Raw genomic sequence first — 112,047 nt, forward strand, 5'->3', positions numbered from 1 at the left:
GGCCGCCCGCTGGCCGCCCCCACGCGCGCCCCTCCAGCCGCCCCCACGCGCGCCCCTCCAGCCGCCCGCTGGCCGCCCGCTGGCCGCCCGCTGGCCGCCCCCACGCGCGCCCCTCCAGCCGCCCCCACGCGCGCCCCTCCAGCCGCCCGCTGGCCGCCCGCTGGCCGCCCGCTGGCGCGCCCCCACGCGCGGCCGGGCACGCGCGCCCCTACGCGCGCCCCTCCAGCCGCCCGCTGGCCGCCCGCTGGCCGCCCGCTGGCCGCCCGCTGGCGCGCCCCCACGCGCGGCCGGGCACGCGCGCCCCTACGCGGGTCCGGACCCGCGCCTGCGGCCGGGTACGCCCGCGACAGTCCATTCTGGCCCGTCGACCGGCGCGCGTGTGGGCAGCGCGGAAGGCTGAGGCGCGAGCCGGGAGCGGCCTCAGGCGTGTGCGCGCCTGCGCCTGGGCGCGCCCGTCGCGGGCGTGTGCGTGTGGCGCGGTCGGGCGCGGTGCGCATGCGCGCGAGAGGAATGCCCGAATTTGACAGCTTGGGCGGGGTGTGGTTAGCTTCGCCAAACGTTGTTCGGATCGTCCGAACGACACAAGCGATGGAGGCACCCATGGCACACACGGAGATGCGCGAGGCGAACCCGTTCCTGGCCCTTGCCCGGGCGGCACGCACATCCGCCCAGCGCGAGGCGTGCGACGCCGCGATTGCGGCGGTGCGGGCGGAGCTGAAGTACGCGGGCCGCGACGGCGGCGAGTTGATGCGCCTGGAGCGCGTGACCAACCAGGCGTGGGAGGCCGCGCGCCGCACGGGCCTGGCGATGCCCGACATGCGCTGGCGCTGACCGGCGCTGCCCGGCGACAACCGGCCCCCTCACGGGGCCGGGCGGTCGCCGAGTGGTGCCGGGCGGCCCGCCCGACATCCCAACCCGCCTGGCCAGGCACGGCCGGGCACAACCCACGGAGGTTCCCCATGACGCACACCGACCCGACCGCCCACGTTGTCCCGCTCGTTGCCCCCGGCACCGTCACCGTCACCGACGCGCACACCGACCCGTACCTGCGGTTGACCACGGCCGACGGCGGATCGCTCGGCCTGCCCATCGACATGCACCGCGCGCTCTCCCGGGCGCGGCGGAACACCCCGATCGTGGTCGCCGTACTCGCGGAGGCCGAGCGCCTGTTGCGCCGCCACACCGGGTGCGTCCCCGCCGGTCAGTGGGCGTGGACGGATTCCCGCCGGGGCTCGTTCGCCGTTGGCGTCGCCGAGCTGCCGGGCCTGTGCGAGATGTGCTTGCACGGCTGCGACTGCCACCGCAACAGCGACGGCTGCGGGCACCTCGGGTGCCGGGCCGCGCGGGGCAGCGAGCTGATGAACACCTGCCCGGGCGTGAGCGTGCTGATGGGCCGCTGACCGGCGCTGCCCGGTGATCGCGCCGACCCCGCATGGGTCGGCCGGTCGCCGAGTGGTGCCGGGCGGCCAGCCCGACATCCCAACCCGCTCGGCCAGGCACGGCCGGGCACAACCCACGGAGGTTCCCCATGACGCACACCGCCAACGCTCCCGCCCGCCTCACCCCCGCGTCCCTGCCCCCGTTGCAGGGTCAGACCTGGGACAACTTCGACGGCCGCTGGCGCCTGTACACGGTCGAGCACCTGTCGTTCGACGCGCTGCCCGAGTGCGGCAAGGGCGGGCCGGCGAAGGTCGCGGCCACGAACTGGACCGTGTCCGCGTCGAGCGTGAGCCGGGCGCTGTCGAGCCCGGGGGTCGTGGCCGCCGACGACGGCATGCACACGCTCCAGGTCATCCGGCTGTGCGGCCCCACCGGGTCGGACATCGAGCAGCACCCGCTGAACGGCACGAAGTACGCGAGCGCCGATGAGGCGTGGCGCGCGGCGTACGGGGCGGGGTTGCTCGGGTTCATGGTGTACGAGGGCGATGCCGCCCGGTTCGGGCTGCCGACGGCGGACGACGAGCAGGCCGACCCGGCGGCGAGCGCGGACGACGAGGACGAGTACCCGCCGCGCACGGACGACCTGTACGAGATGCCCGAGCCGGGCGCGGACCTGAACGCGCTCGACGGGGACGAGTGAGCGGCTGGCCGGGCGCGTGCCTGCGGGTGCGCGCCCGGCCGGGGCGTGTGCGGGTGTGCGTGTGCGCGCAGCCCGCGCAGCGCGTGAGGAACCGCCTCTGACCTGCGGTTTTTGACATTCCAGCCGTCGCCCTGTATGTTGTTCGGACCTTCCGAACGGCATTCAGGACCGGCGGGAGGAATCAGGCGCACACACGCCACACGAACGCACGAGGCAACGGCCGACCCAACGCGGGTCGGCCGTTCGCCGTAGGGCACCGGGCAACCGCCCAACCCACAACCCGCCCGGCCAGGCACGGCCAGGCACAACCCACGGAGGTTCCCACCCATGTCCACGAACGACACCAACGCGATCGGCGCGACCGAGCAGCCGCCAGCGGATCCGCAGGTGCTCGCGTTCGCCGTCGCGCACCAGGTCCTGACGGACGCGCTCGCGTTCGTCGTCAAGGCCCTGCCGAAGCGCCCGAACGTGCCCGTGCTGACGGGCGTGCTCATCGAGGGCGACGAGAACGGCGTCACCGTCGCCGGTTTCGACTACGAGCAGGCCCGCTGGTACACGCTGGAGGGCGCGCACGTCACCAACCCGGGGCGGCTGCTTGTGAGCGGCGCGCGGCTGGCCACGATGGTCAAGAAGCTGCGCGCGGGTTCGCCCGTCGCCCTCGCCGGTGAGGGCGTGAAGGTGCGGCTGACCGACGGCAAGACGAAGTACGCGCTGCCCACGATGCCCGTGGAGGACTACCCCACGCTGCCGGACATGCCGCCGGTCGCGGGCATGGTCGACGCGGCCACGCTGCTCGGCGCGGCGGTCCCGGTCGCTGGCGTAGCCGGGCGCGACGAGACGCTGCCGATGATGACGGGCGTGCGCTTGGAGGGCCACGGCGCGCGTCTGTCGCTGCTGGCGACGGACCGGTACCGGCTGGAGCACCGCGACGTCGAGTGGGCGAACGAGGCGAGCGCGTTCACGGCGCTGATCCCCGCGGTCACGCTGGTCGAGTTCGTGAAGCCGCTGGCGAAGCTCGCCGACACGATCACGGTGTACGCGGACGGTGATGCCGTCGACGGGCGGATGGGCTTCGAGGCCGGGCCGGCGCGGGCGTACACGCGGCTGCTGGACGGGGCGAACTACCCGCCGATCCGGTCGCTGTTCCCGAGCACCATGACGGCGCACGCGGACGTGCCGGCGAAGGACCTGATCGACGCGATTGGCCGTGTCGAGCTGGCGTGCGAGCGCAACACGCCGGTGCTGCTGGACTTCACCGCCAACGGCGTGCACCTGTCGGCGGGCGGCAGCTACGAGGCGGAGGCCAGCGAGGACGTCGAGGCCGTGTGGGTGGGCCCGGACGACAAGCGGCGGGCGAAGCTCGTGAAGGCGGCCGTCGCCGACGTGAAGCGGGATACGTACACGACCGAGAAGGGGTACGAGCGGGCGGTCGCGAAGGCGAAGGCCGAGGTCGAGGCCAACTTCGGCCGTATCTGCGTGGGCTTCAACCCGGCGTACCTGACGGCGGGCGTGAAGCTGGCCGGCAGTGCGCGGGTGCGGTTCGAGCTGGTCGACGGGTTCAAGCCCGCCGTGATCGTGCCCTTGGACGACGCGGGCGACGTCGTCCCGGACGTGCGGCACCTGCTCATGCCAATCCGCACCGCCGGTGGTCGCGAGGCGGTCGAGGAGGCGAAGGCGGCCGGTGAGCGGGCGAGCGCTGCGGCGGCGCTGGAGGCGGCGCTCCAGGCGGCGCAGGCCGCGGCCGAGCCGGTGAAGCCGGCGGCGAAGACGCGGGCCGGCAAGGCCAGCGCGGCGAGCGCGCCCGCCAAGCCGGTGGTGACGCCGACGGCCGACGCGGGCGGGGCGCTGGACCGGAACACGCCGCACGAGTTCGTGCGGGCGACCGACAACGGCAAGCCGGCCGTGTGGTCGACGAAGTGCCGGTGCGGGGGCATCCGCAAGGCGAAGGTGCACGACGGCCAGGGCGCGGGCGAGCCGGTGTCGGCGGCCGAGCCGGTGGCCGTGGCGGAGCCGGTCGACGAGCGGCCGTGGCTGGTCGTGATGACGCTCGCCGAGCGGGTCGGTGGGCGGCTGACCACGGTCGCGACGGACAAGCGCGCGGAGGAGGCGATGCGCGGGTTCGGGGCGGTGGCCACGGCGACGGTGGTCGACGAGCAGGGCAAGCGGATGTACGTGGGAGCGAAGGACGGGGAGATGGCGGAGCGGATGCGGCAGGCGGCGATGGGCAAGCAGGTGCCGGCGCGGGTGGAGCGCGGGCAGCTGCCGGAGGCGAGCGCGAAGGAGGTGCCGGTGGTGGCCGGTGAGCAGGTGGACGTGTCGGACCCGCGTCAGGTGAGCGAGGCCGCGTTCCTGCGGTTCGGGTCGGGTGACTTCGACGGCGCGTTGGAGCTGATCGAGGCGGGCATGGCGGCGACCCCGGACTTCGAGTTCGAGGACGCGGAGGGGCACAAGTACGGGTGGGACTGGATCCGCAACGCGGTGATGGCGCGGCAGGTCGAGGCGGAGATCAACGCCCCGGCGGGCGAGGAGGTCGACGACGAGCAGGACGGGGACGCGGCCGAGCCGACGCCGGAGGCGGTGGCCGCGCTCGCGACCGCCGTCGTCGACGCCGACACCGGGCCGGACGCCACGGCCGCCGCGAAGGCGTGCGGGCGGTGCGGCGGTACGGGGCCGAAGAAGAAGCTCATCGCGCACCGCGCGGGCTGCAAGAAGTACACGGGCCCGGCCACGCCCGCCGCGCCGGTGGCGCCGGTCGCGCCGGTCGCGCCGGTGGTCCGGAACACGAAGCCGGTCGCGCCGCAGCCGGCCGCGCCCGTCGCCGCGAAGCTGGACCTGGCCGCGATCGAGCGGCTGCTCGCCGAGGCCCTCGCCGGGCAGCCGGAGGACGTCGTGGCCGAGACGGTCGCGGTGGCCAAGGCGAAGCTGAGCGACGCGGCGAAGACGGCCACGGCACGCCCGGCGCCCGCCCGGCGGGACACCAGCCCGGCGGCGAAGCCGGCCCCCGCGGTCGTGGCGGCGGCCGACGAGGACACGTCGGTGTGGGCGGACATGGGCATGAAGGCGCCGAGCAGCACGGGCGGCGACCGGGTGTACCGGCTGCCGGTCGGCACCCGGCTGCGGGCCGCCCGCAAGGCGGTGCACGCGGCGTTGACCGAGGCGCACGGGCGCGGTGACCTGCCGGCGAAGCCGCAGGTCGACATCAACGCGGACGTGCGGCCGGCCCCGCTGACGGTCGGGTTCGGCGAGCCGGGCGCGCTCACGCCGGTCGTCGGCCTGGTCGACGAGATCGTGTCGGCCGCGCTGGAGGAGTTCATCCCGCAGCGGGCGAACGCCTGACACAGCACCACCCACGAGCCGGGGCGCGTCCACCAGGGCGTGCCCCGGCCCCATTCCCAACGCTCACACCAACGGAAGGACAGACGATGGGTTACAGCTACGGGCGGACGCCGGCAGGCCGGCAGGGGCTCGCCTGCGACAAGTGCGGGAAGGTCGGCGGGGTACGCAAGCGCAAGTGCCCGTACACGGTGACGGGCGACAACTCGCGCAGCCCGGACGGGAAGCGGCACGCGCTGCCGTACTGCCCGGCCCCGGCGGTCTGCCCGGAGTGCTGGACGAAACTCAAGCCGACGGCGCACGCGGAGTGCAAGGAGGGCGCGGCGCGCAGGCAGGCCGAGGAGGACGCCAAGCAGGCGCGCCTCGACAGCGGTGACCTCATCGTGCTGTCGGCGGTCGGTGACTGGCACGAGGGCGTGCCGACCGGGATGGTGCGCGTGACGTTCGGCGGGCCCGCGTGGAGCGGCCACCGCGACTTCCTGATGCCGAAGGACGTGTACAAGAACGACGGGTGGCTGTCGGACTACCCGCAGGCGGTGCCCGCCGACGCGTGCGACCACCAGCCCGGCCAGCCCGCGTGCGAGCGGCCGGACTGCGGCGGTACGCCGCCGATCACGACGCCGTTCCGCGCCTACGACGTCAGTGTGGAGCCGCGCGCGACTGAGTGCGGGGCGGACCAGACGGTTCGGGACCTGGCGCGGGCGGTGGGGGCGCGCACCGGGTTGCCGGTCAGCGCGCTGCGGGCCGGTGACAACGGGTGGGCGGACGTCAACCGGGGCGGCCGGAAAATCAACGGCTGGGACTTCAAGGTCGGTCCGGCTCAGGTGCGGGTGCTCACCTACGAGGCGCGGCACGCGCTGTCCCGTGACCCGCTGCTGTACGCCGCCGCGTACGTGGGGCAGACCTGCGCGGCCGGGGCGGTCGACATGGTCCGGCGGCCCGACGCGTGGAAGGGTGAGATCGTCCGCGCGGTCACGCCGATCGTCGAGTCGCTGTACGACGCGGTCCAGGTGGCCACGCCCGCGCCCATCCAGGGGTGGTCGTTGAAGAGCCCGATCATCGGCAGCAACGTGCAGCACAACGGGCTCGGGCTCGTGGAAGTCGCCGAGTCTCGTGGAGAGGGCTACACGCTGCTCGTGAAGGACGCGGCTGGGCGGGACCACTACATCGACCGCATGGACGGCTGGTGGAAGGTGTATCCGGGCGGGGCCGCGGTCGGCGGCGTGGACACGCCGGAGCGGTACGCGCGGCGGATCGCGTACCGCGACCACGTCATGGAGTGGCGGCACGCGAAGCTCGCCGACGCGAACGTCGCCCGGGCGAAGGACTGCCCGACCTGTCTGAGCGAGGTCACGGGCGCGCCGGAGTTGGGCACCGGTCACGTGTGGGGGCGGTACGTGCGGTTCCCGTGGTGCCTGCTCTGCGGTACCCCGGCGACGCTGACCGCAGCCACCACCGCGCGGTGCCCGGGAACGCCCGGCGGTGACCGCCCGGCTGGCCTGCCCGATGACGTCGAGCCTGAGGTCGGCCGGGCGGCCGTGGCCGGGGAGATACGCGAGCGGGTGTCGCAGGCGCCTGATGGCCTGGCTGCTCCCCGGATGCTCCCGACCCGGGATGACCGCAGGGCCAAACGCGGCGACGTGCTGGTGATCGAGAAGCGCACCCAGGTCGGCACCCGCGACGGGCGCGGCGCTGTGGAGGTCCGCTACGAGGTGCACGAGGTCATCAGCGCGACCCGCGACGGCGAGCCGAAACGGGTACGTGATCTCGGCTGGGGCCGTGAGTACAACATCGGCAAACACGACCGGCGCGACTTCCAGGCCAGCCGGCGGCAGGTCATCCCCGGGGACCTGGTCGACGTCGACGCGCTGCATCAGGCGCTCAAGGCGCACACGTACCCGAACAGCACGACGCCGAAGAGGCCCGAGACGCGCGCCGAGGTGCACGCCTTCATCACGCCGCACCTGGTCGAGCCCGGCGTCTCGCCGCCGAAAATCACCGCACCGGAGCCGGAGCCCGCCGCGCCGGTGGCGGTGGCGGTGCAGCCGGACCCGTGGGGGCCGGCGCTGCGGGCCCTCGGTGCGGTGGGGGCGGGGTCGCGATGAGCACGCGGACGAGCGCCGGGCGGGTCACCGCCCGGCGCGGGCCGGTGGACAGCCGGATCGCGGCGGGCACGTGCCGGGAGTGCGGGTTCGTCAACGCGACGTACGACGTGGAGGTGATGCGCTGCGGCGGGTGTGACACCCGCGTGCGGCTGACGTACGTGCAGGGCTCCCACAATGCGGCGCAGCCGTGTGACTCCCGGTGCCAGTACGCGACCGGACCGGTCTGCTCGTGCGCGTGCGGTGGGGACAACCACCGGGCCGGGTACATCCACGTCGACCTGGTGCCGGTGTGGGTGCGGGAGCGGGACCGGGCGCGGCACACGGCGAAGCAGGCGCAGGCGGAGCAGCGGCGGCTGACCGCCGAGGAGCGCAAGCAGGCGCGGCGGGCGGAACTGCTGGAGCGGCACCCGGAGTTGGCGGACCTGACCCGGGAGAAGTACGACGTGCCCGGCACCCGCGAGCACCTGGACGGGTTCCTGCTGGAGATGTTCTGGGCGTTCGGGCGTGGGGACATGACCGACCGGCAGGCAGCGGCGGCGGCCAAGGCCATCCAGGGTGAGCGGCGGTACGCGGCGAAGGTCGCCGAGCGGCAGGCGCGGGACGCGCAGCTGCGGGCGGCGGGGGTGCGGGTGCCGACCGGGCGGGTGACGTTCAAAGGCTGGATCGTGTCGGTGAAGGACGACGTCAACCGGTTCTCGTACCACGCGAACACGGTGTGGAAGTGCGTCATCGAGACCGACGAGGGGTGGCGGGTGCACGGCGCGCTCCCCCGCGGTCTGGAGCCGCCGGAGCCGACCGGCTCGGCGGAGGAGCGTGACGCGATCCTCGCGCTGTGGAAGGGCTGGCACGATCGGCTGCCCGGCCGTGAGGTGACCATCCGCGCGGAGCTGTCGCCGTCGGACGACGACCCGCTGTTCGGGTTCTTCAAGCGCCCGAAGTTGGTCGCGGCGGGGCCGCTGCGTGCTCCGGGTGAGCCCAAGCCGCAGCGCGAGCCGGTGCCAGCGCCCGTGGAAGCGTTCCGGCCGGACCCGTGGGGGCCGGTTCTGCGCGCGTTGGGCGTGTGAGCGCAGGCGCGCAGATGCGCGAGCGGGCGCACACGCAGTGCGTGTGAGCGCAGGCCCGCACATACGTGAGGAAAACCGCCTCTGACCTGGGGATTTGACCCGGGAACCATCACCCCGTAATGTTGTTCGGACTTTCCGAACGGCATTCGGGCCGTTGGCAGGAATCAGGCGCACAGACGCCACCCACCCACGCACCACAACCACCGGCCTGACCAGGGCCGGAGGTCAACCACACCCACACACGAAAGGACCCACCATGTCCCACCCGCTCAAGTACGAGACCCTCCCCAGCCGCCTCCAGCCCGCCCCCGGCGACGTCGTCGAGGTCGCGGCCTTCGCCGACGAGCACGCCTACCGGCTCCGCGCCGTCGACGTCTACGGGCACGCCGCCGGTGCGCTCGTCACCGGCCAGATGCTCGACCAGCGCGGCCGTGTCCTCAGCGACCTGCGCACCTTCCCGCTCGGCGCTGGCATCCCGTACGCCGTCATCCCCGACCGCGGCTGGAAGGGACGGCTGCGCGAGACGCTCCTCGGCCGCGCCGGACGCCACCGCACCAAGGGCTGACCCGGTACCGCCCCGCGACAACCGGCCCGCACCACGGGCCGGCGGTCGCTGAGTGGCACCAGGCAATCCCGCCCGGACCGCCCACCCGCGCACCACCCAACCGCCAGGAGGCACCCCATGTCCGCTGTCCCCACCGTCGCCCCGGTCACCCGCCTCACCGCCACCACCGGAAGCGACGCCCCGTTCACCGTCACCGCCACCATCGAAACCGGCCTGCGCGAGACGCACCTGATCGTCGTCGTCGACGGCGAGCCGCACTGCTTCCGCATCAACCGTCACTGGCTGCGCCTGGAGGACCGCACCGTCACCGACGAGGCCACCCGGCTGCTCCAGCGCCACGCCGCGTACCAGCCCGCCACCGAGTGGTCGCCGACCGGGTCCGGCACGCTCACCGCCACCGTCGCCGAGATCAGCGGGCGGTGCCGCACCTGCGCCCACAACTGCGACTGCATGCCCGGCAGCAACGGCTGCGGCCACTTCGGCTGCCCCTTCGCCGCCGAGGACGTCGCCAACACCTGCGACGGGGCGGACATCCACCTCCAGGCCCGTCGGCCCCGCCGGAAGCGAATTGCCCACCGCCACGTCACCCGCTGACCTGGAGCAACCCACCACGACCCGTCCCACCCGAGCCCACGGAGACGCCATGACCAGCGCCAACATCCCCCCGAAGCCACGCCGTCGCCGCCCGATCGAGGTCGCTTTCGCCGCGGCTCTGTTCGGCACGCCCGCTGTCGGTATCACCGCCGCAATCGCGCGGGCCGCCTGGGTGTGGCCGCTGTCCAAGGTCGTCGTCGCCGGGCACGTCGCCGCGATCGTGCTGTTCCTGGTGGCTCTGCTGACGGGCCGCCGCTCCCGCTGAACCCGCACCAGACACCCATACACCCGCTCAACAGGAGGTAACCCCGTGTCCGACACCCTCATCCACGACACCAACGAGGCACGCACCCAAGCCCTCATGGAGTACGCCCGGCGAGAGAACACCGGCGCGTACGTGCAGCACGCCGACGGTTCCGACTACACGGAGCCGTTCATCCGGGTGTCCGGCGGCGACGTGCACGCCTTCATCGACGACGACGGCCGCCTGCACATCAGCGTGTGGACCGACGACATGCGGTGGCCGATCACCCGCCCGGACGGCACCCTCCCGATCGTCGTCGACGTCGAGGGCAACCGGGTTTGGGCCGACACCGACGCCCAGCCGACCCTCACCCCCGCCAGCAGCACCCACGACGTCAAGGCGGCGGCTGACCTGGTCGCCGAGTACGACGCCTGGGAGCGCACGGCCACCGCCGACCTGGCGGAGATGGCCAAGCGCGCCGAGGAGACGTGCAACTACAACGCGTACGACTCTCAGCGCTTCGACTACGCCGAGGAGGCGTGGGGACGCCTCGGCGGCCTCGCTGAGGCGGTGCGCCGCGAGCAGGAGCAGACGGTCCGGCTAATGGGGTCGCTGGCCAAGATGGCGGAGATGCTGGGCAGCTACACGGCCGAGACGGGCGTGCATTTCTCCTGCTCCGAGGCCGACGTGATCGCCGAGGTGCTGTACCGCTCCGGTCACCCGGCGGCAGCCGCCTGGTGGCTCGGCATCCACGCCTCGGACGACGAGCCTGCCGACACCGAAGGGACCGGCGACAAGCACGCCTTCCTGCGGGACGGCGGCGAGTACGCCGACAGCTTCCACATGGGCGCGGCGCTCACCTACGTCGAGAGCACGTTCGGCGCCTAGAGCGACCTCCGGCGTTCGGGCTCACCCGTCCGAACGTCGAGCGACGCCTGACCAGCTCCCGCACGGCGCTGGCCGGGCCACCAGGTCCGGCCAGCGGCCGTGGGGCACCGGCCCCAGCAACACCCTCCGTTCACCAGCACACGAAGGATCAACCATGGCCAACGTCTACGACGCCCCCGCCACCGCCAACCCGGACATCCTCATGCCGGGTAAGCAGTTCGGGGTCGAAACGCTGGACGACAACGAGTACGGCGTGCGCGAAGAGGACGTCGTCATCTACGGCACACCCGACACGCTGCGTTCGTTCTGCGAGGCAATCCTCAGCCGCATCCCCACGCCCACCGAGGGCACCCACGAGGAGCGCCTGGAGCGGGCGGTCACGGACGCCGAACCGCTGTTCTGGGCGGTCATCAACGCGCACTTCCCCGAGGTGGAGACCGGCGACTTCGGGCCCGGCGACGCCCACGAGCTCGTCACGGCGCTGGAGGGCGCGGTGCGGACGTGGCTGCTCTACAACCACCCCGACAACCAGCACGGCGAGGACCTGACCGCGGGCTGACGCGGTACCCGCACGGTGCTGGCCGGGCCATCCGAGTCCGGCCAGCGGCCGTGGGGCACCGGCCCCTGCACCATCCTCCGCTCCCCCAACGCACCGAGGAGACCGCATGACCACGCCCACCACAACCGAGCTGATTGAGCTGCCGCACTCCGGCCTGCGGGTGCCCAACACCCGCCTGCACGTCACCTCGTACCGGGCGCTACCCACCCCCGAAGCGGAGGCGGTCACCGCCACGCTACGGCTCGACGAGAACCCCGTCGGCGTGATCCAGAACCGGGGCGAGGGCCGACCCACCTGGATCGACTACCACGACACGGGCGCGTTCGGGCCCGACCAGTTCGACCAGTTCGTGGCCGCCTGCCAGTACGCCTCCGGCACGCACGTCACCGACCAGGACGTGATGCGCGACCTGATCGCGGAGTTCGAGACCCGCCGGCGGTTGGGGCGCGCCGCGAAGGACGAGTACACGCTGGTCCGGCGGATGGAGTTCCTCCACGAGCCGGGCCGGTCGGCGGCCGAGCGGCTCGCCTACCAGCCGTTCCCGTACGAGGAGCTGGCCTACCCGATCGCGTTCACCGTCGACCGCCGCGAGCAGCTCGTCGACGAGTTGGAGGCGCGCCCGGTCAGCGAGCACGGCTGGTGGGAGCTGTGGACCGGCGAGCGGTGGGAGCGCATCACCAAGCCGGCCGTTCCCCTCACCGCCGCCGCCTGAGCCCCGTAACCCCACGCCAGCCGCGGCCCCGCATGGTCGCGGCTGGCGCCGCACGACCGTCCACTCCCAGCGCACCCACGAGAGGCACCTCGATGACCGTTGTTGACCCGGCCGCCCACTACATTCCCGCCCACCCGATCCCGGTCGAGCCGCTGCACCCGATCGCCAGCCTGATCGACCACCACCGGTTCCTGGCCCGCCAGAACCTCACCGCCGCGCACCTGCTGTCCGCGACCTTCCGGGTGCCCCGGTTCTACATGCCGCCGGGCCGGCACGACCGCAGCGACCTCGCCAACACCTTGGCGGTCGTCGCCGACGACCGGAGGCTGCTGGCCGCGCTGCTGACACTGCGCCGAGCCGGGGTGCTGTACATGACCGGTTCGCGGTGGCGGGGCATGAGTGCGGCCATCCTCGCGGGCCCGTCGCCGACCCGCCCGCTTCAGGTCGTCGCCACCGGGCACGGCGTGCTGCCGGACAACGGTGACGGGTGCGGCGAGTACCCGATGACCGACGGCCGCCGCTACGTCGGCGAGCTCTGGCACAACCGCCACGGCGAGTGGCGGGCGTTCCGGCGAGGCACGGACGGCGGGGTCACGGCGGCCGATGGGGCGACCGTGTCCGCCGGTCACCGCACCGCCGACGCCGCCGCCTACGCGGTCGGCTGGCTCATCGCCGACCACTGACGGGCGCACGCCCGGTGACCACCGGCCCCGTACGACCGGGGCCGGGCGGTCGCCGAGTGGCGCCACGCCACTAACCGCAACACCCCGATCCGCACGAACGGAAGGAACCATCCCGTGACCGACACGACCAAGGACCTGCGCGCCCTCGCCGACCGCCCCGCCCCGATCGCCGAACTGGAGGGCCACAACGCGCACCTCAGCGATGACGACCCGCAGATGGAGGGCGCGCACACGGCCAGCGGCACCGCCGCTCACCGCTACGCGACCATGGAGGCCGGGAAGGCCGCCGCCATCGTGGCCGCCGTGCTCCCGGGCGCTCACCGCGTCGTGTTCGCGGTCCGGTACGACGACGAGGTCGGTGCCCTGGCCGACCTGCGGGCGGTGTGGGACGCCGCCGGGTTGATGCAATGGCGCAGCGCCGCGTTCGCCAGCCACCCGGACGCCGTGGTACGGGACGAGGCGGAAGCGTACGGAGGACCGGTTCTGCCGGTCGTTCCCGACAGCACCAGCGACGCCATCGAGAAGCGGCTGGAGCTGGCCGAGGACCACGGCCGTGGGTACTTCCTCGACGCCGCCGAGGGCCGGCCGACGCTGTACGTCAACGGGCAGGTGGTGGAGAACCCGTGGTGGCGTGCGGAGGACTTGCGGGAGTTGATCGTGCCCGAGGCTCTGTCGGAGGCCGAGCGAGCACGCGCAGAGTCCCTGCCGCAAGTGGCGAGCGAGGGCGGGCGGCTGTTCCCGGTGTCGTTCCCCTCGGAGGATGCCAACGAGCGGGAGGGCGTGGTCACGTACTGGCTGCCGTTCGTCGACCGGCACGGCAAGCCGACGTTCCTTGACGCCCGGTCGTGGGCGTTCCGACAGGCTGACGCGAGCGAGCTGGCGGAGCGTACGACGTGGCGGTACCCGGACGGCACGGTGTGGGTCGGCCCGGCAACGCCCGCCCGGAACAGCGTGTGGGTGCTGGCGATCACCTGGAGCAAGGGCGACGCGGTCAGCGTCCACACCAGCGAGCGCGGCGCCAAGCAGAGCCTGGCGAAGTTCGCCCGGGCGTCATGGTCGGACGTCGCCGGCCAAGGCGACTGCCCGGCCGAGCCGCCTGCCGATGACGACGAGGCGGCGCGCCTGTACTTCGAGACTACGGAGGACGCCTGGCACAGCATCACCGAGACGGACGTGGAGGACGACGGCGATCCGGAGCCGACGCCCGACGACGCGACCGTGGACCGGCTCACGGCCCTCGCCGAGACCAACGGCGTGTCGTGGCTGAGCCTGAGCGACCTGGTGCACGACCTGTTCTCCGCGCAGGCCAGCGAGGTCAACAACGACGGGCCCGGGTCGATGGTCCGCGCCTTGGTGGAGCACCTCGGCGTGAGTGAGGCCGAAGCGCAGATCCGCAGCCTCACCGACGAGTCCGACGAGCAGCTCGCCACCGTCGCCTGCAAGTTCTGCCACCAGCAGACGCCCGCTGCCACTGCCCGCATCCACGACGGCGGGCCGGTCGGCGAGTGCTGCTGGGACGAACGGCTCAACGCCACCGCGTGACGGGCGCACGCCCGGTGACCACCGGCCCCGGACGACCGGGGCCGGGCGGTCGCCGAGTGGTGCCACGCCACTACCGCACAACCCCTGACCCGTACGACCGAAGGAACGACCCATGACCACAACCAACCTGCCCGTACCCGTCCACGCCGAACAGCACCGACCCGCGACCGCCGAGGCCGAGGCCGAGGAGGAGCGGACCGGCTGGTGCTACAACCGCCACCGCAACGACACCGGCGCCTTGTGCCCCCGGTCCGAGAAGCCCGCGCCGGAGGACGGCGACGAGTTCGACCCGTGCCCGGACGGGTGCAGGAAGGGCTGGGTGGTCGAGGCGTGCCGCACCTGCGGCGTGCCCAACGACGACGGCGAGGGCTGGGACGGCGAGTGCGGCAACTGCGCGGACGCCACGGAGCGCAAGCGCAACAGCATCGACATGTCGGTGTTGCAGCAGAAGGTCGCCGCCTCGGGGCACGTCGCGCTGGTCGACAAGACGGGCGGCAACACGGCCACCCTGTTCGCTGGGCGGCTCGTCGCCGGGGACGACGAGCGGCCGGTGCGCTGGTCGGTGTCCGCCGGTCCGGGGCATTTTGAGGAGCCTGGTCGGGCTGTGGCGTACCGCGACGAGTTCGGGTACGGGCACGACAGCAACGCCGACGACGCGCTCTGGGTGAGCCTGTACGACGACGACCGGGACATGGACGACGTCGCCGACGCGATCGTGAAGATGCTCGAAGACGTCGAGCGGCAGCGCACGGAGGCGGGTGTCCCGCCGGCCGGCCGTGACGCGATTGTCGAGGCGTACGGGGAGACCGTCGCGGACGCCCAGGAGCGGGTGTACGGCAGGCCGTCGGCGAGCGAGGGGGCGGCCCTGCCGGTCCCGGCGCTGCGGGAGGGCGAGGTTTGGGGGCTGGCCACCCTCGGCTGCGAGGACGACGGCAGCGACAGTTGGCGGGCGGTGTACGACCCGCGCACCAGGTGGAACGGCTTCCTGTGCCCCCGCTTCCCCCGGGCCGAGGCGGAGCGGATGCGCGTCTACTGGGACAAGGCCGCCGCTGCGGCCGGGCCCGACGCGATCGTCGACACGCTGCGGTGGGACGGGGACGTGCTGGTGCTGGTGTCCGGCCAGTACAACCGTGACGGCGGTGCCCTCCAGCCGGGCGAGCAGCCCGACGAGGACCGCATCGAGCCCGACGAGCGCGGTCTGTACGCGGTCGGCGCGTACTCCTGGTGCTGGTACGAGGGCGACCCGCACCCGGTGGCGTGCGCTGAGGTGTCGGGCGGTGACCGATGATGTTGGACGTCTACGGGGCGCGGCGCGAGGCCGTGGTCATGGAAGCCACCTGGGGGCATCTGCGCCCCAACGCTGGGCGACACGAGGGGTTCCTCCTCGCCGCAGCGTCGGCGTACGGCGGGGAACGGACGCTGATCGACGGCGGGTTCCAGGGTGTGCCGGACTCGCGATGGCTGCACGAGGCGATGCTCGACGAGGTCGACGACGCGGAGATGGAGCTGGCGGGCCTCTACCGGTTCATTGGCGTGTGCGTGGTCGTCGGCGAGCGGGTGACTCTGGACGGCGATTGGGAGCGGCTGCCGCTCGACGTTCACCCGCTGGCCGTTGTCGGCCCGCAGCCGAGCGGAGCGGAGGGGCGCGAGTGAACGGGGTGGACATCGACCTGACCCACGTCAGCATGGGCAGGGCCCGGGTGCACGGGTGGGTTCGGAAGGCCGACGCGGTGACGGTGCTCGCGAACCTGCGTGAGCGGGGCCTGAACGCAACCAAGCTGGAGGAGTTCCACCGGGCGCACAACCGGTTCGACCGGTTCTGGGTGATCGGCCGCCCGGACTCGAACGCGGAGTTCACGTGGCTGATGGACGACGATGGCACGTGGGCGCGCGGTCGGCTGGTCGACCGGTATGACAAGCCGTCTGCGTGGGTGAGCCTGCCGACGCCGGAGCGGATACCGGCGACGTTCACGCACATCACCACCACGGTCCTGTGCGCCGGTCGCCGCGAGCGGTACCGCACCAAGTCGAACGGCTCATGCGGGCGGTGGGTCATGGGCGATGACTCGGTGGCGCGGTGCACGTGCGGCTGGAAGTCCTACGCCAGCACACGGGGCGAGGCGCAGGCCGCCGCCCGCTGGCACCGCGCGAACCCGGGTGACCGCCCGCTCGGGTAGGCGCACGCGTTCACGTCCGGGTGCCCGCACGGCGCGGGTGCCCGGGCGGGTGCGCAGGCAACACGCAGTGCGTGCGCTGCGCATTGCGTGAGAGGAACCGGCTCTGACCTGGGGATTTGACTTCCCGATCAACGATCCGTAACGTTGTTCGGACTTTCCGAACGGCTTTCGATCCGGCCGTTCCTCCCGATAGGCCGCGTGACGCAACCCCACGCGGACCCCATACGGGAACCCTTCCCCGAACCCTTAACGGGAGGCTCAACCATGCCCAAACGCATCCACCTGCCCGGCACCGTCACCCTGCTCCGTCCCGGCGACCCGCTCTACCCGCTGAGCAAGCAGCGGGCCGCCGCCGGAGTGCACGCCCTGCACGTCGGCGACCCGACCGGTCGGGGCGGCACGATCGTCGGCACCCTCGACGAGCTGGCGGTGCACGTCGGCGAGGCGGCCAGCGTGATCTTCACCGCCCGTGCCGCCGGGCGGGGCGACGATGCCCCGCCCGACGACCGGGCCATCGTCATCGACCGCGAGCAGCTCGCCGAGTGGACGGCCGGATGGACGGTCGGCACGTTCGGTCGGCGCGGCATCGTCAGCGTCGGCGACGTGGTGGTGCTGATGATGGACCTCGACGCCGTCGAGCCCAAGCACACCGGTTGGGCACAGCACGCGGACATCAAGCGTGTGGACGCCACGGCCACGGACGACGACGAGGTGATCTTCTCGGTGGACGTCGCCGCCGGGTTCCGGCTCTGCACCGAACCGCAGCCGATCGGCGACCTGTGCGACGACGACCTGGAGGGGCCCGCGCTGAGCATGCAGGTCGCCGAGCGCGTCGCCGCTCTGCTCAACGAGCAGTGGGCGGCGTACCGCGCGGCCCGCTGAACCACCCCGTACCACGGCGAACGGCCGGCCCGGAGGCAGCCCGGGCCGGCCGTTCGGCTTCGCGTCAAGTGCGGCCGGCCCGGGGAGGCACCCCCATGTGGGCCGGCCGCTTGCTCTTCCCCACGCAGGTTCCCAACGCACGCATGAAGGAGCACGACCATCATGCATCAACTCACCGCGAAGACGCGAGAGATCCTGGCCAGCGCGGTCATCAACGGGACGGAGGTCACGGTCACCGGCGAGCAGCACAGCCGGGAGGACTGGGTGCCCGTCGCGACCGCGTTTCAGGCGCTGGGTGGCGTCTACACGAAGAGGATCAAGGGCTACACGTTCGAGACGGACCCCACCGAGGCGATCAAACGGGCGGTCAAGACGGGCCGGGCGGTCCCGGTGTCCCAGTCGGAGGGGTACGTGCCGACGCCCGGTGACGTTGCCGAGGAGGTGTGCAGCTACCCGTACACCGACTTGGAGCGGCTGCCGGCCGGGTCGGTGGTGCTGGAGCCGTCGGCGGGCGGCGGGCAGCTCGTCCGGGCGATCTTGGAGGTCAATCCGGGCGTGCGCGTCGTAGCGCTGGAGCCGAACAAGGCGCGGGCGGCGCTGATCGGCGACCACGACGGGCGCGTGACCGTCTTCAACTGCACGTTGGAGGAGTACGCCGCCACCGCCCGGCACCCGATCGGCGCTGGCTCCGGCATCCGGTTCAACGCGGTGGTGATGAACCCGCCGTTCGCGGTGCCGGGCAACGCGACGCTGTGGATCGACCACGTGATGCTGGCGTGGGAACTGCTCCGGCCCGGTGGCCGCCTGGTAGCCATCGTGCCCAGCGCGCTGAAGTACCGGCACGGCAAGAAGTTCGACGCAATCCGGGCGCTGATGCAGCAGTGCGGGGGCAGCGAGGCACTGCGGCCCGACGCATTCCCGTCCGTTCAGGCGCGGGCGCTGCACCTCGGCAAGCCGATCCCGATGCGCGACGAGCGGCCGTCGTACCTGGTCCGGTACTACGACGCGGTCGAGCCGGTGCGGGTGGAGGACCCGATCCTGACCGCGCAGGGCGCAATCGGTGCTCCAGTGCAGGTCTGGTACGACTCCTGGCGGCGCCGCGACCGGGTGCTGCGGTGGCGCGGGCAGTGCCACGGCTGCCAACTGCTTGTGTGGGGCTTCGACGACGGCGAGAACGACCCGCGGGGCGTGCTCGGCAACCACTCCGCCGGTTGGAGCCTCGAACCGACCGAGTACCAGGCGGCGGGCCCGGCGGTGGCCCTGTGCGCGATGTGCGGCAACACCTACGAGAGCTACAAGGCCGCGCTGGACGCCGCCGAGGTGATCTGGGCGGAGGCCGCTGAGGAGCGTGCGCGGCGGGCGGCCCGGCCGGACCCGTGGGGGCCGCTGCTGCGGCAGCTTGAGCTGGACCTGGCGGGCCTGGCGTGATGGAGCGGGCATCTGGCCACACGGCCCGACCGGTGCCGGTGTGGTCCGCGATCATCACGCACGGCGGGCTGATCCCGGCAGACGCCGCCGAGCGGGAACGGTACGAGCGGGTGCAGGCGGTCATGCGGCTGGCGTTCGGCCTACCGGAGCGCGCCCCCTTGGAGCAGTTGATCGACGCGCAGAGTCGCTGGCGGGGTAATCGGGCCGCGCTCGCCGGGCGGTACCTGAGGGCGTACGCGGAGCGGCTCGACCCGAGGGCCGACCTCGACGACATCGACCGGGCGGCCCTGCCGTGGCGCGGCAGCCTCGACGAGGAGCCCGTGCTGCTCGCGCCGAAGCCGGACCCGTGGGGCCCGCTGCTGCGGCAGCTCGAACTGTTCCCGGAGCCGGGCGCGGCCTGATCCACCGAGCGGGCGGGTCCAGGGCGGCCCGCCCGCTCCCGCCATTTCGATCCACGACTTGCCCGCTGGCACATCCAATGCATAACCTCGTTCGGACGGTCCGAACGACGCTCAATCGTCATCACGGAGGCATCCCCTATGTCCGCGACCGCTACCGCCAGCCGCCGCCACTCCGCCACCACCGCCAGCCCGCGCAACAACGCCGCACGCCGCAAGGAACGCGAGCGCGCCGCCGCCGAGAAGCGGCGCGAGCAGCTCCGCGCCTACTTGGCCGGCAACCCGACGCTGTGGACGCCGAAGACGTCGAACGGGCTCACGTTCGTCGACATCTTCTGCGGCGCGGGCGGATCGTCGATCGGCCTGAGCAACGCCGGCTACCGGCTACTGCTCGCCGCGAACCACTGGCAGACCGCGATCGACACGCACGCGGCGAACTTTGGCGACGCCGAGCACCTGTGCGCGGACGTCAACAACTACGACTTCCGATACCTGCCCCGCGGGGCCGACGTGCTGTGGGCGTCCCCGATCTGCACCGAGGCGTCCCCCGCCGGCGGCACCACCGGATACAAGCGCGGCCAGATCCCCGGCCAGTCCGACATGCTCCAGGAGCTGGGGCACGTGTCGCAGAAGGGCATGGAGCGCACCCGCGCCACGTTCTACGACGTCCTACGCGCCACCGAAATCCACCGCTTCAAGGCCGTGCTGATCGAGAACGTGCCCGACGTGGTCGACCGATGGGAGCTGTTCGACTACTGGCTGATGGGCATGGAGCGGTTGGGCTACACCTACCAGCTCGTGTCGGTCAACAGCGCGCACGTCGGCGGCGACGGCATCGAGCACGCCCCGCAGTGGCGCGACCGGCTGTACATCGTTTTCGTCCGCAAGGACATCGGCCGGAGCCCCGACGTCACCCCCCGCCCCGTGTCCCGGTGCTTCACCTGCGAGCAGGACGTTCCGGGCGAGCAGACGTGGGCGCCCTCGGTGTTCCGCAAGCAGTTCCGCACCGGCCGGTACCGCCGCGACCCGAAGTCGTCGTACGGCCAATACTGGTACACCTGCCCGAACAGGGGCTGCGGGCAGCGCGTCGAACCGTACATCCGCCCGGCCGCGTCCGTGATCGACTGGACCGACCTGGGCGTCCGCATCGGTGACCTGCCCCGCACCGTCCGCAAGCCGGAGGGCCTGGCCCCGAAGACGATGGACCGGATCCGCGCCGGCCTGCGGAAGTACGGCCACCGGGCGATCCAGGCCGCCGTCGCCGGGAACACCTACGAGCGGCCCGGCTACGTCCGGGCGTGGCCGGTCGACGACCAGCCGCTCGGCACGACGCAGTGCACGAACACGCAGGCCCTCGCGGTTCCCCCGGGCGCGTTCACCGTCAAGCACTACTCCCACCAGGAGCACCCGGGCCGCATGTCCAAGGGCGTCCTCGACGACGCGCTCGGCACCCTGACCGCGAGCAACAGCCACAGCGTGGTCGTTCCGGGCGGAGCGTTCCGGGTGAACAGCAACCACGACGACGACCGCATCCAGCCCCTCGACACGCAGCCCCTCGCCGCCTGCACCACGAAGATCGGCGACGGCATGGTGGTGCCCCCGCCGATGAGCGTCCCGGTCGGCGGCACCTGGGCCGAGGAAGTCATCGACCTGACCGCCTCGCCCAGCCGCACCGTCATGGCCAACGAGAAGGGCTGCGAGGCGCTGGTCACCCCGGGCGCTTTCCTCGCGGTGCTGCGCAACAACGCCGACGCGGTGCCGCTCGACCACCCGATGCCGACCCTCGCCACCGCCCGGCACAACGCGCTGATCGTGCCCTACTACACGAAGGGCGTCGCCACCTCCACCGTCGAGCCGCTCGGCACCCTGTCCACCCACGACCGGTTCTCCATGGTCACCCCCGAGGAGCTGGCCGGCCGCGCCGAGCTGGACGCGATGGAGGCGTTCTACCGGATGCTCAAGGCCCGCGAGAGCCTCCGCGCCCAGACCTTCCCCGACGACTACCTCGTCCTCGGCGGCAGCGGCGAGCAGACCATGCAGGCCGGCAACGCCGTGAGCTGCAACGTCGCCGAATGGATCGGCCGGCAGGTCGCCGAGATCCTCCTCCCGCACGCCGCTCTCTGACCCGTCCCGGCGGCCCGCGCCAATCCCGGCGCGGGCCGCCGTCCTACTCGCCAACGAAGGGAACGATCATGAACCAGCAGCTCACTGGCCCGGCGCTCGCGCTCGGCAACCTGATGTCGGACATCTCCGAGGACGTCTACGCCGCCGGCTGGATCCAGAACAACGAGTGGATTCTCTGGCGGGCGCTGCTCGACTGGCGCAAGGACGGCCGCGCGTACTGGGCGCCCGGCACGCAGCACGCCCACGACATCACCGAGTACATGCCCGAGCTGGACCGGCTCCAGCGGGAGTCCGGCGGGTGGGTGTGGTGGCTCGACGGGATGACGTTCGTGCCCGAGACCCGCTGGCTCGCGCTCGTGCAGCGCCGCCGCGACCAGGCCGCCGCCGTGCCGGACAACGCCGAGCTGCACCGCGCGCTCCCGCCGCTTCAGTTCGTGCCGAAGTGCAGCACCGGTGAGCCGTTGTGCTGCGACAAGCCGATGGTGCACAACAGCTTCACGGGCCAGTGGGAGTGCGCCGACGCCTACTTCGAGCTGCTCGACTCCGGAGTGCTCTCCGAGAGCATCCCTGACCGGTCCGACACCGCGGCGATGGACGACCACCAGCGAGAGCGGTTCGAGCACTGGCTGACCAACCGTATCGACGACGGCTGTGCCTGACGACGGGGTGAAGAGCATGAGCATGAGCGAGGACCTGCAACGCGAGATGAAGCGGGTCGTGCGGCACTTCCAGCGGTTTGACGCCGACACCCGAGCGAACCGGGCGGCGTCGCACCGGCTCGGCCCCCGCCAACGACAGGCGGTGGGCGAGCACTACTACAGCCACCCCGACGTGCCGGACGTCGCGTTCCCCCGCCGCAAAGACGCGGCGGAGGCGGCGCTGCGGCAGCCCAAGCCCGCGACTGACCCTGCCGAACCGTACGCGGCGGCGCTACGCCGGCTGAACCTGCCGGCGGACTGGCGTTGGCGGGTGGAGCTGCGGCCCCGCCGCAAGTCGGCCGGCGCGGAGGTCCTGCCTGGCGGCGAGATCGTCTTCGTGCTGCCGCCGACGGTCACACCGGAACGGTTCGCGGCCGGCGTGGCCGGCACCGTCGGCCAGCTGGCCCGGTCGGTGCAGGACCGGTCGCGGTTCTCCGCGACGCGGCCCGTGAAGGAACTGGTCGGCGGGGAAAGCTTCCCGTGGCTAGGCCGCAACCACCGCCTGCGCATCACGCAGCCGGGCCCACAGGAGTGCTGCCGAATGTGCCGGGAGCAGGTGATCCGGGACCCGGCGGTGCCGGTGCTCGCCGAGCGCGTGCACGCCGCCGGGCTGAGCAGCCGACCCAGCTACTGGCTGTCGGTGCTGCCGAGCGCGCTGAACGCGGAGGCGATCATCGCCTGGTATCGCCAGCAGGGGCAGGCGTGGGTCGACGAGCACGCCCCCGAGTGGGTCCAGCGTCTCGACCCGGCCCGGGGCCTGCGGATCGTCGTCCGGGACCTCGGACGACGCCGGTGGGGGGTCTACCGGACGCGCAAGCACCAGGTCGAGCTGCACTGGGCGTTGTTCCAGCTCGACCGGGAGTTCGTCGAGCACACCCTCGTGCACGAGCTGGCGCACGCCACCCGGCCCGGCGGGCAGCCGCACGGACCGCAGTGGCAGGCGGTGTTCAGCCGGGTTAAGCCTGACTGGCGGGAGACCGCCCGGCGGATGGCCGAGGCCGGCGACCGGGTGTGGCTCGGCGACGTGACCGGGCAGACGACGCAGACCTCGTACGCCGAGCGCATGCAGGCGCTGATAGTCGTCTGCCCAACCTGCGATGGCAACGGGACCGGGTGGGCGTCGATCAAGGGCCCGACGTGCGCGGCGGGGCAGTGTCCGGACTGCAAGGGCGGCGGTGAGGTGACCCGCGAGAAGCGGGAGCGTCTTCTCGCGGCGCGCGCGGACCGGGCGCTGGCACCGGCACAGCCCGACTGCGACGCACCAGCCACTCCCGAACGCGAGTGCCGCAAGGCCAAGAAGCGCCCCATCCCGTTCGACTGCAAGCAGGGCGCGGGCCACCTCGGCGAGTGCAGCCCGTACACCCTCCCGCCCCAGGGCAGTTACGTCGCACCCCGCCCACCACAACCCGACCCGTGGGGCCCGACGATCCGCGCGCTCCGCGCTTCCTGATCGAACACCGGAGAGGTGACCAACATGAGCAAGCCGGACACCAGCACCGAGCAACGGCCGGCCGATGACTGGCAGCCGGCGTACGAGCCTTGGCGGCACGGCGGCTGGTACGTCACGAACGTGCGCTACCCCTCGGGCGCGGTGGGTTGCGTCAGCCGCAACTACCCGGACAAGAAGTGGCGCATCGTGTGCGATCCCCGTCCCTTCGAGCAGGCGCCCACGTTCCGGTCACGGGACGAGGCGGCCCGCGCCGAACGGGATCTGGCCAACCAGCAGAACGCCGCATTCGCCGCCGATTCCCCGGCCGATGCCCTCCAGCGGGAGGCCGACGAGCACTGGCCCGACCGGGACACCCTCATCTACCTACGCAGCGTGCGGTTCAACCTGCTGCAGCGGGCGGACCGCTACGAGCAGCTCGGCAACGGGCAGGCGGCAGCGGCGCTACGGGCCGAAGGCGAGCAGTACCCGGACACCACCAGCACTACCCCCTGGAGCACGGTCCGTCGCTTCCTGCGTGAACACGCTGCCCTCTGGAACGGCGAGTCGGACCGCTGGCACGTGGGCGACTGCCCCCCGTGCGACCTCGTCAAATCCAGCCGCCCCCCGCTGGCGAGTCGCCCCGATCCGTGGGGCCCTGCGATCCGGGCGCTCACCAACTCCTGACCACCCACCGCGGCCGGCGCCGAGGCACCGGCGCCGGCCGCCTTCTGACGTTCCCCGCTTCCACGGAAGGAGTACGACGTGCGTACCCGTCGACCGAACCCACCGGGTTCCCTGCTGTTCGACCTGCCCACGGACGACCACCGTGCGCCCCGCGCTACCGACCCGGACCTGCGCGACGCCGACCGGATCGTCTTCAACCACTCCGGCGGCAAGGACGGGCTGGCCGCCCTGATCGTCGGCGTGCCCCGCGCCGCTTCGGCCGGGGTGCTCGACCGGGTGGTCGTGCAGTACAACGACCTGGGGCGCGTGGTGTGGCCCAGCACCCGCGAAGCCGACGAAGCGTTGGCGGCGGAGGGCTTCGAGCCGTGGCTCGTCGACCGGTTCGGCGACCGGCCCGGCTGCCGGGATCTCGCCCGGCTGCACGCCCGGCACTTCGGGGTCCGGTTCGAGGTGCGCAGCCGCGCCGGCCTCGACCTGCTCGACGACATCGAGCGGCGCGGGAAGTTCCCCGACGCCGCCCGCCGTTGGTGCACGTCGGACTTCAAGCGCGGCCCCGGGCAGAAGCTGCTCACCGAGCTGACCCGCGAGCTGGACCTGGACCGGCCGGCCCGGATCGTCTACGTGTACGGCTTCCGGGCGGAGGAGTCGACGAACCGGGCGAGGAAAAGCCCGTGCGCGCCGAACGCGTCGGCGTCGAACCTGACCCGCCGGCACGTCGTCGACTGGTACCCGGTGCACCACTGGACCGAGGAGCAGGTCTGGGCGGAGATCCGGGCCGAGGGCGTGCCGTGGGCGTGGCCGTACGACGCTGGCATGAGCCGCCTGTCGTGCTCGATGTGCGTGCTCGCGTCGAAGCAGGACCTGCTCACCGCGATCCGGCTCCGCCCCGGGCTGGCCCGCCAGTACGCGGCGGTCGAAGAGCGGATCGGGCACTCGTTCCAGCAGGGCCGGCCGATGGCGGCGCTGCTGGCCGAGGCCGGGGTGAGCCGATGACGCAGCTCGCTCTCCTCGGTCGGGACATGCTGCCCGAGGTCGCCACGTTGTCGCCGTGGTGCTTGCGCTCGGATACCGGGCGCCGCCAGAAGTGGCAGCTCGCACGCCCGGGCGAAGAGTTCGACGACAGCAAGTACACCGTCGAGCGGATCAGTCGCAACGTGGCCGCCGACTACGTGATCCCCCGGCACTACGCCGGCTCCCACGTTGTCTGCTGGCAGTCCTTCGGCCTCTACCGCGCCCACAAGCTGGTCGGGGTGGCGTCGTACTGCGTGACCAGCAAGAAGGCGCTAACCCACGCGTTCCCGGAACTGGAACCCGGCCATGAGGCGTTGGAGCTAGGCAGGCTGGTGGTGGCGGACCCGGAGCCGGGAAACACGGAAACCTGGTTCCTCGCCCGCTGCGAGGAGATGCTGCTCGATTCCGGCGTGCACGCGGTCCTCTCGTTCGCCGATCCAGTGCCGCGCATCGACGCAGACGGCGTCGTCAGGTTCAAGAGCCACATCGGGTTCGTGTACCAGGGCGGCAACTTCCTCATCGCCGGCCGCAGCGCCAAGCGGACGCTCTGGCTACTGCCCGACGGCACCGTCCTCAACGGGATCACGATGCAAAAGATTCGCAAGCAGGACGCGGGCCACGAGGCGGCCGAGAAGTTCCTCATATCGCTGGGGGCGAAGCCAATGCGGGCCGGGCAGGACCCCGCCGCATGGCTGGGTGAGGTCCGCGACGATCCGGCGGTCGGGATCCGGCTCCTCCGCCACGGCGGGTGTCACCGGTACGTCAAGCCGCTCGGCCGTACGAAGCGCGATCGGAAGCAGGTCAAGATCAATCGAGAGTTGCGGCCGGACTGGGCCAGGCTCGACAAGAACGCTCCGCTGCCGTTCGGCCCGTACCCGAAGCAGCCCGACGCGCTGGCGGTGGGGGCATGAGCGCGCTGCGGACTGAGGCGGACATGCTCCGCACGCTGAAGGCCGGCACCTACACCCTCGCCGAGCTGTACGAGCAGGCAGAGGCAGCCGGGTTAGCCGACCGGCCGGGCGGCCGGCAGGTCATCCAGGACGGGCAGCCGCAGTTCCGGCGGCGGGTGCGGACGGCGTTGCAGGACGCGAAGCGGCGAGGCCGGGCCCGGCGAGCCGGCGACCGGACGGCGGCCTGGGTGATCGAGGGCACCCGAGAACAACCGCGGCGGGCGTTGTTCGTGTGGCTGCCGGCGGACCCGTCGCGGATCGAGCTGGTGCTCGGGCGGGCGGCGGAGGTGCTGCGGCAGTCCGACGAGCCGATCGACCTGATCGTCGCGGACCCGCCGTGGGCGCTCGGCCGGGATCAGGACGGGTCGGCGTACCGGCGGGTGTACGGCCGTGACCACGAGCGGGTGGTGCCGGGGTACGTCGACGTCGACCCGGCGGAGTACGCGGACTTCACCGCCGAGTGGGTCGCGGCGGCCGGTGAGGCGCTGCGCCCTGGCGGCTACCTGGCGGTGGTCACTGGGGCGCAGCAGGCCGCGCGGGTGCAGGTGGCGGCTGAGGACGTGGCCGGGCTGACGTACGTCAACTCCATCCCGGTCACCCGCCAGTTCGGCATGTACACGACGCGGCGGTTCGTGCACCAGCACCACCAGATCACGCTCATGACGCGGGGGCCGCTGAACTCGAAGCGGCGGGTGTTCCACCGGCCGGCGGAGATGCCGCGCGGCCGGAAGGGCGAGATCTACGCGGTCGACGTGTGGACGGACATTCCGGAAGAACGCCGCCGGGGGCTGCTGCGCTACGACAACGCGCTTCCGGAGGCGCTGGTCTCGAGGATCGTCCGCTCGACGACGGACGAGGGTGACCTGGTAGCGGACCCGTTCCTCGGGTCCGGCACCACCGCGGTCACCTGCATGCGGCTGCGGCGCCGCTTCTGGGGCTGTGACCGGAACCCCAACAGCCTGCGCTTCACGATGGGCCGGATCCTCGCCGAGGTCCTCCCCACCCTGCCCGGCTCGCCGCCCCTGCCGCCGGCGGCCGACACCGATCCCAACCTGTTCGAGCTGCTGCCCCGGGACCCGTGGGGGCCCCTGCTGAGGGAGGCGAACCGATGACGACCGAAGCGACGATCGACCTGGAGGAGCCGGCCCCGTCGTACGCGGGGATCACCTACGTCATCCCGTGCGGCGGTGAGAAACTCGACCACGCCGCCCCCGCTCGGGACCTGTACCGGGGCTCGATGTTCCGGCACACCCTCGAAAACACCGAGCGGTGTGCGCGGATGGACATTGAGCAGCTCGGGAAGCCGGCGCGGGTCCTGATCCTCTCCGGGAAGTACGGTCTGGTCGAGCTTGACCAGGTCATCGAGCCGTACGACCTGCGGATGGGCGCGCGCGGGTCGGTGACCGCCGCGACGCTCGCCGAGCAAGCGGCGGCGTTGGGCATCGACTGGGGCGCCGAGGTGTACGCGCTGCTGCCCCGGCCGTACCTGGCCCGGCTCGACGAGGGGCTACGCACCCTCGACGTGTTCGTGCAGGACGTCTACGAGGGGTGCGGCGGCAACGGTGACCAGCGGCGCGTCAACGTCCACGTCGGCCGGCCCGCTGTCACCGGGGGCGGGGAGCCGGACGAGTCGGGGCTCAAGGTGTGGATCGGCGGGGACGTGTCCGCGTTCTGGTGGGGGATCCCGATGCTGGTGTCGTACCTGCGGCTGCTGGACGCGAAGACGCTGCCGGTGGCGACCGCGCGGTGGGTGCTCGATTCCGGCGGCTTCCCGATGCTCGACAAGAACAGCGGGTGGACGGTGTCGGGTGAGCAGTACGCCGCCGACATCAAGCGGTACGGCGCGGAGATCGGCAACCTGGTGTGGGCGGCGCCGCAGGATTGGCCGGCCGCACCGCACCTGCTCGCGAAGACCGGGCTGACGGAAGAAGAGCACCAGCGGCGCACGGTCGCGTCGGTGGTGCAGCTGCGCGCCGCCGGCACCGGCGTGCACATCATCCCCGTGCTCACCGCCGCGACCCCGGACGGGTACCTGCGGCACGCCGAGATGCACCGGCAGGCGGGCATCGACCTCTGGGATGAGCCGCTGGTCGGGGTGGGCGCGCTGCTGTTCCGGTCGGTCGCCGAGGCCGCGGAGATCGTGCGGTTGCTGCACGCCGCCGGGCTGGTCCGGCTGCACGCGTTCGGCGGGAAGGGTCGCTTGCTGGACCTGGTCGGCCACCTGCTGGAGTCGGTGGACTCGGCGGGCTGGTCGGCAGACGCCCGCCGGACCACGGACATGTGCCCGCACGGCCTGGTGAAGTGGGAGCGCAACTGCCCGCAGGCGGCCCGTGAGTGGGCCGCGCAGCAGCGGGCCCGGGCGGCGCAGTCACGCGTGCAACCGATGATCCCCCTCGGGGGCGGGCGGGCGGCGGGCCCGGACCCGTGGGGCCCCGTGCTCAGGGAGCTGCTCGACATGGTCTGACCTGGTCGGTTGCCAGGTCAGCCGCCATCCCCTATTGTTGTTCGCACAGTCCGATCAACACTTCCCAACGCTCAACCGATCGGCGCACACACTCGGAGGCACCCGAGCCATGGCCAACCTCATCATCACCCACGACTACCCGAACGGCACCATCCTCACCGGCGACGCGATCGACAACGCCGTGTACCAGACCGTCCGCCCCCACCGCTTCCGCCGGCACCCCGACGTGGGGATCTACCTGCGGGGCAGCCGCTACAAGCGCTCGCAGGACACCGTGATCAACGCGGCGGCGGTCGCGCTGACCGCTGCCGGGCACACCGTTGAGCAGCGGATCGACAACACGCCCCGCCAGCGGCCGGCCCGGCCCACCGCCGAGGTCGAGGCGACCCGCAAGCGCAAGTCGGCGCGTCGCGTCGAGCGCCTGCACGCCGCCGCCGGACGGGCCGGCAACCGGGCGGAGGCCCGCGACGCGTCGGCAAACCGCGTGCTCGACGGCATCCCGATGGGCCAGCCGGTCCTGTCCGGCCACTACTCCGCGCGGGGTGATCTGCGCCGCCGGATGCGGGCGTGGGGGCAGCAGGACCGCGCCGCCGACGACCGCGCTCAGGCCCGCCGGTACGCGAGCCTGGCGGAGGCCGCTGCGGCGAACCAGCGGCACCACGAGAACGGGCGGGTCACGATGCGCCGGCTGGAGGAGATTCGGGCCGGCCAGCGCCGGCTTCAGGCCGAGCTGGACGCCGGGGTCAGCGACAGCCGCCGCGAGTGGCTGACCCAGGCGCTGAGTGACCTCGCCGACAAGGTCGCCCACTGGGAGGCGCACATGGCGAAGCTGGCCGAGTCCGGCGAGTTCGTGCCGTGGGGTCCGCAGGACTTCCAGCAGAACGACGTGGTTCGCGTCGAAGGCGCCGACCGGTGGTACCCGGTGAAGCGCGTCAACAAGGCGTCTCTGAGCATCGACGGCGAGTTCGGGCCGACCACCGTCAAATGGGACAAGGTCGCCGGGCGGCGCCGCGACGGCGTGCAACTCGACGCCCCGAACGGGAACCCGTGGCCGGTGGAGCTCGCGAAGAAGGTTGCGACGTGGGAGCGCCTGCAGCAGATCTCGGGCCGCGACCGCTACAGCGAGGAGGGGGTGCGCGCGGGCGAGGCGCAGCGCATCGCCCACGGTCTGCCGCTGGGCGCCTCCGACCCGGAGGTGGCCGCGTTCGACCTCACCTGGCTCGACGAGGACGAAGCCCGGCAGGTCATCGCGGTGTACGTGGACATCTACCGCCGGCTCGCCGCCGGGGATGACCCTGCGGCGGTGCGTGACAGCGTCATCCCGCTGCCGTTCGAGCCGGAGTGGCGGATGCCCGACCGGGAGCCCGAGCAGCGTCTCGCCGCCCCTGGCGGCTACAACAACAACAATCCGTTCGTGCAGGTCGGTGACCTGATCGTCGGTATGTACGACATCGGCGCGGACCGGCGGCTCGACAAGCGGTGCGCCGGTCCGGTCGTCGCCATCTCCGACGTCGTCGACCGACGAGAGCGCGGCACGTGGGTGACGTTCACCCTCGCCGACGGGCGGACGGTGGAGCGCAAGACGCACATGTGGTTCGCTGTGCACCCGGCCGGGACCTGGGAAAAGACTCCGGAGGCGAAGGCGGTTGAGGTGGCGTCCCTGACGGTCGAGAACGCCGAGGCGGCCCGCCGGGACGCGGACCTCAGCTGCGACCCGCAGCGGATGGAGTCGGCGCGGCTGGCCGTCGCCGACGCCAAGGCCGGCCTCGACGTGGCGCTGCGGGCCCTGCCCAGTGCCGCCGAGGTCGTCGACGAGTCCGAGCCGATCCAGGTCCACCGGCCGGATCCGTGGGGCCCGTTCATCCGCGCCATGCAAACCACGGCCGCGTAGCGGCAGCCGGCACCACCCACCCACAACCACGAGGAGAGGGACCGTGAGCACCAACACCGCGAGGGGAATCGGGGGCCTGCTGTTCCCCAAGCACGTCGCCGAGATCTGGACCGAGGAGCGCCGCAAGCAGGAGCCCGAGGCACCCGCGGTCGACGTGGTCACGGTCCACAACTACCTGCGGTTCTCCAAGCCCACCCCGCCCGGGGTGAAGTTCCGCAACCGGTACGAGGACAACCCGATGCCCGAACCGGAGGCCCGCATCGGCCCGAAGCAGCCCGCCTGGAAGGTCGAGCAGGAGGGCGCCCTGCGCGACTGGTGGCACAGCCGCAAGGGCCAGGGCGCGAAGGGCCACCGGAAGCCAAGGAAGGCGAAGCCGTGACAGCCGCACCGCAGCGGAAACGCTGGATGGAACCCGGTGCCGCGCCGTACCGGGCGCCGAGCACCCCGCGCAGTGGAAACCCGGGGAGGGTCGTCGGCTTCCTCGCCGTCGCCCCCGCGCTCGGGCTTCTGGTGACCGCGATGATCTCCGGCGGCCACATCGGCGGCGCTGACGTCGTCGTCGGCGCGGTCATCACCGGCCTGCTCATGATGCTCATCGCCCCGAGCGCCACCCGCAAGCGCTGAACGAACCGAACCCGCACCCGTGGAGGGAACACCCGTGAGCGACCTCAACCCAACCCCGACCGACGGCAACCCGACGCCCGGCACCGAGTGCCCGGACTGGTGCGTGATGCACCTGGAAGGCAAGCACGTCGGCGAACTGTCCGACCCGCACCCACTCAAGCAGGGCTACACCATGTACAGCCGGCCCATCGACGAGGGCGACGGCCGGGTCGGCATGCAGCTGGTCGTCCTCAACCCCGAGGGCGAGCACGTCACCATCCCGCTGCCCTCGGCGGCGTTGACCGCGGCGGACGGCCGGGAGTAGCCGTCCTGACCGCCGCGTCGTGCGGCCCGCCCCCGGGCGGGCCGTACCGGCGGCCGTCAGGCCGAGCAACACCCACCGACCCGAGAGGCACACGTCATGACCAGCGGAGAGCAGCACGCGATCGGCCTGCTGGAGCGCACGGGAGCGCTTGGCTACGACACCTCCGACCCGGGTGCCTGGACCTTGCACCTCGAAGGCCAGGTTGTCCGACGGAACCTGCGCATCGACCCCACCGACCTCGACGCCGCCACGGCGTGGGCGAGGCGGGCACTGCGAGACTTCCCCGTCCCGTTCGATCCGGGCACCGGACCGGTGCCCGGCTACATCGCCGGCCTGTGCGGTCATCGGGTCGCCCGTACCGAGTGGGCGGCCGGCTTCCGGGTGTGCGAGCGCTGCCCCAGCCTCAAAGCCGACGTCGTCGAGGCCAGCACCATGGAGGTGCGGGTCGTCGACCGTGGCACCCAGGTCGGCTACGAGTACCCCCTGATCCGGACCGTGCGGATCGCCACCACCTGCCCGCAGTGTGGCGGCCGGCGGGGCGAGCCGTCCCCGTTCCGGTTCTGTGAGGACGGCGGATGGCTGGTGTGCGACCGCTGGACGAATCCGTGCGGCCACATCGACTACTACGGCCAGGTGCTTCGCGAGGTCGGGCTTCGCGCCTGACCATCCCGCTGAGGCCCCGCACCCAACACTGGGTGCGGGGCCTCTTTCATCGACCCTGACCGTGGATATGCGCTTGATATCTTTCCCGCCAACCTGCATAGTGGCTTTACAACTTATCGACTCACGGAGGCACCCGTGGACCTGCACAAGATCGCCGCAACCGCCATCGCTCGCGCCCGCACCAACAGCGGCATGAGCACCCCCGAATTCGACTTTCAGATCGCCGCCCATGGCATCGGAGGAATCCACTCCCCGCTCGGCAGCGAGGTCTACGAGATCGCCAACGCCCACATGCCCGAGGCCGTAGCCGGCGCGGACAACCGCATGAACGAGCGGGAGGCCAACCACCGCAGGCTGTGGGAGGCGCTGCAGCCGGAGCTGCAGGCATACGCCCAGCGGTGCCGTGAGCGCCGCTACACGGGCTGGTCAGACGAGGCCCAGGCGCGCGGCGCGCGGATCCGATACGCCAAGTGACCGACCACCTGGAACGCACAAGCCCGACCCCCACCGTGGCGGAAAGGATTCGAATGGAACTGACGCAGGCCCAGCAGGACGCCCTCCTCAACCGGGCGGTCGAGGCCGTACGAAGCCGCTTCGCGGTCGGCCCGGACACCGACCCGGGCGAGGTGTCCCGCCGTATCGAGGTGGCGACGCTCGCGGTCACCGACGCGGTCACCCGAGGGGGTTTGCTGCACACCCAGATCGCCACGCTGGCCGGCGTCACCGGGCTGCGGGTGATCGGCCTGATCTCCGACTGGTCGGCGCAGGGTCAGGCGCTCGGGCGGGAGCGACACGCCGCCGCCCGATACACCGACCAGGTGCGCGAGGCCGCCGCTTCCCACGCGCGGCAGCGGATCGGCGCGCAGGGGTATGGGGCGAGGGCGGCCATCGCCCGGGAGGTGGGAGTGACCCCGGTGACGGTGGACGCGTGGACCAAGACCCAGCCGGGTGACGTCTGATGGACAAGCAGGAGTTGGGCCGCCTGCTGGAGGCCTACTGCCAGGAGTACCGGCGGCACACCACGCACCACGCCGCGGTCGACATCGCTGCACGCTGGTGGAGACTTTCGCTGACGCTTCCCGAGGTGACGGCGACGGTCGCCGCAAGCTGGGCACGCCTCGACTTCTACCCGGAAGAGGCCGAGCCGCTCATTCGCTCCGGCATCACGCCCCGACGGGTCCGGGAGGTGGAGCAGCACGCAAGGGGGGACGCCGGCAGCCGCAAGGCGCTCATCGATCAGCGCATCCAGCAGATGGTCCAGGCAGGACAGATCGTCGACCCCGCCCAGGTCGCGCGAGTTCAGGACCCGTCCGACCCCACCCGAGAGATCATCGCCATCCGCAACGAACCCGACGAGCGGCGAGACGAGGACAAGCAGGCATGACCCCACATCAGGCAAGCGAGATGGAAGCCAGGCTGCGGATGTACCTCGAATCCGTCGAAGGCGTGATCCGTGAGCACGGCTGGATGGTCCAGTTCGTGTTCCCCACCGAGAACGAGCCGGGCGTGCCCTTCGCGTACACCGTGGGCCTCACCGCGAAGGGCCGGCCGGAGCTGGTCATCGCCGGCCTGCCGGACCAGGTCGCCGGGCAGCTGCTCAACATGGCCGCCGAGGCGTCCCTGCAGGCGCCGTTCGAGGCGGGGCAGACCGTCGACGACCTGGCGACCGTGCCGTTCCGGGTGGTCACCGCCGACCTGGCCGAGGTGGGCATGGCCCGCAACCTGTACGGCGACGAGCGGGTGAGCGCGCTGCAGCTCGTGTGGCCGGCCCGCAACGGGGCGTTCCCGTGGGAACCGACTTGGCCGGACGACACTCGCCAGCCGGTGTACACGATCGGGACGATCCGATGAGCGAGGGAATGAGCCCAGAGGAACTCGCCGAGCGCCTCCACACAGTCGGCCACGAGTACGCGGACGCGCTCTCGCAGGCGGACAGCTTGGTTGCCCGGGGGCGGTCGATGCTCGGCCGGGAGGACGAGGTGGTGCTCTTCGGGGTGCTCGCCGAACTGATGGAGGCTGGCCACTTCGGCCCGGTGGCGCATCTCGCCGCAGCGCTCGTGCTGCGGGAGGCGAAGCAGCAGGCTGTCGACGAGCCGTAGGGCCTACAGGCGGAAGCGCCCCCACCCGGTTGGGTGGGGGCGCTTCGTCGTTTCCAAGGGGCTACGCGGCCTGTTCGACGACCGCGTAGTTGCCCGTCTTCTCCCGCATGATCAGGCCAGCGGCGAGCAGGGTGTTGAGGTGGTTGTAGACCTGCCGGTCCTTGTAGCCGGCGGCGACGGCGATGTCCTTCGGCATGGCGTTCCCAGCGCGGATCGCGTCGAGGACCTTGTAGTGCCCCTCCTTCAGCTCCTTGCGGGCCTTCTCCTTCTCGGCGCGTACCTCCGCCTCGATCTTCCGCTCGTAGTCCTCCCAGCGGGGGAACTCGATGGTCCCCCACTCCTCCAGCTGCTCGGTGGTGACCGCACCGGCCGGGGCGGGGGTGGCGGCCTGCGCGGGAGTGTTGGCCGGGGCCGGCGCGGTGGGCTCGTCGACGGCGATGCCGGCGCGGCGGGCCTCGATGCGCCGCAGCGCTTGGTCGAGGGCTTCCTGTGCCATCTCGTTCCGCCGCAGGTAGGTGGTTCCCCACGCGGCGGCGGCGCCCGTGTCCAGGCAGCGCCACACGATGCGCCGCGGCCAGTCCCTGGCCATCTTGTCGGTCAGGAAGTAGCTGCGGAACGGGGCGGTCCGCCCGCCCGGGCTGGTGTTGACGACGTACGCGTAGCCGGGCAGGTCCGGGAACTTCTTCGGGTTGAGGTCGACGCCGAAGACCTCCTTCACGTTCGGGTTCTTGCCCTTGAAGATCAGGCCGTTGCCGTCGAGCAGGTTCGAGCGGATGGTCTCGGCGTCCGTGGTGCCGGCCCCGCCGAACGCGTCGAGGGTGGGGTTCTGCGACGCGAGGACCAGATTGACGCCGACCTTGCCGCCTTCCCTGGCGATCGTGGCGATGAGCGACTGGGTGCGGGCCCACATCGCGGGGTTGAGCACCTTCGACAGCGGCTTGTGGCTCTCGTCGATGAAGCCGAGCACCCCCGGCCGGTCCTTGGTCGGGGTGAAGCCGCTCCACCCGTTGACCGCGTTCTCATCCTGGCGCAGGAGCAGCACCAGGTGCATGCCCTCCAGCATGGCGAGGATCTGCTCGTAGCTGCGGGCCCGCACGTCGGCGTACTTCATCAGCAGCGGCGACGACGCGCCGGCCTGCCCGTCGCCGTAGAGGATCACGGTGGGGTGGGTTTCGCTCGCGGCCAGGGACAACGCGATTGACTCCATGGTGCGGGACTTCCCGGCGCCGGTGCCGCCCTGCAGGAAGCCACCCCACAGCCGGTTGTCGCGGTACGCCTTCCACTTCGCGACGCCTTCACCGTCGGCGAACGGACCGAGGTGCACGTAGCCGGTCGTCGGGTCGAACGCCTCCGGGCCGGGCCAGAACACGCTGCTCTTGATCGGCGATTTCTCGACGATCGTGAGCAGAAGGTGCGGCTCGGGCAGCGTCGGGTGCGGTTCGACGATCAGTTCCTGGTGGCTACGCAGGAACAGGCCACCCCGCACGTTCTTCATCTCCCCGACGACCGTGTCGAGGTGCTGGCGGCCGGGGCGAAGCCGCAGCGCGAACCGGATACCCGCCTTGATTGGCTCCGGGTCGGTGAGCTGCGAGCCGGCAAGGCAGCCGCTGTCGCAGCCGATGTTCTCCTTCCACAGCTGGACGTACTCCTGCCGGGTGCGAGCCTCGATGCGGCCCAGCGGGTGGATGCGCCACCAGTGCAGCGACAGCCCGTACCCGAAGGCCATCAGCACTCCGATGGCGCCGAGGTCCAGGCCGTACCTGGTGACGCCGGTGAGCCACAGGCCGGCGACGGCGATGAACGCGAACGCCCGCCGGCGGGCCTTGCGGTCGAACACCCGGCCCCGGACACGCGTGGCAGCGACCACGGCGATGACGAACGCCGACGCGGCGACCCAGGTGGCCACCTGCGCCTCGTCGCCGGTGAGGTGCACCGCGAGGCGGGCGGCGCCAGCGGCGACGACCAGGGCGCCGACAGCGGCGTGCGGCATCATCTTCGGGCGCATGCCGTGGCCGGTGAGCTGGTGGTGGCGGCCCACCAGGCCGCCGGTTGGCGCCATCGCGGCGGTCGGCTGCTCGGGGGCCGTGGCAGTCGTGGTCATGGTTCTCGTTCTCCCTCGATGTCCCGGCTTCCACCGCGGCGGCGCGGACCTGCTGGCCCGCGCCCCACGGCGGTAGCCGGGACGGCTACTCGCTGGTCAGGGCCTGCTTGTCGGGCGCGTCCGGGGAGCCCTGGTAGAACTCGCGGCCCTTGAGGAACGCCTCCATCTCCGAGTGGACCTCGGCCCACGCCGTCCCGGCGATCTGGGACTTCTCCTGTGCCTCGGCGACCTTGCTGAGCAGGCCGGGCCCAAAGCCCATCTTCGCCAGCCGGCCCCGGAACGCCTCGCCGCCGCCGGTCGAGAAGCTGGTGTGGGCGTCGGCCGCGTGCTGCACGAACGCCATCGCGCTGGGCAGGCCGGTGACTTCACTGGTGGTCATGTCGGTGTTCTCCTTCGTGCTCGGGAAGAGCAGGATGACGGTGGCGTCCGGACGGGTGTCCGTCGCCTCGGAGTCGGACGGTGTGGGGTTGGTCTGCCGGGCCTCAGTGGGCACGGTCGTGATCGTGGACGAGGCGCTGGCTTGCTGGGCGAGGGTCATGGCCCGGCCCACCTCCATGCCCCTCCACCGGCGGTCATGGCTGTTGAGGGCCGACAGCGCGTCGCATGCCTGCTGCCATGCGCTGACGGCGTCCGGCGTGCAGGACGACGCATGGTCCAGGGCCCGGCGTGCCAGATCTGCGAGCTCGTCGAGATCGGCCCCGCACGTGGAACAGACGCCGCCGGATACACCGACTGCGAGCGGGTGGGGCCGAAGGGAGCTGCGCTGGACGCTGGCCGAGCAGCGCTCGCAGTTGCCGCGTGCGTCAGCCTCGGTCGGTTCTTCATCACTCGCGGTCGGCCCCGGCCCCGGGGCCGGCTTGCCGGCGGCGGCCGGCGTCGGAGCGACCGGCGTCGGCCGGGGGGGTCCGGACGGAGGGCTCGCGGGCCTTCCAGGCTTCTCCGGCGCAACGGTGGCCGCGACCTCGCTGGCGGTCTTCATCTGCTCGACCCGGGCCGGCTGGATCACGGCCGGCTTCGCATCGTTGGCGATCACGTCGAGCATGTCGTCGACCGGCCGGCCGTCGTGGCGCCGGTTGAGGGTGCGCCGCGCCCACCCGGCCAACTGCCGGAGCGTCTCCTTGCGGCTGGGCCGGGTGCCGTCCTGGCGTTCCTTGCGTGCCCGCTTGCGGTGGGCGTCCAGGTCCTCCCACAGGTCCTTCCACAGCTCGGAGAAGTAGCCCTTCGCACCCGGACGGGCCGGCTCGGTGGCCTCGGGGTTACCCCTCGCCTGCTCGGCACGGAACCGGGCCATCTTCAGCCGGTAGCGAGGGCTGTCTTTGCCCTGGCGGGCATACTCCAGCTCCTCGCGGTGCGTGAAGATCATCTTGGTGATGACGGCCGCGACGAACAGGATGATCTCGGGTCCCATGCGCTACCACCCCACCGCGATCGGGTCGGGCTGCTTCTTGATCGTCCGCTGCCCGAAGATGATCGACAGCGCCGCCACGGCCAGGGCGAGCCCGACGTAGTTGCTGGTACCCGCCCACTCCTTCAGCGGGTTGATCACGAAGTCGAGGGCCGCGTTCGTCCAGTCGGAGACGGTCCCGCTCAGCTTCCCGCCGTTGCTGGCGCTGGCGATGCTCGGCATGGCCATCCACGCACCGATGGCCAGGTAGTTGGGTCGCCAGTCCCGAAGCAGGTCGGCCACGAACAGGCCGAGCAGGATCACGAGACCGACCAGCGGCGTCCAGTCCCACGGGATGAACTCGATGAGCTTGCGCAGGGTCTCGCCGATGAACATCTTGGCCAGCAGCGGCCCCGCGAAGAAGGCCAGGACGAGGGACGTCCAGCACAGGAACGTCATGCCGGCCTGGCGGGTCTTGTCGATGAATGCCTTCACGGAAGGTCCTTTCAGAGGATCAGCCACAGCGCGAACTGCACCGTTGGCTTGACGACGTGGTCGGCCAGCCAGGCGACCGGGGGCAGGAAGCTGAGGAGCTTGACCGTGACCAGCACGACCAGGGCACGGGAGGGCACCTGCCACATCCACTCCCGCAGCCGGGAACGCAGGGCGACGGGGATCGCCACGCAGTAGCACCAGGCGACGCCGAGGTAGCGGCGGGCACCGCGGGTCCGGTTCGTGTACCGGGCCCGGTAGGCGTAGTCCTTGAGCTGCTCGACGCTGGGTCGCTGCTCGCGGAACACGTCCGGCGGCGTGAAGTTGGCCCGCGCCCGGGTGATCCAGACCCGGATCCAGCCCGATTTTCCGTCACTCTTGGTGATTGCAGACTGCAGAGCCTCGGGCTCCCCCGCCCAGGTTTCGCGCTCAGCGGGGGCACCCTCAGGGTCTGCAGTGCAGAGTGCAGAGTTACCGTCGGTGACATCCAGCGTCATCGGGCACCCCGCTCGGCCGCCGCCGCCGGCTGGCCCTCCCCCGCGTCGCCGGCCGCCCGCAGGCGGGCGAGGATCGCGCGGACGGCGGCCGGATCCGATGGCCGGCACGGGTCGTAGTCGGGGTCGATCCGGTCGGCGCGGTGCCGCAGGTACATCGCGAGGGCAAACAGCGCCACCAGCACGAGCACACAGGGCGTGAGCAGGGGAGATTCGAAGGTCATGGCCCCCTGCCAGACGGCGTAGATCCCGCCGGACGCGATGAGCACGACGGCCGCGAGGCAGGCCCACGCCCCGACGGCGGCCGGGTGCAGGGTCTGCAAGAAATGGGCCGCGACGACGGTGCCGTCGAGCACGTTGTGCCTGGTGGCGGCGGCCTCGCTGGTGGTGGCGGGGGTGCGGGGCCGGACGCGGTCGATGGACTGGGTCATGATGTGCGTACCTCCTGGTAGGGGGTGGCCCGGGGCGCGGCGCTGATCTGGTCGGTTGGTCCGCGCCCCGGACGCATGTTCGGGGGTCAGCTCCCAGTGGTGGCGAGGTCACCGGCGGGAGGGTTTTCGCTGGTCACAGCACTGTCGGCGTCGCTGCCGAAGCACTTGTCGTGCAGGCGCTTCGCGCAGCTGGCGAGGTGCTTGTTGGCCTTCTCCAGCAGCCGGGGACCGCGGCCGGAGAACCCGGCGCCGGTGATGCGGTTGATCTCGCGGGTGCCCCACTCGTACTCGGACTCGGGGTGCTCGACGAACATGTCGGCGAGGGACGCGTTGTCGGCGGCCTCGGACACCTGGCTACGGCCGGCCATCGGGGTGACGGTGCTCCGGCTGCTGCCGCTCCGGGTGGTGCTGCTCCGGCTGGCGCCGCTCCGGCGGTGCTCCGCCTTCGCCTGCTCCACCTGAAGCTGCTCCACCTGGCGGCGGTGCTCCGCCTCGATGTGCTCCACCTTCCGGTTGTGCTCCGCCTGGAGCTGCTCCATCTGGTGTCGCTGCTCCGCCTGGAGCTGCTCCGTCTGCTCCACCAGGGCGGCCCGCAGATGCTCCACCTCGCGGCGGTGCGCCGCCCGCGCCTGCTCCATCTGCTCGGCCCGCAGCCGCTCCGCACGCTCGTTCTGCTCCGCGAGGACGGCCCGGATGCCCTGCTGCTGCTCCGTGTTCAACTGCTGGAGCTGGCCAAGCTGCTCCGCCTGGAGCTGCTCCACCTCGCGGCCGTGCTCCACCCGGAGCTGCTCCACTCGCCGCTCGTGCTCCAGCTGGAGCTGCTCCATCTGTCGCTCTGCTCCAGCGCGGATCTGCTCCGCCATCTGCTCCGCCCGGACCCGCCGCTGCCGCTCCACCTCAGCCTCAGCCTTGATCCGCTCCGCCTCGTCGAGCAGTGCCCGCTTCTGGGTCTCGAGGACCTTCTCGTGCTCCGCCTGGATCTCGCCGAACCGGCGCTCCATCTCCTGACGCTCGGCGGCGGCGGCGCCCTTCTGCTCCGCCGCGACGGCGTGCAGCTCACGCACCCGGAGCCATGGCAGGAGCGGGTGCCACCACAGGCTGCCGCGCTCGGCCCGCTGCAGGTCGAGTTCCCGGCGCTTCTCGCGCTTCATGGCGCGGACATCTTCCAGGTTGGCGACGGCGTGCTTGACCGAGGCGAAGTAGCGGATCTGGTCGGTGCTGGCGTCGGCCGGCAGGTCCTCCGGCGGGTAGTTCTGCCAGGCGACCCACGCGCAGAAGGTGTTCGGCGTCATCGTGAACCAGCGCATGCCGAAGTGCGGCTTCTCGCGACGGACCTTGCCGGTGCCCTCGCCGAACTGGTCGAGGAACTCGTGGAACATCACCACGCCCAGGACGCTGAGCAGCGCGAGGTAGAAGCCGCCCAGCCAGGTGCCTTCGGGCAGGTTCACTTCGTGCACGAAGTTGATCAGGGCGGAAGCGAGGGATGCACCCCGGACCATGGAGTTGCAGCGGTCGGGCGAGCGCTCCGCCCTGATGGCGCGGAAGGCGAGGAAGCCGAACGCGATGGAGACGCCGTCCAGGGTGAGCGGCACCAGCAGCTCGGTGCCGTCGTGCCAGTGCAGGTCGTCTCGGGCGAAAGCAATGAGGCCCTTGAAGCTGCCGGCGAGAACGGCAAGCCAGAACAGCACCGCGGGGACCATCGCGGCGACGAGCAGAACGTCGCTCTTCTTGTCGCCCTTGCCGTTACGGGCAGCGAGCTGGCCGGCGATGTACATCTGGCGCTTGGCTCGCTGCCAGGTGAAGACCACCAGGAGTCCCAGTCCGGCGAGCAGGTAGGGCCACCAGGAGTCGGGGACGACGTCGACCAGGCCCAGGAGCCAGTCGAGCAGCTTCTCCACGACGTTTCGGTCGTCGGACGGCGTGGCAAGGGGCGAGCCGCCGCCAGGGGTCAGCCACGGCTCCGGCTCGGGGATGAGGCCCGGGAACTCGGTCATGCATCGGACTATGCCACAGGTTCCTCAGGTTTTCTAGCTTCCTCGGACTTCACAGCTTCCTCAGGTTTGTGCGAGCATGCTGAAGATGGGAAAGAGCCGTACAGGAGCGGGTGCCACATGGTGATCACCGCGTCTGCCATGCTGTGCAGACCTGCGATGAGCGATTGGAAGACGGGACGACGCATGGCCGATGACTCAGCACCCCTCACCACGGGCGCGGCGGCCTCGGCGCTCAACGTCTCGTCGTGGACCGTGATCGACTACGTGAAGCGGAACCTGCTCCGGGCAACCCGCACCGCCGGCGGGCATCGCCGCGTCTCATCCCAGTCCGTCGAGGACCTCCGCCGAGTGCTGGCCATCCGCGACGACTCCGAACGGGCGAAGGCTCTCGAAGACCTGCAGCGCCGCAACCACGCCGCCTCCAGCTAGCCACACACGCGCCGAGAGCGCGGACCGCCCGGTTGGCGCGTAGTGGCTTGATCAGACCGTCCGGCTGGCGACTGTCCATGCTGGTCCGTTCATCTCCTCGCTGACTCAATACGCCGCACCGGCCATGAATCCGTGCGCCATCTGCGACCCTTCCGTGCAACGCGTTGTAACGAGGTTCGCGTTACAGTAACGTCCGCTCTGCTACAAAGCGAGACACCTGAACGCTGAGAAGAGGATCCCGTGACCCAGAGCCAGATCGGCAACACCGCAGCCAGCACGCAGCGGCAGGTCAGCATCCTGCGCGTCGACGTGGACGCGACCGTGGCGCGCATCGTCCATTCAGCCGCAGGCCTCACGACCGGCGAGGGCACACGACGCCTCACCGCCGAACTGCAGCGCTACACCGAAGCACTGCTCACCGCCGCGCTCGGCCAGTACACGCCGATCGTCGACGGCGCCGGTAACCTGCTGTTCTTCCACCTGGAGTGCGCCTGGCCGCAGTGGGGAGACGGCAACCAGCCGCCTCGCGAGTGCCGCCGTTGTGCCGTCCCAACCGGCGCGTGGACGCCCGCGTACGCCCGGTCCAACGTGGAGGTACGCCGCGGCCGTCAGCCCCGGATCCCGGCGGAGCCGGCTCTCGTCGCCGCACTCCGGGGCGCGTTCAGTGACACCGACCTGGCCGTCCTCGCCGACGACCTGGACGGGTCACGTCGAGAACCGGTCCGGCGGCTCGTCGACGTCCTCACGACCGCCGCTGGAGCCCTGTGATGGGGCGGATGTCCGAGCGGATGCGCGTGTACCGGTTCGACAGCGCCTTCCTGCCCTACGCCGTGACCGCGGCCATCGGCCTTCCACACAGCGTCACCCACGCCGACCTGCTCATCGTCGCGCACACCAAGACCGACGCCGGGGCCCTCGCCGCCAGGCTCCGGATCAACCCCGGCAGCCGCCACCAGTTCCTGCGACTCGCCCGGCATCGGGAGGCCCACGCGCTGAGCAGAGCCCGGCTACGCGGCGAACCGGCTGTATTCGCGCTGGCCAGCATCGACCACGCCCACGACGGCTACCTGGTGCGCGTCGAGCAGGACAACACCGGAACCCGGGTCTGCCCCGTCCGGGAGCTGCGGATGCGTGACCGGGACGACGTCGAACTCGTGTCCTGACCGGCCCGCCGCCGTGATGGCCAGCCCCCTCCGGCGGGTCTGGCCTTCGCGGGGGCCAACCGGCCTGGGTACCCCTACGGAACCGAAGTGAGGAACCTGTGACCAGCAACCCGCCCGACGACGCTGTCGACACCGCCGTTCAGGGCGCCCGCCCCACAACCGACCTGTTCATCGCCTCCATCCGAGAGACGGTCGGCCAGATCCAGGCCCATGACCACCCCACCGGCGGTGACCTTTTCTGCCTCAACCTCACGAGCTTCCTCGGCTCCCGCATGGGTGCGGTCCTGAGTCGCCTCGACGACGCGCATGCAGAGCTGGCGAAGCTGAGGGACCGGAACACGGCGCTGGTCGACGAGTTCACCGCCGAGGCGCAGAGGCTCATGGCGACCATCGACGATCTGTCCACCGAACTGGCGACAGCCACGGCGACGATCACGACCTACACCGAGGCGAACGGCGATGCGGTCACGCTCGCATCGGAACTGGCCAAGACCCGCGCCGCCCTCAACCACGCCAACCGACTGCGCAGCAGCGCGGAGGCGGACCACCGGTCGGCCCAGAAGGCCAACATCGCGTTCGCCAACGAGGTGGCAGCTCTGCAGGGCGACAAGGTGGTGCCGGCATGACGACGTCCGGCACCGGCATCGGTGCGTTCGAGCCCGCCCCTGACGACGTCGTCCGCGACCTGCACCACCGCGCATTGGCGTTGCAGCCGCACGGTGCAGGGAAGGCGAAGCCGTCGCTGCAGGAGCTGGCGTATCTGGGTGCCAGGCTGGGCCCGGTCCTGTCCCGTCTTGCGCGGGTACAGGCCGAGCTTGCCGGAATGCGCGAAGAGCTGGAGCACACCCGGCCGGCCGCCGACGCGGCCGTGGCATGGACGGCGGCGTGCGAGAGCGTTGACGTGGAGTCCCGGCCGCTGGAGGACACGCTCTACGAGGCCGCGTGCGCGCTGAGGGCGTGGCGGGCTGTCACCGGCCGGGACGAGTCGGCGCAGGAGTGGCTGATCTGGTCGCGGGAGTGGAAGAGCTGGTGGGGCCCGGGCGGCAACGGCTACTTCGGGGACATCACCTGCGCGGGCCGCTTCAGCCGTGAGCAGGCCACCCAGATGGCCTTCGGTCGTAGTTGGCGCAGCGACACTGAGCCGCCTGAGGTGGTCATCCCGGCACCACCGGGTTACCTGCTGACCGTCCGCAAGCGGCTCGCCGCGTACGTGGACCGGCACATCGCCGAGGCGACGGCCGCGGCGGTGGCCGAGCGGCTCCAGGAGCGGAAGGTCGTAAGCCGGTGAACCGCCGCAGCATCCATACCGCCCGCATGGCTCGCTGGTGTGGGGGCTACCGGTGCGATCGGAAGATCGAGGCTGGGCAGCTGTACGTCCGCCACGTCGCCTTCCCGGGCGATGAGGGCTGGGAGGAGGGCACGGTCCCGTGGGTGATCCAGCAGTGCATCGGCTGCCTCACCGATGACCTGGCCTGGATTCGCAGCTACTACAAGGTGCCGGTCACCGTCGGGATGCCGTTCATCGACGGCACCCGCAGCGGCATCGTCGGCGGCGCCGCGGGCGGCAACTCCCTGTGCGTCTTCTTCAAGGGGGAGCCGCAGAAGGGCAAGCAGCTGGCGGTGCCGTTCCACCCGACCGACCACATCGTCTACGAGGACGGGCACGCCCGGACCACCCGTCCGGGCCGGCCGCGCAGCATCGTTACCGTCGAACTGGCGGGGGTGTCCTGACGTGCCGACCGACGTCGAATGGGCCGACGAGACGTGGAACCCGCTGCTGGGCTGCTTCCGCATCTCCGGCGGCTGCGACTTCTGCTACGCGATCCGCACGGCCAAGGTGCGGTCGGGCCACCCCAACCGGGCGGTCGCCGAGGCGTTCGCCGGCCTGGTGGAGCGGCGCAACGGCCGGCTCGACTGGACCGGCAAAATCAACCTGATGGAGGAGCGGCTCACCCAGCCGCTGCGGTGGCGCAAGCCCCGCAAGGTCTTCGTCAACGCGCTGTCCGACTTGTTCCACGACGCGGTTCCCGTCGAATTCATCGCCCGCGTGTTCGCCGTGATGGCCGCGACGCCGCAGCACACCTACCAGATCCTGACCAAGCGGCACGGCCGGATGCGGTCGCTGCTGCGCGACGAGTGCCAGTGCCACGCGTCCGGCACTCACTTCCGGTCGGCGATGGAGTGGGCAGCCACGCCCCACAGCCCGACGTACGTTCCGGGGCTGCGCTCGGGTCTGCACCACCGGATGACGTGGCCGCTGCCCAACGTGTGGATCGGTGTCTCGGTGGAGGACCAGAAAACCGCTGACCTGCGGATTCCGGCCCTGCTGGAGACCCCGGCCGCCGTGCGCTGGCTGTCGATGGAGCCCCTGATAGGGCCGGTCGACCTGTTCGGCGAGGCGGACGCGCACGGCCACCGCGGCTGGCCCACGCACTGGCTGACCGGGCGCCCGACCTGGGGAACCGAGGAGGCGCACCCGAACGGCATGGTGGGCCGCCCGCTTGAGGTCGCGCCCCGCGTCGACTGGGTGGTGGCGGGCGGTGAGTCCGGCCCGGGAGCGCGGCCGATGAAGTTGCAGTGGGCCCGCACAGTCCGCGACCAGTGCGTCACCGCCCAAGTTCCCTTCTTCTTCAAGCAGTGGGGTGCGTGGGTGCCGGTGTCGCAGATGCCTGAGGACACGTTCATGAGCTGGGACATCGCGCACGGCACCAGCGCCTACGACCGCGACCAGCCGTGGCGGGTGGGGAAGAAGGCCGCCGGCCGGCTGCTGGACGAGCGGATTTGGGACGAGTACCCCGCCGCCCTGACTGGGGTCGCTGCTGCCGGTGAGGCTGCGTGACGCCGGTTCTGGTGGACCCGACGTCCGTCAGCGTGCACGGCCACCTGGTCGTGCCGCTGGCGGACGTTGGCGCGCGCCGGCTGTTGCTGCCCGGGGACGTGGTGACCGTGAGGTGCCGTGAAACCGGTCGGATCGGAATTGCCCGCGTGGCGGTGCTGGCCCTTATCGTGCCCAGGCACATCCGCCTGGCCGTGACCTGGCCCCGGTACGCGAGGAGCCCCGTTGGAGACCGTCGAGCCGAAGGTAGAGCTGGTCGCGTGGACGCAGTTCCAGCCACCGGACGACGTGCCGTGGTCGACTGACGCAGATGGCGGGCAGGCCCTGGCCGAGTTCGCGGGCAGGGCCTGCTACCAGTCGTGGCGCAAGCCGAACCCAGCCACCGCCACCAACGCCGGCTACCTCGCGCACATCCTGGAGGTCGGCCACCTCTCGGTGCTGGAGCACGGCTCGGTGACCTTCTACTTCACCGGCGTGTCCCGGTCGTTCACCCATGAGCTGATCCGGCACCGGCACTTCTCGTACTCCCAACTGTCCCAGCGGTACGTACCCGAGCACGACGCCGCCATGGTCGAGCCCGACGTGATCGCCGCCGACCCTGACCTGCACCGGGTCTTCACCAGGGCCACCGATGCAGCAGTGACCGCCTACAACGAACTGCTGCATGGCCTGGAGCGCCGCGGTGACGGGCTCAACCACCGCCCGGGCCCCAACCCCGAGGCGTGCGCCATCTGCCAGGAGCAGTGGCCGTGCCGGATGGGCAGCTACAAGACCGCCGCGAAGAAGGCGGCTCGGCAGGCGGCCCGGGCGGTGCTGCCCAACGCCACCGAGACGCGGATCGTGGTCAGCGGCAACTACCGGGCGTGGCGGCACTTCATCGCGATGCGGGCCACCGAGCACGCCGACGTGGAGATCCGGGAGCTGGCCGTGGAGTGCCTGCGGCAGCTGCAGACGGCGGCGCCGAACGTCTTCGCCGACTTCGTCGTCACGCGGTTGCCGAACGGCACGGAAGTCGCGGCGAGCCCCCACGCCGAGGTGAGCTGAATGCTCGGCTCCGACGTCAACCTGCGCGAGGCGATCCAGCAGGGCGCGCTTTGGCTGGACCCCTTCGACGACGAGTTGATCCAGCCAGCCAGCATCGACGTGCGGCTGGACCGGTGGTTCCGGGTGTTCCGCGCCGACCTGTACGAGTTCATCGACCCGTCGCAGGAGCAACCCGAGCTCACCGAGATCGTCGAGGTGCCCGACGGGGATCCGTTCGTGCTCGCGCCCGGCCAGTTCGTGTTGGGTAGCACGTTGGAGACCGTGATGCTGGGGGACCAGGTCGCGGCGCGATTGGAGGGGAAAAGCAGCCTGGGGCGGCTCGGGGTGCGGAACCATTCCACCGCGGGGTTCATCGACCCGGGGTTCCGTGGGCACGTCACGCTGGAACTGTCCAACGACGCGCCCCTGCCGATCCGGTTGTGGCCCGGCATGCTGATCGGGCAGCTGTGCGTGTTCGCGCTGCACACCCGGGCGTCGCAGCCGTACGGGGCGAAGACGTTCGGCAGCCGCTACCAGGGCCAGTCGGGGCCCACCCCCTCACGGTCGTGGCAGGGATGGCGGACCTGGCCGACGCGGCGGGAGGCAGCGTGAGCCGGGGGTACACCACCCGCCTGGTGGGCGACGTCGTTTACCTGGAGGAGCTGCGCTACGGCCTGCGGCAGGACTTGGGATCGTATGCCGCCCAACGACTGGAGCTACGCGAGGTGCTCGACCAGATGGCCGTCGAGCTGACCACCTCGGTCCTCGCCGACAAGCTGCCAACCGAACAGGTCCGGCAGTACCGGCGGGAGCGGATCGAGACAGCACGGTTCGCGACCTGGTGGGACCACTTCAAGGCCACCTACCGCGAGCGGTGGTGGATGCGGTGGCGTCGGTGGCGCGTCGCGCAGCTCGTCGACGAGCACCTTCTGGAAGCCGTCGCGGTCGTCGACCTGCAGCGGTACTGGGCGTTCCCCCGCGCGGCAGTGCCCGCTCCGCAGCTCGGCGAGCCGGTCAGGGTGATGGTGTGGGACCGGATCGAGGAGCCCTCACAGCCGCTGATCAGCCGGCCTGTTCGCGGCTAGGCTGGCGCGGTGACCTGGGATCCCGCAAGCGCAGAGGGAGCCCACCTGTGCGCCGAGTGCGGCGTGATCGTGCTGCCCGCCGGGGCCGGGTGGGAGCACCCGGGCGCGCTGCGGGTGAAGTTCAGCCAGACGGTGTGCGGGTCCCCTCGGCCGGGCCGGCCGGCGAAGGACCGCGAGGTGCGGTACGGGCGCGGCAACGAGGTCAAGCAGGACAACGCCGTGCACGGCCAGGTCGACGACCAGCCGGCCGCCGGCGGACCGATCGTGGTGGCGTGCGACGGGTCGCTGAAGCGGAACCCTGACGGGCCGCCGTGGTGGCCGATCAGCTGGGGTTACGTGGCCACGAACGGCCAGTGGGGGCTCGGCTGGACCATCCAATCGGCAGGCGTGGTCGGCAATCGGGTGCTCGGCGCGGAACTGCGGGCGATCTTCTGGGCGCGGGAACGGCTGCCGTCCGGCCAGCCAATCGAGGTACTGACCGACTCGGCGGATGCTGTCGGACTCACCGAGCGGTGGCGGGGCGGGGACCTGGTGATGCCGCCCGGGTACAGCGTGGAGCGGCAGAGCGGGAACGAAGCGAAGATGCTGCTGCTCGCCCGCCGCGTCGCCTCAGCCCCCGACGCGTTCCAAGCGAGCTGGGTGCGGGCCGGCAGCGGGCATCCGCTGCACAGCGCCGCTGACGCCCTGGCGAAGACGGCCAGGCTGTGGGCGTTCAAGCAGATCAGCAAGGATCAGGCGAGGGTGGACGGTGCGCGGTTCGCGACCGGCGGTCTTGCCTCCTGGCAGCGGCGTTCCTCGAGAACCTGACCGCGCGCATAGGCGGCGTGGTCGCCCGGGCCGCCGGGTGTGAGGCCAGCGGCCCGGGCGGGTGGTCAGACGATGCCCGCGTACACGGCGGCGGCGAGCAGCGCACCCATCGCCGCCCCGGCGATAACCTGCAGGGCGGTGTGGGCGCGGAGGTAGACCCGGGACCAGCCGACGACCGCGACAATGAGAACGCCAGCGGCGAGCGGGGGACCGGCCAGCAGGGTCAGCACGGCGACCGCTCCAGCGGCTGTGGCCGCGTGTGCGCTCATCTTCCATGCCTGGTTCACCGCCGTGGTGGCCGCCAGCACGACCAGCATCACCGCGATCATCGCCACGAGGGGCCGCGGCGCGTCGAGTAGCCAGAACAACACGAGGCTGAGCGCGACTGAGGCGATGCCGACGAGGAGAACGCCCTTGCGTTGCTCGCGCTGGCTGATGTGGTGGTCGCTGACTCGGCCCGTGCGCTTGGCGTAGAGGATCGCCCCGAACGGGATGACGGCGGAGAACAGCGCGGCGAAGGCTCCCCAGCGGATCCCCGCGCCGACCGTGGGGGATGCGACCAGCGCGACAACGACGGGCATCGCGGCTGCCCACACCGCCGGCTGAAGTACCTCGGTTACCGCCTTCGCGACTCGGCTCACGCTGCCGGACGGCGCTGGGGCGCTCTGCTGCACGCTCACTTGTTGTCCCGTCCGAATCCGAGGTCGTCGAGGGTCCGCTCCACCCAACTGCGTCCCTCCTCGTGTGCTCGCTGGCGTTCGGCGAGGATCTGCGTGACCACCGGCGAGTGGTCGAACGCCTGCGCCACGCGGACGAGCCACTTCACCTCGCCGGTGAGGTTCTCGGCGCCCGGCTCGACATCACCGGTGTCGACGCGGTCCTCGCCGCGGGCCTTCGCGTCGAGGGCGACGGCCACCACGGCGGCTTCCACCACGGCCTGCAGCTCCGACCCGGACAGGCCGGCCTTCCGGCCGAGTTCGATTGCCCGGTTGGTGACGTGGCTGTCGAACCATGGGGTGAGCTGCAGGTATCCGTCGCGGATCTCCAGGACCCGCCGGGACACGCTGCGTCCGTCGCCCATCCAGCTTGCCGTCCACGCCGTCCATCGGCCCCAGAAGTTGCGTGATCGGGGGCGCCGCCGGGGGATCTCGGGGTGGGTTTGAACGATGGCGCGCCACAACGGCTCCATCAGTTCGCATTGGTGCGCGTCCTGTGCGCGGTGCAGGGCGGCGGTGCTGGCGTTAGCGGTGCCGGGCAGCACGGAGCCGATGACGATCAGCCCTATGCCGAGCAACTGGCAGATGGACGAGAACCTCGTCCAATCCCAGTCGAAGTCGACGCCGAAGAACTCCAGACATGCGACGGCGATGATGGTGAGCGAGTAGCCGAGTGCGACCAGCCCGCCGGCGGCGAACAGCCGTAGGCCGAGCCGGGTCACTGGCCGGTTGGTGATGCGGCGGCCGTAGCGCAGCGACAGCCGCGCCAGGTCGACGAGGGTGTAGGTGAGCATCAGCCCGAACACGATCATGTAGAGCGCGATCGGCCACCGGTGGGCGTAGGTGCTGAAGAACTCCTCGTTCGTTGCCGGCGCGCGGGCGATCACGAAGAGAGCGGCCATCACGGCCGTCGCGGCTACGGCGATCACCTGCCGCCCGTGCACGGCCTTGCGGGTGCTCTGCGGGGTGTGCGTCCAGTAGACGAGCATGCACAGGGCCGCGGTCGCCGCCCACATGGTCAGGGCGTGGGCGATGAGTCGGGCTACGTTCGGTACCCCCAGCAGGGCGTCCACTCCACTGCGGATGTCGGGAGTGAGGACCCCCAACGCCAGGGCGAGGCAAAGCAGCGCGACGCCCATCCACGTTCGTGATGGAACGCGGTTACCACCGCGCAGCGTATAGACGGTGTAGATGCCGGCGCAGAGCGCTGCGGAGGCTACGAGAACCACGAAGATCATCGTTAGGGGTGTCCGTCCCGAATGTGTCGATGACGCGGAGGAGTTCGTGCTCGACCGGCGGCGGTGCCGGGGGAGCGTCGGCGCGCAGGAGGATCGCCTCGGCGAGTTCGTCCGCCTCCTCCTCGTGCGCCGCGTTGTACGGGCTGATGCTGGCTCGGCCTTCGAGCTCTGCCATGTCCCGGGAGGGATGCTCCAGCCACATGTGCGCGATCTCGTGCAGCACGATCGCGGTCTGCTTGAACGGGCCGGAGCGGTTCGGGTAGGCGATGTAGTCGGCTCGGGGCGTGGCCACCCACAGCCCGTGCAGCGCGCTCCCGCCCAGGTCAACACCCAGCAGTTGGATGGGCCGCCCACGCTCGCGTGCGATCTGCGAGACCAGCGCGGTCAGGTCCCACGGGCTGGGTAGCGTCAACCCGGCAACCAGGTCGCTCGCGCGGTTGTCCAAGGCTCCCCGTTCCCTTCCCCCGGTGATCATGATCCCCGCCGCTGGTGAAGGCTACGTCGTCGGGCTCGGGCCGCCGTTCGTCTGGTCCTCGAAATCCTGGATCCGCTGCAGGACGAGCAGGAGCGCTTCCTTGATCCCGGTGATGTCTCCGCCGCCGACCGTGTTCGCGGCTAGGTGCTGCACGTTGAGGTCCGCCAGCCGGCGGCTCAGCTCGGTGTCGCCTGGTTCGGTAGGCGGCGCCTCGTCGGCCTGGAAGAAGTAGCTCGGGTCGACGCCGAAGAACTGGGCCAGGAGCGTGATCGTCTCGTAGGTGGGGCCCCGGCTACGGCTGCCCTTCGGGTGACGGAGGTTGTGCACCTGCTGCCGGGACATCCCGCAACGGGCTCCGACCTCGGAGTTCGGCCACTCCTTGCCGTCCGGCCGCCGCTTCTCCTCGAACAGCTTGTTGAGGCGCGCAGCGAACTGCTCATCCGGGTGTGTGCGGCCGTCGTCCATGACGGCGAAGCCTGCCACCCGAACGGCCCGTCCGTCAACTCCGCTAGACGATGCTGACAACCAGATGTCGATCGGGCTTGACGCGCCACGGATTGATCACATTATGCTCAGGCTCCTGTTCGAAGAGCACATGCGCACGGGGGTGTGTGGTGCGGCGTTCGGCGTGCGCGCCTGCACGAACGAACGATATCGCGCGAGCCGGCGCAGGTAGGAAGGACAACCATGCACGACGTTGGGCGAGAGACGCCCTCCTGGACGATCAGGATCAACCTGCGGGCGGCGGCCTTCGTGATCGCCGGACTGCTGGGGGTCACCGGGGGGATTCTCATGCTCTGGCTCGCAGTCCTGGCCGTGCGTGAGGCCGGACGCGTGATGACACTCGGGCTGTGGATGGTCGGCCTAACAGGGGCACTGCTGCTGTTGTCCGCCCTCACGATCTGCGGGCTCGTGGCCCTTGGGCGCCTGCTTTCGATCCGGCTCGCCTGCCACACCTCCGAGATGCTTGGCGAAATCCAGCAGTACGAGCGCCAGCTGCACGGCGAGGTGGAGTCATACCAGGCGGGCGTCGGGCGGACGCTGGAGATCTTCGGGCAGGCATTGCCCCGGCATCTGCCGCCGAACGTGCATCCGATCCGGCCCGACGCCGAGTTTGCCAACGCGAATTGACCGGCGTGGCGTCGGTCCCGGGCATCTGGACGGCCGGCCGTGCACCCAAGGTGCACCCACACAAGAAGTAACGCCCCTCCGGATGATCTCCGGAGGGGCGTTTCCCCTGGTAAACCGTGGTGCGCCCGAAGGGACTCGAACCCCTAACCTTCTGATCCGTAGTCAGATGCTCTATCCATTGAGCTACGGGCGCTCAGTGCTCGGCCAGTCTACACACCCGGCTTTCGCGCGGAGACTCCGGGATTCGAACCCGGGAGGGGCTTTAAAACCCCAACCGCATTAGCAGTGCGGCGCCATAGACCAGACTAGGCGAAGTCTCCTCGGTGGCCCGCAGACCACCGCGCCCGAGGATACAGGTCCCCACCCACCGGGAGCAAAGCGACTTCCCCCCGTACGCCCGTCCGCGCTCCCGCGCCCCGTGTTCCACGCTGTGCGCCGGGGTGATCGGGACTACGCTCCATCGATATGCAGGAGCAGCCCCAGAGCGAGCCGAGCCGCCGCGAGCCTGCTGAGAGGGCCCGGCGACGCTCCCCGAAGGCGACGTTCACGCCGCCGGCAGTGCCGTCGCAGGCCGCCGAGCCGGCCTCATCTCCCGCCGCCGATCGGCCGAAGCCCGCGCGCCGGGCGAAGGGCGCTCCGGCCGTGTTGTTCCGGCCACCCGACCCCGATGCCGACCAGCCGCTGCCCCGGCAGCCGGTCCCCGCCAGGCCGACCGGCGGGCCGGATGTGTCGTCGGCCACCCCGACGGACGCGGCACCGGCCGGGACGGGGACCGCCGCGACGGAGCCGGCCGTCCCGACGGAGCCGCCCGTCCCGCCCGGCCCGGCCGATCCGCCGGAGCAGGCCGACCCGGCGGAACAGAACGATCCGGCGGAACAGGCCCTCCCGGCCGGTGCGGGCACGAAGCCCGCGAAGAAGGCCGCGGCGAAGGCGGCGAAGAAGGCCGCGCCCGTGAGAGCGGCCACCCTGGCCAGGAAGCCGTCCACGCCGGTGAAGGCGGGCACCCCGGCCCAAAGCGCCGCACCGGCCCAGAGCGCCACGCCGGTCGGGGAAGCGACGCCGGTCGGGAAAGCCAGCCCGGCCAGGAAGGCGACCACGCCACGGAAGGCGAGCACCGCCGCCCCGAGGAGGGCGAGCCGCCCGGCGACGGTCGTCCCCGTCGCCGCGCCGGCCGACGCCCCACCCGTCGCCGTGGCCGCCGGAGCGGAGGCGACGCGCGTACCGTCGCCGCGCCCGGACGCGCGGGCGGTTGCCGCCGGGGTGCTCGACCACCCCGGGTACGCCCCGGAGCTGCTCGCCCTGGCCGCCGTCGACGCGCTCGGTCCCGGGGCGCGAGCGTGGGCCGAGCGGCTCCGTGCCACGTACCCGCAGGCGTCCCCGGACGGGCTGGCCCGGCTGGCCACCCGGCGGTTCGTGCGGCTGGCCGGGGCGGGTGGGGCCACCGCCGCGCTCGCCGGCGTGTTCGCGCCGGTCGCCGAGTTGGCCACCGTGCTGTGGACGCAGGCCAACCTGGTGCTGCACCTGGCGGCGGCGTACGGGCGGGACCCGGTCCACCCGGACCGCGCGGTCGAGCTGCTGGTGCTGACCCAGGTGCATCCGGACGAGGCGGGTGCGCGTACCGCGTTGGACGCGGCGCGGACGGCGGATGAGCCCACCGAGGGGCCCTGGCCCCGCGCGGCGGAGGCCGCCTGGCGGTTGGCGACCCCGCTGGCCGCGCAGGCCGGCGGCTGGTTCGCGCTGCGGCTGGCGTCGCGGCTGCTGCCGGGTGCGGCGGCGCTCGCGGCAGCGACCGGCGACGCCGCCGCGGCCGAGCGGCTCGCCGCCCGGGCGGTCGCGGCCTACCGGCCGACGCGTGCGAGTTGGCGAGGCGAGTGGCCGCAGTGAACGATTCCGGGTTTTGTGATGTCGGGGTGTTCGGCGACCGTCGTCACCCCGACGTCCACGAACCCGAGTGGATCACGTGGTCGGCCGGGGACCACGGGACCCGGGCGCGCCACCGGGCCGGCCACCGCCGTCAGAGCCAGTCGAACCAGGCCTTGGGCAGCAGCGCGTAGCCGACGAAGGCGACCACGTCGAGCAGGGTGTGCGCGACGATCAGCGGCATCACCCGCCGGGTGCGCAGGTAGAAGAGGCTGAACACGACGCCCATCACCGCGTTGCCCACGAAGGCGCCGAAGCCCTGGTAGAGGTGGTAGGAGCCGCGCAGGAGGGCGCTCGCCGCGATGATCGCGCCCACCCGCCACTGGAGTTGACGCAGCCGGGTGACCAGGTAGCCGACCACGATCACCTCCTCCAGCACGGCGTTCTGCACGGCGGCGAGGACGAGCACCGGCACGGCCCACCAGATGTCCGGCAGCGCGGCCGGGACCAGGGTGGCGTTGAGGCCGAGCTGGGCGGCCACCCAGACGAGGGCGAGGCCGGGCAGGCCGATCAGCGCCGCCAGGCCGGCGCCGCGGGCCAGGTCGCTGCCGGGCCGTCGGGCGTCCAGGCCGAGCGTCCGCGCCGGGTTGCCGGGGTCCCGGCTCAGCAGGTGTACGGCGAGCAGCACCGGCAGCAGCGCGAACACGATGCCGAGCAGCTGGTACGTGAGGTCGAGGTAGGGCCGGGACGACGCGGAGGTGTTCAACGCGGCGGTCTGCTTGGCGAGCCCGCCCTCGGCGGTGAGCTTCGCGATGATCGACACGACCGCGTAGACGGCCGACTGACCGAGGGAGAGGCCGAGGACCAGCAGAATCTCGGTCCCCAGCAGCCGGCGGGTCACCGGTCGGGTGAGCTCAAGGGTCACCGCACCACTCTGCCCGACGGAGGCGCCCCTCGGCACCGTCGAGGAGCCCTTGCGAGCCGATCGCACATTCTGTGCGACCGGTCGCCACTCTCCGTGGAGATTCTGTGATCGCCCCATTCGCCGTCAGGAGAAGGAGCGCGCCCATGGACAACTTCGCGCGACTGCTGAAGGAGAGCTGGACCCTGGTCGAGGAGCACCGGGAGCGGCTCAGCGGTCACTTCTACGCCCGACTCTTCCTGCTCGACCCCGACCTGCGGCAGCTCTTCCCGGTGCAGATGTCCGGTCAGGGTGACCGGCTGCTGGAAGCGATCATCACCGCGATCCACACCGTCGGCGACCCGGAGAGCTTCGACGAGTTCCTGCGCGCGCTCGGCCGGGACCACCGCAAGTACCACGTCGACGCCGAGCACTACGCGACGATGGGCGTCGCCCTGCTCGACGCGCTGCGCAGCATCGCCGGGGACGGCTGGAACCTGGAGTACGACCAGGCGTGGCGGGAGGCGTACGCGGCGATCTCGGAGAAGATGCTGGCCGGCGCGGCCGCCGACGAGAACCCGCCGTTCTGGCACGCGGAGGTGCTGACCCACGAGCGGCACGGCCCCGACACGGCGGTGCTGACCGTCCGCGCCCTGCAGCATCCGCTGCGCTGGAAGGCCGGCCAGTACCTGAGCCTGGAGGTGCCGCGGCACCACCCACGGGTGTGGCGCACGTACTCGGTGGCGAACGCCCCGAACGACGACAACGTGCTGGAGTTCCACGTACGGTCGCCGGGCGCGGGCTGGGTCTCCGGGGCGCTGGTGCGCCGGGTGAAGCCGGGTGACCTGCTGCGGCTGGCCGCGCCGATGGGCTCGATGACCCTGGACCGCGCGTCGGAGCGGGACATTCTCTGCGTGGCCGGCGGGGTGGGCCTGGCGCCGATCAAGGCGCTGGTGGAGGAGCTGACCAGTTACAACCGGACGCGCTGGGTGCACGTCTTCTACGGCGCCCGCCGGGCGTCGGACCTGTACGGGCTGGCCGGCCTGCGGGAGCTGGTCGCCGCGCATCCGTGGCTGTCGGTCACCCCGGCGTGCAGCGAGGACCCGGGCTTCGACGGCGAGCAGGGTGACATCGCCGACGTGGTCGGCCGGTACGGGCCGTGGACGACGCACGACTGCTACGTCTCCGGGTCGGCCCAGATGGTCCGCTCGACCCTGCGGGTGCTGGCCGCGGACGACGTCCCGCCGCCGCACATCCGCTACGACACGTTCGGCGATCTTTAGAGACTTTCCTCCCCCCGATCCGGGGCGCGTGCCCCTGCCCCCTGGGGCACGCGCCCCGGGCCCCCGTCCGGCCCGGCCCGTCGCCATCGCGGCGGGTCGGGCCGGTTCCGCGTCGGGCGGAACGGCCGTCCGGATGGTCAGTATCGCCAGGGGCGTCCGGTCTCGCGGTACTCCTCGACGGGCACCAGCGGCACCCCGGACGTCATCCGGTCGACGTAGAGCAGCCCGTCCAGGTGGTCGATCTCGTGGGCGACCAGGCGGGCCATGCCGTACTCGAACGACGTGATGATGCGGCTGCCGTCCCACTGGGCGTGCTCCACGTCGACGCGCAGCGGGCGGGGCACCAACCCACGGTGGTCGAAGAAGGAGAGGCAACCCTCGTACTGCTCGTCGGTGTCCGGTGAGACGTCCACGATCCGGGGGTTGAGCAGCACGACGGGCTCGGCGGCCCGGTCGGGCGGGCGGACGACGGCCGCCGCCCGGCCGATGCCGAGCTGCGGCGCGGCGATACCCACCCCCTTGCTGAACGGGTGCAGCTCGTCGAGGCGGACGAGCGCGGCGGAGAGCCGGTCGACCACGTCGCGGGCGACCGGTTCCTCGGCGGGCAGGTCGAACGGCAGCGCCGGCTGGTGCAGCAGGTCGGCGCCGCGCTGAACGACACCGGCGGCCCGCATCCGGTCGCTCGGCCGGATGCGGTCGTCGGACGCCCGCTCGTGCTCGGGCTCCGGTCGGCCCCGGAACCGCCACTGCATCCGGTAGCGCGCGTTGAGCGGCGGGTCGTCGGTCTGCCAGTCGAAGACGGCCCGGTCACCCTCGTCGTGCCGCTGCACGGGGGTGCGCAGCGGGCCCTCCTCCGCCGAGAGCGAGGTCTCCGCGCCCCAGACCTGCGGGTCGAGGGCGGCCGGCAGGTCCAGGCGTACGGCGAGCTGCCGGGTGGGCAGCCGCACCGCCCGCTGGAACCAGGGGCCCCACTTCTCGGCGCCGACCCGGTACGCGTACTCGATGGTGGCCCGGTCGCCGGGGTAGAGGGGGAAGCGCCGGTCGCCGTTCTCGAAGAGCAACCAGATCTCCTTGAACGCGTCTCGGTCGTGCTTGGCCCGCCAGTGCATCGGTTCCGGCTCACCGCCGCCGTCGTCCCGGTGGGCCCGCAGCTGGAGCTCGGCGAAGGTCAGCGGGTGTTCCCGGTGGTGCCGGTTGGAGCGGCCGGGGTCGCTGGGGTAACGGTCCACGGCCACCCGGACCAGGTAGCGGGTGACGGGTTCGGTGCCCGCGTTGTAGAGCTCCCGCCGGATGACGCACCGGTAGCCCTCGTCGGTGTGGGTGAGGCTGGCCAGTTCCCGCTCGACCACCAGGCCGGTGCCGGGGGGCAGCCACTGCCCGGGCTGGCGCAGTTCCCGGTGCGGATGGCCGTTGCGGGCCTGGCGGAGATCGTCGTACTCCCGGAAACGCTGCCAGATCGCGCCGCTGGCCTCCAGGACGGCCTCCGCGCGGCGGGCGAAGTCCTCGGTCGGTCGGTGCCGGCGCCCTTCGACGTGGCTGACGTACGACGGGTCGAAGCCCATGAGCACGGCCAACTGTTTCTTGGACAGCCCTCGCGCGCTGCGCTGGCGGGCGAGCTCGGTGGCGAAGGTGTCGGCAGCACGATCGAGGGGTGAGGTCGTCATCGGCTTCCTCGTGGCCGGGAGTATTCAGTTTCACGTTCCGTGGCCGAGCACACACGGATATGGCACCTTGCCGACACTCCGCTTGACAATCCACCGATGACCGTCGATTCTCCGCCGTCCCGTGGCGGCGCCCGGCGTTTCCCCCGAGCGGGCCGGGGTAACACCGGACGGGCGCGACCAGGGGTGATGTCGACGGCCGCCGGGCCACGAATGCCGGCCGCCAGGGTGATCCAGGCCTCCCGATCTCGGCGGGCACCGACCTTCCCCACCCCGGCAGAGTGTGGTTAGGCTAGCCTTAGCTCGACGGACGGTGCGGGGGACAGGGGATGATCCAGTGACAGCGGTGATGCCGGGGCGGGATCAGACCGCCGCGCCGCTGGCTCCGGTCACGGCCACCATGCGCGCCATGTTCGGCACCGACGACGTGCCCGGGCTCGCGCCGGGTCTGCTGGTCACCGACGAGTTCGGCTGGGCACCGGCCACCACGCTGGTCGACGGCACCCGCCTCCCCGAGTTCCTGCGCGCGGCCAGTCTCCGCTGGCGGGGCACCCCGCACGCCTGCGCGGCGCTGGCCTGGAAGTCGTACAGCTACTGGACCGCGCTGCCGGCGGTGCTGGGCTGGGCGTCCGCCCGCCGGGTCCCGCTGCTCGACCCCGCCGACGTGCTCCTCCACTTCGAGGACCACCGGCCGCTGGTCACGCTGGGGCTGCGCCGGTCGACCACCGTCGCGGTGCTGCCCAGCGACCCACTGGCCCTGTCCGGCGCTCCCGAGGTGCGGATCGTCGCCGGGGAGGCCGAGTTGCTCGCCGCGCTCCGCGCCTCCCTGCTCGACGCCCACCTCGCGCCGATGATCACCGCGATCCAGGCCGAGGTACGGGTGGGCACGCGTACGCTGCTCGGCTCGGTGGCCTCGGGCATGTCGCACGCGATCCTCCGCGCCGCGGACGCGCTGCCCGGCTCGTCGGTGGAGAGCATCGACACGCTGCTGCGCGCGCTCGACCTTCGGGACCTGGTGGAGTTGGAGCCGGGGCCGACCGGCGAGCCGACCGTGCAGCGCCGCACCTGCTGCCTCGCCTTCACGCTGCCCCAGCCGAAGGTCTGCCAGGGCTGCTGCGTCCGGCAGGGCTGACCCGCCGGCTCCCCCGCCGATCCGGTCAGTCGGTCAACGACCGGACGTCCCAGACCCACACCCCGCCGTCGAAGAACGGCCGGATACCGGTCAACTCGGTCGTCCCCCGCCGCAGCGCGTCGGCGTGCCGGTGCGGCCCGAGGATCACCACGCCCGCCCGCCAGAAGCGCAGATCGTCGACGGCGTTCACCCGGCTCTGCGGCGTGATCGGCGGCACCGCCCCGGTACGGCGGATCGTGTCGAAGAAGCTGCTGGTCGGGCGGAACGGGGCGGAGAAGAGCGCGACCCCGCGCTCCTTCGAACTCGGGCGCGTGTCCGGCCCGAGGAAGTAGCCGCGGGCCAGCGGCATGTCCAGTCGGGTGGCGGCCGACCAGCGCAGCGGCTCGGCGTAGTTGGTGTCGGGCAGCGGCAGGGTCACCACACTCCGCCCGCCCGACGTGTACGTGCGCCAGGCCCCGGACGTCACGAACTGCGGGATCGGGTCGAACCGGGTCGCCGGCAGCGGGGTGGGCAGGATCGGCAGCAGCGCCATTGTCAGCACGGTGATCGTCGCGAAGCGGATCTGCGGGCGGGCCACCGGGTGGCGGGCGGCGAGCGCCCGGGCGTGCTCCGCGCCGTACGCGAGCAGCAGCCCGATGATCGGGGTGATGGCCAGCGCCCACCGGGTGGGCACCACCGAGTGCAGGATCGGCAGGTCCTCCAGGGGGGCCCAGAGGCTCGGGATCCCGGTCTCCCGCCCGTCGAAGATCACCTCTCGGCCGAGGCTGAGGATCGCGAAGAGCAACCCGAGCGCGGCGAGGCCGAGCACCACCACGCTGCGCCGCAACCACCAGACCAGCGCGAACACCAGCACGACGAGCGCCCAGCCGAAGAAGCTGTTCTCCTCGGTCGGGTTCTTCGCCAGGTGCGCGGCGGTCCGCGGGTTGCCGGCCAGCGACTCCCGCGAGTACGCCACGAACGACGCCAGGTCGCTGGAGTAGCCCCGGATCAGCCGGGACAGCCCCTCGTACGCCCCCGGCCCGAAGAACTGCACGTAGAGCGGGTATGCGAGCAGCACGAACGCGACGGCGGCGGCGACGCCCAGTCCGGCGAGGAAGGTACGGGCGTGCCGTCGGGTCTCCCGCCGACCGATGGCGAGCGCGGCCACCACCACGCCCAGCCCGATCGCGGTCATCAGCAGGATCTCCAGGTTGAGGAACGCCTGCCAGACGATCACCAGGGCGAGCAGGACACCGTTGCGCAGCCACCGACCCGGTTCGGTGAGCCGCAGGGTCCGCCAGATGATCAGGGGGACCACGAACTGGGACACGATGTTGGGGTGGGCGTTGGCGTGCGACACCATCGCCGGCCCGAAGGCGCAGAAGGCGGCCCCGAGCCACGCCGGTCCCCGGGAGCGGACCAGCACCCGGGAGAGAAGGAAATACCAGGCCACGCCGGTGGCGATCATCCCGAAGGTGAGAAAGAGCAGGAACGAAGCGCGCGGACCGAACAACAGCGTGACCGGCGTCATTGGCAGGGAAACGGATAATACGGATGTATTAGCCATCAGATTGACGCCGTCGGGCACATTCATCTGATGCGAGGTGAATGGGTACGCGAAATGCGTGAGCACCCGGGCACCGTGCGCCATCATCCACTCGAACTGCGACTGATCGGACCGGTTGTCCCGTACCCCGTTGCGGGGGTCCAGCCAGAGGCGTGCGGTGACCCAGAAACCGAGCGCCACGAAGCTGAGCACGGCCAAGGCATCGACCTGTCGCCCGCGGCGTGAGCCGTCCCGGTCGGGCCCACTCTCCGGCGCCCCGGACCGGGGCGCGCCGGCGGGGAGGCCCGATTCAGGAGTAGTCATAACAATTCGCAGCGTAGTCAGCGTATGGCACCCACGTGACATGTTTCGGGGTATTGCCGTACCATGTGCCGGGTTCGCTGACCGCCGATCACGTGCCTCCCCCGACCGCTTTTCGGCCATCACCCCGATTCTTCTGCCATCCGCGCGGATGATTCACTCTGTCGGTCCAGGCGCGGGTCTGACTTCATACCGTGAGGAATCGACGCATGGCAGAAATCACTGGGGATCAGCGCGTCCAGTCCGAGGTCCTGGAGGGCCTCGCCACGGCGGTCAACCACCGCCGCTGGTTCGTGGAGCTGGCCGTGCCCTACCTCGGCGACAACCCCATCGAGATCGGCAGCGGGCTCGGCGACTACGCGCTGGAGTGGGCCGAGCGCCTGCCCCGCTTCACGGCCACGGAGGCGGACCCGGACCGGCTGCTCCAACTCAAGGAGCGGCTCATCGACCACGCCGGCATCGAGGTCCGGCAGATGCTGCTGCCGCACTCGGAGCGGGGCGAATACAGCGCCGCGGTCTCGTACAACGTGCTGGAGCACATCGACGACCACGTGGGCGCGCTGCGCAGCATGCGCGACCTGGTCCGGCCGGGCGGCGCGGTGATCATCATCGTGCCGGCGTTCCAGTTCGCGATGAGCCCGGCGGACATCGCCACCGGCCACGTACGCCGCTACACGAAGCGGACGCTCGCCGCGGCGATGACCGAGGCCGGGCTGACGGTGGAGACGATCCACTACGCGAACGCGCTCGGCCTGCTGGGCTACTTCATGGCGACCAAGGTCTTCCGGCTGATGCCGAAGGAGGGCCCGATGGTCAAGATCTACGACACCCTCGTGCTGCCGGCCACCAAGGCCGCCGAGCAGGTGGTCCGCCCACCGTTCGGCCAGTCCGTCTTCGCCGTGGCCCGAGTCCCCGCCTGACAGCCGTCCGCGTCTCCTTCCCCTTCCCCCTTCTCCTCTCCCGCGATCTTGCAGTTTCGGCCTCTGGTCTGCGGCCTTCGCCCCTTTCACCGGGGCACAAGTGCAAGATCGCGGGAGAAGGGGGTGGGGCATTACTCCTTGATCTGGTAGGTGGGGCGGATGACGGCCCGGGCCAGGGTGTGGAAGGTCAGGTTGAAGCCGACGTAGGCGGGGCTGGCGTCCGGGGTGACGTCGAGGCGGTCGACGTCCAGGGCGTGCACCGCGAAGACGTAGCGGTGCGGCCGGTCCCCGGCCGGCGGAGCGGCGCCGCCGTAGCTCTGCTCGCCGTAGTCGTTGCGGACGCAGAACGCCCCACCCAGGTCGGCGCCCGCGCCGCCGCCCACACCCGCGGGCAGCTGGGTCACCTGGGCCGGCACGTTGACCAGCACCCAGTGCCAGAAACCGCTGCCGGTGGGGGCGTCCGGGTCGTAGCAGGTCACCGTGAAGCTACGGGTCTCGGCCGGGAAGTCCGACCAGGTGAGCTGCGGGGAGACGTTCTCGCCGCCGACGCTGCCGTGCGCGTGCCGCACGTCCATCGGCTCGCCGTTCTGCACGTCGTCGCTGGTCAGCGTGAACGACGGCACGGTCGGCAGCAGCTCGTACGGGTCCGGGGCGATGGGGCGTTCGAGGGTCATCGGTACGCGTGTCCTTCCAGGTTCGCGCAGGGTTTCTTCGCCCTTCTTACCCTGCGGCGCACCGGTAATCGACCGGAAGCGCCAGGTGTCACCGAGCCGTTCGTCTCAGCCCGTCCGCCCGTCATCTCACTACCTTTGACAGCAGGCGACCATCCGGGGAGAGACCCTCTTGACCAGAATCTGGCGCGACTTTCTCGCCGCCCTGGTGGGCGCGTTCCGGCACCGCCCGACCGGCGCGGTCACCGAGGAGCGTCGGCGCGCCGTGCAGCGGCTGGCCGAGGAGACCATCCGCGAGCACCGGCGGGCCACCGACCCGCCGAAGTGACCGGCGTACGGGGTACGGCCTGATCGACCCGGTTTCGGTGAAGTCGGGGCATCCCAGGTGCCCGGACACCCCGACTGTCGGGAAGTCGGGGTGGATCAAGCGGCACCGGACGTTCGCACTGCCCGCGTGGCGGAGGGTGTGGGATTCGAACCCACGAAGACATCGCTGCCTTACCGGTTTTCAAGACCAGCGCCATCGGCCACTAGGCGAACCCTCCCGGGCCGCGCCCCGGAGGACGCGGCCGTGCCTAGTCTGCCATGACGCGCGGCCGAGCGAGTGGGGGCCGCTCCCTGATCGCGTGGGGCGCCGATCGGTCGGCGCCCGCCCGGAGCGCGCTGACCACGGCGATCGGCACCGTCGCGGCTCCACAGTGGCCTCCTGATCGCTCGGTAGCTGAGCCGAGGACCGACCGACAGCGCCGGCAACAGCGGCGAAGCCGGCGATGCGGCTATGCGGCTATGCGGCGAGCGACGCCTTGGCGACGTCGATGGCGTCGAGCAGCTCCTCCTGGTGCGGGAACCCCTCCTCGACGACGGCGATGTCCACCCCGCACTCCCGCTGCCGCGCCCGCAGCAGCGTCTCCTCCACGGGGGCCTCCGGGAAGGCCAGCGGGTCGAGGCCGGGAACCCGGTCGACGTCCTCGACCAGGAGCCACGTGTTCTGCTCGTCGTAGCCGACCACCCCGGCGGCGATCCCCCTGGTCCACTGGTCGAAGAGCACCGCCAGGCTGGTGGCGGCCCGGACCGACGGCCAGACGTCCGTACCGATCTCGTAGCGCCAGATCTCACCCTCGCGCTCGCCCGCGAGGACGAACGTGTAGAGCAGGAAGTCGAAGTGGAACAACGGTAGTTGCCACCGCCAGGGGAACGGCGTGCCGATCGAGAGTCCCAGGTAGTCGAGCGCGTCTCCGTCCTCCGGCCAGGGCATGCGCCAGCCGGCGTTGGGCAGCAGCCGCTGGTCCGGCCACCGCTGCGCCTGCAGCCAGGTCAACTGCTCCGCCACGTGGTCGACGTCGAAGATCCGGAGGACCTGGTCCGGCGGCTGCCCGGCCGGTGCCTCGCCCTGGTCCGGCCAGTCCAGGCCGGCGGCCGTCGCCGCGGCACGGTACGCCTGGACGGCGTCGCGCAGCACGTGCAGGTCATCGAGCATCGGGAGGCTCCTCGGCCAGGCGGTCCGGCACGACGGTGAGCGGCCGGAAGGACGGGGCACGCACAGGCTAGGGGTTGAACCGGGGCCCCGGGTGCCGGGGCGGACGGATCGGGTAAGACTGGGACATGCGAGCGATCACCGTTCCGGAGCCCGGTGGACCCGACGCGCTGGTGTGGGCCGAGGTGCCCGACCCGGAGCCCGGCCCCGGTGAGGTGCTGGTGGAGGTGCGGGCCAGCGCGGTGAACCGGGCGGACCTGCTGCAACGACAGGGTCTCTATCCGCCGCCGCCGGGCGCGCCCGCGTACCTCGGCTTGGAGTGCTCCGGCGTGGTCGGCGCGGTCGGTCCGGGGGTGACCGGCTGGGAGGTCGGGCAGGAGGTGTGCGCGCTGCTGTCCGGCGGCGGGTACGCCGAGCGGGTGGCGGTGCCCGCCGGGCAGCTGCTGCCGGTGCCGGCCGGCGTCGACCTGGTCGACGCGGCGGCGCTGCCGGAGGTGGCCTGCACCGTCTGGTCGAACGTGGTGCGGCTGGCCGGGCTGCGGGCCGGCGAGACGCTGCTGGTGCACGGCGGCGGCAGCGGAATCGGCACCTTCGCGATCCAGTTCGGGGCGGCGCTGGGCGCCACGGTGCTGACCACCGCACGCGCGGGCAAGCACGACCGGCTGCGTGAGCTGGGCGCGACGCACGCGATCGACTACCGCGAGCAGGACTTCGTGGCGGAGGTGCAGCGGCGTACGGACGGTCGGGGCGCGGACGTCATCCTCGACATCATGGGCGCCTCCTACCTGGGCCGGAACGTGGCCGCGCTGGCGACCGGCGGACGGCTGGTGGTGATCGGGATGCAGGGCGGACGCAAGGCCGAGCTGGACCTGGGCGCGTTGCTGACGAAGCGGGCCACCGTGGCGGCGACCGCGCTGCGGTCCCGGCCGCCGGAGGAGAAGGCGGAGATCGTCCGGGGCGTGCGGGACGAGGTGTGGCCGCTGGTGGAGGCGGGGAAGGTCCGGCCGGTGGTGGACCAACGGCTGCCGATGGCGGAGGCGGCGACGGCCCACCGGCTGGTCGAGGGCGATCACATCGGCAAGGTGCTGCTCACGACGCGATGACGGCCGCCCCGTGGTCACCGCCGGACCCAGGTGAGGCGTCGGCCGGAGCCGGACCGTCGGACCCGGGCGGGCCGTCGGGGCGGGGCAGCATCAGCCGGGCCCCCGCACCCTCGCCGCCGAGCGCGTCACCGGGGTTGTTCAGCGTGCAGCGCTGCAACGACAGGCAGCCACAGCCGATGCAGCTGTCCAGGTCGTCGCGGAGTTTGGTCATCAGCCGGATCCGCTCGTTCAGCCGCTCGCGCCAGGTTGCCGAGAGGCGGGCCCAGTCGGCGGCGGTCGGCGTCCGGGAGGCGGGCAGCGAGTCGAGGGCCGTGCGGATCTCGTCCAGCGAGACGCCGACCTGCTGGGAGATCCGGATGAAGGCCACCCGGCGCAGCTCCGTGCGGGGGTAGCGGCGCTGGTTGCCGCCGGTGCGTTCGGCCCGGATCAGGCCCAGCCGCTCGTAGTAGCGCAGCGCGGACGGGGCCACTCCGCTGCGGGCCGAGAGCTGGCCGATGGTGATGGATTCGTGCACGCTGTCACCTTGAGTTGAAGTGGACTTCAACTTGCAGGCTAGCCGCATGACCACCACCACCGCCAATGCCACCCGGCCCGGGTCGCCCCCGCCCGCCGCCGCGACGACCCTGCCGACGCCGGTCGCGGCGGCCCTCGACCGGGTACGCGCCGGTCGCGAGTTCGGGGCCAACGTCTACTCCACCATCGACACGCTTTGGGTGCTCTACGACCGGATCCTCCGGATCACCCCCGCCACCGTCGACGATCCCGACCGGGACCGGTTCCTGCTCTCCAAGGGTCACGCGGTCGCCGGCTACTACGCGGTGCTCGCCGCGAAGGGGTTCATCCCCGACGACTGGCTGGACGGCCAGGGCGGCCCGGAGAGCCGGCTCGGCGACCACCCGGACCGGACGCTGGTGCCCGGGGTCGAGATCGGCTCCGGCTCGCTCGGCCACGGGCTCGGCCTCGGCATCGGCACCGCCCTCGGGCTGCGCGCCCAGGGTCTGCTCACCCCGCGCGTGTACGTGCTGATCGGCGACGCGGAGCTGGACGAGGGCTCCAACCACGAGGCGATCGCGTACGCGGGCGCGACCGGTCTCGACAACCTGACCGTCGTGGTGGTCGACAACCACTCGGCCACGCACGGCTGGACCGGCGGCGCGGCGGCCTGCTTCGCGGTCAACGGCTGGACCGCCGAGACCGTCGACGGCCGGGACCACGACGCCCTGCACCGGGCCCTGACCGGGCATGACGGCAACCGACCGCACGTCGTCGTCGCGGTCGTCGACGGGGAGGTGTGACCATGCGGGAGACGTTCGTGGACACCGCTACCGAACTGCTCGCCGAGGATCCGCGGCTCGCGCTGGTGCTCGCCGACATCTCGGCGGCCGCCTTCGCGCCGGCCGCGCGGCGACACCCCGACCGGGTGGTGAACGTGGGCATCCGGGAGCAGTTGATGGTGGGCGTGGCCGGTGGGCTGGCGCTCACCGGACTGCGACCGGTGGTGCACAGCTACGCGCCGTTCCTGGTCGAGCGCGCGTACGAGCAGCTGAAGCTGGACCTGGACCACCAGGGCGTGACCGCGGTGCTGGTCAGCGTCGGCGCCTCGTACGACCGGGCGGCGGCCGGCCGGACGCACCTCGCACCGGCCGACGTCTCGCTGATCGACACGTTGCACGAGTGGACGGTGTACGTGCCCGGGCACCCCGGCGAGGTCGCCGGGCTGCTGCGCGGCGCGGCGGCGGGTGACGGCTCGACGTACCTGCGGCTGTCCACGCAGCACAACGACCGGCCGTGGGGCGGCGACGGCGCGCTCAGCGTGGTCCGGGACGCCGGGCCGGGCGCGCCGCTGCTGGTGGCGGTGGGTCCGGTGCGGGACGCGGCGGTGGCGGCGGTGGCCGACCTGCCGGTGACGGTGGCGTACACCCACCGGCCGCGTCCGTTCGACGTCACGGGGCTGCGGGCGCTGGCCGGCACCGAGGTGATCCTGGTCGAGCCCTACCTGGCCGGCACGTCCAGCCGGGTGGTGTCGGCGGCGCTGGCCGACCGGCCGCACCGGTTGCTGGCTCTCGGGGTGGGGCGAGAGGATCTGCGCCGCTACGGCGCGCCCGAGGACCACACCCGGTGGCACGGGCTGGACGCCGCCGGCCTGCGCCGGTCGGTCGTCGACTTCCTGGACTCGGTGCCGGTGGCCGCCGGCTGAGCGGCGGCCGGGTCGCCGGGGGTGCCGAGCCTCAGCGGGCCGGCACGGCGGGACGGCGGCGGGTGCGCTCCCGGCCGAGGATCCAGATCGCCTCGACGCCGTCCTTCCAGGTGATCTTCTTGCCCTCTTCCCGGTTGCGGGCGCGGTAGCTGATCGGCACCTCGTAGGGGCGGATGCGGCGGCGCAGCAGCTTGCCGGTCACCTCGGCCTCCATGCCGAAGCCGCGGGAGCGGATGTCGAGCGAACGGTAGAGCGCCACCGGCATCAGCTTGAAACAGGTCTCCAGGTCGCCGATGTAGGAGTTGAACAGGACGTTCGCCGCCATGGTGACGCCCTTGTTGCCCATCACGTACCAGAAGCTGTAGGCGCTGTGGCTACCGAAGGTGCGATTGCCGTAGACCACCGTCGCGCGACCGTCGAGCACCGGGTCGAGCAGCTTGGGAATGTCCTGCGGGTCGTACTCCAGGTCGGCGTCGAGGATGACCATGTACTCACCCTCGGCGTTGTCCACCGCCGTCTTGATGGCCGCGCCCTTGCCGGCGTTTCGCGGGTGGCTGATCACCCGCAGTCGCTGGTCGTCGGCCCGGTCGAGGATCTCGGCGGTGCCGTCCCGACTGCCGTCGTCGACGACCACCAATTCGATCTCGCACGGGTAATCGACCGCCAACGCCTGCTTGAGGGCATCCGCGATGCGTTCTTCCTCGTTGTAGACCGGCATGAGGATCGAGAGCTTCACGGGATTCTCCACGGTGGCGGGCAATATATCTGGCCTAGCGTAGCCTGGCTGGTCAGCGCGGTGGTGGCCGCCACGGTAGGGCATCCGGCGTGGCGAATCCAGTTCGATGGTGTTTACTTCCCGCCATGTCGGCAGCCGGCTCCCTACTCGTGGTGGCGCCCGTCGCCGCGATGTTCCTGCTCATCGTCGCGACCCGGCCGGCCCGCGACACGGTGGTCGCGCCGCTGCGGCTCGCCGTGGTCCGGGCGGCGCTCGTCACCGGGAGTTTCGCGGTGCTCACCGTGGAGGTGCTCGGCGCGCTGCGGGCGCTGACCCGGCCCGCGTTCGCCGGCGCCTGGCTGCTCTTCCTGGTCGCCGCGGCGGCCGCGGCCGGCTGGCGCCGCCGCCGGGACGCCGCCCGCCGCGCTGACGCGGTCGCCGCCCCGCCCCGCCCCGCTCTGATCGGGGCGACCGGGGGCGCGGCGCCGGTGGACGCGGCGGGCCCGGCCACCACCGCGCCGACCCACGCCGCCGGAGGCACATCGGCCCGCGCCGGCTGGTCGGCCCGGCTCGCCGACCGCTGGCGTACGGCGGGACGCGTCGACCGGCTCCTCGCCGGCACGGTCGGCGGGCTGGTCCTGGTCGAGCTGCTGATCGCCCTGCTGGCCGAGCCGAACAACTTCGACTCACAGACCTATCACCTGCCCAAGGTGGAGCACTGGGTCGCCCAGGGCGCCCTGGAGTTCTGGCCGACCGCGATCCACCGGCAGGTCACCATCCCGCCCGGCGCCGAATACCTGCTGCTGCACCTGCGCCTGCTCAGCGGCGGCGACCGGCTGCACAACCTGGTGCAGTGGGCGGCCGGGGTGGGCTGCCTGCTCCTGGCCGCGCGGATCGCCGCGCAACTCGGCGGCGGCCGGCGGGCCCAACTGCTCACCGCGTTCGTGCTGGCCACCACGCCGATGGTGGCGCTCCAGGCGACCAGCACCCAGACCGACCTGGTGGCGGCGGCCTGGGCCGGGTGCGTGGCCACGCTGGTGCTGGACGGGCTGCGTCGGCGGACCGGGGTGGGCACCCTGCTCGGCCTCGGCGTGGCCACCGGGCTCACCGCGGTGACCAAGACCAGCGGCCTGATCGCGGTCGGTCCGCTCCTCGTGCTGTGGGGGCTCGCCCAACTGCGGCTGACCCGCCTCGGCAGCGCGGTCGACCCCGGCCGGGCCGCGTCCGACGGAGCCGCCCGGTCGGCGGGATCGCCGGTCGGCGGGGTCGCGCGTACGGTCGGCGCATCGGCGCTGATCCTGGTGCTCGCGGCGGTGGTGGTCGGCCCGTTCCTGGCCCGCGTCCACGCCGAGTTCGGTCACCCGCTCGGTCCGCCCCGGCTGCGCGAGTCGATCCCGATGGAGCGGCACGACCCGCCCTCGGTCCTGGTCAACGCGCTGCGGATCGCGCACACCGCGTTCGACACGCCGCTGGCGCCGCTGCGCCGGGCGGCCGCCGACGCGATCATCGGCGGGGCCGGGCTGCTCGGCGTCGACCCGCAGGACCGCGCGATCACCTTCGGTCGGGAGCTCTTCCCGGAGCCGGCCTGGTATCCGGACGAGGACCGGGTGGCATTCCCGCTGGCCGGATCGCTGGCCCTGCTCGGCGCGCTCTTCGCGCTGGTCCGGCCGCAGCGGATCAGCGCGGGGCGCGCCGGGCCGCTGCGGGCGTACGCGGTCGTGGTGGTGGCCGCCGTCCTGCTGCACACCGTGATGATCAAGTGGCAGCCGTGGGGGAACCGCCTGCTGCTCTACGCGCTCGTGCTGGCCGTGCCCCTGGCCGGGCTGTGGCTGGACGCGATCTTCCGGCGGCACGTCACGCGCCCGGCCGGGGCGGAGACAGCGGGGACCGGTCCCGCCACCCGGGGGCGGCGCTCGGTTGCGACGCTGGCGGCGGTGACCGTGCTGGCCGGCTCCGCCCTCGCCGGGGTGCTCGCCCTGTCGTACGGCTTCCCGCGCCGGCTGGTCGGCACGGGCTCGGTCTTCACCACCTCGGAGTGGGACACCCGGTTCCTGCGCCGCCCGCAGTGGGCGGACGAGTTCCGTTGGGCCGCCGAGGCCGTCCGCGACAGCGGCGCCCGCCGGATCGGTCTGGTCGAGCAGAACGACAACTGGGAGTACCCGTGGTGGCTGCTGCTGCGCGGCGCCGACGGCCGGTCGCCGGAGCTGGTGGCGCTCCAGTCGGTGTTGCCCGAGCGGCCCCCGGCCGATCCGTCCTCGGTGGACGCGATCGTGTGCACCGGCAGCCGGCCGGCGTGTGTGAAGCTGGTGCCGGCGGGGTGGCGGGTCGAGTACCGCGACTACGTCGGATACGCGCTGCCGCCCGGATAGTCCGAAGGGCACGGTTCGGCACACCGCGCAAGGATTACGAGACGCATTCACATCCCTGGATCCGCAGGTTACCTTCTGGTAACTCAATCGGCGTCCCACGATTGAGCGGAAAGGAGTGCGTCGATGCCTGTCTCCTCCGCCAGGCGCGAACGGGCCACCCGACGACGCGTGATCGCCGTCGCCGTCGCTGCCGCTCTCGCCCTCCCGCTGCAGGTCGCCACGGCCGCACCCGCCGCCGCGGCCGACCGGCCGGCCGTCCAGCCCCTGCCCGCCAACCTCGAGGCGATCCGCGCCGCCGAGGCCACCGCCCTCTACGGCTCGCCGGGCATCCGCCCGATCGAGCAGCGCCGCACCGCGCTGGTCACCATGGGTGACAGCGAGATCTCCGGTGAGGGGGTCGGCAACTACGTGCCCGGCACCCACCAGCCGGGCAACTGGTGCGACCGCTCGTACGACCAGGCCGTGTTCCGCACCGGCATCCCCGCCGACGAGAAGTACAACATCGCCTGCTCCGGGGCCACCCCGTGGAATCTGATCGCGGGCGGGCCCACCCAGCACAACGAGCTGAACCAGGGCGACCACCTGGCGATCAAGGCCCGCAACACACACGTCAAGCTGATCTGGGTGGTGGTCGGCGCCAACGGTGACGGCACGATCCAGTTCGGCCCCGTCGCCACCGACTGCGCCGTCCGCCGGGTCTTCTTCCAGGGCCCCTGCTACCCGACCTACACCGACCAGTGGACCGTCCGCACCGACGGCAGCCGGCAGGCGGTCGAGGACGCGATCAACGACCTCCGCAACACCATGACCGGTGCCGGCTACCTGCGGACGGACTACGAGCTGGTGCTGATGTCGTACCCCAGCCCCGGCAGCCCGGACGTCGAGGACAACCCGAACTTCCCCGGCTGGTACTCCGGCGGCTGCCTGCTCTACCTGGCCGACATGGCGTTCGCCCGGAACAAGGCGGTGCCGATGTTCGAGTCCGCGCTGCGTACGGCCGCCGCCAACACCGGCACCCGCTACCTGGACGCCAGCCGCCTCTTCCACGGCCACGAGGTGTGCACCGACAGCACCTCGGTGCGCGGCCTCTACATCGAGATCGGCATCTGGGACGAGAACGCGGCCCGGCAGTCGTTCCACCCCAACTACCGGGGCCACGGCATGTTCGCCCAGTGCATCACCCAGTTCTGGAACTCGGGTCAGCAGCGGGCCACCTGCGTCGACCCGGCGAGCACCGGCACCGGCGTGCTCTATTCGGGCCTGTTCGAGTTCAAGCAGCTCCGCAACGCCGCCACCGGCGGCTGCGTCGACGGCAAGGGATACGACTCACGCAACGGCACACCGCAGCAGTCGTACGGCTGCCACGGTGGGCGTAACCAGGGCTTCTGGTACGACGCCACGCGCCAGTCGCTGCACTCGGAGCTCTCCCACGACCGGTGCCTCGACGTGGCCAACGGGTCGCTGACGTCCGGGACGGCCGTGAACATCTACGACTGCCACGGCGGCGCCAACCAGAAGTTCGTCTTCGCCGGCAACCAGCTCAAGCCGGCCGGCAACAGCAGCCTCTGCGTGGCCTTCGACAACCCGTTGCTGGGCACCCCACGGCTGCGGCTGGCCACCTGCTCCAGCAGCACCCGCCAGCAGTGGTCCTTCCAGTCCCGCACCTTCGCCAACCCGGTCGGCTACGGTCACGACGACTTCATCGGCTCCCGGGTCTACTGAGCACACTCGCACCCGGCGGGAGTGGCCGTACCCGGACGGGCACGGGCACTCCCGCCGTGCGTCAGCCCGCTACTTCCGCCGAGGAATCACGATCAGGCGCGCCGTCGCCGCGTCGCCGTCCTTCGCGCCGGCCACACCCAGCGTCGTGCCCACCTTCACCTCGCTGGGCTGGACCGTCGTACGCCGCTCGACCACCCGCAGGTCGTCGCCGAGCCGCCAGGTCAGGCTGAACCCGTCGGTGGACTTCACCGTCACCGAGTCGCCGTCGATCGCGGTCACCTCGCCGCGCTGCACGACCACCGTCTTCGTACCGCCGTCCCGGGTCTGCACCACCGCCTCGCCGTGCATGGTGTTCCGCCGCAGCAGCACCCGGGCCTGACGGCGCTTGCGCAGCTCCTCGGCGCGCTCGCGGCGCGGCTTGTCCGCGCCGGCCGTGGGCGTGGGCGCGGCCGAGGGGGAACCGGCGACCTCCACCACGTCCAGGTCGTCGGCGTCGAAGCCCATCGCGGTGAGCGCCTGGCCCTCGGCGCCCATCGCCGCGGCGACCTCCACCGCGGTCTCCCGCGTCGGCTGCCCCGCCCGCTCGGTCACGCCGCAGCCGCTCACGCCGAGCGTGACCGCCGCCAGTAGCGCCGTACCGGCAGCGAATCCCCACCGTGCCATGACTCTCCTCCCGTCGCGCGGTAGCCCCGCCACCCGTGGACCCGGGGCCGTCGATGTGCCCAGGCTCCCGCACCGGCACGAGCGGAAGATCAGGCCGATGTTCGGGGCAGGTAAGGATCCGGGGGCAGTCGGACGGTGAACGCCGCCCCGCCCTCCGGGGCGTGCCCGGCCACGATCTCGCCACCGAGGCGACGGACCAGGCCGGCGGCGAGCGCGAGCCCGAGACCGCTGCCCACCTTGCGCACCCCGCGGTACCGCTGGTGCAGCGCGCCGCGTTCGAACGCCACCGCCAGGTCGTCGTCGGTGAAGCCCGGGCCGCCGTCCCGCACCTCGACGATCCCACCGGCCGTCGGGTCCGGGCCCGCCGGCCGGACCGCGAGCACCACCGGCGCCCCTGGCGGTACGACCCGCAGCGCGTTCTCCAACAGCCCGTCCACCACCTGCCGGATCCGGCCCGGATCGGTGTACGCCGGCACCGGGCCGGCCGGAGCCTCGACGCGGAACGCGACACCCACCGCGGCACACCGCCCGGTCCAGGTGCGCTCGACGTCGGCGGCCAAGCCGGTCAGGTCGACGGCCACCGGCTCCAGCGGAAAGTCCGCCGCCTCCAGCCGGGCCAACGCCAGCAGGTCGCTGACCAGCCGGTCCAGGTGCTCGGCCTCCGCCAGCACCGTACGCCCCGTCCCGGCCGCCTCGTCGGGTGCGATCACCCCATCGGCCAGCGCCTCGGCGTAGCCCCGGATCGCCGTCAACGGGGTGCGCAGCTCGTGCGACACGGAGAGCAGGAACTCCCGCTGCCGCCCCTCGCTCGTGGAGAGCGCGGCGGCCAGCCCGTTCAACGCCTCGGCCAGGTCGGCGACCTCGTCCGGCGGCTCGACCGGCACCCGGACCGCCCGGTCACCGGCCCGCAGCCGGGCCGCCGCGGTCGCGGCGGTGCGGATCGGCCGGGCCAGCCGGCGGGCGAGCAGGAGCCCGGCGCCCACACCGGCGGCCAGCCCGGCGAGCAGCGGCACCCAGAGGCTGACCAGCACCTGTCGCCAGACGCCGGCGGCCAGCGGTCGGGCCAGCACCACCCCGTTGCCGCCCGGCAGGGCACGCCCCTCGACGAGCGCCCGCCGCCCGTCCACCAGCCGCCGGGCGGAGACGTTGCGTCCCTCGGCGACCCGCTGCACCACCCGCGGCGGCAGACCCGACCGGTCGACCGCGCCGCCCCGGATCAGGTAGGCGTCGATGCCCTGGGTCCGCAGCTGCCGGATCAGCCGCTCCTCGTCCGCGCTGCCGCCCCGGTCGACCCGGGTCCGCAGCACCTCGGCGGCGAGGCGGGCCTGCGCGGCCAGCGCCTGCTGGTCTCCCCGCTCCACGCCGCGCAGCCCGACGGGCACCGCGACGATCGCGGTGACCAGGACGGAGACCAGCGCCACCGCGCAGGTGACCAGCACCGCCCGGGCGGTCAGCGTCCGGCCGAGCCGGGGCCGGGGCACGGCCGGTGGCGTCGTGCCGAGCACCGGCAGGGCGACGGTGGGTTCACGCATCGGCCGCGTACCCGACGCCGCGGTGGGTCCGGATCACGCTGGCGGCGCCGAGCTTCGCGCGTACCTGCGCCACGTGCACGTCGACGGTCCGGGTGCCGGCGTGGGCCGCGTAGCCCCAGACGCCGGCCAGCAGCTCCTCCCGGGTGAAGACCCGGCCGGGGCGGGCCATCAGGTGGGCGAGCAGGTCGAACTCGGTCGAGGTGAGCTGGACCGGATGACCGGCGGCGGTCACCGTGCGGCGGGCCGGGTCGAGCGTCACCGCGCCGAGGACCCGGGGCCGGCCCAGCTCGTCCGGTGGCCCGGCCGTGCGCCGCAGCACCGCCCGCACCCGGGCCACCAGTTCACGCGGGCTGAACGGCTTGGTCACGTAGTCGTCGGCACCCAACTCCAGGCCGACGATCCGATCCACCTCGTCGTCGCGGGCGGTGAGGAAGATGACCGGTGTCCAGTCGCCGGCCTCGCGCAGCCGGCGGCAGACCTCGGTGCCGGGCAGGCCGGGCAGCGCGATGTCCAGCACGCACGCCACCGGGCGCAGCCGTCGGGCGGCGGCCAGGCCCGCGTCGCCGTCCCGTTCCAGGTGTACGCCGAAGCCGTCCCGGCTCAGGTAGAGCCGGACCAGGTCGGCGATGGCCGGCTCGTCCTCGACCACGAGAACGAGCCCGCGGTTCGGTGGCTCGACGGTCACCGGCCCATGATTGCCGACGGGACGGCCCGGGCGCCGGTCCGGTGATGTTCGGGTTCGGTAAAGGCCGCGCTCAGCGGATGACGGCCCTGCGGGGGCGGCCGCCGGGCCGCCGGCTCAGCGGACGACGGCCGGGCGGAACGTGGCGGGCCGGGCGCCGGCCGGCGGCTCGCCGATCGTGGCGACGATCCGCTCCTTGGCCGCGCGCAGGCGGGTGCGGAAGGCGTGGTTGAGCAGCGCGTCGAGCTGCCACACCTGCTTCGGGTGGGTGGTCCGGATCAGGAACCGCTCGCGGACACCGTCGATGGCGGTGGCCGCCAGTTCGACGGAGCGCAGCCGCGCGTCGGGGCTCCACGTGACGTTGCTCAGCTCGCGCAGCTCCGTGTTGAGGTGCAGCCGGAGCCGGTGCAGCACCCGCGTCTGCTGGGTGACCACGAGCCGGCGGTGGGTGAGCAGGAGCAGGTACTCGCCGCCGACCGGACGGTCGGGACGGCTGCACCGGGTGACCAGGATGGTGGCATCGCCCGAGCCGACGCAGCGGCGGAACACGGGCATGTGCCGGCTGACGGTCTGGACCGCCAGACCGGCCTCGGCGGCGGCCGGAAGGAACGTTCGGGAGAAGACGTCCATGCCCTGCCCAACGACCTCCGGACAGGGGTGACGTGGGTCACGCCGGGATTTTGCAACTTCCACGCCCACGGTCGCACCGGATGTGCGACGTGGCGGGCGGCTCAGAGCAGCTCGACGATGGTGGCGTTGGCCATGCCGCCGCCCTCGCACATCGTCTGCAGCCCGTAGCGGATGCCGTTGTCCCGCATGTGCTGAAGCATCGTGGTCATGATCCGCGCTCCGGAGCCGCCGAGCGGGTGCCCGAGGGCGATCGCGCCGCCCCGAGGGTTGAGCCGGTCCGGGTCCGCCTCGGTCTCGGCCAGCCACGCGAGCGGCACCGGGGCGAACGCCTCGTTCACCTCGTACACCCCGATCTCCTCGATGCCCAGCCCGGCGCGGCGCAGCGCCTTCGCGGTGGCCGGGATGGGGGCGGTGAGCATGGTGACCGGGTCGTCGGCGGCGACCACCGCGGTGTGGATGCGGGCGAGCGGACGCAGCCCGTGCCGGCTGGCCCAGTCGGAGGTGGTCACCGCGAGCGCGGCGGCCCCGTCGGAGATCTGCGACGCCGATCCGGCGGTGACCACGCCGTCGGCGCGGAACGGGGTGGCGAGCTCCCCCAGCTTCTCCAGGGAGGTGTCGCGACGGATGCCCTCGTCGGCCGCGAACTTGCCGCCGTCGGCCAGCACGACCGGCGCGAGCTCCGGGTCGAACGCGCCCGCATCCTGCGCCGCCGCGGCCTTCTCGTGGCTGGCCAGCGCGAACTCGTCGAGCTGGGTGCGGGAGAAGCGCCACCGCTCGGCGATCAGCTCCGCGCCGACGCCCTGGTTGAACGGGAGCGGCGAGTCCTCGGCGAAGCCCTCCACACCCCGGTAGCGGTCGCGGATCTGGTCGCTGAACGGCGTGCCGCCCGCGACGCTGGAGCCCATCGGCACCCGGGTCATCGACTCGACCCCGCCGGCGACCACCAGGTCGGCCTGTCCGGACAGGACGGTCGCGGCCGCGAAGTGCAGGGCCTGCTGACTGGAGCCGCACTGCCGGTCGAGCGTGGTGCCGGGCACCGACTCCGGCCAGCCGGCCGCGAGGACGCCGTTGCGGGCGATGTTCCACGACTGCTCGCCCACCTGTGACACACAGCCCCAGAACACGTCGTCGACCTGGGTGGGGTCGATGCCGGTGCGCTCGGCCAGCGCGCGCAGCACGTGGGCCGACAGGTCGACCGGGTGCACGCCGGCCAGGCTGCCCTTGCGCCGACCCACCGGGGTACGTACGGCGCCGACGATAACCGCGTCACTCATCTTTACTCCCCGGTAACTTGGGCTGCCCCGATAGTACGTCGTCCCGCGACCGCCCGTCGGCCCCGACCCGGTGCGGTCGGCGCTTCCGCTGGCATGCTGGTCGGGTGGATGAGGCCTCCCCTTCGAGCCAGTGGCGGGTGCCGGTCAGCCTGCCGGTGGCGAAGCTCGTCGCCGGAGCGTTGTTGCTGGCCTTGGGCCTGCTCTTCGCCGACGGCGATGCGGTCCGGCTCGCCCTCGCCGGTCTGGCCGCGGCCGGGCTGGTCGGCTGGGCGCTACGCGACCTGATCGCGCCGGTCCGGCTCGCGCTGGACGACAGCGGCGTCACCGTCGTCCACGGTTTCGCCGGCCGGCGGCACCTGCCCTGGTCGGCGATCGAGGCGATCACCGTGGACCGCCGACCGCGGCTCGGGCTGACCACCGAAACCCTCGAAGTCGACGCGGGCGAGTCGCTGCACCTGTTCGGCCGGTACGACCTGGGCGCCTCACCCGCCGAGGTGGCCGCGGCGCTGCGGACCGCCCGCCGCGCCGCCGACGCCTGACCGCACCCGTCGCCGGGGCCGGCGGCGCGGGCACGGGCGGCGCTGGCGCGGGCGGCACGGGCGCGGAGGGCACGGGCGCGGAGGGCGAGCGACCAGGAGTGCCGCGAGCGCTATGACTGAGAGGCATATTTATGCCGCTCGGTCATAGCACTCGCGAGACTTCATGCCCCCGCAGCCGCTTGGCGCCCACCCGTCGACCGCAGCCCGGCAGGCGTGAACCCGCGAGCGGAGCCGGCAGACGGCAGGCGGACCCTTCAGCCGGCGATGAGCTGCGCGGTCCGGATCAGCGCCACGCCGATCAGGGCCACCACGATGATCGCACCGCCGGCGAGCTGCACCAGCGAGCGGCGGGACCGGGGGGCGTACGCGAACACCAGGGCGGTCAGCGCACCGATCACCAACCCGCCCAGGTGACCGGCGACGGAGATCCCCGGCACGGTGAAGGTGAAGATCAGGTTGATGACCAGTACCGGCAGGATCGCCGAGGTGTCCCGGCCGAGCCGGCGCATGATCACGAAGATCGCGGCGAAGAGCCCGAAGATGGCCGTCGACGCGCCGACGGTCGGCGGCTTGGTGGGGGCCGAGATGAGGTAGACCGCCACGTTGCCGCCGAAGCCCGCGATCAGGTAGAGGGCGAGGAAACGGAGCCGGCCGAGCACCGCCTCCAACTCCCGGCCGAGCACCCACAGCGCCCACATGTTGAGCAGCAGATGCAGCACGCCGTAGTGCAGGAACATGGCGGTGATCAGGCGGTACCACTCGCCGGCCGCGATACCGTGCACCGGGCCGAACGGCACGTAAGAGGCGTAGCCGAGCACGCCGCCCCACAGGGTGAGCGGGGTGCTGCCACCCAGCAGGCCGCCGAAGCCGGACCCGCCGACCGCCGCGTCCCCACCCCGGTCGGCGGCGATGGAGATGACCATGAGCAGCACGTTCAGCGCGATCAGGGTCTTCGTCACGTAGCCGTGCCGGCCGGCGGCACCGCCTCCGAAGGCGGTGCGCGCCGGCCGGACGCTGCGGCGTCCCTCGCTGACGCACTCCGGGCACTGGTGCCCGACCGAGGCCGCCCGCATGCAGTCCGGGCAGATCGGCCGCTCACAGCGGGTGCAGCGGACATACGTCTCCCGGCCCGGGTGCCGGTAGCAGACGGGGGTGGTCGGCGGCGACTCGCTCACCGGCCCCGCCCTCCGGAGCGCTCAGTCATGCGAGCAAAGGTACCGCGCTGTCGCCTCAGTCAGCGCTGCCCTCGATCTCGACCCGCTCGATGACGACGTCCTGGAGGGGACGGTCGCTCGGGCCGGTGGGGGTGTTGGCGATCGAGTCGACGACCTTCGCCGACTGCTCGTCCGCGACCTGACCGAAGATGGTGTGCCGGTTGTTCAGGTGCGGCGTCGGGGCGACGGTGATGAAGAACTGCGAGCCGTTGGTGCCCGGCCCGGCGTTCGCCATCGCCAGCAGGTACGGCCGGTCGAAGCGCAGCTCCGGGTGGAACTCGTCGGCGAACTTGTAGCCCGGCCCACCGCGACCGGTGCCGGTCGGGTCACCCATCTGGATCATGAAGCCGGAGATCACGCGGTGCGAGATCGTGCCGTCGTAGTACGGCCCGCTGCCCGGCTGACCGGTGCGCGGGTCGGTGTACTCGCGCTTCCCCTGGGCCAGTTCGACGAAGTTGCGGACGGTCTTCGGCGCGTGGTTGGGGAAGAGCTCCAGACGGATCGGGCCAGCGTTGGTGTGCAAGGTGGCGTAGACAGCCTCGGCCACGGGTACTCCTCACTCGTTGGTCAGTTCCATGCGGATCCTCCCATGTGCCCGATCTGGCATCGCGGAGGCATCCGAAGGTGGAGGATGACGAAGGAACAACTCCCAGGAGGTGGGACCGTGTTTGGAAGGGGACGGCGAAAGTCCCAGGGGCGGCTGGCCCGGGCCGAGCTGAACCAGAGCATCAACCATCTGATGCAGGCGGCCGCGTACGCCGCGAGGGGCGCCGGTGCGACCGTCGGCCCGCGGGTCCAGGCGGCCCGGGACTACGTCGGACCGACGGCGGTGAAGGTGCGTGACCGCGCCGCGACCGGCTGGGGGACGACGCTCACCTCGCTCGCACCGCTCGCCGTGGCCGCCCGCGACGGCGCCGTGCAGGCGGGTTCGATGACCAGGAAGGCGAAGTCGAGGAACATGCGGATCACCGGGAAGAAGAAGCAGTCGCGTCGACGCGGCTCGATGATGACCGGCCTGCTGGCTGCGGGCGCGGTCGCCGGGCTGGCCGGCGCCATGGCCATGCGCCGCCGCCGCGAGCAGCAGGAGTGGGCCGAGTACGACCCCACGCGCAGCCTGGAGCCGGTGCGCGACGACATCGACACCATCGAGGTGCAGACCCGCTCGACGCCGGGCGGGGCCAAGATGGCCGACGCAAGCGCGTCCGGAGTGGGCGGTGGCCCGGTCGCCGCCGGCAGTTCGGCGGTGGCGGGCGGCGGCAGCGCGTCCACCACCTCGCCCACCAGCAAGTCGAAGATCCAGCCGACCGACAAGGTCCCCTCGGCCGCCGAGGGCGCCAAGGAGGTCTCCGGCCGCCCGGCCGACGACCTCACCAAGGCGCTGGGCAAGGACACCGCCCGCACCAACGGGCGCCGCTGACCGCGGCGACGGCGGAAAGCGCCGGCGAGGCGGGGTGGACCCCCGCTACGCCGGCGCTTCCACGTTCCGGGGAGAGACCCGCCCCGACGGGCCGGCAGGTCAGAGCCAACCGTTGCGGCGGAACCAGCGGTAGAGGCCGAGCGAGATGCCGAGCATCAGGGCGAGCACGACCGGATAGCCGTACGTCATCTTGAGCTCGGGCATGTTGTCGAAGTTCATGCCGTAGATGCCGGCGATGGCGGTCCAGACCGCGGCGATGGCGGCCCAGGCGGCGATCTTGCGCATGTCGTTGTTCTGATCGACGGTGACCTGGGCGAGCCGCGCCTGGAGGATCGAGTTCAGCAGGTCGTCGTACGAGTTGACCTGCTCGACGGTGCGGCTCAGGTGGTCCTGGACGTCCCGGAAGTAGCGCCGGATCTCCTTCGGCACCTCCCGGTTGACCTGGGAGGTCAGCGTGAGCAGCGGGCGTTGCAGCGGCACCACGGCCCGCTTGAACTCCACCAGCTCGCGCTTCATCTGGTAGATCCGCTGGATCCGGCCGCTGCCGTTGCGGTCGAAGACCTGGGCCTCCAGCCGGTCCAGGTCGTCCTCGATCTGGTCGGCGACCTCCAGGTAGAGATCGACCACCCGGTCGGTGACCGCGTACGCGACGGCCCACGGGCCCTGGAGCAGGAGGTCCTGCTTGCTCTCCAGGTCGGCCCGCACGGGCGAGAGTCGGCAGGCGTCACCGTGCCGGACGCTGATCAGGAAGTGCGGGCCGATGAAGAGCATCACCTGCCCGGTCTCCACCACCTCGGAGTTCTCGGTCAGCTCGGCGTGCTCGCAGTAGCGGGCCGTACGCAGCACCAGGAAGCTGACCTCGCCGAACTGCTCCAGCTTGGGGCGCTGCTCGGCCTTGACCGCGTCCTCGACGGCGAGCTCGTGCAGCCCGTACGTCTCGGCGATGGCGGTCATCTCCGCCAGCTCCGGCTGGTGCAGCCCGAGCCAGACGAAGCCGTTCTCCTCCCGGCGGGCGGCCGCCAGCGCCTCGGCGTAGGTCCACTCGCCGGGCTGCCGCCGGCCGTCGACGTAGAGCGCGCAGTCGATCACGCCGCTGCGTCCGCCGGCGCCGGTCGGCTCCGGGGTGGGATGGGAGCCGTCGGCGTTGAGGATCCGGCTCATCGCCCGGACCGGGGCCGCCCAGGCCCGAGGCAGGACCCGTGCTCCCTGCTGCGGGGCCGTCCGCCCCTGCTGTGCCCGATCGGTCATCGCTCCCCCTCCCCGCGCTCCGCTGCGGCTTGCAGGTTACGCCGCATCGAACGGTCACTGCCCGTGACGTTCGTCGGGGGTGGCGCCGGGCGGGCCGGGTCGCATCGGGGGATCGAGGGGGACGACGCGGCCCGCCCGGCGCCCTGTGGGGGCGGGGGATCATGCTGGTCACGCCACTCTTCGCGCGGTTCTCGGCGGTCCGGCCCCGGTCAGTGCCCGGTGGCGGCTCGGAGCCAGGGCCGTGACGTCCGCTACACGATGTGAGTAACGCTCGCAGCATTGTGGGCCGCCGGCCGCCCGGGCGGGAGTCCCGAGACGGCCGGCATCGTCGTTTTGTCGGAAACCCGACAGAATTATCAGCCGCGCGCGGCCGCCACCGCCTCCGCCAGCCGCCGGACGCCCTCGTCGATCTGGTCGACGGTGACGGCGGAGAAGGCGAGCCGCAGCGCGTTGCGCCCGCCGTCGACGACGAAGTCGCTCCCCTTGACCACGGCCACGCCACGCTCGGCGGCAGCCGGGGCGACCCGGTCGGCCAGCACGTCCGCCGGGAACTCCACCCAGAGGAAGTAGCCGCCGTCGGGCTCCACGAACCGCGCCTGCGGGAGGTGCCGGCGCAGCGACTCGGCGAGCACCCGGGCCCGCTCGCCGAGCGCGGCCCGGACCGTGTCGATCGAGCGGTCGATCTGGCCCGAGACGCAGAACTGGTGGACGATCGCCTGCGCGACCATGCCCGGCGAGATGTAGAGGCTGGTGGCCTTCTTGGCGATGTCGGCGATCAGGTTCGCCGGGCCGACCAGGTAACCGACCCGGACGCCGGGGCAGACCGTCTTGGTGAAGCTGGAGGCGTGGACGACCACGTCCCGGGTGTCCAGCGAGAGCATCGACGGCAGCGGCTCGCCCCGGAACCGGATGTCCGCGTACGGGTCGTCCTCGAAGATCGTGAACTCGTACTCGGCGGCCAGGTCGAGCAGCTCGCGACGCTTCTCCAGGGAGAGCGTCACACCGGCCGGGTTCTGGTAGTTCGGGATGATGTGCGCGAGCCGGGGGCGGACCCCGGACTCCAGCAGCTTGCGCAGCTCGGCGGTGTCGAGGCCATCCGGCTGGATGGTGACGCCGTGCAGCTCGCTGCCCATCCGCTGGAGGTTCTGCAGCGTCCGGTCGTACGTCGGTCGCTCGACCACCACCGCGTCACCGGGGCGGACCAGGTGGTCGAAGAGGAAGGCGTCGGCCTGGAGCGAACCGTTCGTGACCAGCACCTGCTCCGGTGTCACCCCGTGCTTCTCCGCGATCCACTTGCGGAGCGGGAGGTAGCCGACGGAGGTGCCGTACGCCGTGACCCCAGCGGGATCGGCGTCGAAGGCGCGGACGGCGGCGGCCTTGAGCCCCTCGACATCGACGATGTCCAGCGACGGAGCCCCGCGGGCGAAGGAGATCAGCTGCTCGGCGGTCATGGCTGTTCAGCGTACGGGCGGCTGCCGGGACCACGCGGACGGCACGGCGATGTCCGCATCCTGAGCCACCGGGTCGGGTGACCCGGGGCCGCCCGCCGGTCGGGAAGTCAGGCCGGAAGGGCGAGCGGGTCGAGCTGCGGCGCCCGGGAAAGCGCCTCCACGTGCAGGCCGAGCTCCGCGCGCCCGTCGGACGGACAACCCCGGCCACCCCGACGCGTCGCGATCAGGCGCCTTGTCCGAGATCCGCCGCTCGTAGTCGGTGCACCGACTGTTGCATGATCCAGCTCGGCACAGGCGCTGTCACGGCACGCACGATCTCCCACCCCGCGCGGCCGTACATCTCGACGTTGCCGGGGTTGCTGGTCACCAGCACCGCCGGCACGCCGTCTGCCGCGGCGCGCCGCAATCCGGCCCCCATGACGGCGTGACCCCAGCGACGGCCGGCATAGTTCGGGTGCGTGCCCAGAACACCGAGGTACCAGAAGGGACCGGCCGGCCGGATCTGTCCGCCATCCACGACGAGCGACTGTCCGGTGATGTACGCGGCCTCGTCGCTGGCGAAGAACAAGGCGGCGTTGCCGATGTCCGCGACACTGCCGAGTCGCCCGGCGGGGATCGAAGCGCCCATCTCGTCCAGGTACGCCTGGCCCAGCTCGGCGAGACCTTCGGTGACGATGTTGCCGGGCAGCACCGAGTTGATCGTGATCTTCCTGGGGGCCAGCTCCATGGCCGCGGGCTGTCCCCAGCGGCTTGAGCACGTTGTTTCGGGCCGGGACCGTCAGCGGTCGCGGCCCTCCTGTTCGGGACAGACGCGGCTCAACGCGCGGGTTCAGGGCTGAGAGGACCGTCACCACGACGACTCACCGGCCTGCTGGTGTGCCGACAAGGCCGTTCGGGGACGGGGGCGGGTGCGCGGGCCCAGCACGCAGCGGCCCGCCTGATGTGAGAGCGCCGCTGACCCCGGCCGGAGACACCGGGCCGGGGCCGCAGCGACCGCCTCAGCTCGTGCCGACCATCCGGTTGTCGGCCCAGACCCGCATGATGTCGCGTACCGAGATCACCCCGGCCACCTCGCGGCCGTCGAGCACCACCAGGTGCCGGAAGCCGCCCCGGGCCATGGCCGCGGCCGCCTCCTCGACGGTCCAGTCCGGACCCGCGTAGACCACGTCCCAGGTCAGGTGGGCGCCGGTGCGCTCGACGTCGCAGTCGAGGCCCGCGCCGATGGCGTTGAGCACGTCGCGTTCGGTCATGATGCCGACGCCCTCGGAGTCCGGATCGATCACCACCGCGGAGCCGATCCCGCGCTCGGACATCATCGTCGCCGCCTGCCGGAGGGTGTGCTCCGGACCGACGACGAGGACCTGGCTGGACATCGCTTCCCGCACCTGCATCACACATCACCCCTTTGGGACGGTGGCATCCGGTAGGGACATGGTGGGCCGTCGATGTTACCGGGGCAAGAACCAGGGCCGTCGGGTTCGCGGGTGACGTCCGAGGCGGAGAGCGGCGCCGAAGATACGCTGAGTGAGCGCCGGGTGAACCCCGGTTGACCGTTGGCGGGCCGGCAGGCGGCGCTATCCTCGCCCGGTGACACGCAGTCGACCGATGGAGGAAACCGGCATGATCGGGATGGTGCTCGCGGCCGGGGCCGGACGCCGGCTGCGGCCGTACACCGACACTCTGCCCAAGGCGCTGGTGCCGGTCGACGGCGAGATCACCATCCTCGACATCGCGCTCGGCAACCTGGCCGAGGTCGGGCTCACCGACATCGTGATCGTGGTGGGCTACGCGGCGGACGCCGTCCGCGAGCGCCAGGCCGCGCTGGAGAAGCGGTACGGCGTGACCCTCACCCTCGTGCACAACGACAAGGCCGAGGAGTGGAACAACGCCTACTCGCTGTGGCTGGCCCGCGAGTACTTCGCGCGGGGCGTGCTGCTGGTCAACGGCGACACCGTGCACCCGGTGAGCGTGGAGAAGACCCTGCTGGCCGAGCGGGGGCCGGGCATCCTGCTCGCCGTCGACACGCTGAAGCCGCTGGCCGAGGAGGAGATGAAGACCACCTTCGACGCGGCCGGGCAGCTCACCCGCATCACCAAGCTGATGGACCCGGGTGAGGCGTACGGGGAGTACATCGGCGCGACGCTGATCGAGCCGCAGGTGGCCGACGCGCTCGCCGACGCGCTGGAGACGACCTGGCGGCGCGACCCGAACCTCTACTACGAGGACGGCTACCAGGAGTTCGCCGACCGGGGTGGCGAGGTGCGGGCGGCCCCGATCGGTGACGTTCCGTGGGTGGAGGTCGACAACCACGCCGACCTGGCCCGGGCGCGGGAGATCGCGTGCCGCTACTAGCCCGTACGGTCAACACCCCGCTGCTGATCGAGGTCCGGCGAGGGGCGGTGGCCGACCTGGGCCCACTGCTGGTCGACAAGCGCATCTCGGCCGGCGGTGATGTCGCCGTGGTGGTCGGGCCGGGGCAGGGCGAGAAGATCGTCGAGCTGTGCATGCCCAGCCTGGGGTCGGCCGACGTCTTCACCGTGGCCGGCGGCACCATCGACGCGGCGAACGAGCTGGGCGACCGGCTCCGCACGCGCTCCTACGACGCCGTGGTCGGCATCGGCGGCGGCAAGACCATCGACACCGCCAAGTACGCGGCCACCCGGTACGGCATCCCGATGGTGACCGTGGCGACCTCCCTCGCCAACGACGGGATCGCGTCGCCGACCGCCTCGCTCGACCACGAGGGCGGCAAGGGCTCCTACGGCGTCCACATCCCGATCGCCGTGATCGTCGACCTGGACTTCGTGGAGAACGGGCCGGACCGGCAGACCCAGGCCGGCATCGGGGACGCGGTCAGCAACCTCAACTCCTGCGCCGACTGGGAGCTGGCCCACGAGGTCCGCGGCGAGCCGATCGACGGGCTCGCGGTGACCCTGGCCCGGACCGGGGCCGAGGCGTTGATCAACCACCCCGGCAAGATCACCGACGACGGTTTCCTCACCACGCTCGCCGAGGCGCTGATCCTCGGCGGCATCGCCAGCTCGGTGTGCGGGTCGACCCGCCCGGTCAGCGGCGGCGACCACGAGATCTCGCACGCGATCGACCACCTCTTCCCCGGCACCGCCTCACACGGCGAGCAGGTCGGGCTCGGCGCCCTCTTCTGCACCTTCCTGCGTGGCGAGACGGAGCGCTTCGGCCAGCTCGCCCGCTGCCTGCACCGCCACGGCCTCGCCACCACCCCCGCGGACCTGCGGCTCACCGACGACCAGTTCGTCGAGGCCGTGCGGTACGCCCCCAACACCCGGCCGGACCGCTACACCATCCTCGAACACCTCGAGCTGTCCGCCGACGACCTCCGGACCCGGCTTGGAGACTACGTTGACGCCCTCCGTGACCACCTTGGCTGAGCCCGTCCGGCCGACCGCGGCCGACTTCCACCGCACCAACCGGGGCGGCGGCCTGTTCAGCGAGTCGATCAGCCAGTGGATCGGGGCGTCCTTCGCGGTCGCCGCGCACCGGCTGGGGCTGCGCCCGACCGCGCTGACCATCACCAACCTGGTGCTCGGGCTGGCCACCTCGGTCACCGTCGTCGCGCTCGCCGCGCCGGTGGCGCGGGGCGACGTACCGGCCTGGGTCGTCGGGCTGCTCGCGCTGGTCGGCTGGCAGGTGGCGTACGCGCTGGACTGCGCGGACGGGCAGCTCGCCCGGGTGACCGGTCAGGGGAGCGCGGCGGGCGCGCGGGTCGACGTGCTCTGCGACGTGGCCGCCCAGATCGCCCTGGTCGCCGCCCTCGGGGCGACCGCCGTGGCGCAGCACCCGTCCACCCCGAGCTGGTTGGTCGCCGCGTTCGCCGGCACCTGGATGGTCAACCTGGTCACCTCGGTGATGCAGGCCGGCCCGAACGCGGCCAGCATGGTCACCTCCACCTCGCTGCCCGTACGCCTGGTGAAGCTGGTCCGCGACTACGGCGCGGTGATCTTCGTGGCCGCGCTGGTGCTGCTCCTCGCGCCCGCGCTGGCGCTCTGGGTGATGGTCGCGTTCACGATCGTCAACGGCGGTTTCCTGCTGGCCAGCATCGCCTTCAGCGCCCGGGCCAGCCTGCGCTGACCAGGATCTATCGGCGGACCCCCGCGTAAATGTCGACGAGCTGCTTCGTGACCACGTCCGGGTGGAAGGTGCGCTCGTAGCGCAGCCGCGCGGCCTGGGCGAACGCCGGAGCGCCGGCACGGGCCAGCGGCAGGGCGGCGGAGAGCGCGTCCGCCTCCGGCGGCACCACCCACCCGGCCTCGCCCGCCACCACGCCCGCCGGCACGGCGGTCGTCCCGGTCGGCGGTACGGGGACGGAGTGCGTCTCGGCGGCGCCCGTGCCGGCGGGAACGCGCGGCGTGTCCGCGCCGACCAGGTACGGGATGCCACCCAGCGCGGTGCCGAGCACCGGCCGGCCACTGGCCAGCGCCTCGATGATCACGGTGGGCAGCACGTCGTGCCAGGTGGAGGTGGCCAGCACGACGGCGGTCGACTCCAGCGCGGCCCGGACACCGGCCCGGTCCAGCGGGCCGAGGAACGTCACGTCCGTACGCTCGGCGGCGGCCGCCTCGGCCAGCGGGCGCGACTCGCCGTCGCCCGCGATACGCAGCGGGCCCAACGCGCCGTCCGGGTGCCGGCGCCACGCCTCCAGCAGCAGGTCCAGCCCCTTCTCGGGGGAGAGCCGGCCCAGGAAGAGGAACCCGTCCCCCAGCGGCGCCGGGCGCCCCGGGTCGGGGATCCCGTTCGGCTTGACCACGATCCGGTCGGCCGGGACGCCGTAGTCGCGCAGGTGCGCGGCGACCGCCGAGGTCAGCGCCACGAACCGGTCCACCGACCGCCAGGTGGGTCGGTGCACGGCCAGGGTGGTCGCCATCAGCGCGCTCTGCGCCCGGGAGCCGCGGTAGCAGCGGTGCACGACCGCCGGGACGCCGAACGCCCGGCCCCGGCAGTCCTGGCAGATCATCCCGTCCCGGAAGTAGAGCCCGGAGGAGCAGACCTGGCGGTAGTTGTGGACGGTCTGCACGACGGGAACACCGTGCCGGTGGGCGGTGCGAACCACCCAGGGCGACAGCAACGGGTACGGATTGTGCAGGTGCAGCACGTCCGGCCGGTGCTCGGTGATCAGCCGGCTCAGGTCGTGCTGCGCGGCCGGAGCCCAGATCGGCGAGATCGGCAGCAGCGCCTTCGCCGCCTTCGACATCGACGGGATCTCGTCGGAGCTGCGGATGAACGGCAGCACCTCCACGCCGGCCGCGGTGAGCTGGTCGATCTCCGCGTCGACGATGGTGTTCTCGCCGGACGGCTGCGCCTGCCGGTACCGGTTGTGCGCCACCACGATTCTCACGGGAAAGAAGGCTACCGTTGGCTGGTGCCCGAACTACCGGAGGTTGAGGCGCTCGCGGGTTACCTGCGGCAGCGCGCGGTGGGGCGGCGTGTCGACCGGCTCGAGGTCGCCGCGATCAGCGCCCTGAAGACGTACGACCCGGCGCCGACCGCGGCGACCGGGCGGACGGTGGTCGACGCCCGCCGGCACGGCAAGTTCCTCGACGTGGTCTTCGACGGCGACCTGCACCTGGTGGTCCACCTGGCCCGGGCGGGCTGGCTGCACTACCGGGAGGCCTTCCCCTCCACCACCCCGCTGCGCCCCGGCAAGGGCCCGATCGCCCTGCGGGTACGCCTCGACGACGGCTCCGGCTTCGACCTGACCGAGGCCGGCACCCAGAAGAAGCTGGCCGCCTACCTGGTGACGGACCCGGGGACCGTCCCGGGGGTCGCCAAGCTGGGCCCGGACGCGCTCGCCGCCGACCTGCCGACCTTCGCCGAGCGGCTCCGCAGCCGGCGGGGCCAGGTCAAGGGGGTGCTGACCGACCAGGCGGTGCTCGCCGGGGTGGGCAACGCGTACTCCGACGAGATCCTGCACGCGGCGAAGCTCTCCCCGTTCGCGCTCACCGACCGGCTGACGGACGTCCAACTGGCCGCCCTGCACGCGGCGACCCGCCAGGTGCTCGGCGACGCGGTGGAGCGGTCACTCGGCCAGCGGGCGGCGGAGCTGAAGGGCGAGAAGCGCTCCGGGCTGAAGGTGCACGCCCGCACCGGCCTGCCCTGTCCGGTCTGCGGGGACACCGTCCGCGAGGTCTCGTTCGCCGATTCGAGTCTGCAATACTGCGCCACCTGCCAGACCGGCGGCAAGCCGCTCGCTGACCGACGGTTGTCCCGGCTCGTACGGTGAGTGAGACCACCCGCCGGTTACCGAGCGGATTCGCCCGGAGAACGACGAAGGTCCCGCTCGGCAGTTATTCCGACCCCGCCATCCATCGGTATAGTGGCCCGGTCCCCGGCTTCTGAGATGACCTGGAGCCGGCCAGATCCCCCGCCGGCACCAACGGCGCAAACTCCTCCGGGTCGGCGCCCGGCCGGGGCCCGCGTGGGAGACTGGGACGGTGGGCGACTCGAGCCCTCACGGCGAGTGAGCGGCACGTGTCATGCGGGAGGACATGGGTGAGGTGACGACAAGCCTCCAGCGCCCGGTAACCAACGAAGGCCGGAGCAAACTCGTGCGGCACGTCGACAGCTTCGAGATCCAGCCGCCGGCACCGCCGTCCCACAACGGCGTACCCCGGTCGGCCTGGGCCCGGGCCCGCCGTCGTGTCTCCCGCTGGCACCGTCCCTACACCGCCATCCTCGTGTTCCTCGACGCCGCGGCGGCGGCCTTCGCCAGCTTCACCGCGATCCACACCTTCGACCAGGCCCGCGCGGGCTTCTACAACGCCCAGCAGGACCCGTCCTGGTTCTTCACGGTGGCGTTCGTGCTGCTGCCGCTGGGCTGGCTGGTCATCCTCTGGGGCAACCGGGCGTACGACCGCCGCTACCTCGGGCTGGGCCCGGACGAGTTCAAGCGGGTGATCCGCGCCGGTGTCGCGGTGGCCGCGACCGTCTCCTTCCTCGCCTTCGCCACCAAGACCGACCTGTCCCGTTACACGGTCGGCACGGCGCTGCTCGGCGCCCTGCTCCTGATCCTGCTCGGCCGCATCCTCGCCCGCTTTGTCCTGCACGTCGTGCGGCGCAACATCGGTCAGGGCGGCCACCGGATGGTGCTGGTGGGCACCCTGCCGGAGTGCCTCGAGGTGCACCGGGCGGTCACCCGCAACCCGGCCGCCGGCCTGGTCCCGGTGGCCATCCACGTCACCGACGGCTACGCCGCCGCCCGGGGCGTGGAGACCCCGGTGCCGGTCTACGGGGGCCGCGACGTCCTCGCCCTGGTCCGCGAGGTCGGCGGCGACACCATCGCGGTCTGCGGCTCGGCCAGCGCCGAGCCCGGTGAGCTGCGCCGCCTCGCCTGGCAGCTGGAGGGCTCCGGGGTCGACCTGGTGGTCGCGCCGCAGCTCACCGACATCGCCGGCCCCCGGGTGCACATCCGGCCGATCGAGGGCCTGCCGCTGCTGCACGTCGAGGAGCCCACCCTGTCGGGCCCGGCGCTGCTGGTGAAGAACCTGATGGACCGGGTGGCCGCGGGCCTCGGGCTGCTGCTGCTGATCCCGGTCTTCGTGGCCATCGCGATCGCCATCAAGATCAACGACCGTGGTCCGGTCTTCTTCCGGCAGCCGCGCGTGGGCCACGAGGGGCGCACCTTCCGGGTGTGGAAGTTCCGGACCATGTACGTCGACGCCGAGGAGCGGTTGGCCAGCCTGGTCGACCAGAACGAGACCGACGGCATGCTCTTCAAGATGAAGCAGGACCCTAGGGTCTTCCCGGTGGGTCGCTTCCTGCGCGCCTCCTCGCTGGACGAGCTGCCACAGCTGATCAACGTGCTCTGGGGCGAGATGTCCCTGGTCGGGCCGCGCCCGCTGCCCGCCGACGACGGCGACTTCCTCGGCGACGTCCGGCGGCGGCTGCTCGTCCGGCCCGGCATGACCGGCCTCTGGCAGGTCTCCGGTCGCTCCGACCTCTCCTGGGACGAGGCGGTCCGGCTCGACCTCTACTACGTCGACAACTGGTCGCTCGCGTACGACCTCAGCATCCTGTGGCGCACGGTGGGCGTGGTCGTCGCCCGGAAGGGCGCGTACTGACGGGGCTGGCGTAGCCGCCCCCCAACCGCCAGGATCTGGGCGTGGGTGGCAACCTCTCGGCCGTCTTCGCCGTCCTGTCGCTCGTCAGCGCGCTCGCGGCGGCCCTGTACGCGGTGGTCCGGCTGCGCGCTCGGCGGGGCATCGCCACCGCCACCCAGCGGGCCACCTACGAGGTGCTGCACACCGCGGGGCTCGCCGCCGACCCGCTGCGGGCGGGCCTCACGCCGGCGGGGGCGGCGAAGGCCGTACGCCATCTGCGGGCCCTGGTGGGCGCGGTGGGCCTGGCGCTCACCGACCGGGCCGAGTTGCTCGCCTTGGACGGGCGCGGGACGCACCACGGAGACCAACTTCTCGCGGCGGCCCGCCGCGCGGTGGCCACCGAACGCTCGACCGTGCTCGGCGACGCGGAGCTGCACTGCGACCGGGTCGACTGCCCGGTCCGGGGCGCGGTGGTCGCCCCGCTCACCGGCGCGGACGGGCGGGTGGTCGGTGCGCTGGTCGCGGTCGCCGACGGTCCACCGGCTCCGGGCCTGGTGCAGGCGACCCTGGAGACCGCGCACTGGGCGGGCAACCAACTCGCCCTGGCCGAGCTGGACTCGTCCCGCGAGCGGCTGGCCCGCGCCGAGATTCGGGCGCTGCGGGCCCAGATCAGCCCGCACTTCATCTACAACGCGCTGACCGCGATCGGCTCGTTCGTCCGCACCGACCCGGAGCGGGCCCGCGAGCTGATCCTGGAGTTCGCCGAGTTCACCCGCTACTCGTTCCGGGCGCACGGCGAGTTCACCACGCTGGCCGAGGAGCTGCGCTCGATCGACCGCTACCTCACCATCGAGCGGGCCCGGTTCGGCGACCGCCTCCAGGTGCGCCTGCAGATCGCCCCCGAGGTGCTGCCGGTGACCCTGCCGTTCCTGTGCCTGCAACCGCTCGTGGAGAACGCCGTCCGGCACGGGTTGTCCCGCAAGCCCGGCACGGGCATGGTGAGCATCGAGGCCCGTGACGCGGGCGCCGAGTGCCACATCACGGTGGAGGACGACGGGGTGGGGATGGATCCGGCCACGCTGACCGCCGGCATCGCCGAGCTGGCCCGCAGCACGGGCGATCCGGGGGACGACTCCGGCCAGCACGTCGGGCTCTCCAACGTCGACGAGCGGCTCCGGTCGGTCTTCGGGGACCGGTTCGGCCTGGTCGTCGAGACGGGCCTCGGCTCGGGCACGAGGGTGAGCATGCGGGTGCCGAAGTTCCACCCAGGCGTCCGGGCGGGCTCGTGAGCGCGAGGAGTGAGCCGGGCTTGCGAGCCCCGCAGCCGCGAACAAAGGTGACGCCGTGAGCGCGAGGAGTGAGCCGGGTTTGCGAGCCCCGCAGCCGCGAACAAAGGTGACGCCGTGAGCGCGAGGAGTGAGCCGGGTTTGCGAGCCCCGCAGCCGCGAACAAGGGTGGCGCCATGCACGAGCGGCTCGGCCCGGTGAGCGCCTCGGGGTTCCTGCGGGTGCTGGCGGTCGACGACGAGCCGCCCGCGCTCGACGAGTTGGCCTACCACCTGCGGGCCGATCCCCGGGTGGCGCGGCTGCACACGGCCGGTGACGCGACCGAGGCGCTGCGGCTGCTCCGCGACGGCGACGTGGACGTGGTGTTCCTCGACATCCGGATGCCGGGCCTGGACGGGATGGAGCTGGCGCGGGTGCTGCGCCGGTTCGCGCGCCCGCCGGCGATCGTGTTCGTGACCGCTTACGACGACGGCGCGGTCGACGCGTTCGACCTGGGGGCCACCGACTACGTCCGCAAGCCGGTACGCGCGGAGCGGCTGGCCGAGTCGCTGCGCCGGGTGATCGGCTCCCGGGTGGTGCCGTCGCACCCGGCGGCGCTGGCCCGCGCCGAGGAGGACCCGACGATCCCGATCGAGCTGGCCGGCACCACCCGGATGCTGCCCCGCTCGGCGGTGCGGTGGGTGGAGGCGCAGGGCGACTACGCCCGGCTGCACACGGCGGACGGCTCGCACCTGGTCCGGGTGTCGCTGGCGACGCTGGCCGAACGCTGGGCGGACGCCGGGTTCGTCCGCGTCCACCGGTCCTACCTGGTGCAGTTGAAGCTCATCGCGGAGCTGCGGCTGGTCAACTCCGGCTACGTGGTGGTGATCGACGGCACCGAGCTGCCGGTGAGCCGGCGGCACACCCGGGAGCTGAAGGACAAGCTGGTCCGCGCGGCGAAGCAGGACTGGAGCCGCTGAGCCGGCACGCGGTCGGGCTGGGTCGGCTGTCAACCGTACGACGAGTGGTCGCACGTCCCGCTTGACCGTACGGTGTACGGTAGAGCGTACGACGAACGGGAGGCCGTTATGTACGACGCCGACAGCGAGTTCGACGGCCAGGTGGACCGCCTGGTGGAGCTGGGCTACCCGGGGCTCGCCGGCATGACCGAGGACGACTTCCGCGGGCTGGTCGCCCCGCTGCGGGCGGCCGCCGCCGAGGGCACGGCCGGCCTGCCGGCGCCCACCGAGGGCCGGGTGCCGTTCCTGCTGGTCACCACCCGCGAGCTGATCCCGGTGCAGGAGCGGCTGGCGCTCACCACGCTCGACGGCAAGCGCAAGCCCGGCGTCCTCGACCGCAACTACGCCGAGGACGACCTGCCCCGCTTCGACCCGATCAAGGAGCTGGAGGTGCCGGAGAGCCCGGCCTACCTGCTCTTCGACGTCGACCGGGGCGAGGACCTGGTCAACCTGGCCCCCGCCGCCGCGATGGAGGTCATCACCGGCAAGGACCGGTTGCCGCTCACCATCGACGAGGGGATCGCGTTCGTCACGCTGTACCCGTCCGCACTGGCGAAGAACAAGTGCTTCTCGCTGGTCGGGTCTCGCTGCGGCGACAAGCGGGTGCCGGCGATCTGGATCAGCCAGGGCGGGCCGAAGCTCGGCTGGTGCTGGTACGGCAACCCGCACACCTGGCTGGGCTCCGCCTCCGCGCGTCCGGAGCGCGTCGGCCTGTCCTGACCGATCGGACGGTCGGCCGGCTGACCGAGCTCGGGTGGGGCCGACCACCGGCCCCGCCCGATCGTCATCTCCACACTTCGTTCACAACGTGAGCCACCGATCTCCACGCCGCCTCCCTACAGTCAGGCCCCATGAGGGAGCGCCGGGTGCTGGTGGTGGAGGACGAGCGGACGATCGCCGAGTCGGTGGCCGCGCGGTTGCGCGCCGAGGGCTTCACGGTCGACATCGCCGGGGACGGCCCCAGCGCCGTAGAGCGGTTCCGGGCCGGGCAGCCCGACCTGGTCGTCCTCGACGTCATGCTGCCCGGCTTCGACGGCCTGGAGGTGTGCCGGCGGATCCAGGCCGACCGGCCGGTCCCGGTGCTGATGCTGACCGCGCGGGACGACGAGACGGACCTGCTGGTGGGCCTCGCGGTCGGGGCGGACGACTACCTGACCAAGCCGTTCTCCATGCGGGAGCTCGCCGCGCGGGTGCACGTCCTGCTGCGCCGCGTGGACCGGGCGTCCGCCGCGCCGGCGCCCACCCTGCGACTGGGCGACGTCGAGATCAACCAGGCCGAGCGCCGGGTCCGCAAGGCGGGCGCGGAGGTCCACCTCACGCCGACCGAGTTCGACCTGCTGGTGCACCTGGCCGGGCGGCCCCGGACGGTCCTGCCCCGGGAGGCGCTACTCGCCGACGTCTGGGGCTGGGCCGACGGCTCCGGCACCCGCACCGTCGACAGCCACGTGAAGGCGCTGCGCCGCAAGCTCGGCGCCGACCTGATCCGCACCGTGCACGGCATCGGCTACGCGCTGGAGGTGCCGGCGTGAGCCCCACCGTGGTCGCCCGGATGGACCGGGTGCTCGAACTGCTCCCCCGACCGCTCGACCCGGTCCGGTCGATCAAGCTGAAGCTGGGGATCCTCGTCGTCAGCTCCGGCGCCGCCGGGCTCTCCTACTTCTGGTACGCGATCGGCTGGCTGCCCATCCGGACGGCGGCGACGGCCATCTTCGTCGCGCTGCTCACCTCGCAGGTGCTGGCACACGGGATGACCTCGCCGCTGCGGGAGATGACCGCCGCCGCCGGGGCCATGGCCCGCGGCGACTACACCCGACGGGTACGCCCCACCGCCCGGGACGAGGTGGGGGACCTGGCCCGGGCGTTCAACAAGATGGCCGAGGACCTACACGCCTCCGACCAGCGCCGACGCGAACTCATCGCGAACGTCTCGCACGAGCTGCGTACGCCCATCAGTGCCCTTCAGGGGGTGCTGGAGAACATGGTGGACGGTGTGGCGGCGCCCGAGCCGGCCACGCTGCGGACCGCCCTCGCGCAGACCGAGCGGCTCGGTCACCTCGTCGCGGACCTGCTGGACCTGTCCCGGCTCGACGCCGGCGTGGCGTCGCTGCGACGCGTACGCATCGACGTCACCGAGTTCCTCGACGAGGCGGTCGAGCACGCCACCGCGAGCGCCGCCGGAGCCGGCCTCGACGTCCGGTTCCGGCTGCGGGAGCTACCCGCGCCGCTGACCGTGTACGCCGACCCGTGGCGGCTGCACCAGGTCTTCGCCAACCTGCTCGACAACGCGGCCCGCCACAGCCCGGCCGGCGGCACGGTCCGGATGACCGCCGAGCAGCGGGCCGGCGAACTGTACGTCGAGGTGAGCGACGAGGGCGAGGGCATCCCCCTGGCCGAGCGCTCCCGGGTGTTCGAACGGTTCACCAGGGGCGACCGGGCGGCCGGTGGCGGCACCGGCCTCGGCCTCGCGATCGCCCGTTGGGTCGTCGAGCTGCACGGCGGACGGATCCAGGTGCTCGACCCGGCCACCCCCAGCCCCGGCGCGGGGCCCGGCTGCCGCATCCAGGTGGCCATCCCCGGTGCCGGACCGATCGGAGAGAGGACGGCATGACCGACCCGCACGAGCCCTCGCCCAGCCGCCCCGGGGCCGGCCCGACACCGGGGCGGTCAGTGCCCTTCCCCGCACCGGGTCAGCACGCGGCACCGCAGCACGCCCCCGGCCCCACACCGGGTCAGCACCCGGCGCCGCAGCACGGTGCCGGTCCGGGAACGCCGAGCCCGTGGTCCGGGGCCGCGCTCGGTCGTCCCCCGGCCGGGCCGGTCACGGGATCCGTCGCCGGTGGACCGGGCTGGGCGGGCCAGTGGGGCACGCCGCCGGTCGCGGCCGCACCACACCCGCCACGGCCGCCCGCGACCCCGTCGGCGCTGCGGGTCCGCTGGCCCGGGCCGGCCGGCGCCGCCGACCCGGTGGTCCTCGGCCCGGTGGCCGCCGCCGCGGCCGTCGCCGCCTCCGTCGTGCCGTTCGACCGCCCGGGAGTGGGCTGGTTGCTGGCCTCGCTGGTCGGGACCGGCGCACTGGTCACGGCCGCCGTCGTGCGCCGCCGCACCGCCGCGGCCGAGCCTGCCGACTCTTCCGATCGGGCCGGCGGGGCACCGCCGACAGCCACACCCGCCGGGCCCACCCGGCCGGGCGGCACGGGGTCACCGACCGGCACACCCGCCCGGATGAAGCCGACGGAGCCGAGCCCGCCGACGGCAACGAGCCGGCCGTCGGCGGTAACCGGGCCGGGCAACCAGATGACGACGGGCGTCGGCCCGACCGGGGCGGCGACCGAGACGGCGACCGGGACCGGGCCGGCGACGGGGACCGGGCCGTCAGAAGCGGCGCCGGGTGGGGCGGGTGCGCCCGCGTCGACGGCCACAAGCCCAGACGGGGCGGGTGCGCCCACGTCGACGGCCACGAGTCCAGGCGGAGCGGCTGCGCCTGCATCGACGGCCCCGGCCGCGGGCGGCCACGGAGGGTCGGACGACGTCCGTCCCGGTGCCACGGGGGCATCGGGGCGGGCGGTCCGGCTCGCCTGGGCGGTCGCCACGATCGCGCTGGTCGGGGTCGGCTCGGTGCGGGCCGCCGGGTGGCTCTTCGTTCTCTGCCTGCTCGCCGCCGTGGTCACCGCGGGCCTCGCGCTCTCCGGTGGTCGTACCCCGGTGGGGATGCTGGTGTCGACGGTGCTCCCGGTGGCGGCGGCGACGCGGGCGCTGCCCTGGGCGGCCCGCGGCCTGGCCGACCGGCGGGCGGACGGGCGCGGTCTGGGGCGGATCGTCGCCACCATCGCGGTCTCGGTCGGGCTGCTCGCCGTCTTCGGGGTCCTCTTCTCCTCCGCCGACGCCATCTTCGCCGACCTGCTGACCAACCTGTTGCCGGACATCTCGGCGGCCGGGGTGACGACCTGGACGGTGCGGTGGGCGCTGATCGGTGCCGGGCTGCTGGGCGGGGCGTACCTGGTGACCCGCCCACCGGCCCTGGACGGGCTGCGCGGCGCGCCGGCCCCGACGGTCCGCCGGCTGGAGTGGGCGTTGCCGCTGGCCGCGCTCGACGCGCTCTTCGCCGCGTTCGTGCTCGTGCAGCTCACCGTGCTCTTCGGCGGCTCGGACCACGTGCTGCGCACCGCCGGCCTGAACTACGCCCAGTACGCGCGCGGCGGCTTCTGGCAGCTGCTCGCGGTCTCCGCGCTCACCCTGCTGGTGATCGGCGGGGCGGTGCGCTGGGCGCCGCGCGGCAGCCGGACCGACCGGGTGCTGATCCGGGTCCTGCTGGGCCTGCTCACCGCCCTCAGCCTGGTCGTCGTGGCGTCGGCGCTGTATCGGATGCAGGTCTACACGGAGGCGTACGGGGCGACCCGGCTGCGGCTCTTCGTGTCCACCGTCGAGCTCTGGCTCGGGCTGCTCTTCGTCCTGGTCGGGGTGGGCGTTCTCCGGCCGCGCGGCGGATGGCTGCCGCGACTGGTGGTGGGTACGGCGGTGGTCGCCCTGCTCGGCCTCGCGGCGATCAACCCCGACCGGTTCATCGCGGAGCACAACGTCGACCGTTACCGGGAGACGGGCCGGCTGGACGTCGGCTACGTCGCCGGACTCTCGGCGGACGCCGTACCGGCCCTGGACCGGCTGCCCGAGCCGCTGCGGTCCTGCGCGCTGCGGAGCCTCGCCGCCGCCGCGCCGGAGTTCGGCCTGGGGACGGCGAACCTGGGTCGGGCCCGGGCTCGGGCGTTGTTCGCCGCGCGCCCGGTGTCGGAGTGGGCGAGCTGCCCGGAGGCCTACCGCTGGTGACCTGCCCGGGGGCGGTTGTCCACAGGGGCGAGCCGTTGTCCACAAGTTGTCCACAGGCCGATCGACACCCTTGACATTCGGGCCGATCGGGCGAGACTGCCCAGGTGACCGCTGCCGACGACCGCGTACCGGCGCCGCGGGCCCCGGAGCCGTCCCCGCGTACGCGGATCGTGCTGGCCGAGGTGACCCGGCGCGACGATCGACTGCTGCGGACCCGCACCGAGCTGACCCAGCAGACCCGGGTCGGTGAGGCCCTGGTACGCGGTCTGGTGCGGGCCCAGCTGGCCCTGGCGCTGCGGCTCTCGCTGGTGGTGGCGATCGGCCTGGGCGGCCTGCCGTGGCTGTTCGCCATCGCGCCGTCGGTCGGGCAGGTCACGGTCTTCGGGGTCAACCTGCCCTGGCTGCTGCTCGGGGTGGTGAGCTTCCCGTTCCTCATCGCGGTCGGCTGGTCGTACGTGCGGCTGGCCGAACGCAACGAGCAGGACTTCACCGACCTGGTCCAGCGGCCGGAGCGCTGACGGTGGAGAACGGGCTGGTCGTCCCGGCGATCGTCGCGGTCACCCTGGTCACCGTCGGCATCGGCTTCTACGGGCTGCGGCTGGCCCGCACCACGTCCGACTTCCTGGTCGCGTCCCGGGCGATCAGCCCGACCTGGAACGCCGCCGCGATCGGCGGCGAGTACCTGTCGGCGGCCTCGTTCCTGGGCGTTGCCGGCCTGATCCTCAAGTACGGCGTCGACGTGCTCTGGTATCCGGTCGGTTTCGCCGCCGGCTACCTGGCCCTGCTGCTGTTCGTGGCCGCCCCGCTGCGCCGATCGGGTGCGTTCACCCTGCCCGACTTCTGCGAGCTGCGGCTGGGCTCCCGTCGCCTGCGCATCCTCGCCACCGCGTTCGTCATCTTCATCGGCTGGCTCTACCTGGTGCCGCAGCTCCAGGGCGCCGGGTTGACCCTCGCCACGGTGGCCGGCTCCGCCTACCCGGTCGGTGCCGTGCTGGTGGCCGTGGTCGTCACCGCCAACGTGGCGCTGGGCGGGATGCGGGCGATCACCTTCGTCCAGGCGTTCCAGTACTGGCTGAAGCTGACCGCGCTCGCCGTACCCGCGATTTTCCTGGCCCTCCAGTGGCAGGCCGACGCGCGCCCGCCGGTGACCCCGCCGGACGGGCCGGCGTTCCGGACCGCCACCACGGTCGTGGTCGAGCACGCGGCGACCCTCACCCTGCCCGACGGCACGTCCCGGGAGGTACGCCCCGGCGACGAGCTCTCCTTCGCCGCCGGCGACCCGGTGCCGAAGGTGTCCGGGGTGGCCATCGACGCCGACGACTGGCTGCTGCCCAGCGCCGCCGGGGACGACGACCGGGGGCTCTTCGCCACGTACTCGCTGATCCTCGCGACGTTCCTGGGCACCATGGGGCTGCCGCACGTCCTGGTGCGCTTCTACACCAACCCGGACGGGGCGGCCGCCCGGCGTACGACGCTGGTGGTGCTGGCGCTGGTGGGCGCCTTCTACCTGCTGCCCACCATCTACGGCGTGCTCGGCCGGATCTACACACCACAGCTGCTGGTCACCGGTCAGACCGACGCGGTGGTGGTGCTGCTACCCGAGGCCGCCCTCGGCGACGGCGTCACCGGCCGGCTGCTCGCCGCCCTGGTCGCCGCCGGCGCGTTCGCGGCGTTCCTGTCCACCTCGTCCGGCCTGCTCACCAGCGTGGCCGGGGTGATCTCGACCGACGTGCTCGGCCGCGGGTCGGTCCACGGCTTCCGGCTCGCCACGGTGATCGCCGGGGCGGTGCCCGCGGTGCTCGCGCTGAACGTGTCCGGGTTGGACGTCTCCCAGGTGGTGGGGCTCGCGTTCGCGGTGGCGGCGTCGAGTTTCTGCCCGCTGCTGGTGCTCGGCATCTGGTGGCGGGGGTTGACCGATCTCGGGGCCGCCGCCGGCATCCTGGTCGGTGGCGGCGCGGCGATCGGCGCGGTGCTGGTCACCGTCCTCGGGCCACCGCTGGACGGCTGGCCGGCCACACTGATCGCGCAGCCCGCGGCGTGGACCGTCCCGCTCGCCTTCGCCGTGATGGTGCTGGTGTCGATGGCCTCCCGCCGCCGCCTCCCCGCCGACGTGGGGGCCACGATGCTCCGCCTGCACACCCCCGAAGCCCTACGCCTCTGACCCCCTCCCCCGCCGCCCGCGAGGGGGCGACGGGGGAGGGGGCAGGCGGGTCAGCAGGTGGGGGTGGCGGTGCAGAGGCGGGCGGCCACCTTTCGGGCGTAGGGCTTGGCCTCGTCCGGCGTCGGCTCCTCGGCCAGCCAGACCTGCGCCACTAGGTCACCCTGCCGGACGAAGAGCCAGCGGCTCTGGCGGCCGTCGATGGACGATCCGACCATCAGCGACTCGTCACCGGCGAGCCCGGTTGCCAGGATCGACAGGGAGTCGCCCGCCCGCGCCGGACGGCAGCCGGTGACCAGTTCACGCACCCGGTCCATCGCGGTGGCGGCGTTACCGCCCGAGTGGCGGGTCACCCGCTCCGTCATCGAGCTGGTGGGCGAGTCGAACGAGACGCCCCGCCGGGCCACCTCGCCTGGTGTGATCGACGGGGACCGGTTGCCGCAGTAGATGGTCACCGACTCCAGGGTCCAGTCGCCGTCGAGGTCACTTCCGCTGTTTCGGAAGCCGGCGGGCAGGTCCGCGAGTTGCAGCATCGCGGCTGCCGGGATGCTCCGGTCGGTGGACCCGTCGGTCGGGCGGCCACTGGTCTTCGCCGGGCTCGACGGGGTGCCCTTGGTCGACGGTGAGCCGGTGGGGTTCGGGGAGCCGGTCGCGTTCGGGGCGGTCGACGGGGTCGCGCTCGGGGTCGGGGTCGGAGTCGGAGTCGGAGTCGGCGAGCCGGTCGCCGGTGGAAGCGGCGGGGCCGCGTCCGGGCCACCGGCGAAGGCGACCGCGCCGGTGGCGACCACGGCCACCGCGACGACCCCGGCGAGGCCGGCCACGATCCGCGTACGCCGGGTGCGCTGCCGGCCACGGTGACGCACCTGCTCGGTGGGAGCCCAGATGAGGTCCCGCGTGTCGTGAAGCATGTCGGTGAACAGCTGGTCAGGCATGGGTGACCTCCTCGGGGAGGGCGGTGTCGAGCAGGGCGGCCAAGGCTTTGCGGCCCCGAGCGAGTCGGGCCTTGACGGTGCCGGTCGGTGTGTTGGTCTGCGCGGCGATCTCGGCGACCGACAGGTCGGCCAGGTGGTGCAGGACGATCGCCTGCCGCTGCTCCTCGGGCAGCCTGCGGAGCGCCGTCACCAGGGCGACCGTGTTCTCCGACGGTGGCCCGACGCTGACGTCCCCACCCTGCCGGCGGTATGCCGCCAACCCGTTTCGCATCTTCCGCCATCGGTTGACCAGGAGGCGGTAACCGACCGTCCGCACCCACGCCTCCGGGTCGCCGTACCCGCTGATCTTCGTCCAGCGCTGCCAGGCCCGCACGTACGCCTCCTGGGCGGCGTCCTGGGCCTCGGCCAGGTCACCGCCGAGCGCGTAGAGCACGGTGACGACGCGATGTCTTGTCGCCCGGTAGAACTCCTCGAATCCGTCGTCCCTGTCCAATGTCCCTCCCCGTCGCGATCCTGCCCCTATCACCCGCCGTGGCGGGGTCCGGTTGCAGGCGACCCGGACACGGCGGCAGTCGAGAGGCGGACAGTGGCCGGCAGGGGGTGAGCCTCGGGGATGACGACACGTCATCCTCCGGCCGGAGCGGTAGCTGGCCCCTGCCCGATACGGTCGGACGCATGACTGGTGAGCACCCGGCGCTCGCGCTGCGCGGCCTGGCCAAACAGTTCGACGGCAAGGTCGCGGTGGCCGGCGTGGACCTGGACGTACCGGCCGGATCGTTCTACGGCCTGCTCGGCCCGAACGGCGCCGGCAAGACCACCACCCTGTCCATGGCGGTCGGGCTGCTCCGGCCGGACCACGGCCAGGCCTGGGTGCTCGGGCACGACGTCTGGGCCGATCCGGTCCGCGCCAAGCATCTGCTCGGGGTGATGCCCGACGGCGTACGCCTCTTCGACCGGCTCAGCGGGGCGGAACTGCTCGCGTACCACGGCCTGCTACGCGGCATGGACCCGGCGGTGGTCGACCAGCGTGCCGCCGAACTGCTCGACGTGCTGGCGCTCGGCGACGCCGACCGCACCCTCGTTGTCGACTACTCGGCCGGAATGAAGAAGAAGATCGGCCTGGCCTGCGCGCTGCTGCACGGGCCGCGCCTGCTGGTGCTCGACGAGCCGTTCGAGGCCGTCGACCCGGTCTCGGCGGCGCTGATCCGCGACATCCTCCAGCGGTACGTGGGCGGCGGCGGCACGGTCGTCTTCTCCAGCCACGTGATGGAGGTCGTCGAGCGGCTCTGCTCGCACGTGGCGATCCTCGCCGAGGGCACCATCAAGCGGGTCGGCACGATCGGCGAGGTCCGCGGCGAGCGCTCCCTGGAGGACGTCTTCGTCGAGGTGGTCGGCGGGCGCGTGGCGACCGGCGAGGAGTTGGCGTGGCTGTCCAACTGAGCGCGCCGACCGGCCCGGTCCGGCCGGTCCGCGCCCGGCACTTCGTCCGCCTCAAGCTGCGGGTGATGGGCAACAACTTCCGCGGTCAAGGGTGGCGTGTCGTCCTCTTCGTGCTCGGGGCGATCGCCGGGCTCTGGTTCGGCGCCAGCGGGCTCTTCGTGTTCGCCGCCCCCGGCCTGGCCGACGGCGGCCGGTACGCGTTCCTCGTCGCCGCCCTCGTCGGCGGTCTCCTGGTGCTCGGCTGGCTGCTGCTCCCCCTGATCTTCTTCGGCGTCGACGAGACCCTCGACCCGGCCCGGTTCGCGCTGCTGCCCCTGCCTCGCCGCACCCTGGTCACCGGGCTGCTCGCCGCGGCCCTGGTCAGCGTGCCGGTGATCACCGTGCTGATCGCGCTCGCCGGGCTGGTGGTCAGCGCGTCGGCGCTCGGCGGCTGGTCGGCCGGCCTGGTCGCCGCCGTCGGCGTGCTCGCCGGCCTGGTGCTCTGCGTCGCCGCCAGCCGCGCGGTGACCAGTGCCTTCGCCACGATGCTCCGGTCCCGGCGGGTCCGGGACCTGGCCGCCGTGCTCCTCGCGGTCGCCGCCGCGCTGATCGGGCCGGTGCAGATCTTCGGGCTCGCCGCGGTTCGGGACACCGACTGGGAGCGCCTGGACGGGCTGGCCCAGGTGATCGGCTGGACCCCGTTGGGCGCACCGTGGACCGTCGGGCTCGACGTGGCGCAGGGGCGGCCGTGGACCGTTCCGGTCAAACTGCTGATCACCGTCGGCACGCTCGTGTTGCTGCTGCTGTGGTGGTCACGCTCGCTGGAGTCGGCGATGGTCGGCGCGGCCAGCGCCGGCCCCGCCCCGGCCAGGCGTGGTGCCGTCGGCGGCGCGGTGGCTCAGCTCTTTCCGCGGGCGGCCGGCTGGGCCCGACGGGACAGGTTCGGCGCGCTGGTCGCCCGGGAGTGCCGCTACTGGTGGCGCGACGCCCGACGGCGGGCCAATCTGATCACCGTCGCGGTGGTGGGCATCTTCGTGCCCCTCGTGGTCAACCTGGGCGGCTCCGGCTTCACCGTCGGCGCCGGCGAGGGCCTGGCGGTCGGTGGGGGCGAGCTGTCACCGGTGCTGGTCAGCCTCTCGATGTTGTTCGTCGGGGTGCTGGCCGCGCTGACCCTGGCCAACCAGTTCGGCTTCGACGGCAGCGCGTACGCCGCGCACGTCGTGGCCGGGGTGCCCGGGCGGTTGGAGCTGCGCGCCCGGTTCACGGCCTTCTCGACGTACGTGCTGCCGATGCTGGCGGTCGTCGCCGTGGTGATCCCGCTGGTGCTGGGTGAGCCGGGCTGGATCGGCCTGACCGCCGGCGGTCTGCTCGCCGCGTACGGGGCGGGGCTGGCGGTGACCGGGATCGTCTCGGTGCTCGGGGCGTACGCGCTGCCCGAGACGAGCAACCCTTTCGCGCTGAACACGGGTGCGGGAGTGGCGAAGAGTTTCCTCAGCCTGCTGGCGATGGTCGGCTCGGCCGCGGCCGGCGTGCCGATGGTGCTGGCCGCGCTGCTGCTCGGGGACGTCTGGCTCTGGCTGGCCCTGCCGGTCGGCGCCGCGTACGGGATCGGTGCGGCACTGCTGGGCAGCTACGTGGCCGGGGACGTGCTGGACCGGCGCCAGCCGGAGCTGCTGGCGACGGTGACGCCGCGCCGCTGAGGAGGCGGTGCCGGAGCGGCACGCCGCTGGTGGCGGCCGGGCTCGTCGGCACCCGAACCGGGGGTCTCCCCGACAATCCTCGACGGTGGTCCTGCGGGTCCCGTTACGGTGCGCTCAGCCGCGTCCCGAGGAGTGCCGTCATGAGCAGTGCCACGCGCTACCGGACCGTGACGGTCGACGGACTGTCCATCTTCTACCGGGAGGCCGGCGCCCCGGATGCGCCGGTGCTGCTGCTCCTGCACGGCTTTCCGTCCTCGTCGCGGATGTTCGAGCCGCTGATGGACCGGCTCGCCGACCGGTTCCGGTTGGTCGCGCCCGACTATCCGGGGTTCGGGCACAGCGACGCGCCCGACCCGGCCTCGTTCGCGTACACCTTCGACCGGCTCGCCGAGGTGACGGCGCGCTTCACGGCGGCGGTCGGCATCGACCGCCACCTGCTCTACGTGCAGGACTACGGGGGACCGGTCGGCTTCCGGTTGGCCCGGTCCGCGCCGGAGCGGCTCACCGGGCTGATCGTGCAGAACGCGGTCGCCCACGAGGTCGGGCTGGGCCCGCTGTGGGAGAGCCGGCGGGCGTACTGGCGGGACCGGGCCGGCCACGAGGCCGCCGTCCGCGACAACTTCCTCTCCTACGACGCGGCCCGCACCCGGCACGTGGGCAGCGATCCGGAGCCCGAGCGCTACGACCCCGACCTGTGGACCGACGAGCACGCCTTCCTCAGTCGGCCCGGGCAGGCCGAGATCCAGCTCGACCTCTTCTACGACTACCGGACCAACGTGGCGTCGTACCCCGCCTGGCAGGACTGGCTGCGCCGGACCCGGCCCCGGCTGCTCGTCCTCTGGGGTCGCTACGACACCTCGTTCCAGGTGGCGGAGGTGGAGGCGTACCGCGCGGACGTCCCGGAGGCCGAGACGTACGTGCTCGACGGTGGCCACTTCGTGCTGGACACCCGCGCGGACGAGGTGGCCGCACTGGTGCGCGGCTTCGCAACCACCGGCCGCTGAACCGGTCACCCGGCACAATGTTTCACGTGAATCATGAGCCGGGCGCCGAGATCCACCACACCGACCCGTTCGCCGTGCCGAGCGGCCAGCGCTCGCCGGTGCGCCGGCTGCGCGGGCGGCTGGTGGCGCCGGTGACCCTGTGGACGGCGCCCGGACCGGCCGGTCTCACGGTGTCGTCGACGCTCGTGGCGGAGGGCGAACCGGACCGGCTGCTCGGCCTGATCGACGCCGAGTCGGACCTGTGGGCCGCGGTCGAGGCCGCCGGGCGGTTCGCGGTGTCGCCGCTGGCTCCGGCGCACCGCCAGCTCGCCGACCGGTTCGCCGGTCTCTTCCCGTCGCCCGGCGGCCTCTTCACGGCCGGGACCTGGACCGACACGCCGTACGGGCCGGTGCCGACGGATGCCGGCGGGTGGGCCGGGTGCCGGCTGGACACGGCACGGGAGTACGGCTGGGCGCTGCTGGTCGAGGCGACCATCGAGACGGTGGAGCTGGTGGACGAGGCCCTGCCACTGCTGCACTACCGGGGCCGCTACCACGAGCTGACCTGACCGTCACCGACCGCTGAACGGGGTGACCTGCGTCACTCGGCGCAGCCAACCCGCCGTTCGGCGCAGCCGCCGACCGGGGACGATCTCGCCCTTCCGCGTCGGGGACCGCGCTTTCTACCGTGCGCGAAAAATCCCCGACGCCTGTGAAGGTGGTGATCCACAGATGTCCACGGACACACCCGCGACGACCGCGTCCGAGCCGGACCGGTATGTCGCCGTACAACGGTCGGACGAGTTCGCCGGGCTGCGTCGTACCCTGCGCGGCTTCGTCTTCCCGATGACCGTCGCGTTCTTCCTGTGGTACGCGCTCTACGTCATCCTCTCCGCCTACGCACGGGACTTCATGGGCGCGAAGCTCATCGGCAACATCAACGTCGCGCTCGTCTTCGGCCTGCTGCAGTTCGTCTCGACGTTCGCGATCGCCTGGCTGTACTCCCGGTACGCCGACCGGAAGATCGATCCGGTCGCCGACCGGATCCGCGCCGAGATCGGGGAGGTGGAGAGTGAACACGGTCCTCGCGGCTGAGGCGGGCAACACCACCGCCCGCAACCTGACCATCACGCTGTTCCTGGTGTTCGTGGCGGTCACCCTGGCCATCACGATCTGGGCCAGCCGGCAGACCAAGACCGCCACCGACTTCTACGCCGGTGGCCGGTCGTTCTCCGGCTTCCAGAACGGCATGGCGATCGGCGGCGACTACATGTCGGCCGCTTCGTTCCTCGGCATCGCCGGCATCATCGCCCTCTACGGCTACGACGGCTTCCTCTACTCGATCGGCTTCCTGGTCGCCTGGCTGGTCGCCCTGCTGCTCGTCGCGGAGTTGCTGCGCAACTCCGGTCGGTACACGATGGCCGACGTGCTGGCGTTCCGCATGCGCCAGCGTCCGGTGCGTACGGCCGCCGCGGTCTCCACCATCACCGTGTCGATCTTCTACCTGCTCGCCCAGATGGTGGGCGCCGGCGCCCTGGTGGCGCTGCTGCTCGGCATCCGTCCGGGCACCACGTTCCTCGGCATGGACGCGGACGCCGCCAAGGTCGCCACCATCATCATGGTCGGCGCCCTGATGATCATCTACGTCACGGTGGGCGGCATGAAGGGCACCACCTACGTACAGATCGTCAAGGCGTTCCTGCTGATGGGCGGCGCGCTGATCATGACGCTGCTGGTGCTGGCGAAGTACAAGTTCAACCTCTCCTCGCTGCTCGGCGACGCGGCGGCGTCCTCGGGCAAGGGGGCGGCGTTCCTCGAACCGGGGTTGCGCTACGGGGTCGAGGTCGCCGGCAACTCGACGCAGACCTTCTACAACAAGATGGATCTGCTGTCGCTCGGCATCGCTCTGGTGCTCGGCACCGCCGGCCTGCCGCACATCCTGATCCGCTTCTACACCGTCCCCACCGCCAAGGCGGCCCGCAAGAGCGTGCTCTGGGCGATCGGCATCATCGGCACCTTCTACCTGCTGACCCTGGCGCTCGGTTTCGGCGCCGCGGCACTGGTGGGCAGCGAGGCGATCACCGCGCAGGACCGGGCCGGCAACACGGCCGCACCACAACTCGCCGAGGCGCTGGGGGTGGACTTCCTCGGTGGTGATCTCGGCGGGGCGACACTGCTCGCGGTCATCGCCGCGGTCGCCTTCGCCACGATCCTGGCGGTGGTGGCCGGGCTCACGCTGGCGTCGTCGTCGAGCCTGGCGCACGACTTCTACGCGAACGTCCTGAAGAACGGGCAGGCGTCGGAGCGGCAGGAGGTACGCGTCGCGCGGATCTCCGCCCTGGTGATCGGCGCGGTCTCGATCGCCCTGTCGATCTTCGCGCAGAGCCTGAACGTGGCGTTCCTGGTGGCGCTCGCGTTCGCGGTAGCCGCGTCCGGCAACCTGCCGGCGATCCTCTACAGCCTGTTCTGGCGGCGGTTCAACACCTCCGGCGCGGTGTGGGCCATCTACGGCGGTCTCCTCGCCGCGGTGGTCCTGGTCTTCTTCTCGCCGGTGGTCTCCGGGGCGCCGACCGCGATGTTCCCCGACCACGACTGGCAGTGGTTCCCGCTGTCCAACCCGGGCCTGCTCTCCATCCCGTTCGGCTTCCTCTGCGGATGGATCGGCACGCTCATCTCGAAGGAGCACGACGAGGACAAGTACGCCGAACTGGAGGTGCGCGCCCTCACCGGCGCCGGCGCTCACTGAGAGCCGCTGGTCAGGCACCCCCCGCCGACCAGCACCCCGGGCCCTCTCCCGTTCCGGGAGAGGGCCCGCCTCGTCCGGTCGGTTCCCGCGCGGTCGCGCGGGCAGCGTCGTCGCCTCCCGCGCGACCGACGGGCAGCGTCGTCGGCGAGGCCGGCTCACCTGCACGGTCGCCAGGGCGGGGGCCGGCGACGCTGAGTAGGCTGACCGGTATGAAGGTTGCAGCCCGTTTCGGCCCCGGTCACCGCATCCTCGTCACCGGGGGTGCCGGATTCGTCCCGTCACACCTGGTCGACGCCCTGATCGCGCGGGGCTGCACCGTGGTCGCGCTGGACAACTTCGTCACCGGTTCCAAGGAGAACGTCGCGCACCTGCACGACACCCCGACGTTCACCCTCGTCGAGGCGGACATCTCCGAAGGGCTGCCGACCCACCACCCGGCGCTGGCCGAGCGCTTCGACGCGATCCTGCACATGGCCTCGCCGGCGAGCCCCACCGACTTCGAGAAGCTGCCGGTCGAGATCCTCCGGGTCGGCTCGGTCGGCACCCTGCACCTGCTCGACCGTGCGCTCGCCGACGGCGCCCGGTTCCTGATGGCCTCCACCTCCGAGGCGTACGGGGACCCGAAGGAGCACCCGCAGCGGGAGACCTACTGGGGCAACGTCAACCCGATCGGCATCCGCAGCGTCTACGACGAGGCCAAGCGCTTCTCCGAGGCCGCCACGATGGCCTACCACCGCAGCCGGGGGCTGGACGCCGCGATCGTCCGGATCTTCAACACGTACGGCCCGCGGATGCGGCCCGACGACGGCCGCGCCATCCCCACCTTCATCTCCCAGGCGCTGCGCGGCGAGCCGCTCACGGTGCACGGCACCGGCGACCAGACGCGCTCGATCTGCTACGTGGCGGACCTCGTCCGGGGCATCCTGCTGCTGCTCGACTCGACCGAGACCGGCCCGATCAACTGCGGCACCGAGCACGAGATGACCATGCGGCAACTCGCCGAGACGATCGTGTCCCTCAGCGGAAGCAGCTCCGAGGTGACCTACATCACTCGCAGCGCGGACGACCCCGAGATGCGCCGGCCGGACCTGACCCGCGCCCGCGAACTGCTCGGCTACGAGCCCTCGGTGACGCCGGAGGACGGTCTCGCCCGCACGATCGAGCACTTCCGCGACCGCCTGGGCGGCTGACGACCGCGACCCGCGCCCCGGCGCCGGTCCGCGCCTGAGAGCGACCGTGGCTCAGGCTACGTACCCTGAGTGACATGTCCGCGTCCTCGTCTGCCGGCCTTCCGCTCCCGCACCTGCACCGCAGCTCCGGGCGCGCGTCCGTCCCCGGACGCCCGCGCGGCGCCACCGGCCGCGCCCGAGCGGCGGAGACGCGCCGGTATCCGTCGCCCGACGAGGGGCCCGGCGGTCCGTCCGGTCCGTCCGGGCCGGGCGGTCCGGGTGGTCCCGGTGGTCCCGGCGGTCCCGGCGGTCCCGGCCGGCGTGGCCCGCGACCCCGGTGGGGGCGGATCGGCCTGGTGGCCGGGGTCGCGGTGCTGGTGCTCGCGCTGCTCGGCGGCCTCGGCGGCTGGCTCTACGTGCGCAACCTCGACAAGGACCTGGCGCGCACCGACCCGTTCTCGGAGATCACCGGTGGGCGGCCGGCCAAGCCGGTGGAGGGCGCGCTCAACATCCTGCTCGTGGGCACCGACTCCCGGGACCCGGACGCCCCGGTCGACCAGGCCGGCAAGTGGCGCACCGACACGATCATCGTCATGCACGTCCCGTCGGACCACCAGCAGGCCTACCTGGTCTCGATCCCGCGTGACCTGTACGTGCCCATCCCCGAGTCGGCCGGCGCCGACTGCTCGGCGGCTCGGCGCGCGAAGATCAACGCGGCCTTCGCGTTCGGCGGGCTGCCGCTGGCCGTACGCACCGTCGAGTGCTTCACCGACGTCCGGCTCGACCACGTCATGGCCATCGACTTCGCGGGCTTCAAGCAGGTCACCGACGCGCTGGGCGGCGTCGACCTGAAGGTGGAGCGGACCATCACCTCGATCCACAAGCCCTACCGGACGTTCACCAAGGGCGTCAACCACATGAACGGCGCCGAGGCGCTGGACTGGATCCGGCAGCGCAAGCAGTTCCCGGACGGGGACTTCGCCCGGATGCGCCACCAGCAGGAGTTCCTCCGCGCCCTGATGGACAAGGCGGCGAGCAGCGGCACGCTGAGCAACCCGCGGAAACTGAACGCGTTCCTCCAGTCGGTGACCGACGCGGTGACCGTGGACCGGGGTTTCTCGTTGATGGACATGGCGGTCGAGTTCCGCAACCTGCGGGGCGAGAACCTCACATTCGTGACCAGCCCGAACTCGGGCAGCGAGACGATCAACGGGGAGTCGGTGGTGGTGTCCGACCGGGAGAAGGCGCTCGCGATGTACCGCGCGCTCTCCGCCGACACCATGGCCGACTGGATCAAGGCCAACCCGCCGAAGAACACGGACGGTGGCTGACCGGTTTCGGAAAGCCAACCGCCGATCGGTCGGCTAAAGACTGTCCGATCGGACAATCTGCCTGGGTGAGCCGCAGAGCGAACAGAACATGGCCGATACACGAACTCGCCAGGTCGGGGAAGTGTCCGTACAGTGGTGCCGCCCCCTGATCACGTGAGCTGGAGCAGGCATGCCGGTTCAGACCAGCCGTCGCCCACCATCCCTGGACGCCGCCCGCCCACCGGCCGGCGGCTCCGCAGCCGTGCCCCCGCAGCGGGGCGCGGGCGGCGCGGGCAACGGCGGCGGCGGAAAAGGCGGCCGGCCGACGAAGCGCAAGCGCCGCAAGGATCCGCTCTGGGCCCGACTGACCGTGGTCTTCGGCGCGGTGCTGATGATGACCAGTGGCGTCGCCATCGTCGGCAGCAAGGCGGTCATCAGCAGCGCCACTGGTGACATCGCCCAACGCAACCTGCTCGGCGAGGCCGGCAAGACCGACGCCGAGGGCGGCGCCGACCTGGACGGCCCGATCGACATGTTGCTGCTCGGCGTGGACGCCCGCGAGCGGTGGGCCGCCGACGACGTCCGGTCGGACAGCATCATCGTCCTGCACATCCCGGCGACGCACGACCAGGCCTACCTGATCTCCATCCCCCGGGACACCGAGGCCCAGATCCCGCCGTTCAAGAAGAGCAACTGGCCGGGCGGCACCGACAAGATCAATGCGGCCTTCCAGATCGGCGCCCGCAACGGCGGCGGCTGGGAGGGCGGCGCCCAGTTGATGGCGCAGACCATCAAGCGGCTCACCGGGGTGAGCTTCGACGGCGCCGCGATCATCAACTTCGGCGGCTTCAAGAACATCATCGACACCCTCGGCTCCGTGCGGATCTGCGTGAGCCAGGAGGTCAAGTCGCACCACATGTCGTACGTCGACGGCAAGCCGATGTGGAACGCGGACGCCAAGAAGACCGGCAAGCGGATGACCCCGGTGGTGCACAAGAAGGGCTGCCAGGAGATGGAGGGCTGGGCGGCGCTCGACTACTCGCGCCAGCGCTACGGCCTGAAGAACAGCGACTACGACCGGCAGCAGAACCAGCAGCAGCTGATCAAGGCGATGGCGAAGAAGGCCACCGAGAACGGCACGCTGACCAACCTGGGCAAGCTCCAGGCGCTGATCAAGGCGGCCGGCAAGGCGTTCGTCCTGGACACCGGCGGCGTGCCGATCGAGAACTTCATCTTCACCATGCGCGGCGTGAGCGGCAACGAGCTGACGATGCTCAAGACGAACAACGGCACCTTCAACGGCGACGGCAACGGCAAGGAGCTGCTGAGCGCCGAGACGCTGGCGATGTTCGAGGCGGTCAAGAAGGACAAGCTGGCCGAGTTCGTGTTCAACCACCCCGAGGTGATCTCCACCCGCAAGTGACCGGCGACTGCGGACGTCGCCGAAGTCGGCGAAACGGACCGGCCAGGCCGTCACTTTCCGTAGCCTGACGTGAGCAGGACTCATGTCAGTGGCTACGGGGAGGCGTTACGTCCAGGGCAGGCCGGGACGGCGAGCGGGCGGACACCTCGGCCGCTCCGCGCCGCCGCGCACGCTGGCCCCGCATCCTGCTCGGCATCGGTCTGACCCTGGTCGCGCTCGCCGGGCTCGCGGTGGTCGGGCTCCGGGCCCTCACCGACCGCTACGACCGCACGGTACTCAAGGAGCAACTGCTCGCGCCGGACGCCCGCGCCGGGCGCACCGACCTCTCCGGCCCGCTGAACTATCTGCTCATCGGCACCGACCGGCGGCCCAACGACACCAACCCGGAGCAGCGCGCGGACACCATCCTGGTCGTGCACGTGCCCGCCGGCCTGCGCCAGGCGTACCTGGTCTCCATCCCCCGCGATCTCCTCGTCACCATCCCCGCCGGCTCCGGCTACCGCGGGGGGCAGGACAAGATCAATGCCGCGTA

The 112,047-nt window shown here is 72.2% G+C and carries 115 protein-coding genes, 3 tRNA genes and 1 pseudogene (1 of these 119 only partly in view); 85 read left to right on the forward strand and 34 right to left on the reverse strand.

The window, feature by feature from the left end; translation table 11 throughout:
- Positions 1-600 precede the first annotated feature (600 nt).
- The 38 genes from ACIBTV_RS25395 to ACIBTV_RS25580 all read left to right on the forward strand — a co-directional run bounded on the left by ACIBTV_RS25395 (position 601) and on the right by ACIBTV_RS25580 (position 34,195).
- Positions 601-831 (forward strand): hypothetical protein, encoded by a 231-nt coding sequence (locus tag ACIBTV_RS25395; RefSeq protein WP_396708779.1) that lies wholly within the window; start codon positions 601-603, stop codon positions 829-831.
- 128 nt (positions 832-959) lie between these two features.
- Positions 960-1,400, forward strand: a complete 441-nt coding sequence (locus tag ACIBTV_RS25400; RefSeq protein WP_396708781.1) for a hypothetical protein — start codon at positions 960-962, stop codon at positions 1,398-1,400.
- A gap of 128 nt (positions 1,401-1,528) precedes the next feature.
- The gene (locus tag ACIBTV_RS25405) at positions 1,529-2,080 is read left to right on the forward strand and encodes a hypothetical protein (RefSeq protein WP_396708783.1); all 552 of its coding nucleotides are present in this window, start codon (positions 1,529-1,531) and stop codon (positions 2,078-2,080) included.
- 327 nt (positions 2,081-2,407) lie between these two features.
- Positions 2,408-5,416, forward strand: coding sequence for a DNA polymerase III subunit beta (gene dnaN, locus ACIBTV_RS25410; protein WP_396708784.1), 3,009 nt, complete (start codon positions 2,408-2,410; stop codon positions 5,414-5,416).
- 86 nt (positions 5,417-5,502) lie between these two features.
- Positions 5,503-7,518: a hypothetical protein gene (locus tag ACIBTV_RS25415; protein ID WP_396708786.1), complete on the forward strand. Its 2,016-nt coding sequence runs from the start codon at positions 5,503-5,505 to the stop codon at positions 7,516-7,518.
- Positions 7,515-8,582: a hypothetical protein gene (locus tag ACIBTV_RS25420; RefSeq protein WP_396708788.1), complete on the forward strand. Its 1,068-nt coding sequence runs from the start codon at positions 7,515-7,517 to the stop codon at positions 8,580-8,582. The genes ACIBTV_RS25415 and ACIBTV_RS25420 overlap by 4 nt, the downstream gene beginning before the upstream one ends.
- Before the next feature lie 256 nt (positions 8,583-8,838).
- Positions 8,839-9,147: a hypothetical protein gene (locus ACIBTV_RS25425; protein WP_396708790.1), complete on the forward strand. Its 309-nt coding sequence runs from the start codon at positions 8,839-8,841 to the stop codon at positions 9,145-9,147.
- A gap of 117 nt (positions 9,148-9,264) precedes the next feature.
- Positions 9,265-9,741: a hypothetical protein gene (locus ACIBTV_RS25430; RefSeq protein WP_396708792.1), complete on the forward strand. Its 477-nt coding sequence runs from the start codon at positions 9,265-9,267 to the stop codon at positions 9,739-9,741.
- 49 nt (positions 9,742-9,790) lie between these two features.
- Positions 9,791-10,006, forward strand: coding sequence for a hypothetical protein (locus ACIBTV_RS25435; protein ID WP_396708794.1), 216 nt, complete (start codon positions 9,791-9,793; stop codon positions 10,004-10,006).
- Positions 10,007-10,051: 45 nt separating this feature from the next.
- Positions 10,052-10,873, forward strand: a complete 822-nt coding sequence (locus ACIBTV_RS25440; RefSeq protein ID WP_396708796.1) for a hypothetical protein — start codon at positions 10,052-10,054, stop codon at positions 10,871-10,873.
- Between the two features lie 154 nt (positions 10,874-11,027).
- Positions 11,028-11,432, forward strand: coding sequence for a hypothetical protein (locus ACIBTV_RS25445; protein ID WP_396708798.1), 405 nt, complete (start codon positions 11,028-11,030; stop codon positions 11,430-11,432).
- 106 nt (positions 11,433-11,538) lie between these two features.
- Complete coding sequence (locus tag ACIBTV_RS25450) at positions 11,539-12,144, forward strand: hypothetical protein (protein ID WP_396708800.1); 606 nt, start codon at positions 11,539-11,541, stop codon at positions 12,142-12,144.
- 92 nt (positions 12,145-12,236) lie between these two features.
- On the forward strand, positions 12,237-12,827 hold the full coding sequence (locus ACIBTV_RS25455; RefSeq protein ID WP_396708802.1) for a hypothetical protein: 591 nt from the start codon (positions 12,237-12,239) through the stop codon (positions 12,825-12,827).
- A 114-nt stretch (positions 12,828-12,941) separates the two neighbouring features.
- Positions 12,942-14,369: a hypothetical protein gene (locus ACIBTV_RS25460; protein ID WP_396708804.1), complete on the forward strand. Its 1,428-nt coding sequence runs from the start codon at positions 12,942-12,944 to the stop codon at positions 14,367-14,369.
- A 112-nt stretch (positions 14,370-14,481) separates the two neighbouring features.
- Positions 14,482-15,657, forward strand: a complete 1,176-nt coding sequence (locus tag ACIBTV_RS25465) for a hypothetical protein (protein ID WP_396708806.1) — start codon at positions 14,482-14,484, stop codon at positions 15,655-15,657.
- A complete protein-coding gene (locus ACIBTV_RS25470) occupies positions 15,654-16,022 on the forward strand; it encodes a hypothetical protein (protein ID WP_396708808.1) in 369 nt (122 codons plus the stop codon). Before ACIBTV_RS25465 ends, ACIBTV_RS25470 begins: the two co-directional genes overlap by 4 nt.
- Positions 16,019-16,546, forward strand: a complete 528-nt coding sequence (locus ACIBTV_RS25475; RefSeq protein ID WP_396708810.1) for a hypothetical protein — start codon at positions 16,019-16,021, stop codon at positions 16,544-16,546. The genes ACIBTV_RS25470 and ACIBTV_RS25475 overlap by 4 nt, the downstream gene beginning before the upstream one ends.
- Positions 16,547-16,810: 264 nt before the next feature.
- Entirely contained in the window at positions 16,811-17,428 is a 618-nt protein-coding gene (locus ACIBTV_RS25480) for a hypothetical protein (protein WP_396708812.1), read from the forward strand.
- Positions 17,429-17,590: 162 nt separating this feature from the next.
- Positions 17,591-18,856 carry a class I SAM-dependent methyltransferase gene (locus tag ACIBTV_RS25485; protein ID WP_396708813.1) on the forward strand — a complete coding sequence of 422 codons (1,266 nt, stop codon included), beginning with the start codon at positions 17,591-17,593 and terminating at the stop codon, positions 18,854-18,856.
- A 32-nt stretch (positions 18,857-18,888) separates the two neighbouring features.
- On the forward strand, positions 18,889-19,257 hold the full coding sequence (locus ACIBTV_RS25490) for a hypothetical protein (RefSeq protein WP_396708815.1): 369 nt from the start codon (positions 18,889-18,891) through the stop codon (positions 19,255-19,257).
- A gap of 138 nt (positions 19,258-19,395) precedes the next feature.
- A complete protein-coding gene (locus ACIBTV_RS25495; RefSeq protein WP_396708817.1) occupies positions 19,396-21,378 on the forward strand; it encodes a DNA cytosine methyltransferase in 1,983 nt (660 codons plus the stop codon).
- A 68-nt stretch (positions 21,379-21,446) separates the two neighbouring features.
- Entirely contained in the window at positions 21,447-22,037 is a 591-nt protein-coding gene (locus tag ACIBTV_RS25500) for a hypothetical protein (RefSeq protein ID WP_396708818.1), read from the forward strand.
- A 16-nt stretch (positions 22,038-22,053) separates the two neighbouring features.
- Positions 22,054-23,526 carry a SprT-like domain-containing protein gene (locus ACIBTV_RS25505; RefSeq protein WP_396708819.1) on the forward strand — a complete coding sequence of 491 codons (1,473 nt, stop codon included), beginning with the start codon at positions 22,054-22,056 and terminating at the stop codon, positions 23,524-23,526.
- Between the two features lie 24 nt (positions 23,527-23,550).
- Positions 23,551-24,189 carry a hypothetical protein gene (locus ACIBTV_RS25510; RefSeq protein ID WP_396708821.1) on the forward strand — a complete coding sequence of 213 codons (639 nt, stop codon included), beginning with the start codon at positions 23,551-23,553 and terminating at the stop codon, positions 24,187-24,189.
- A gap of 78 nt (positions 24,190-24,267) precedes the next feature.
- Positions 24,268-25,182 (forward strand): phosphoadenosine phosphosulfate reductase family protein, encoded by a 915-nt coding sequence (locus tag ACIBTV_RS25515; protein WP_396708823.1) that lies wholly within the window; start codon positions 24,268-24,270, stop codon positions 25,180-25,182.
- Positions 25,179-26,111: a hypothetical protein gene (locus tag ACIBTV_RS25520; protein WP_396708825.1), complete on the forward strand. Its 933-nt coding sequence runs from the start codon at positions 25,179-25,181 to the stop codon at positions 26,109-26,111. Before ACIBTV_RS25515 ends, ACIBTV_RS25520 begins: the two co-directional genes overlap by 4 nt.
- Positions 26,108-27,262, forward strand: a complete 1,155-nt coding sequence (locus ACIBTV_RS25525; protein WP_396708827.1) for a DNA-methyltransferase — start codon at positions 26,108-26,110, stop codon at positions 27,260-27,262. The genes ACIBTV_RS25520 and ACIBTV_RS25525 overlap by 4 nt, the downstream gene beginning before the upstream one ends.
- Positions 27,259-28,614 carry a DUF6884 domain-containing protein gene (locus ACIBTV_RS25530; protein ID WP_396708829.1) on the forward strand — a complete coding sequence of 452 codons (1,356 nt, stop codon included), beginning with the start codon at positions 27,259-27,261 and terminating at the stop codon, positions 28,612-28,614. Before ACIBTV_RS25525 ends, ACIBTV_RS25530 begins: the two co-directional genes overlap by 4 nt.
- Before the next feature lie 109 nt (positions 28,615-28,723).
- Complete coding sequence (locus tag ACIBTV_RS25535) at positions 28,724-30,505, forward strand: DUF3560 domain-containing protein (RefSeq protein ID WP_396708831.1); 1,782 nt, start codon at positions 28,724-28,726, stop codon at positions 30,503-30,505.
- Between the two features lie 43 nt (positions 30,506-30,548).
- Complete coding sequence (locus tag ACIBTV_RS25540) at positions 30,549-30,884, forward strand: hypothetical protein (RefSeq protein ID WP_396708833.1); 336 nt, start codon at positions 30,549-30,551, stop codon at positions 30,882-30,884.
- Positions 30,881-31,129 (forward strand): hypothetical protein, encoded by a 249-nt coding sequence (locus tag ACIBTV_RS25545; protein WP_396708835.1) that lies wholly within the window; start codon positions 30,881-30,883, stop codon positions 31,127-31,129. Before ACIBTV_RS25540 ends, ACIBTV_RS25545 begins: the two co-directional genes overlap by 4 nt.
- A gap of 34 nt (positions 31,130-31,163) precedes the next feature.
- Complete coding sequence (locus ACIBTV_RS25550; protein WP_396708837.1) at positions 31,164-31,433, forward strand: hypothetical protein; 270 nt, start codon at positions 31,164-31,166, stop codon at positions 31,431-31,433.
- A 96-nt stretch (positions 31,434-31,529) separates the two neighbouring features.
- Positions 31,530-32,096, forward strand: coding sequence for a hypothetical protein (locus ACIBTV_RS25555; protein ID WP_396708839.1), 567 nt, complete (start codon positions 31,530-31,532; stop codon positions 32,094-32,096).
- Between the two features lie 135 nt (positions 32,097-32,231).
- Positions 32,232-32,570: a hypothetical protein gene (locus tag ACIBTV_RS25560; RefSeq protein WP_396708840.1), complete on the forward strand. Its 339-nt coding sequence runs from the start codon at positions 32,232-32,234 to the stop codon at positions 32,568-32,570.
- A 53-nt stretch (positions 32,571-32,623) separates the two neighbouring features.
- Positions 32,624-33,055 carry a hypothetical protein gene (locus ACIBTV_RS25565; protein ID WP_396708842.1) on the forward strand — a complete coding sequence of 144 codons (432 nt, stop codon included), beginning with the start codon at positions 32,624-32,626 and terminating at the stop codon, positions 33,053-33,055.
- Complete coding sequence (locus ACIBTV_RS25570) at positions 33,055-33,480, forward strand: hypothetical protein (RefSeq protein WP_396708844.1); 426 nt, start codon at positions 33,055-33,057, stop codon at positions 33,478-33,480. Before ACIBTV_RS25565 ends, ACIBTV_RS25570 begins: the two co-directional genes overlap by 1 nt.
- On the forward strand, positions 33,477-33,947 hold the full coding sequence (locus ACIBTV_RS25575; RefSeq protein ID WP_396708846.1) for a DUF4262 domain-containing protein: 471 nt from the start codon (positions 33,477-33,479) through the stop codon (positions 33,945-33,947). The genes ACIBTV_RS25570 and ACIBTV_RS25575 overlap by 4 nt, the downstream gene beginning before the upstream one ends.
- 8 nt (positions 33,948-33,955) lie before the next feature.
- Positions 33,956-34,195: a hypothetical protein gene (locus ACIBTV_RS25580; RefSeq protein ID WP_396708848.1), complete on the forward strand. Its 240-nt coding sequence runs from the start codon at positions 33,956-33,958 to the stop codon at positions 34,193-34,195.
- A 61-nt stretch (positions 34,196-34,256) separates the two neighbouring features.
- Here the strand turns inward: ACIBTV_RS25580 and ACIBTV_RS25585 are convergent, their stop codons facing one another.
- From ACIBTV_RS25585 to ACIBTV_RS25610, 6 genes are all read right to left on the reverse strand, one after another.
- Positions 34,257-36,296, reverse strand: coding sequence for a hypothetical protein (locus tag ACIBTV_RS25585; RefSeq protein ID WP_396708850.1), 2,040 nt, complete (start codon positions 36,294-36,296; stop codon positions 34,257-34,259).
- A gap of 85 nt (positions 36,297-36,381) precedes the next feature.
- Complete coding sequence (locus ACIBTV_RS25590; RefSeq protein ID WP_396708851.1) at positions 36,382-37,704, reverse strand: hypothetical protein; 1,323 nt, start codon at positions 37,702-37,704, stop codon at positions 36,382-36,384.
- Positions 37,705-37,707: 3 nt separating this feature from the next.
- The gene (locus tag ACIBTV_RS25595) at positions 37,708-38,175 is read right to left on the reverse strand and encodes a hypothetical protein (protein WP_396708853.1); all 468 of its coding nucleotides are present in this window, start codon (positions 38,173-38,175) and stop codon (positions 37,708-37,710) included.
- A gap of 11 nt (positions 38,176-38,186) precedes the next feature.
- A complete protein-coding gene (locus ACIBTV_RS25600; RefSeq protein WP_396708855.1) occupies positions 38,187-38,669 on the reverse strand; it encodes a hypothetical protein in 483 nt (160 codons plus the stop codon).
- Positions 38,666-39,097, reverse strand: coding sequence for a hypothetical protein (locus ACIBTV_RS25605; RefSeq protein ID WP_396708857.1), 432 nt, complete (start codon positions 39,095-39,097; stop codon positions 38,666-38,668). Before ACIBTV_RS25605 ends, ACIBTV_RS25600 begins: the two co-directional genes overlap by 4 nt.
- A gap of 86 nt (positions 39,098-39,183) precedes the next feature.
- The gene (locus ACIBTV_RS25610) at positions 39,184-41,091 is read right to left on the reverse strand and encodes a DUF2637 domain-containing protein (RefSeq protein ID WP_396708858.1); all 1,908 of its coding nucleotides are present in this window, start codon (positions 41,089-41,091) and stop codon (positions 39,184-39,186) included.
- Positions 41,092-41,208: 117 nt separating this feature from the next.
- Here ACIBTV_RS25610 and ACIBTV_RS25615 point away from each other — a divergent pair, with 117 nt between their 5' ends.
- The 11 genes from ACIBTV_RS25615 to ACIBTV_RS25665 all read left to right on the forward strand — a co-directional run bounded on the left by ACIBTV_RS25615 (position 41,209) and on the right by ACIBTV_RS25665 (position 48,434).
- Positions 41,209-41,520, forward strand: a complete 312-nt coding sequence (locus ACIBTV_RS25615; RefSeq protein WP_396708860.1) for an excisionase family DNA-binding protein — start codon at positions 41,209-41,211, stop codon at positions 41,518-41,520.
- A gap of 240 nt (positions 41,521-41,760) precedes the next feature.
- Positions 41,761-42,288, forward strand: a complete 528-nt coding sequence (locus tag ACIBTV_RS25620; protein ID WP_396708862.1) for a hypothetical protein — start codon at positions 41,761-41,763, stop codon at positions 42,286-42,288.
- Positions 42,289-42,296: 8 nt separating this feature from the next.
- Entirely contained in the window at positions 42,297-42,683 is a 387-nt protein-coding gene (locus ACIBTV_RS25625) for a hypothetical protein (RefSeq protein WP_396708863.1), read from the forward strand.
- A 98-nt stretch (positions 42,684-42,781) separates the two neighbouring features.
- Complete coding sequence (locus ACIBTV_RS25630; protein ID WP_396708865.1) at positions 42,782-43,309, forward strand: hypothetical protein; 528 nt, start codon at positions 42,782-42,784, stop codon at positions 43,307-43,309.
- The gene (locus ACIBTV_RS25635) at positions 43,306-43,971 is read left to right on the forward strand and encodes a hypothetical protein (protein WP_396708867.1); all 666 of its coding nucleotides are present in this window, start codon (positions 43,306-43,308) and stop codon (positions 43,969-43,971) included. Before ACIBTV_RS25630 ends, ACIBTV_RS25635 begins: the two co-directional genes overlap by 4 nt.
- 26 nt (positions 43,972-43,997) lie before the next feature.
- Positions 43,998-44,414, forward strand: coding sequence for a hypothetical protein (locus tag ACIBTV_RS25640; RefSeq protein ID WP_396708868.1), 417 nt, complete (start codon positions 43,998-44,000; stop codon positions 44,412-44,414).
- Between the two features lies 1 nt (position 44,415).
- Positions 44,416-45,522 (forward strand): DUF5131 family protein, encoded by a 1,107-nt coding sequence (locus tag ACIBTV_RS25645; protein WP_396708870.1) that lies wholly within the window; start codon positions 44,416-44,418, stop codon positions 45,520-45,522.
- Positions 45,523-45,744: 222 nt separating this feature from the next.
- Positions 45,745-46,563 (forward strand): FAD-dependent thymidylate synthase, encoded by an 819-nt coding sequence (thyX, locus tag ACIBTV_RS25650; RefSeq protein ID WP_396708872.1) that lies wholly within the window; start codon positions 45,745-45,747, stop codon positions 46,561-46,563.
- Positions 46,564-47,154, forward strand: coding sequence for a dCTP deaminase (gene dcd, locus ACIBTV_RS25655; RefSeq protein WP_396708874.1), 591 nt, complete (start codon positions 46,564-46,566; stop codon positions 47,152-47,154).
- Positions 47,151-47,627: a hypothetical protein gene (locus ACIBTV_RS25660; protein WP_396708876.1), complete on the forward strand. Its 477-nt coding sequence runs from the start codon at positions 47,151-47,153 to the stop codon at positions 47,625-47,627. Before dcd ends, ACIBTV_RS25660 begins: the two co-directional genes overlap by 4 nt.
- A 9-nt stretch (positions 47,628-47,636) precedes the next feature.
- Positions 47,637-48,434: an RNase H family protein gene (locus ACIBTV_RS25665; RefSeq protein ID WP_396708878.1), complete on the forward strand. Its 798-nt coding sequence runs from the start codon at positions 47,637-47,639 to the stop codon at positions 48,432-48,434.
- 65 nt (positions 48,435-48,499) lie between these two features.
- On the opposite strand, the gene ACIBTV_RS25670 is transcribed toward ACIBTV_RS25665, so the two are convergent.
- From ACIBTV_RS25670 to ACIBTV_RS25685, 4 genes are all read right to left on the reverse strand, one after another.
- Entirely contained in the window at positions 48,500-49,114 is a 615-nt protein-coding gene (locus ACIBTV_RS25670; RefSeq protein WP_396708880.1) for a phosphatase PAP2 family protein, read from the reverse strand.
- Entirely contained in the window at positions 49,111-50,388 is a 1,278-nt protein-coding gene (locus tag ACIBTV_RS25675) for an MAB_1171c family putative transporter (RefSeq protein ID WP_396708882.1), read from the reverse strand. The genes ACIBTV_RS25670 and ACIBTV_RS25675 overlap by 4 nt, the downstream gene beginning before the upstream one ends.
- The gene (locus ACIBTV_RS25680; RefSeq protein ID WP_396708884.1) at positions 50,312-50,800 is read right to left on the reverse strand and encodes a hypothetical protein; all 489 of its coding nucleotides are present in this window, start codon (positions 50,798-50,800) and stop codon (positions 50,312-50,314) included. Before ACIBTV_RS25680 ends, ACIBTV_RS25675 begins: the two co-directional genes overlap by 77 nt.
- An 84-nt stretch (positions 50,801-50,884) precedes the next feature.
- Entirely contained in the window at positions 50,885-51,328 is a 444-nt protein-coding gene (locus ACIBTV_RS25685; protein ID WP_396708886.1) for a helix-turn-helix domain-containing protein, read from the reverse strand.
- 222 nt (positions 51,329-51,550) lie between these two features.
- Between ACIBTV_RS25685 and ACIBTV_RS25690 the strand changes: the two genes are divergently transcribed.
- Positions 51,551-51,994 carry a hypothetical protein gene (locus tag ACIBTV_RS25690; RefSeq protein WP_396708888.1) on the forward strand — a complete coding sequence of 148 codons (444 nt, stop codon included), beginning with the start codon at positions 51,551-51,553 and terminating at the stop codon, positions 51,992-51,994.
- Between the two features lie 117 nt (positions 51,995-52,111).
- Here the strand turns inward: ACIBTV_RS25690 and ACIBTV_RS25695 are convergent.
- Together ACIBTV_RS25695 and ACIBTV_RS25700 are read right to left on the reverse strand one after the other, a co-directional pair.
- Positions 52,112-52,187, reverse strand: a tRNA-Arg gene (locus tag ACIBTV_RS25695).
- Positions 52,188-52,223: 36 nt separating this feature from the next.
- Positions 52,224-52,314, reverse strand: a tRNA-Ser gene (locus ACIBTV_RS25700).
- Positions 52,315-52,459: 145 nt separating this feature from the next.
- On the opposite strand from ACIBTV_RS25700, the gene ACIBTV_RS25705 reads away from it, so the two are divergent.
- Positions 52,460-53,878 (forward strand): hypothetical protein, encoded by a 1,419-nt coding sequence (locus tag ACIBTV_RS25705; RefSeq protein WP_396708890.1) that lies wholly within the window; start codon positions 52,460-52,462, stop codon positions 53,876-53,878.
- Between the two features lie 130 nt (positions 53,879-54,008).
- On the opposite strand, the gene ACIBTV_RS25710 is transcribed toward ACIBTV_RS25705, so the two are convergent.
- Positions 54,009-54,779: a CPBP family intramembrane glutamic endopeptidase gene (locus ACIBTV_RS25710; RefSeq protein ID WP_396708892.1), complete on the reverse strand. Its 771-nt coding sequence runs from the start codon at positions 54,777-54,779 to the stop codon at positions 54,009-54,011.
- Between the two features lie 143 nt (positions 54,780-54,922).
- Between ACIBTV_RS25710 and ACIBTV_RS25715 the strand changes: the two genes are divergently transcribed.
- On the forward strand, positions 54,923-56,038 hold the full coding sequence (locus ACIBTV_RS25715; RefSeq protein WP_396708894.1) for a globin domain-containing protein: 1,116 nt from the start codon (positions 54,923-54,925) through the stop codon (positions 56,036-56,038).
- A 137-nt stretch (positions 56,039-56,175) separates the two neighbouring features.
- On the opposite strand, the gene ACIBTV_RS25720 is transcribed toward ACIBTV_RS25715, so the two are convergent.
- Entirely contained in the window at positions 56,176-57,702 is a 1,527-nt protein-coding gene (locus ACIBTV_RS25720) for a peptide deformylase (RefSeq protein WP_396708896.1), read from the reverse strand.
- A gap of 346 nt (positions 57,703-58,048) precedes the next feature.
- Between ACIBTV_RS25720 and ACIBTV_RS25725 the strand changes: the two genes are divergently transcribed.
- Positions 58,049-58,831 (forward strand): IucA/IucC family C-terminal-domain containing protein, encoded by a 783-nt coding sequence (locus ACIBTV_RS25725; RefSeq protein WP_396709013.1) that lies wholly within the window; start codon positions 58,049-58,051, stop codon positions 58,829-58,831.
- Between the two features lie 25 nt (positions 58,832-58,856).
- On the opposite strand, the gene ACIBTV_RS25730 is transcribed toward ACIBTV_RS25725, so the two are convergent.
- On the reverse strand, positions 58,857-60,680 hold the full coding sequence (locus ACIBTV_RS25730) for a hypothetical protein (RefSeq protein WP_396708898.1): 1,824 nt from the start codon (positions 60,678-60,680) through the stop codon (positions 58,857-58,859).
- A gap of 206 nt (positions 60,681-60,886) precedes the next feature.
- Here ACIBTV_RS25730 and ACIBTV_RS25735 point away from each other — a divergent pair, with 206 nt between their 5' ends.
- Complete coding sequence (locus tag ACIBTV_RS25735; protein WP_396708900.1) at positions 60,887-61,597, forward strand: class I SAM-dependent methyltransferase; 711 nt, start codon at positions 60,887-60,889, stop codon at positions 61,595-61,597.
- 131 nt (positions 61,598-61,728) lie between these two features.
- Here the strand turns inward: ACIBTV_RS25735 and ACIBTV_RS25740 are convergent, their stop codons facing one another.
- Entirely contained in the window at positions 61,729-62,271 is a 543-nt protein-coding gene (locus tag ACIBTV_RS25740) for a YbhB/YbcL family Raf kinase inhibitor-like protein (protein WP_396708902.1), read from the reverse strand.
- A 169-nt stretch (positions 62,272-62,440) separates the two neighbouring features.
- Here ACIBTV_RS25740 and ACIBTV_RS25745 point away from each other — a divergent pair, with 169 nt between their 5' ends.
- Positions 62,441-62,596: a hypothetical protein gene (locus ACIBTV_RS25745; RefSeq protein ID WP_396708904.1), complete on the forward strand. Its 156-nt coding sequence runs from the start codon at positions 62,441-62,443 to the stop codon at positions 62,594-62,596.
- Positions 62,597-62,723: 127 nt separating this feature from the next.
- Here the strand turns inward: ACIBTV_RS25745 and ACIBTV_RS25750 are convergent.
- Positions 62,724-62,813, reverse strand: a tRNA-Ser gene (locus ACIBTV_RS25750).
- A gap of 239 nt (positions 62,814-63,052) precedes the next feature.
- Positions 63,053-63,745, reverse strand: a complete 693-nt coding sequence (locus tag ACIBTV_RS25755; RefSeq protein WP_396708906.1) for a hypothetical protein — start codon at positions 63,743-63,745, stop codon at positions 63,053-63,055.
- Positions 63,746-63,870: 125 nt separating this feature from the next.
- On the opposite strand from ACIBTV_RS25755, the gene ACIBTV_RS25760 reads away from it, so the two are divergent.
- Positions 63,871-64,845 (forward strand): NAD(P)H-quinone oxidoreductase, encoded by a 975-nt coding sequence (locus ACIBTV_RS25760; RefSeq protein ID WP_396708908.1) that lies wholly within the window; start codon positions 63,871-63,873, stop codon positions 64,843-64,845.
- On the opposite strand, the gene soxR is transcribed toward ACIBTV_RS25760, so the two are convergent.
- On the reverse strand, positions 64,832-65,359 hold the full coding sequence (soxR, locus tag ACIBTV_RS25765; RefSeq protein WP_396708910.1) for a redox-sensitive transcriptional activator SoxR: 528 nt from the start codon (positions 65,357-65,359) through the stop codon (positions 64,832-64,834). The two genes, ACIBTV_RS25760 and soxR, sit on opposite strands and share 14 nt — an antisense overlap.
- Before the next feature lie 46 nt (positions 65,360-65,405).
- On the opposite strand from soxR, the gene ACIBTV_RS25770 reads away from it, so the two are divergent.
- The gene (locus tag ACIBTV_RS25770; RefSeq protein ID WP_396708912.1) at positions 65,406-66,140 is read left to right on the forward strand and encodes a transketolase; all 735 of its coding nucleotides are present in this window, start codon (positions 65,406-65,408) and stop codon (positions 66,138-66,140) included.
- A 2-nt stretch (positions 66,141-66,142) separates the two neighbouring features.
- Positions 66,143-67,042 (forward strand): transketolase family protein, encoded by a 900-nt coding sequence (locus ACIBTV_RS25775; protein WP_396708914.1) that lies wholly within the window; start codon positions 66,143-66,145, stop codon positions 67,040-67,042.
- A gap of 31 nt (positions 67,043-67,073) precedes the next feature.
- On the opposite strand, the gene ACIBTV_RS25780 is transcribed toward ACIBTV_RS25775, so the two are convergent.
- Positions 67,074-67,778 (reverse strand): glycosyltransferase family 2 protein, encoded by a 705-nt coding sequence (locus ACIBTV_RS25780; RefSeq protein ID WP_396709015.1) that lies wholly within the window; start codon positions 67,776-67,778, stop codon positions 67,074-67,076.
- Between the two features lie 125 nt (positions 67,779-67,903).
- Here ACIBTV_RS25780 and ACIBTV_RS25785 point away from each other — a divergent pair, with 125 nt between their 5' ends.
- On the forward strand, positions 67,904-70,126 hold the full coding sequence (locus tag ACIBTV_RS25785; protein ID WP_396708916.1) for a hypothetical protein: 2,223 nt from the start codon (positions 67,904-67,906) through the stop codon (positions 70,124-70,126).
- A gap of 123 nt (positions 70,127-70,249) precedes the next feature.
- A complete protein-coding gene (locus ACIBTV_RS25790; protein ID WP_396708918.1) occupies positions 70,250-71,848 on the forward strand; it encodes a ricin-type beta-trefoil lectin domain protein in 1,599 nt (532 codons plus the stop codon).
- Positions 71,849-71,917: 69 nt separating this feature from the next.
- Here the strand turns inward: ACIBTV_RS25790 and ACIBTV_RS25795 are convergent, their stop codons facing one another.
- From ACIBTV_RS25795 to ACIBTV_RS25815, 5 genes are all read right to left on the reverse strand, one after another.
- The gene (locus ACIBTV_RS25795) at positions 71,918-72,511 is read right to left on the reverse strand and encodes a hypothetical protein (RefSeq protein WP_396708920.1); all 594 of its coding nucleotides are present in this window, start codon (positions 72,509-72,511) and stop codon (positions 71,918-71,920) included.
- Between the two features lie 89 nt (positions 72,512-72,600).
- On the reverse strand, positions 72,601-74,043 hold the full coding sequence (locus ACIBTV_RS25800) for a sensor histidine kinase (RefSeq protein ID WP_396708922.1): 1,443 nt from the start codon (positions 74,041-74,043) through the stop codon (positions 72,601-72,603).
- A complete protein-coding gene (locus ACIBTV_RS25805; RefSeq protein ID WP_396708924.1) occupies positions 74,036-74,728 on the reverse strand; it encodes a response regulator transcription factor in 693 nt (230 codons plus the stop codon). The genes ACIBTV_RS25800 and ACIBTV_RS25805 overlap by 8 nt, the downstream gene beginning before the upstream one ends.
- A gap of 114 nt (positions 74,729-74,842) precedes the next feature.
- Positions 74,843-75,355 carry a hypothetical protein gene (locus tag ACIBTV_RS25810; RefSeq protein WP_396708926.1) on the reverse strand — a complete coding sequence of 171 codons (513 nt, stop codon included), beginning with the start codon at positions 75,353-75,355 and terminating at the stop codon, positions 74,843-74,845.
- 101 nt (positions 75,356-75,456) lie between these two features.
- Positions 75,457-76,629: a thiolase family protein gene (locus ACIBTV_RS25815; RefSeq protein WP_396708928.1), complete on the reverse strand. Its 1,173-nt coding sequence runs from the start codon at positions 76,627-76,629 to the stop codon at positions 75,457-75,459.
- A gap of 104 nt (positions 76,630-76,733) precedes the next feature.
- On the opposite strand from ACIBTV_RS25815, the gene ACIBTV_RS25820 reads away from it, so the two are divergent.
- Positions 76,734-77,168 (forward strand): PH domain-containing protein, encoded by a 435-nt coding sequence (locus ACIBTV_RS25820; RefSeq protein ID WP_396708930.1) that lies wholly within the window; start codon positions 76,734-76,736, stop codon positions 77,166-77,168.
- A 254-nt stretch (positions 77,169-77,422) separates the two neighbouring features.
- On the opposite strand, the gene ACIBTV_RS25825 is transcribed toward ACIBTV_RS25820, so the two are convergent.
- Both ACIBTV_RS25825 and ACIBTV_RS25830 read right to left on the reverse strand, forming a co-directional pair.
- Positions 77,423-78,343, reverse strand: coding sequence for a rhomboid family intramembrane serine protease (locus ACIBTV_RS25825; RefSeq protein WP_396708932.1), 921 nt, complete (start codon positions 78,341-78,343; stop codon positions 77,423-77,425).
- A gap of 55 nt (positions 78,344-78,398) precedes the next feature.
- Complete coding sequence (locus ACIBTV_RS25830) at positions 78,399-78,929, reverse strand: peptidylprolyl isomerase (protein WP_091594003.1); 531 nt, start codon at positions 78,927-78,929, stop codon at positions 78,399-78,401.
- 84 nt (positions 78,930-79,013) lie between these two features.
- Between ACIBTV_RS25830 and ACIBTV_RS25835 the strand changes: the two genes are divergently transcribed.
- On the forward strand, positions 79,014-79,799 hold the full coding sequence (locus ACIBTV_RS25835; RefSeq protein ID WP_396708934.1) for a hypothetical protein: 786 nt from the start codon (positions 79,014-79,016) through the stop codon (positions 79,797-79,799).
- Positions 79,800-79,898: 99 nt separating this feature from the next.
- Here the strand turns inward: ACIBTV_RS25835 and corA are convergent, their stop codons facing one another.
- The 4 genes from corA to ACIBTV_RS25855 form a co-directional block, all read right to left on the reverse strand.
- Positions 79,899-81,047: a magnesium/cobalt transporter CorA gene (gene corA, locus ACIBTV_RS25840; protein ID WP_396708936.1), complete on the reverse strand. Its 1,149-nt coding sequence runs from the start codon at positions 81,045-81,047 to the stop codon at positions 79,899-79,901.
- Positions 81,048-81,403: 356 nt separating this feature from the next.
- Positions 81,404-82,498 carry a PLP-dependent aminotransferase family protein gene (locus ACIBTV_RS25845; RefSeq protein ID WP_396708938.1) on the reverse strand — a complete coding sequence of 365 codons (1,095 nt, stop codon included), beginning with the start codon at positions 82,496-82,498 and terminating at the stop codon, positions 81,404-81,406.
- Positions 82,499-82,721: 223 nt separating this feature from the next.
- A complete protein-coding gene (locus tag ACIBTV_RS25850) occupies positions 82,722-83,225 on the reverse strand; it encodes an SDR family oxidoreductase (RefSeq protein ID WP_396708940.1) in 504 nt (167 codons plus the stop codon).
- Positions 83,226-83,496: 271 nt separating this feature from the next.
- Positions 83,497-83,889 carry a cyclic nucleotide-binding/CBS domain-containing protein gene (locus ACIBTV_RS25855; RefSeq protein ID WP_396708942.1) on the reverse strand — a complete coding sequence of 131 codons (393 nt, stop codon included), beginning with the start codon at positions 83,887-83,889 and terminating at the stop codon, positions 83,497-83,499.
- 229 nt (positions 83,890-84,118) lie between these two features.
- Between ACIBTV_RS25855 and ACIBTV_RS25860 the strand changes: the two genes are divergently transcribed.
- The 3 genes from ACIBTV_RS25860 to ACIBTV_RS25870 are packed head-to-tail and all read left to right on the forward strand — an operon-like array spanning position 84,119 to position 86,605.
- Positions 84,119-84,850, forward strand: coding sequence for a sugar phosphate nucleotidyltransferase (locus ACIBTV_RS25860; protein WP_396709017.1), 732 nt, complete (start codon positions 84,119-84,121; stop codon positions 84,848-84,850).
- On the forward strand, positions 84,838-85,905 hold the full coding sequence (locus tag ACIBTV_RS25865; protein WP_396708944.1) for an iron-containing alcohol dehydrogenase family protein: 1,068 nt from the start codon (positions 84,838-84,840) through the stop codon (positions 85,903-85,905). Before ACIBTV_RS25860 ends, ACIBTV_RS25865 begins: the two co-directional genes overlap by 13 nt.
- On the forward strand, positions 85,889-86,605 hold the full coding sequence (locus ACIBTV_RS25870; RefSeq protein WP_396708946.1) for a CDP-alcohol phosphatidyltransferase family protein: 717 nt from the start codon (positions 85,889-85,891) through the stop codon (positions 86,603-86,605). The genes ACIBTV_RS25865 and ACIBTV_RS25870 overlap by 17 nt, the downstream gene beginning before the upstream one ends.
- Positions 86,606-86,612: 7 nt before the next feature.
- Here ACIBTV_RS25870 and ACIBTV_RS25875 read toward each other — a convergent pair whose 3' ends face one another.
- Positions 86,613-87,869, reverse strand: a complete 1,257-nt coding sequence (locus ACIBTV_RS25875; protein WP_396708948.1) for a glycosyltransferase — start codon at positions 87,867-87,869, stop codon at positions 86,613-86,615.
- Between the two features lie 24 nt (positions 87,870-87,893).
- Here ACIBTV_RS25875 and ACIBTV_RS25880 point away from each other — a divergent pair, with 24 nt between their 5' ends.
- From ACIBTV_RS25880 to ACIBTV_RS25925, 10 genes are all read left to right on the forward strand, one after another.
- The gene (locus ACIBTV_RS25880; RefSeq protein ID WP_396708950.1) at positions 87,894-88,754 is read left to right on the forward strand and encodes an Fpg/Nei family DNA glycosylase; all 861 of its coding nucleotides are present in this window, start codon (positions 87,894-87,896) and stop codon (positions 88,752-88,754) included.
- A 265-nt stretch (positions 88,755-89,019) separates the two neighbouring features.
- A complete protein-coding gene (locus tag ACIBTV_RS25885) occupies positions 89,020-90,591 on the forward strand; it encodes a sugar transferase (protein ID WP_396709019.1) in 1,572 nt (523 codons plus the stop codon).
- 41 nt (positions 90,592-90,632) lie between these two features.
- Positions 90,633-91,859 carry a sensor histidine kinase gene (locus ACIBTV_RS25890; protein WP_396708952.1) on the forward strand — a complete coding sequence of 409 codons (1,227 nt, stop codon included), beginning with the start codon at positions 90,633-90,635 and terminating at the stop codon, positions 91,857-91,859.
- A 173-nt stretch (positions 91,860-92,032) separates the two neighbouring features.
- The gene (locus ACIBTV_RS25895) at positions 92,033-92,815 is read left to right on the forward strand and encodes a LytR/AlgR family response regulator transcription factor (RefSeq protein ID WP_396708954.1); all 783 of its coding nucleotides are present in this window, start codon (positions 92,033-92,035) and stop codon (positions 92,813-92,815) included.
- Positions 92,816-92,923: 108 nt separating this feature from the next.
- On the forward strand, positions 92,924-93,574 hold the full coding sequence (locus ACIBTV_RS25900) for a DUF5701 family protein (RefSeq protein WP_396708956.1): 651 nt from the start codon (positions 92,924-92,926) through the stop codon (positions 93,572-93,574).
- Between the two features lie 131 nt (positions 93,575-93,705).
- On the forward strand, positions 93,706-94,383 hold the full coding sequence (locus ACIBTV_RS25905; RefSeq protein WP_396708958.1) for a response regulator transcription factor: 678 nt from the start codon (positions 93,706-93,708) through the stop codon (positions 94,381-94,383).
- Positions 94,384-94,403: 20 nt separating this feature from the next.
- Positions 94,404-95,462: an ATP-binding protein gene (locus tag ACIBTV_RS25910; protein WP_396709021.1), complete on the forward strand. Its 1,059-nt coding sequence runs from the start codon at positions 94,404-94,406 to the stop codon at positions 95,460-95,462.
- Between the two features lie 686 nt (positions 95,463-96,148).
- The gene (locus ACIBTV_RS25915) at positions 96,149-97,675 is read left to right on the forward strand and encodes a DUF4153 domain-containing protein (protein ID WP_396709023.1); all 1,527 of its coding nucleotides are present in this window, start codon (positions 96,149-96,151) and stop codon (positions 97,673-97,675) included.
- A gap of 104 nt (positions 97,676-97,779) precedes the next feature.
- Complete coding sequence (locus tag ACIBTV_RS25920) at positions 97,780-98,193, forward strand: hypothetical protein (RefSeq protein WP_396708960.1); 414 nt, start codon at positions 97,780-97,782, stop codon at positions 98,191-98,193.
- Positions 98,194-98,195: 2 nt separating this feature from the next.
- Positions 98,196-99,836, forward strand: a complete 1,641-nt coding sequence (locus ACIBTV_RS25925) for a cation acetate symporter (RefSeq protein ID WP_396708962.1) — start codon at positions 98,196-98,198, stop codon at positions 99,834-99,836.
- Positions 99,837-99,886: 50 nt separating this feature from the next.
- Here ACIBTV_RS25925 and ACIBTV_RS25930 read toward each other — a convergent pair whose 3' ends face one another.
- Both ACIBTV_RS25930 and ACIBTV_RS25935 read right to left on the reverse strand, forming a co-directional pair.
- Entirely contained in the window at positions 99,887-100,765 is an 879-nt protein-coding gene (locus ACIBTV_RS25930; RefSeq protein WP_396708964.1) for a hypothetical protein, read from the reverse strand.
- Positions 100,758-101,258, reverse strand: a complete 501-nt coding sequence (locus ACIBTV_RS25935; RefSeq protein WP_396708966.1) for a SigE family RNA polymerase sigma factor — start codon at positions 101,256-101,258, stop codon at positions 100,758-100,760. The genes ACIBTV_RS25930 and ACIBTV_RS25935 overlap by 8 nt, the downstream gene beginning before the upstream one ends.
- 182 nt (positions 101,259-101,440) lie before the next feature.
- On the opposite strand from ACIBTV_RS25935, the gene ACIBTV_RS25940 reads away from it, so the two are divergent.
- The 10 genes and pseudogenes from ACIBTV_RS25940 to ACIBTV_RS25985 form a co-directional block, all read left to right on the forward strand.
- Positions 101,441-102,205 (forward strand): ABC transporter ATP-binding protein, encoded by a 765-nt coding sequence (locus ACIBTV_RS25940; protein ID WP_396708968.1) that lies wholly within the window; start codon positions 101,441-101,443, stop codon positions 102,203-102,205.
- Complete coding sequence (locus tag ACIBTV_RS25945; RefSeq protein WP_396708970.1) at positions 102,190-103,884, forward strand: ABC transporter permease; 1,695 nt, start codon at positions 102,190-102,192, stop codon at positions 103,882-103,884. The genes ACIBTV_RS25940 and ACIBTV_RS25945 overlap by 16 nt, the downstream gene beginning before the upstream one ends.
- Before the next feature lie 140 nt (positions 103,885-104,024).
- Positions 104,025-104,888, forward strand: a complete 864-nt coding sequence (locus ACIBTV_RS25950; RefSeq protein ID WP_396708972.1) for an alpha/beta fold hydrolase — start codon at positions 104,025-104,027, stop codon at positions 104,886-104,888.
- Positions 104,889-104,899: 11 nt separating this feature from the next.
- A pseudogene (locus ACIBTV_RS25955) lies at positions 104,900-105,436 on the forward strand (flavin reductase family protein); the annotation flags it as partial.
- Positions 105,437-105,599: 163 nt separating this feature from the next.
- Positions 105,600-105,962 (forward strand): DUF485 domain-containing protein, encoded by a 363-nt coding sequence (locus ACIBTV_RS25960; protein WP_396708974.1) that lies wholly within the window; start codon positions 105,600-105,602, stop codon positions 105,960-105,962.
- Positions 105,940-107,613 carry a cation acetate symporter gene (locus ACIBTV_RS25965; RefSeq protein WP_396708976.1) on the forward strand — a complete coding sequence of 558 codons (1,674 nt, stop codon included), beginning with the start codon at positions 105,940-105,942 and terminating at the stop codon, positions 107,611-107,613. Before ACIBTV_RS25960 ends, ACIBTV_RS25965 begins: the two co-directional genes overlap by 23 nt.
- A gap of 209 nt (positions 107,614-107,822) precedes the next feature.
- On the forward strand, positions 107,823-108,803 hold the full coding sequence (locus ACIBTV_RS25970; RefSeq protein ID WP_396708978.1) for an NAD-dependent epimerase/dehydratase family protein: 981 nt from the start codon (positions 107,823-107,825) through the stop codon (positions 108,801-108,803).
- A 74-nt stretch (positions 108,804-108,877) separates the two neighbouring features.
- Positions 108,878-110,113 carry an LCP family protein gene (locus tag ACIBTV_RS25975; RefSeq protein ID WP_396708980.1) on the forward strand — a complete coding sequence of 412 codons (1,236 nt, stop codon included), beginning with the start codon at positions 108,878-108,880 and terminating at the stop codon, positions 110,111-110,113.
- 169 nt (positions 110,114-110,282) lie between these two features.
- Positions 110,283-111,515 (forward strand): LCP family protein, encoded by a 1,233-nt coding sequence (locus ACIBTV_RS25980; protein WP_396708982.1) that lies wholly within the window; start codon positions 110,283-110,285, stop codon positions 111,513-111,515.
- Between the two features lie 230 nt (positions 111,516-111,745).
- A protein-coding gene (locus ACIBTV_RS25985; protein ID WP_396708984.1) for an LCP family protein crosses the window boundary here: on the forward strand, positions 111,746-112,047 show its 5' end (the start). Its footprint extends 616 nt past the window's final position; 302 of the gene's 918 nt are visible here — the first part of the coding sequence; the start codon lies at positions 111,746-111,748; the stop codon falls past the right edge of the window.

Source organism: Micromonospora sp. NPDC049366 (assembly GCF_044466625.1).
Lineage (GTDB): Bacteria > Actinomycetota > Actinomycetes > Mycobacteriales > Micromonosporaceae > Micromonospora.

Bases quoted from the DNA above. Each gene is read 5' to 3' on its own strand.
- ACIBTV_RS25395 (WP_396708779.1), top strand. From the start codon at position 601: ATGGCACACACGGAGATGCGCGAGGCGAACCCGTTCCTGGCCCTTGCC.
- ACIBTV_RS25400 (WP_396708781.1), top strand. From the start codon at position 960: ATGACGCACACCGACCCGACCGCCCACGTTGTCCCGCTCGTTGCCCCC.
- ACIBTV_RS25405 (WP_396708783.1), top strand. From the start codon at position 1,529: ATGACGCACACCGCCAACGCTCCCGCCCGCCTCACCCCCGCGTCCCTG.
- dnaN (WP_396708784.1), top strand. From the start codon at position 2,408: ATGTCCACGAACGACACCAACGCGATCGGCGCGACCGAGCAGCCGCCA.
- ACIBTV_RS25415 (WP_396708786.1), top strand. From the start codon at position 5,503: ATGGGTTACAGCTACGGGCGGACGCCGGCAGGCCGGCAGGGGCTCGCC.
- ACIBTV_RS25420 (WP_396708788.1), top strand. From the start codon at position 7,515: ATGAGCACGCGGACGAGCGCCGGGCGGGTCACCGCCCGGCGCGGGCCG.
- ACIBTV_RS25425 (WP_396708790.1), top strand. From the start codon at position 8,839: ATGTCCCACCCGCTCAAGTACGAGACCCTCCCCAGCCGCCTCCAGCCC.
- ACIBTV_RS25430 (WP_396708792.1), top strand. From the start codon at position 9,265: ATGTCCGCTGTCCCCACCGTCGCCCCGGTCACCCGCCTCACCGCCACC.
- ACIBTV_RS25435 (WP_396708794.1), top strand. From the start codon at position 9,791: ATGACCAGCGCCAACATCCCCCCGAAGCCACGCCGTCGCCGCCCGATC.
- ACIBTV_RS25445 (WP_396708798.1), top strand. From the start codon at position 11,028: ATGGCCAACGTCTACGACGCCCCCGCCACCGCCAACCCGGACATCCTC.
- ACIBTV_RS25450 (WP_396708800.1), top strand. From the start codon at position 11,539: ATGACCACGCCCACCACAACCGAGCTGATTGAGCTGCCGCACTCCGGC.
- ACIBTV_RS25455 (WP_396708802.1), top strand. From the start codon at position 12,237: ATGACCGTTGTTGACCCGGCCGCCCACTACATTCCCGCCCACCCGATC.
- ACIBTV_RS25465 (WP_396708806.1), top strand. From the start codon at position 14,482: ATGACCACAACCAACCTGCCCGTACCCGTCCACGCCGAACAGCACCGA.
- ACIBTV_RS25470 (WP_396708808.1), top strand. From the start codon at position 15,654: ATGATGTTGGACGTCTACGGGGCGCGGCGCGAGGCCGTGGTCATGGAA.
- ACIBTV_RS25480 (WP_396708812.1), top strand. From the start codon at position 16,811: ATGCCCAAACGCATCCACCTGCCCGGCACCGTCACCCTGCTCCGTCCC.
- ACIBTV_RS25485 (WP_396708813.1), top strand. From the start codon at position 17,591: ATGCATCAACTCACCGCGAAGACGCGAGAGATCCTGGCCAGCGCGGTC.
- ACIBTV_RS25495 (WP_396708817.1), top strand. From the start codon at position 19,396: ATGTCCGCGACCGCTACCGCCAGCCGCCGCCACTCCGCCACCACCGCC.
- ACIBTV_RS25500 (WP_396708818.1), top strand. From the start codon at position 21,447: ATGAACCAGCAGCTCACTGGCCCGGCGCTCGCGCTCGGCAACCTGATG.
- ACIBTV_RS25505 (WP_396708819.1), top strand. From the start codon at position 22,054: ATGAGCATGAGCGAGGACCTGCAACGCGAGATGAAGCGGGTCGTGCGG.
- ACIBTV_RS25510 (WP_396708821.1), top strand. From the start codon at position 23,551: ATGAGCAAGCCGGACACCAGCACCGAGCAACGGCCGGCCGATGACTGG.
- ACIBTV_RS25520 (WP_396708825.1), top strand. From the start codon at position 25,179: ATGACGCAGCTCGCTCTCCTCGGTCGGGACATGCTGCCCGAGGTCGCC.
- ACIBTV_RS25525 (WP_396708827.1), top strand. From the start codon at position 26,108: ATGAGCGCGCTGCGGACTGAGGCGGACATGCTCCGCACGCTGAAGGCC.
- ACIBTV_RS25530 (WP_396708829.1), top strand. From the start codon at position 27,259: ATGACGACCGAAGCGACGATCGACCTGGAGGAGCCGGCCCCGTCGTAC.
- ACIBTV_RS25535 (WP_396708831.1), top strand. From the start codon at position 28,724: ATGGCCAACCTCATCATCACCCACGACTACCCGAACGGCACCATCCTC.
- ACIBTV_RS25555 (WP_396708839.1), top strand. From the start codon at position 31,530: ATGACCAGCGGAGAGCAGCACGCGATCGGCCTGCTGGAGCGCACGGGA.
- ACIBTV_RS25565 (WP_396708842.1), top strand. From the start codon at position 32,624: ATGGAACTGACGCAGGCCCAGCAGGACGCCCTCCTCAACCGGGCGGTC.
- ACIBTV_RS25570 (WP_396708844.1), top strand. From the start codon at position 33,055: ATGGACAAGCAGGAGTTGGGCCGCCTGCTGGAGGCCTACTGCCAGGAG.
- ACIBTV_RS25575 (WP_396708846.1), top strand. From the start codon at position 33,477: ATGACCCCACATCAGGCAAGCGAGATGGAAGCCAGGCTGCGGATGTAC.
- ACIBTV_RS25580 (WP_396708848.1), top strand. From the start codon at position 33,956: ATGAGCCCAGAGGAACTCGCCGAGCGCCTCCACACAGTCGGCCACGAG.
- ACIBTV_RS25585 (WP_396708850.1), bottom strand. From the start codon at position 36,296: ATGACCACGACTGCCACGGCCCCCGAGCAGCCGACCGCCGCGATGGCG.
- ACIBTV_RS25590 (WP_396708851.1), bottom strand. From the start codon at position 37,704: ATGGGACCCGAGATCATCCTGTTCGTCGCGGCCGTCATCACCAAGATG.
- ACIBTV_RS25600 (WP_396708855.1), bottom strand. From the start codon at position 38,669: ATGACGCTGGATGTCACCGACGGTAACTCTGCACTCTGCACTGCAGAC.
- ACIBTV_RS25605 (WP_396708857.1), bottom strand. From the start codon at position 39,097: ATGACCCAGTCCATCGACCGCGTCCGGCCCCGCACCCCCGCCACCACC.
- ACIBTV_RS25610 (WP_396708858.1), bottom strand. From the start codon at position 41,091: ATGACCGAGTTCCCGGGCCTCATCCCCGAGCCGGAGCCGTGGCTGACC.
- ACIBTV_RS25615 (WP_396708860.1), top strand. From the start codon at position 41,209: ATGGTGATCACCGCGTCTGCCATGCTGTGCAGACCTGCGATGAGCGAT.
- ACIBTV_RS25625 (WP_396708863.1), top strand. From the start codon at position 42,297: ATGTCCGAGCGGATGCGCGTGTACCGGTTCGACAGCGCCTTCCTGCCC.
- ACIBTV_RS25635 (WP_396708867.1), top strand. From the start codon at position 43,306: ATGACGACGTCCGGCACCGGCATCGGTGCGTTCGAGCCCGCCCCTGAC.
- ACIBTV_RS25640 (WP_396708868.1), top strand. From the start codon at position 43,998: ATGGCTCGCTGGTGTGGGGGCTACCGGTGCGATCGGAAGATCGAGGCT.
- dcd (WP_396708874.1), top strand. From the start codon at position 46,564: ATGCTCGGCTCCGACGTCAACCTGCGCGAGGCGATCCAGCAGGGCGCG.
- ACIBTV_RS25675 (WP_396708882.1), bottom strand. From the start codon at position 50,388: ATGATCTTCGTGGTTCTCGTAGCCTCCGCAGCGCTCTGCGCCGGCATC.
- ACIBTV_RS25685 (WP_396708886.1), bottom strand. From the start codon at position 51,328: ATGGACGACGGCCGCACACACCCGGATGAGCAGTTCGCTGCGCGCCTC.
- ACIBTV_RS25690 (WP_396708888.1), top strand. From the start codon at position 51,551: ATGCACGACGTTGGGCGAGAGACGCCCTCCTGGACGATCAGGATCAAC.
- ACIBTV_RS25705 (WP_396708890.1), top strand. From the start codon at position 52,460: ATGCAGGAGCAGCCCCAGAGCGAGCCGAGCCGCCGCGAGCCTGCTGAG.
- ACIBTV_RS25715 (WP_396708894.1), top strand. From the start codon at position 54,923: ATGGACAACTTCGCGCGACTGCTGAAGGAGAGCTGGACCCTGGTCGAG.
- ACIBTV_RS25720 (WP_396708896.1), bottom strand. From the start codon at position 57,702: ATGACGACCTCACCCCTCGATCGTGCTGCCGACACCTTCGCCACCGAG.
- ACIBTV_RS25725 (WP_396709013.1), top strand. From the start codon at position 58,049: ATGCCGGGGCGGGATCAGACCGCCGCGCCGCTGGCTCCGGTCACGGCC.
- ACIBTV_RS25730 (WP_396708898.1), bottom strand. From the start codon at position 60,680: ATGACTACTCCTGAATCGGGCCTCCCCGCCGGCGCGCCCCGGTCCGGG.
- ACIBTV_RS25735 (WP_396708900.1), top strand. From the start codon at position 60,887: ATGGCAGAAATCACTGGGGATCAGCGCGTCCAGTCCGAGGTCCTGGAG.
- ACIBTV_RS25740 (WP_396708902.1), bottom strand. From the start codon at position 62,271: ATGACCCTCGAACGCCCCATCGCCCCGGACCCGTACGAGCTGCTGCCG.
- ACIBTV_RS25755 (WP_396708906.1), bottom strand. From the start codon at position 63,745: ATGCTCGATGACCTGCACGTGCTGCGCGACGCCGTCCAGGCGTACCGT.
- ACIBTV_RS25760 (WP_396708908.1), top strand. From the start codon at position 63,871: ATGCGAGCGATCACCGTTCCGGAGCCCGGTGGACCCGACGCGCTGGTG.
- ACIBTV_RS25770 (WP_396708912.1), top strand. From the start codon at position 65,406: ATGACCACCACCACCGCCAATGCCACCCGGCCCGGGTCGCCCCCGCCC.
- ACIBTV_RS25775 (WP_396708914.1), top strand. From the start codon at position 66,143: ATGCGGGAGACGTTCGTGGACACCGCTACCGAACTGCTCGCCGAGGAT.
- ACIBTV_RS25785 (WP_396708916.1), top strand. From the start codon at position 67,904: ATGTCGGCAGCCGGCTCCCTACTCGTGGTGGCGCCCGTCGCCGCGATG.
- ACIBTV_RS25790 (WP_396708918.1), top strand. From the start codon at position 70,250: ATGCCTGTCTCCTCCGCCAGGCGCGAACGGGCCACCCGACGACGCGTG.
- ACIBTV_RS25795 (WP_396708920.1), bottom strand. From the start codon at position 72,511: ATGGCACGGTGGGGATTCGCTGCCGGTACGGCGCTACTGGCGGCGGTC.
- ACIBTV_RS25800 (WP_396708922.1), bottom strand. From the start codon at position 74,043: ATGCGTGAACCCACCGTCGCCCTGCCGGTGCTCGGCACGACGCCACCG.
- ACIBTV_RS25810 (WP_396708926.1), bottom strand. From the start codon at position 75,355: ATGGACGTCTTCTCCCGAACGTTCCTTCCGGCCGCCGCCGAGGCCGGT.
- ACIBTV_RS25815 (WP_396708928.1), bottom strand. From the start codon at position 76,629: ATGAGTGACGCGGTTATCGTCGGCGCCGTACGTACCCCGGTGGGTCGG.
- ACIBTV_RS25835 (WP_396708934.1), top strand. From the start codon at position 79,014: ATGACGAAGGAACAACTCCCAGGAGGTGGGACCGTGTTTGGAAGGGGA.
- corA (WP_396708936.1), bottom strand. From the start codon at position 81,047: ATGACCGATCGGGCACAGCAGGGGCGGACGGCCCCGCAGCAGGGAGCA.
- ACIBTV_RS25845 (WP_396708938.1), bottom strand. From the start codon at position 82,498: ATGACCGCCGAGCAGCTGATCTCCTTCGCCCGCGGGGCTCCGTCGCTG.
- ACIBTV_RS25850 (WP_396708940.1), bottom strand. From the start codon at position 83,225: ATGGAGCTGGCCCCCAGGAAGATCACGATCAACTCGGTGCTGCCCGGC.
- ACIBTV_RS25855 (WP_396708942.1), bottom strand. From the start codon at position 83,889: ATGCAGGTGCGGGAAGCGATGTCCAGCCAGGTCCTCGTCGTCGGTCCG.
- ACIBTV_RS25860 (WP_396709017.1), top strand. From the start codon at position 84,119: ATGATCGGGATGGTGCTCGCGGCCGGGGCCGGACGCCGGCTGCGGCCG.
- ACIBTV_RS25885 (WP_396709019.1), top strand. From the start codon at position 89,020: ATGGGTGAGGTGACGACAAGCCTCCAGCGCCCGGTAACCAACGAAGGC.
- ACIBTV_RS25895 (WP_396708954.1), top strand. From the start codon at position 92,033: ATGCACGAGCGGCTCGGCCCGGTGAGCGCCTCGGGGTTCCTGCGGGTG.
- ACIBTV_RS25900 (WP_396708956.1), top strand. From the start codon at position 92,924: ATGTACGACGCCGACAGCGAGTTCGACGGCCAGGTGGACCGCCTGGTG.
- ACIBTV_RS25905 (WP_396708958.1), top strand. From the start codon at position 93,706: ATGAGGGAGCGCCGGGTGCTGGTGGTGGAGGACGAGCGGACGATCGCC.
- ACIBTV_RS25910 (WP_396709021.1), top strand. From the start codon at position 94,404: ATGGACCGGGTGCTCGAACTGCTCCCCCGACCGCTCGACCCGGTCCGG.
- ACIBTV_RS25915 (WP_396709023.1), top strand. From the start codon at position 96,149: ATGACGACGGGCGTCGGCCCGACCGGGGCGGCGACCGAGACGGCGACC.
- ACIBTV_RS25930 (WP_396708964.1), bottom strand. From the start codon at position 100,765: ATGCCTGACCAGCTGTTCACCGACATGCTTCACGACACGCGGGACCTC.
- ACIBTV_RS25940 (WP_396708968.1), top strand. From the start codon at position 101,441: ATGACTGGTGAGCACCCGGCGCTCGCGCTGCGCGGCCTGGCCAAACAG.
- ACIBTV_RS25950 (WP_396708972.1), top strand. From the start codon at position 104,025: ATGAGCAGTGCCACGCGCTACCGGACCGTGACGGTCGACGGACTGTCC.
- ACIBTV_RS25960 (WP_396708974.1), top strand. From the start codon at position 105,600: ATGTCCACGGACACACCCGCGACGACCGCGTCCGAGCCGGACCGGTAT.
- ACIBTV_RS25970 (WP_396708978.1), top strand. From the start codon at position 107,823: ATGAAGGTTGCAGCCCGTTTCGGCCCCGGTCACCGCATCCTCGTCACC.
- ACIBTV_RS25975 (WP_396708980.1), top strand. From the start codon at position 108,878: ATGTCCGCGTCCTCGTCTGCCGGCCTTCCGCTCCCGCACCTGCACCGC.
- ACIBTV_RS25980 (WP_396708982.1), top strand. From the start codon at position 110,283: ATGCCGGTTCAGACCAGCCGTCGCCCACCATCCCTGGACGCCGCCCGC.